A 112885-nucleotide genomic window follows, 5' to 3' on the forward strand; every position below is an offset into this window, starting at 1 on the left:
AAGGAGATCGCCGAGATGAAGTGGCTCGTGGAGGACATCGAGCAGAACGGCGCGGTGACCACCACCGAGGAGGCCGAGCAGCGCCCGGTACCGGAATTCGAGGCGAACCCGTGAGGTTCAGCTCCCGTGGGACAGGACAGGTGCCCTTCCTTCGCTGGTGCCGACGGCAGACCGGGAGGCCTACCACCGGGGGAGGCGCATGGTGATGGAGGTGCTGGCGACCGTCGCCGGGATCGTGGTGATCGTGATCGGTCTCCACGACATGTTCCACACCCTGCTGCACCCGACCGGGCAGGGGCGTCTGAGCCGCTTGGTGCTGGTCGGGGCGTGGCGGATCTCCAGGGCGACCGGGCACCGCCTGGGCTCGACCGTGGGGCCCTTGGCGATGGTCCTGGTCATCCTGCTGTGGGTGCTGCTGCAGCTGCTCGGGTGGGCACTGATCTATCTGCCGCACGTCCCCGAGGGGTTCATGTACTCCTCCGGGGTGGATCCCTCGGACTACCCGGACGTCCTGGAGGCCGTGTACCTGTCGGCGGTCACGCTGTCCACCCTGGGCTACGGGGACATGGTGGCGACCGACCTGTGGATCCGGACGGCTTCACCCCTGCAGGCCCTCACCGGGTTCGCCCTGCTCACCGCCGCCCTGACGTGGTTCACGCAGATCTACCCGCCCCTGTCCCGTCGTCGCTCCCTCGCCCTGGAGCTCAAGGGCCTGGCCGACAGCGACTGGGCGCAGAGCGTGGAGGACGAGGACGCCGCGGTGATGACCCGGGTGCTCGACACCCTCGCAGCCGAGGTGCTCAAGGTGCGCATCGACTTCGCCCAGCACAGTGAGGGCTTCTACTTCCAGGAGAGCGAGCCCGACCTCGCGCTGGCACGCCAACTGCCCTACGCGCTCCAGCTGTGCGACGTGGCCCTGGCCTCGTCGCAGACGATCGTGCGACGCAGCGGGCGTCAGCTGTCACTGGCGATCGAGCAGCTCAGCTCGGAGCTCGACGACAACTTCCTGCACACCGGCGGCGACCCCGAGGAGGTGTTCGCCGCCTACGCGGCCGACCACGGCCAGGAAACGCGCGCCTGAGTCCGCACCGCTCCCGCGGGAGCAACCCCACGGGAGCGGGCACCGGGCACCGGGCGCCCGTCGACCTGTTCAGCCCAGGCTGGCGAGCAGATCGGCGCACGCCTGCTCGCAGCGGCGGCAGGCCTCGGCGCACACCCGGCAGTGCTCGTGCATCTGGGCGTGCTGCTCGCACTCTTCGCCGCATGCCCGGCAGGCGGTGCGGCAGGCCTCCAGCGCGGCCCGGGTCGTCTCGAGGTTGTTCCCGGTCTGCCGTGACAGGACGTTGCCGGTGGCGGCGCAGACGTCGGCGCAGTCGAGGTTCTTGCGGATGCAGGTGACCAGGTCGGCCACCATGTCCTCGGCCAGGCACGCGTCGGCGCAGGCGGTGCAGGTCTGGGCGCACTCGAAGCACGCCTCGATGCACTCGGCGAGCTTCTGCTGGTCGATCGACCCCAGGTCCTTGGGGTAGGTCTTCAGCATCGTGGTCACGTGGTGGGTCATCGTGTTGCTCCCTTCCGTCGTGTCCGGCGTCGGTGCCGGTGTCTGGATCTGGTGCAGGGCCGGCCTGGGAGCCGGCCACGTCCGACGGTAGGCCCGGGGCGAACCGGTCGCGACCGGAACCGGCCCGTGCGGGGCGAGGGGGCCGTGGGATCCGCTCGTCGAGCCGTCGGCCTCGCACCGTCCGGCGTCCGAGCTGCCGGGCTCGAGGTGCGCAGGGGCGGTTCACGGGGAGAAGGAGGCCCAGAGGGCTCCGGACCCGATGCCGAGGAGGAGACTCAGGGCTGCGGTCGCGATCGCGGTGGTGCGTGACCAACGGCCGGGTGTGCCGGCGTCCTCCTGGTGCTGCTCCGGTGTCTCGGGGCGGGTGTAGAGGGGCGCGATCCAGCGCAGGTAGTAGAAGAGGCTGACGACGGTGTTGACGAGGACGAGGACGGCCAGCCAGGCGTACCCGGCGTCCCAGGCCGCGGCGGTGGTGGTCAGCTTGCCGACGAAGACCACGGTGGGTGGGGTGCCGACGAGTCCGAGGAGCGCCACGACCAGGGCTGCGGCGAGCCACGGATGGGCTCTGCCCATGCCCCGGTAGGAGCGCAGCTCGCGCCGTCGCGGGAGGGCGGTGGTGACGGCGAACGCGGAGAGGTTGGTGACGGTGTAACCGGTCAGGTAGAGCAGCAGCGAGGGCAGCGCGAGGTCGCTGCGTCCGGCGACCGCGACCGGCACGAACAGGTAGCCCACCTGGCTGACGGTGGACCAGCCCAGCAGTCGCCGGGGGTCGCTCTGCCAGTAGGCGGCGAGGTTTCCCAGCGTCATGCTGGTCACGGCCAGCAGCGCGACCAGCAACGGCCAGGCGAGGGTGTCGGGAAGCATCGCGACGAGCCGGTAGGCGGCGATCACCGCGCCGATCTTGGGCACGGTGGTGAGGAATGCCGCGACCGCTCCGTCGGCACCCTGCGCCGCGTCGGGGACCCAGAAGTGTCCTGGGGCGCCTCCGGCCTTGAACAGCAACCCACCCAGCACCGCCACGACGCCGGCGGCGACCACGCCTGCCGGCGCGTCAGCGAGCCGGTCGCTCAGCTCGGCGTAGGACGTGGTGGCTGACACACCGTAGAGCAGCGTGACCCCGGCCAGCAGGAGGATGCCGAACAGGGCACCCAGCAGGTAGGTCTTCATCGCCGCCTCGGCGCCCAGGGGCGTGCGCGCGATCCCGATCAGGCCGTAGAGGGGGACGCTGGCCAGCAGGAACCCGACGGTCACGACGAGCAGGTCGTCCGCCCCGGCCAGGATCAGGGTGCCGGTGGTCGAGAACAGCAGCAGCGCGTAGGTCTCGCTCTCCCGGGGTGTGCCGGCGATCTCGTCGGAGGCCAGCGCCAGCACGACGAGGGTGCCGAGCGCGGCGACGATCCGGGCGACCCCGGTGGTGGTGTCGACCGTGAAGGTGCCTTCCATCGCCACCTGCGCCGGGCCGGGCAGGTCGAGGGCGGCCAGGGTGGCCGCCACGAGCAGGACGGCCGCGGCGACGACACGGGTGAGCCACTGTCGGGTCCGCGGCAGGAAGGACCCGCCCATCAGCACCGCGAGCCCGCCGAGGAACAGCACGATCTCCGGTGCGAGCAGGGCCGGCCGCATGGCCATGGACTCCACCGCGGCCTACCTCCCGACGAGCTGGACGAGGACCTGCGCCGCGGGCTCGATCACCTCGAGCAGCGGGCGGGGGAGGACACCGATGAGCAGCGAGAGTGCCAGCAGCGGAGCGATGGCCCACAGCTCGGCGGGACGCAGGTCGCCGAAGCCGGCGGAGACGCCCCTCGTCGGACCGGTGAAGAGGCGCTGCAGCGCCCGCAGGAACAGCGCGGCGGTGATGAGGATGCCGACCAGCGCGACCGCGGTGACCGGTGCCGCGGCGATGCTGCCGGTGAAGATCTGGAACTCGGCGATGAAACCCGACAGGCCGGGCAGGCCGAGCGAGGCGAACGCACCGACGGCGAACAGGGTCGCGAGCCTGGGGGCAGGACCGGCCAGACCTCCGTAGGAGGCCATGTCGTAGGTGCCGGCCCGGTCCCACATCACCCCCGCGAGGAGGAACAGGGCAGCGGTGATCAGGCCGTGGCTGACCATCTGGGTGACGGCGCCGGTGACCGCCACGGACCGCGCCTGCGTGGTGTCGTCGGAGACGATCCCGGCGGCGCCGACGGCCAGGACGACGTAGCCCATGTGGTTGACCGAGGTGTAGGCGACCATCCGCTTGAAGTCCGTCTGGGCCAGCGCCACCAGGGCGCCGTACACGACCGACACGATCCCGACCACGACGACCGCCCAGGCCGAGGCCCGCCAGGCCTCGGGCAGCATCGGCATCGCGATCCGCACGAATCCGTAGGTGCCCATCTTCAGCAGGACGCCGGCCAGGACGGCCGAGCCGATGGCCGGTGCGTCGGTGTGCGCCGGGGGCAGCCAGGTGTGGAACGGCACCGTGGGTGTCTTGACGGCCAGCCCGACCAGGATCGCGGCCAGGACCAGCCCCCCGGCCAGCGACGACCCCTCCAGCGGGGTCTGCTCGGCCAGCTCCATCATGTCGAACGTGTGCGGGTCGGCGGCGATGTAGAGCCCGATGAAACCGGCGAGCAGGGCCAGGGAGCCCAGGAAGGTGTAGAGGAAGAACTTCATCGCCGACCGGCCGGCCTCGCCGTGGCCCCACCCGGCGATCACGAAGTACATGCCGACGATGGACAGGTCGAAGAAGAGGAAGAACAGGATCAGGTCGGCGGCGACGAAGAGCCCCAGGCTCACGCTCTGCAGGAACAGGAACAGCGCCGCCTGGGTCCGGGGCCGGTCGCTGCTGCGGAGCGCGAAGACCGCGCAGGCCAGGAAGATCACCGCCGTCATCGCCACCAGAGGCAGGGACAGCCCGTCCACCCCGACGTGGTAGCTGCTGTTCACCCCGGGGATCCACTCGGCCCGCTCCTCGAACGCGAGCCGACCTGCCCCCGGTGGCTCGTAGGTCAGCCACAGCGCAGCGACGAGCGCCAGGTCGCCGGCGGCGACGACCACCCAGACCCACCGTGCAGCACCGTCGCCCAGGCGTGACAGGGCCATCAGGGCCAGCGCGGCGGCCATGGGCAGGAAGACGATCAGACTGAGCACGTTCACCTCACCGTGAGCAGGAGCAGGACGCCGACCGCGAGGACCGCGAGGGCCTGGACGTAGTAGTGGTGCAGCTGCCCGCTCTGCGGGCGACGTGCCATCCGACCGAGCTGGCGCACCCCTGCCGCGAGCTCCTCCGCGGCGCCGTCGAACCAGCGGTCGTCCGCCCGGCCGGCCCGCTGCGCAGCCTTCACGGTCGCCCCGGAACTGAGCTCGACCGCACCGTCGAGCACCCGGTCGTCGAACCTCGCCGCCCGGCGCGCCAGGCCAAGGGCGCCCGAGGCAGCCCCGGTCACGACCCGGTCCAGGACCCGGTCGTCGAAGCGGGCCAGCACCTGGGCCAGCGCCAGGGTCGGCAGGACGACGACGGTCCGCGTCGCGGGTTCCAGACCGAGCCAGCCGCGCGCCCACCGTGGCTGCGGTGCAGGTCGCCACCAGAGGAGCGCGAGCACGGCCAGCGCGATCCCCGCCGAGGCCAGCATCTCCAGGGGGGTGGGGTGCAGCGGTTCGTCCCCGAGAGCGCGGGAGAGCGTGTCGCCCACCGGCGGCAGCGCGAGCAGGCCCAGCACCAGCGCACCCAGGGCGAGCAGGACCATCGGCGCGCGTTCGAGCGCTCCGACGTGCCCGGTGCCCGGTTCCTCCTCGTCCAGGTGCCCCTCGACCAGGGCGCGCTCCGCAGCAGGGACTCTTCGCCACACCGCGACCAGGATCTTGCCGGCGTAGGCCGCCGACAGGGCGGCGGCGGCCAGGCCGACCGCATACAACCATGGCGACTGCGCCAGAGCCGCGGCCAGGACCGCGTCCTTGGTCGCCCACAGGGCCAGGGGCGCGACCCCGGCCAACGACAGCACGCCGAGCGTGCTGGCCCAGCCCACCAGCGGCCAGCGCCGGGCGACCCCGCGCAGGCCGCTCAGGTCCTTGGTGCCCAGCGCGGTGAGCCATGCCCCGGCGGCCAGGAACAGCAGCGCCTTGGTCGCGGCGTGCGCCACCAGGTGTGCCGCGCCTGCGCCGACCGAGGCCAGCCCGGCACCCATCACCACAAACCCCAGCTGTGCCGAGGTGGAGGCGGCGAGCAGCTGCTTGAGATCCTGCTGGGCCAGGGCCACGGCGCCGAGCAGCAACGCGGTCAGCGCGCCGATCCAGGCCGCGGCCGGCGCGGCCCAGCCGGTGGAGGTGAGCAACGGTTCGGTCCGCAGCAGCAGGTAGCCGCCCATGGCGACCATCGCGGCCGAGTGCAGCAGCGCACTGACCGGGCTCGGGCCCTCCATCGCCCGGGACAGCCAGAACGAGAACGGCAGCTGGGCCGCCTTGCCCAGCGCCGCGACCAGGACACCGGCCGCCACCACGTGCCGCCACCCCTCGCTGCTGCCCGACAGGTCGGCCATCGCCAGCCCGCCTCCACCGGCGAGTGCGGCCCCGGCCGCGAGGTAGAGACCGACGTCGGCTCCGCGGGTGGTCACGAACGCGGTGATCCCGGCGGAGACCCGGTGCTGCTCGTGCCACCAGAACCCGATCAGCGCGAACGACGTCGCACCCATGACCTCCCAGGCGAACAGCAGAGCGGGCAGCGTCTGCGCGGTCGCGGTCATGAGCGCGCTGGAGGCGAAGAGCAGCATGAGCCCGTGGAACCGTGCCCGCGACCGCCGGATCTCACCGGCGGAGAACAGCAGCACCAGCAGGGTGACGACCGCCACGGTCGGCACGACCAGGGCCGACAGGGCGTCCACGCCCAGGGCCAGGTCGCTGCCGGCCATGAACGGCACCGACACCTGCGGTCGGGCCACGGCGACGATCGCCGACAAGACGGCGGTGAGGCCGGCCGTGGCCAGGGAGGTGGGCACCACCGCACGCTCGAGCCGCGAGAGTGCCAGCGCGCCACCGACGACCGCGGGGAGCAGCACGAGCAGCCACAGCGCGGCCTGGGCCGTGGTCTGGTTCATCGGGACAGGTCCGTGGCCATGTCGGTCATGTCGGCCTGCCGTTCACGGTGCAGCAGGGTGGCGACCGCGAAGCCCATCGCCATCTCCAGGGTCATCGCGGCGATGATCACCAGGAGCAGGACCTGCCCGGTGGGGGCCGGAGCCAGGAACCACCAGAACCCAGCGGCGGTCAGGATGACCGCGTTGATCATCAGCTCCAGGCCCATCATCACCATGACGACGACCTGCTGGGAGATCGCGCCGTACAGACCGACGGAGAAGATCGCCGCGGCGATGAGCAGGGTCGCCTCCAGGGTCATCGGCCCACACCTCCGGGCTGGGGGTCGTCGGGGGTGCGCTGCCTCAGGTCGTCGCCGAACCGGTCGTACCGGGTGCGGTGAGCCGCCAGCACGACCCCGGCCACGATGGTGGCCACCATGACCGGGCTGATCACGGCCATCACGAGCATCTTCGGGCCCATCAGCGCCTCGCCGAGCGCCACCGTGACGTCCGGCGGTGGGCTCCCCCGACGGGTGGGCCAGTCCACCAGCAGGATGCCCGCCGCCAGCACCAGGAACGTGAGGACCGCCGCCGCGGCGGCGGTCCTGTTGCTGTGCACCATGCTCATCGGCATCAGGGCGGGGTTCATCCCCATGAACATGACCATGTACACGGCCATGACCGCCATCTCCATGACCATCATCAGGATCGTCACCACGCCCACGTAGTTCTGCTGCAGGAACAGCACCTGCAGGCCCACCGCGACGAAGGACAGCGCCAGGGCGTACGTGGCCCGGGCCATCGAGTCGACGTAGAAGACCGCGGCGCCGCTGAGGACCGCGACCAGCCCGAGGCCCCAGAAGGCGATGTCTGCGAGCACGGTCAGGACCTCCATACGGCGACGACGGCCACCAGCAGGTCCTGCACCAGCACGGCCGGAAGCAGCACCAGCCACCCCACCTCCATGAACGTGTCCGGCCGGAAGGCCGGCAACCGCCGACGCAACCAGACCAGCAGCGAGAGCACGGTCACCGTCTTGACCAGCACCCAGGCCCAGTCCGGCAGCAGCGGACCGGCACCTCCGCCGAGGAACATCGGGACCGCGAACGCCGCACCGGCCGCCAGCAGGGCGTAGCGGCCGGTCTCGAACACCAGCCGGTCCACACCGGACAGCTCTGCCCGCACGCCGCCGGCGACGTCGCTGCCCAGCGCCGGGGCGAACGGCCCCCACACCGAGAAGGCCGCGACCCCGAGCAGGTAGACCAGGAAGGCCACCGGCATCCACACCACGAACCACAGCCCGTCCTGGGCCGCGGCGACCCTGCCCACGTTCAGGCTCTCCGCGGCGATCGCCGGGGCGACCAGGGCGAACATCAGGGGCAGCTCGTAACCGAGTCCGTGGGCCAGGAACCGGTAGCCCCCGACCAGCGAGTGCGCCGAGTTGGCGCCCCACCCGGTCAACCACACCAAGGCCCAGACCATGACGTCCATGGCGTTGAACCACATGACGCCCACGTCCAGGTCGAAGATCGTCCACCGGCCCAGCGGCACGACCGCCACCATCAGCGCGGCCGTGACGAGCAGCCCCGCACCACCGATGCGCCAGAGCAGGCTGTCGGCCTGCACCGTGGTGCGACGCCGTTGCCGCATCAGCCGGGCGGCCTCGCCGAAGGGCCGGGCAGCTCCGCCGGGTGCACCGCCCGGCCCGCCGCTGGAACGTGCGGAGAGGGCACCGTCGAGCATCGCGGCGACCACGACGAGGGCCCCGAGAACGGTGACCGCGGCGAACGCCCAGCCGGGCGCCACCGTGACGACCGGCGAGTCCGACCCTGCGACGTTCGGCATCGCGATCGGGTCAACCATGGGACACCTCGTGCTCGGCCTGGCCGGTCCGCAGCCCGTGCACGTCGAGGCTGGCCAGGACCAGACGCGCTGCTGCCAGATCCAGTCCGACGACCAGCTGCGCCAGGTGGTCGGTCCAGACGGCTGGGCGGACGTCGTGCCGCCGTTCCCCGCCGGCCGCGCGGTCCACCATGCGAAGCAAGCGGTCGTAGGTGTCACCCACGACGTCCACGGGCAGCCCGTGGCGGCGGACCTCCTCCTCGGTCAGCGGGCGCAGCCCCCGCAACGACCAGCGCAGCGCCCACGAACGACGCACCCGGCGGCGGAGCCGTCCGACGCCCGGGTCCGAAGGCCCGCCGCCAGTCTCCAGTGCCGCGTCCCGGATCCGTCTGGCCTGGGCCGCCGCATCGTCCCATCCGGCCAGCGCGAGCACGGAGACGAGGTTGTCGAGCCCGCGTGCCCGCGCGTCGGCCTCGTCCCCGCCCTGGTCTCCGGCGCCGAACACCTCAGCACGGGCCTGCGTCACGAGGTCCCCCTGCAGCGAGCAGTGCAGCACCAGGCCCGCAGGCCAGTGAGGGAGCACCGGGCCCAGCCGGACCTCCAGGACGTCCATCTCCAGACCGTCCCGGTCCCGACCACCCTCGGCCAGGGGAAGCCCGCCCGGAGCCATGTCCATGCCGGCGTGGCCGCCGTGCCCGGCGTGCTGCTCAGGGTGGGCGTGTCCGCCGTCCGCACCGCCTCCACCATGGTCATGGTGCCTGTTGTCGTCGTGGTGCCCGTCGTGAGCCTCGTGCCCGCGGCGGTCCTGGGGGGCATCGCCGGTGTCGTGGCCTTGGTGCCTGTGGTGGTGTTCCCGGGTGTCAGAGTCATGCTGCTCTGTGTCGACGCCGCCGGCATGGCGAGCTCCGTGCCCCTCGGAATGTTGCTGCTGCTCTCCCGTCTCGGGGCGGGTCGTCTCCGCCCCTCCTCCCGTCGGAAGAGATTCCGTCTCCTGTGCAGGACCCTCGTGACCGGCATGGCCTCGGTGTTCAGCTTGTCCACGAACCGTTTCATCGGCGTCACCCTGCGCAGGGTGGTCGTCGTGTCCACCGCGGTCGTGCCCGGCCGTCGCGTCGTGCCGTCTGCCTCTGAGCAGGTCGTCTGCTCCTGGGCGGTTCTCCGCATCCTGCCGGTGGCGAACGCGGTCAAGGAGGAGGGCGTGCGCGTCGTCGAGCACGGCGACGACGTCGTTGTGCTCCCGGGCCTGCACGCGCACCCGCGGCCCCGGCATCTGCTGCCACACGAGGTCGACGGCCTCGGAAAACCGTGGTCCGGGCGTGCCGCACACGATGAGGACGTCCGCATCTGCAGGGGACGGCGCGAGCTGCCATCCGCGCCCGACGACCGCACCCTCGACGAGCATCCGCGTGCGCGCCCACCCTGGAACCTCGACCACCAGGGCGTGCGCGTGCCGGGCAGCGAGAGCCAGGCTTGCGTGGCTCAGACCCATCGCAGCGCGCCTTCCCGCCATGCCCACAGGACGGCGACGAACAGCGCGGCCAGAAACAGAAACATCTCGACGACCGCCGTGGTCCCGATCTCGGCAACGACGACGGCCCAGGGGTACATGAAAAGCATTTCGACGTCGAAGGCCAGGAAGACTAGCGTCGTCAGGTACCACCGCACGTGGTACCTGGACAGCGCGTGCTGCTCCGGGATCCAGCCTGACTCGAACGGAAGCACCTCCAAGAGATCCGGCGTCACCGCCGTTCTCCGGTGGAGGGCATACAGCGCAAGGACGGGCACGACCGCGGCAACGGCCATCACCACGACACCCAGGTACATGGATCTCCCTTCGGCGCCCTAGATCCTGCCCCGGGGTCGAGCATCTGTCGACCCGGGCCATAGTCAGCCAGATGTCACCTATAGGTGCAGCAGTCCCGATCCGCCATGTGCCGGTGGGCACGCATCTATATTCAAGGTGTGGGCGACTTGAGCGAGACCAATCACGTCCCGTACGCCCGCCCACGTATGGACACAGGTCACCTACGAGAACTGCGGCTCCGTAAGGGCATGTCGCAGCATGCGCTCTCGTTCAAGGTCGGGGTGCAGGGCGCTGCTGCCATCTCGGCCTGGGAACGAGGCGTCGCAACGCCTCGTCCTAGCACGCTGCTTCGAGTCGCAGAGGTGCTGGGCGTTGATCCCATCGAGCTTCTTGCAGTCGATGGGAGAGAGGGCGGAACGCTGCGCGAGTTGCGTGTCGTCCGAAGCATGACTCTCAGAGAACTCGCCGATGTCGCCAGCACGTCGTCGTGGTTCATCCGCACCCGGTAGCGGCCGCGGAAGCGCACGATCACCTGCGGCAGCTGACCCGTGCTCTGGCTGTTGCCCACAGTGCCCCACCTTCCGACACGATCCCGCGGTGTGTCAGCTGTGTGTCAGTTTCGTTGCTGGTACGAGCCTACTCGTGCTCACACCTGCTCAACGCGAAAGACCCCGGATTCCGCGCCGTGACGCGGAATCCGGGGCCTCACCTGCGGTGACGTAGATCACGTCAACGCGCTACGGGTGAGTGACGGGACTTGAACCCGCGGCCACCTGGACCACAACCAGGTGCTCTACCAGCTGAGCTACACCCACCAAGGGGCTGCCCGCGACCCAGGGGGTCGGTGGACAACGCGGACCATCGTACCCCGTCGGTCGGGGTGCTCCGAATCGGTCCCGCGCTGCTCAGACCTCCCGCGTGTGCCGGGCGGCGATCTGCCGCAGCGTCGCGCTGTCCAGGCCCGGTGCGGGCGTGAACACCGCCTCGCGGTAGTAGCGCAGCTCGGCGATGCTGTCGAGGATGTCACCCAGCGCCCGGTGGCCCCCGGTCTTGGGCGGAGCGGCGAAGTAGGCGCGGGGGTACCACCGGCGAGCCAGCTCCTTGACCGAGGAGACGTCCACGATCCGGTAGTGCAGGTGGGCCTCCAGCTCGGGCATGTCCCGGGCCAGGAACACCCGGTCGGTGCTGACCGTGTTGCCGCCCAGGGGTGCCTTGCGACCCTCGGGCACGTGCTCGCGGACGTAGGTCAGCACCTGCGCCTGGGCGTCCTCGAGGGTGGTCCCGCCGTCCAGCAGGGGCAGCAGGCCGGAGCGGGTGTGCATGTCCCGGACGAAGTCGCCCATCTGCTCCAGCGCCTCCTGGGGCGGGCGGATCACCAGGTCCACCCCCTCGCCGAGGACGTTCAGCTCGCCGTCGGTCACGAGGCAGGCCACCTCGACCAGGGCGTCGGCCGTGGTGTCCAGGCCGGTCATCTCGCAGTCGATCCACACGATCCGGTCACCAGTCACGCACCTGAGCCTAACCATCCCGCGCCCGCCGGTAGATTCGCGCCCATGCTGCACCCACCCCATACCGCCTCCCAGGTCTCCGGCGACTGGCACGGGGTGATGACCGGGTTCGACCCGCACGGGCCGGTGCCGGCCAACGCCACCCGGCGCCCCCTGCTGCGCCGGATCCTGCTCGCCGGGGTCGTCGTCACCGTGTTCGGCCTCGCCGCGCTGGTCATGGGGCTGATCGTCGTGGACAGCCTGGGGCTGACCACCGCCGCGCTGGCGATGGTCACCTCCTCGCTGGCCATCGGCATCGTCGTGCCCACCTTCCTGTGGGTGGACCGGCTCGAGGGCGAGCCCGCCCGGCTGCTGTGGTTCGCCTTCCTCTGGGGCGCGCTCATCTCCACCCTGGGTGCGCTCCTGCTGAGCGCCACCGGTATGCAGTTCGTCGCCGGGCTGCACGAGGACCCGCTGGTCTTCGGGGCGGTCGTCGTGGCACCGGTCACCGAGGAGCTGCTCAAGGGCCTGGGGGTGGCGCTGATCTTCTGGCGGGCGCGCCGCGAGTTCGACGGGGTGGTCGACGGCATCGTCTACGCCGGGCTCGTGGCGGCCGGCTTCGCCTTCGTGGAGAACATCCTCTACCTGGGCACCGCCTACGCCGAGGCGGGGACGGCCGGGCTGGTGGGGCTGTTCGTCGTGCGCGGCCTGGTGAGCCCGTTCGCCCACCCGATGTTCACGGTGTGCATCGGGCTGGCCTTCGGGCTCATCGCGCACCGCCGCCGTTGGTCCTCGGCGTGGGTCGTGCTGGTGGGCCTGGCCGCGGCGGTCTTCCTGCACGCGCTGTTCAACTACAGCGCGGTGGTGGCGGCCGACGTCTACCTGCTGCTCTTCGGGCTGGTCCAGGTGCCGCTGTTCGTGGCCTTCCTCCTGCTGCTGCGGTGGGCGCGGCGACGGGAGTCCCGGCTGATGCGCGACCACCTCACCGGCTACGGGATCAACGGGTGGTTCACGCCGGCCGAGGTCGCGATGCTCGCCGACGGTGGCGAGCGGCGACGGGCCCGTCGGTGGGCGCGGCAGGTGGGCGGGCGCCCGGCCGAGCGGGCGATGACGGCCTTCCAGGACGAGAGCGGCGAGCTGGCGATGGTGCGCAAGCACCTCAACGCCGGCGGGCCGGACGCCGAGTGGCTGCGCCGCGAACGGGTCCTGCTGGCGACGGTCGCCGAGCACCGTCGGGCGTTCGTGGGGCCTTGACGCTCAGGCGGGGAAGACGCCGCTGGAGAGGTACCGGTCGCCGCGGTCGCAGACCACGAAGACGATCGTCGCCCCCTCGACATCCTCGGCCACCTGCAGGGCGGCCCAGCACGCGCCGGCCGCGGAGATGCCGCCGAAGAGGCCCTCCTCGCGGGCCAGCCGACGGGCCGTCTCCTCGGCGTCGGCCTGGGTCACCTCCACGGTCCGGTCCACGGCCGACGGGTCGAAGATCGTCGGCACGTACTCCGGTGGCCAGGCGCGGATCCCCGGGATCTTGGCTCCCTCGGCGGGCTGTGCGCCGACGATCTGGACATCGGGGTTGCGCGACCTCAGGAACCGCGATACCCCGGTGATCGTGCCGGTGGTGCCCATCGCGGACACGAAGTGCGTGATCCGTCCGTCCGTCTGGGCCCACAGCTCCGGGCCCGTGCCGTTCTCGTGGGCACGGGGGTTGTCCGGGTTGCCGAACTGGTCCAGGACCCGGCCTCTGCCCTCCCGCTCCATCCGCGTCACCACGTCGCGGGCCTCCTCCATGCCGCCCTGGGCCGGGGTGAGGACCAGGTCGGCTCCGTAGGCCTTCATCGTCCGGATCCGCTCGGTGGAGGCGTTCTCGGGCATCACCAGGACCAGGGGGTAGCCGCTGATCGCCGCCGCCATCGCCAGGGCGATCCCGGTGTTGCCGGACGTGGCCTCCAGCAGGGTGTCGCCGGGGGTGATCTCCCCTCGCTCCTCGGCGCCCCGGATCATGCTGATCGCGGGCCGGTCCTTCACCGAGCCGGCCGGGTTGTTGCCCTCGAGCTTGGCGAGCAGCACGTTGCCGCGACGTTCGTTCTCCGGCCCCGGAAGGCGCTGCAGACGCACCAGCGGGGTGTCGCCGATGACGTCCTCCATCGTGGGGTACTGCCCAGGGTTGCTCACCCGCGCGAGTCTACGGCCGCGGTCGCGTCCTGGGCGCCGAGCACGAGGGCGCTCGGCATGCAGGTCGGCCCGCCTGTCGGGTGGCGCCCCCGGCAGGACTCGAACCTGCAACCTACGGATTAGAAGGCCGGTGCTCTATCCATTGAGCTACGGGGGCAAGCCGCACCAGTGTAGGTGTCGCCTCCGTCCTCACCACTAGGATCCGGGCATGAGCCAGGACCCGGGGACCGCGCCGCTGGCCGAGCTGCGCGCCCAGATCGACGAGGTGGACACCCAGCTGGTCGACCTGCTGGCCCGGCGGCTCGAGCTCGTCTTCCAGGTCGGCGAGGTCAAGGGCCGGCACGGCCTGCCCATCTACGCCCCCGACCGGGAGCGGGAGATGCTGGACGCCAAGCGGGCCATGGCGCTGGATCGCGGGGTGCCCCCCGACCTGGTCGAGGACGTCCTGCGCCGCTGCATGCGGGCCGCCTACACGCACGAGAAGAACATGGGCTTCACCCGGCAGCACCCGGACCTCGGCCCGGCGGTGGTCGTCGGCGGCGCCGGGAAGATGGGGGCGCTCTTCGCGCGCATGCTCACCCTGTCGGGGTATGACGTGCGCGTGGTCGAACGGGACGACACCCCCGAGCAGGTGGCCGCCGTGGTCGCCGACGCAGGGCTCGTCGTCGTCTCCGTCCCCATCCACGACACCGTCGCCGTGGTGCGCTCGCTGCCGCCGCTGCCCCGGCACTGCCTGCTCGTCGACCTGACCTCGACCAAGACCGAAGTCATGGCCGCCATGCTCGCGGCCCATCCCGGGCCGGTGCTGGGGCTGCACCCCATGTTCGGCCCCGACGTGGACAGCCTGGCCAAGCAGGTGGTCGCCGCCGTGCCGGGCCGCGACCCGGAGGCCTCGGCCTGGCTGCTGGACCAGATCCGGCTGTGGGGGGCCCGCGTGCACGAGATCGGCGCCGAGGACCACGACGCCCTCATGGGCCTGATCCAGGCGCAGCGGCACTTCTCCACCTTCGCCTACGGGTGGCACCTGGCCCACGAGGACCACGACCTGACCGAGCTGCTGGCGCTGTCCTCCCCGATCTACCGCCTCGAGCTGGTCATGGTCGGCCGGCTCTTCGCCCAGGACGCCGACCTCTACTACGACATCATCACCGCCTCCCCGGCGTCGGTGGCCCTGCTGGAGCGCTACCACGACCGGTTCGACGAGTGCCTGGACCTGCTGCGCCGCGGGGAGCGCGAGGAGTTCGTCGCCCGGTTCGCCGAGATCGGCGCCTGGTTCGGCGGTCACGCCGAGCGGTTCCTCACAGAGTCCCGGACGCTGCTGGCCCACGCGGACGCCAGCCGCTGACGCGGCCCCCGGTCCGCCGCCGCCAGGGGCCGTTCGGGGCGGTTCCGGCGGTTCGCTTTGGTCGCACGACCGGGGCGGGGGAAACTAGCCGGGTGACCGACACGGATCCCGCTGCGCTGCTCGCTGCCGTCGAACGGCTGCGCGGCTCCGCGGACGCCCTGACCTTCCCGCTGGAGCTGGACGACGTCGGCGCCGCCCGCACGTCCCGCACCGAGCTGGTCGACCAGCTCGACGACTACGTCCTGCCGCGACTGCGCTCCCTCGACGCGCCCCTGCTGGCGGTGGTCGGCGGCTCCACCGGGGCCGGGAAGTCCACCCTGGTCAACTCGGTCGTCGGCGAGCAGGTCACCGCCACCGGGGTCATCCGGCCGACCACGCGGGCCTCGGTGCTGGTCCACCACGAGCAGGACACCCGCTGGTTCACCGACAAGCGCGTGCTCCCGGGGCTGGCCCGGGTCGCCGGCGACGGCGACGGCTCGGCCGGCACCGACGACCCCGGCTCGGTCCGCCTCGTTCCCTCCGACGCGCTGCCCGCCGGGCTCGCGCTCCTCGACGCCCCCGACATCGACTCGGTGGTCAAGGCCAACCGGGAGCTGTCCAAGCAGCTGCTCTCGGCCGCCGACCTGTGGCTCTTCGTCACCACCGCCGCCCGCTACGCCGACGCCGTCCCGTGGGACCTGCTGCGCGAGGCGGCCGACCGGGGGACCTCGGTGGCGATCGTCCTCAACCGGGTGCCCCCGGAGGCCCTGCAGACGGTGCGTGTCCACCTGGCCTCGATGCTGCGCGACCAGGGCCTGGGGCAGTCGCCCATCTTCACGGTCACCGAGGTCGACCTCGACGACGGGATGATCCCCCCGCAGGACGTCGAGCGGCTCCGCGGCTGGCTGCACTCCCTCGCCGGGGACGCCCGGGCCCGCTCGATGGTCATCCGCCGCACCCTCAGCGGCACCGTCGGCTCGCTCGCCGGCCGGGCCGGGGAGCTGGCCGAGGCCGGGCAGGCCCAGGTCGCGGCCCGGCAGGAGCTGGCGAAGGGGCCGCGCACGGCATACGCCGACGCGCTCGCCGGGGTCGAGCAGGGGGTTCAGGACGGCTCCCTGCTGCGCGGCGAGGTGCTTGCCCGCTGGCAGGAGCTGGTCGGCACCGGCGAGTTCCTGCGCTCGATCGAGGAGGGGATCGGACGCTTCCGGGACCGGATCTCCTCCTGGTTCTCCGGGAAGCCGGTCTCGGCCGAGCCGCTCGGGGACGCCCTGCAGTCGGGTGCGGCCGCCCTCATCACCTCCCACGGCCAGGTCGCGGCGAGCACCGCCGCCCGGTCCTGGAAGAACACGCCCGGCGGCGTCGAGCTGGTCGACCGTAACCCCGGGCTGACCAAGGCCTCGCCCGACTTCGCCGAACGCGTCGAACGACTCATCCGCGACTGGCAGGGCCAGATCCTGGAGATGGTGCGCGAGGAGGCCGGGTCGCGCCGCTCGACCGCCCGGTTCCTGGCCTTCGGGGTCAACGGCCTCGGCGTGCTGCTGATGATCGTCGTCTTCGCCTCCACCGCCGCCATCCCCACCGGTGCCGAGGTCGCTGTCGCGGGCGGGTCGGCCGTGCTGGCGCAGCGTCTCCTGGAGGCCGTCTTCGGCGACCAGGCGGTCCGGTCCATGTCCGTCAAGGCCCGCAAGGCGCTCATCGCCCGGGTCGAGGAGCTCTACGAGCAGGAGAGGGGCCGCTACGACGCGGTCCTGCAGGAGGTTCCGGTGACCGACGAGGTCGTGCAGGAGCTGCGGTCCGCCGCGGCCGACGTGGAGGCCGCCCGATGATCGGCCGTCGCCGCGGCAAGGAGCAGGCCGACGTCCCGCTCACCGACCGGGCCGACCGGCTCGCCTCCGCCGTCGACGTGGGCGGGAACCAGCTCGACCCCACGGCCGCCGACGAGGCCCGCGCCGTGGTGCAGCGGGTGCAGGAGCGGTGGGCGCTCAAGGGCGGACGCACCGTGGTGGCGCTCGCCGGTGCCACCGGCTCGGGCAAGTCCAGCCTGTTCAACGCGCTGGTGGGCGAGGACGTCTCGGTCATCAGCCCCCGCCGGCCCACCACCGCGGAGGCCGCCGCGGCCGTCTGGGGCGAGGAACCTGCCGGCGAGCTGCTCGACTGGCTCGGGATCCACAACCGGCACCAGGTCACCGCCACGGGCGACAACGTCGGGCTGGACGGGCTCGTGCTCGTCGACCTGCCGGACTTCGACTCCCGCGAGCTGCGGCACCGGGTCGAGGCCGACCGGATCCTGGAGCGCGCCGACGTCTTCGTGTGGGTCGCCGACCCCCAGAAGTATGCCGACGCGCGACTCCACGACGACTACCTGCGGCCCCTGCGGCACCACGAGACGGTGATGCTCGTCGTGCTCAACCAGGTGGACCGCCTGCGCTCGCCCGAGGACGTCGACCGGGTGCGCGACGACCTGCGCCGGCTCGTGCGGGACGACGGGGCCGGGGACCACGAGGTCTGGACCACCTCGGCCCGCACCGGCACCGGGGTGGACGAGCTGCGCGCCCGGCTCGGCGAGGTCGTCGAGGCCCGCAACGCGGCCGAGGCGCGGCTGGTGGCCGACGTGCGCGCCAGCGCCGAGCAAGTGGGCGGTGGGGTCGCCGAGCAGACCCCCGAGTTCACGGAGGAGACCGACGACCGGCTGCACCGGGCCCTGCGCGACGCCTCGGGGGTGCCCGTCGTGCTCGACGCGGTGGAGCGCGACTACCGACGGCAGGCCCGCGCCCGCACCGGGTGGCCGTTCACCCGGTGGGTGGCCTCGCTGCGGCCGGACCCCCTCAAACGGCTGCGCCTGGGAGACGACTCGGCCGGCCCGACCGGGATCGCGCCCTCCGACGTCCGTGCGGTCCTGGGGCGTTCCTCGTTGCCGTCGCCCACCCCGGCCGCGCGGGCCAACGTCCAGCTGGCCACGCGGCAGGTCGGCGAGGACGCCGGCACCGGGTTGCCCGTCCGGTGGGCGGACGCGGTCGTGGAGGCCGCCAGCCCGGAGCAGGACACCCTCGCCGACGCCCTGGACCAGGCCGTCGTGGGGACGCCGCTGCGGACCCGCAACCCGGCCTGGTGGAGCGTGGTCGGTGCGCTGCAGCTGGTGGCCGCGCTGGTCGCGGTCGTCGGTCTGGGCTGGCTCGTGCTCATGGCCGTGCTCGGCTTCCTGCAGATGCCGGTGGACCCTCTCGCCTTCTCCTGGGGGCCCGTGCCGATGCCGCTGGCGCTGCTGCTCGGCGGCGTGGTCGTCGGGTGGCTGCTGGCCCTGCTGTCACGGGTGGCCGCGGGGGTGGGGGCCCGCCGCCGTCGCGCCCAGGTGGAGGAACGGCTCGACGAGGCCATCGACGAGGTGGCCTTCCAGCACGTCAGGCGTCCGGTGATGGCGGTCCTGGACCGGCACGAGAAGACCCGGCAGCTGCTGGAGCAGGCGGCCGCCTGACGGGGGCCGCCGCCGCGGCGCGCGCCCGGGAGGTCAGGCGAGGCCCGACAGGTCGTCGGGCACGTCCACGGCATACCGCCGCAGCAGGTCGAGCGGGACCACCTGCAGCACCGCCTCGGAGGTGCTCGCCAGGACGACCGGGGCCGCCCGTCCCGCCTGGGCGGACTGCAGCCACCTCACCGCCACCACGCACCAGCGGTCCCCGGGCCGCAGGCCGGCGAACCGCCACTCGGGGCGGGGGGTGACCAGGTCGTTGCCCAGCTCCTGCTGGGAGGCGAGGAAGTCCGCGGTCATCACCGCGCACACCCCGTGCACGCCCACGTCCTCGGGCGTCACCTCGCACCGGCCGGACCGGGTGAAGCCGGTGACGGGGTCGGTGCCGCACTCCTCCAGCGGCCCGCCGAGGACGTTGCGCAGCTCCATGGGGCGATCCTGCCATCCTGCCCCTGCCCACACCCCGCCGAGGCGTCCGGCCGTGGTCCACAGGCCGTCGGCCGACGCTTCCGCAGGTGCCGGACCGCCGCCGACGATGAGGGCTCAGCCCGCCGGCCGGCGGGCCCGACACGGAGGGGAGTCGCACCATGGTGGTGGACAGCAGGATGACGCTCAGCGGGAACCTGACCCGCGACCCGCAGCGCCGGATCGGCAGCCGGACGGGCGAGCCGTTCGCGGTCCTGGCGATGGCGGTCAACAGCCGGCGCTTCGACCGGGAGACCAAGCAGTGGGTGGTGACCGGCACGACCTACTTCGACCTGCTCTGCTGGGGACGGACGGGCGCCAACGTGCTGGCGAGCCTGCACAAGGGCGACCCGGTCGTCGTGCACGGCCGCTTCCGGCTCAACGAGTGGTCGAGCGAGAACGGCAGCGGCGTCAACGCCACGATCGACGTCGACTCGATCGGACCGGACCTGACCTTCGGCACCGCCCCGTTCACGCGGGGCAGCGCGAGCTACGGGCTGGAGCGCGTCGAGGAGTACAACCCGGGGGAGCCGGAGGACGTGCAGCCCGACCAGGAGGCCCCGGCCGCGCAGGAACCGGAGGACGACGACCCGGCGCACCTCGCCGACCGGGACGGGGTGCTCGACGACGACGCCGCCGCCGAGGTGCTGGCCCGGTCGGCCTGAGCGTCACCGGTCCCGGCGGCCCCGGAGGATTCGGAGGCCGTCGGGGCCGACGGATACCCTGAGCGGCATGGCCGAATTCATCTACACCATGACGCGTGCCCGCAAGGCGGTCGGCGACAAGCTGATCCTCGACGACGTCACGATGTCCTTCTACCCCGGCGCGAAGATCGGCGTCGTGGGCCCCAACGGCGCCGGCAAGTCGACCATCCTCAAGATCATGGCGGGCATGGACCAGCCGTCCAACGGCGAGGCCCGGCTCAGCCCCGGCTACTCCGTCGGCATCCTGCTGCAGGAGCCGCCCCTGAACGAGGACAAGACCGTCCTGGGCAACGTCGAGGAGGGCGTGGGGGAGATCAAGGCCAAGTTGGACCGCTACAACGCGATCTCCGAGCAGATGGCCGACCCGGACGCCGACTTCGACGCGCTCATGGCCGAGATGGGCCAGCTGCAGGAGGAGATCGACCACGCCGACGCCTGGGACCTCGACGCCCAGCTGGAGCAGGCCATGGACGCCCTGCGGTGCCCGCCGCCGGACGCCGACGTCACCGTGCTCTCCGGTGGTGAGCGCCGCCGGGTCGCCCTGTGCAAGCTGCTGCTCAGCAAGCCCGACCTGCTGCTCCTCGACGAGCCCACCAACCACCTGGACGCCGAGTCGGTGCAGTGGCTCGAGCAGCACCTGGCCGTCTACCCCGGCGCCGTCCTGGCCGTGACGCACGACCGGTACTTCCTCGACAACGTCGCCCAGTGGATCGCCGAGGTCGACCGTGGCCGGCTCTACCCCTACGAGGGCAACTACTCCACCTACCTGGAGAAGAAGCGCGAGCGGCTGGCCATCGCCGGCAAGAAGGACGCCAAGCTGGCCAAGCGCCTGGAGAAGGAGCTGGAATGGGTCCGCTCCAACGCCAAGGCCAAGCAGACCAAGAACAAGGCCCGCCTGGCCCGCTACGAGGAGATGGCCGCTGAGGCCGAGAAGACCCGCAAGATGGACTTCGAGGAGATCCAGATCCCACCGGGTCCCCGGCTGGGCAGCCAGGTCATCGAGGTGACCGACCTGCGCAAGGGCTTCGGCGACCGGGTCCTCATCGACGGCCTGTCGTTCACCCTGCCCCGCAACGGCATCGTCGGCGTCATCGGGCCCAACGGCGTCGGCAAGACCACGCTCTTCAAGACGATCGTGGGTCTCGAGGAGCCGGACGACGGCACCGTGAAGATCGGCGACACCGTGAAGATCTCCTACGTCGACCAGTCCCGCGAGAACATCGCCCCCGAGAAGTCGCTGTGGGAGGTCGTCTCCGACGGGCTCGACTTCATCCAGGTCGGCAACGTCGAGATCCCCTCGCGGGCCTACGTCAGCCAGTTCGGCTTCAAGGGCCCGGACCAGCAGAAGAAGGCCGGGGTGCTCTCCGGCGGCGAGCGCAACCGCCTCAACCTGGCGCTGACCCTCAAGGAGGGCGGCAACCTCCTGCTCCTGGACGAGCCCACCAACGACCTCGACGTGGAGACCCTCGGCTCGCTGGAGAACGCTCTGGAGGCCTTCCCCGGCTGCGCGGTGGTCATCAGCCACGACCGGTGGTTCCTCGACCGGGTCGCCACCCACATCCTGGCCTACGAGGGCACCGAGGAGGACCCCGCGGCCTGGTACTGGTTCGAGGGCAACTTCGGCGCCTACGAGGAGAACAAGATCGAGCGTCTCGGGGCCGAGGCGGCCCGACCGCACCGGGTGACCTACCGCAAGCTCACCCGCGACTGACGCGCGACGGGCCCAGCCGGTCCATGGCACGCCGACGCAGGCCCCGGCCTCCGCTCCCTCCCAGGGAGGGGCTGGGGCCTGCGCGCGTGCGGATGCCGGCCCGGCCGGGCTGCTCCGCGGAGCACGACCGCGGGGCCTGCTCCGCGGAGCACGACCGCGGGGACTGCTCCGCGGAGCACCCCCGCACCGTCGTGGAGTTCCTCGTCGCGGTGACGGGCGACGAGGACGGGGTATGCCGTCGCGTCCGGGCGGGGGAGGTCCTGCTGGGCGACGGCACCCGGGTCGGCCCGGCCACGCCCTACGGGCCCGGCGCCAGCGTCTACCTCTACCGGGACCTGCCCGAGGAGGTCGTGGTGCCCGGTGAGCTGACGGTCCTGCTGCACGACGAAGAGACCGGGCTGCTGGCCGTGGACAAGCCGCCCTTCCTGGCGACGATGCCACGCGGCTCGCACGTGGCGCAGACGGCCGTGGTGCTGCTGCGCCGTCGCCTCGGCCTGCCGGAGCTGTCGCCGGTGCACCGCCTCGATCGGCTCACGAGCGGCGTCCTGCTGCTCACGACGCGGGCGGACGTCCGCGGTGCCTACCAGCGGATGGTGCAGGAGGGAGGGCTGACCAAGACCTACGAGGCGCTGGCGCCGACGGCGGAGCACCTCGACCTGCCGACGGTCGTGCGCGACCGGCTCGTCAAGCGCCGCGGACAGCTCCAGGCCGCCGTCGAGCCGGGGGAGCCCAACGCCGAGACGTTCGTGGAGCTCGTCGGCACCGTCGCTCCCGGCGTCGGTCGCTACCGGCTGACCCCTCGGACCGGGCGGACCCACCAGCTCCGGGTCCACCTCTCCGGCCTGGGCGTCCCGATCCTGGGCGACCCGCTCTACCCCGTGGTGCGCGAGGTGCCCGCCGACGACTTCTCCCAGCCGCTGCAGCTGCTGGCGCAGGAGGTCAGGTTCACCGACCCCGTGAGCGGGGCCGAGCGGCACGTCGTCTCCGGGCGGACCCTGCCGCTGCGCGGTGCGTGAGCGTCAGCCCCGCCCCCCGGAGGCCCGCCGCCCGCCCAGCATCCCCAGGACCGGCGATCCCGCACCCAGCAGGAAGCCCAGGTCGTACCAGTTGCCCGCCCGGTCGGGGTCGTAGACCGGGAACCGGTCCCAGGCGCCGAAGACGTGCGCGACGAGCACCACCCAGGCCGTGATGCCGTTCCAGACGCCCCACAGCAGCTCCTGCCACCACATCGCCCTCGCCTCCCTGGCCCCCGGCCGGACACCGGGTCCCACGCCTAGAGTGGCACACATGGCTGCCGCCGAGGCCTGGAGGCTGTGCGCGACCTGCGGGGTGGAGAACGACCTCGACGAGGACACCTGCGCGATCTGCGCCGAAGAACGTCAGTACGTCCCCGCCGGCGGTCAGCGCTGGACCACCCTAGCGCAGCGTGCCGCCGAGGGCTTCCACGTCGAGATCACCGAGGTGGAGCCGGACTGCTACACGCTGCACGCCGTGCCGCGGGCCGACGTTGGGCAGAGCGCGATGCTCGTGCGCACCCCGCACGGCAACCTGCTGTGGGAGGTGCCCGGCCACGTCGACGAGGCCGACCGGGAGTGGGTGCGGCGGTGGGGCGCGGACGGTGAGATCACCACGTGGTCCGAGCCGTTCGACGTGCTGCCGGGCATCCGCGTGCTCCAGCCCGGGGGCCACTTCCCCGGCAGCAGCGTGGCCGTGTGGGTCGCGGGTGCGGAGGGCCGGGGCGTCCTGCTCTCCGGCGACACCTGCAAGGCGGTCCCGGACGCCGGGTGGGTGAGCTTCATGCGGTCCTTCCCCAACCTCATACCCCTGTCCGCCGCGGTCGTGACCCGGGTGGCGGACACCCTCGCCGGCCTGACCTTCGACCGGCTCTACGACAACTTCGGGCTGCAGGTGCCCACGGACGCCAGGGACGTGGTGCGCCGGTCGGCGCAGCGGTATGCGTCGTGGGTCGGCGGCGACCACGACCACCTGACCTGAGCGCGGAGGACGAACCTACTCCTTGAGCCGGACCATGCCCTCCTGGGCGACGGTCGCCAGCAGCGTGCCGTCCGCGGCATACATGTGCCCCAGCCCCAGCCCGCGGCCGGACTGCGCCGAGGGGGAGGACTGGGTGTAGAGCATCCACCCGTCCACCCGCGCGGGGCGGTGGAACCACATCGCGTGGTCCAGGCTCGCCGGCCGCAGCCGCGGGTCGCCCCAGCCGACGCCGTGGCGGCGCAGCACGGGCTCCAGGAGGACGTAGTCCGAGGCGTAGGCCAGCACGGCCGCGTGCAGCAGCGGGTCGTCGGCCAGCTCCCGCTCCACCCTCATCCAGACCGACTGCTCACCGGGCCCGGGCTCGGCCGGGCCGAGCAGCAGCGGCTCCACGTGGCGCAGGTCCAGCGCGCGGGTGCGCGCGTTGTGCCGGGCGACCGGGTGGTCGATCCGCCCCAGGATGTCGCGGTCCGAGCGCAGCCCCTCGGGGCCGGGGACCTCCGGCATCGGCAGGTGGTGCTCCATGCCGTCGGCGGGCTCCTGGAAGGAGGCGGTCAGCGACAGCAGGATCCGCCCCTCCTGCAGGGCGTGCACGCGGCGGGCCGAGAAGCTGCGCCCGTCGCGCATCCGCTCCACGACGAACTGGATCGGCCGACGGTCGTCGCCCGGGCGCAGGAAGTAGGCGTGCAGGCTGTGGATGTGCCGTTCCTGCGGGGTGGTGTCGGTCCCGTCCTCGACCGTGGCGACGGTCCGTCCGGCCGCGACCACGGCCTGCGCGAGCACCTGCCCGCCGAAGACCCGCCCGTGCGCCTGGCGCTGGCTCTGCCCCAGGAAGATGTCGCCCTCGGACGCCCCGAGGTCGACGGCCAGCCCCTCGGGCGCCGCGGCCCGGATCGTCGTCGACCCCTCCCAGGTGAGGTCGAGGACGTCGAGGAGGGCGTCGATGGGGTCGTGCAGGGGTGCGTCGGTCACGGGCAGGAGCCTAACGGTCGCGCCCGCCTACCCGACGACGATCACGTCGAGGTTCCGCGGGCCGTGGACCCCCTCGACCCGGTCCAGCTCGATGTCGCTGGTCGCGCTCGGGCCGCTGATCCACGTCATCGGACGGGTGGCGTCCAGCCGCCCCAGGGACTGGGGCACGTCGTGGACGACCTGGTCGACGCCGACGACGCAGACGTGGTGGTCGGGCACGAGCGAGAGGGCCCGCCGCCCCTGGTCGTCGGCGTGGTCCAGCACGATGGTGCCGGTGGTGGCGATCCCCACCCGGCAGGCCGTGACGACGGCCGCGACCTCGTCGAGCTGGTCGGCCGTGAGGGCCGAGTCCGGCCGTAGCTCCACGCCGTCCTCGGCCAGCCCGGCCACCCACGAGGCGTCCAGGCCGGAGGGGACGACGACCGAGCGCGACCCGCGGCGGCGCAGGGCGTCGGCGACGGCGGCGGCGACCTCGTCCGGCCCGCACCGGGCCACCTCCGCCCGGTAGTCGGCCACGTTCTCGACGAACAGCTCGACGGTGGCCTGCTCGCTCTCGCCCTCCTCCTGGATCACCGGGACCTCGCCGCGGTGACCCACCGGGGTGCTCACGTCGGCCGTCGCGGCGCGCAGCCGGCCCAGGATCTCCTCGCGTGCGGTGCTCATGCCGTCCTCCCGTCCGTGCCGGTCCCGTCCGTGCCGGTCCCGTCCGCGCCGGCCCCGTCCCCGTGGGTGCGCCGCCACCACTGGCGGAAGGTCTCCTTCGGCGGCGTCGGCACGTCGCGGGCCTGAGCCCAGGCGCCCAGCCCGGGCACCGTCCGGATCGTCCGGTCACCGAGGAGCCGGCCGCCGACCGTCGCGGCCCGCTGGGCGGCCTCCAGCCGCCGGTGGTCGGCGAAGGTCCACGCGGCGGCCTTCATGCCGAGCGCCTCGACCGAGCGGCCGGAGGCCTCGTCGACCACCTGGGTGCGCAGGTGGACGAGCAGGGCGGGGATGTCGATGCGCACCGGGCAGGCCTCGAAGCAGGCCCCGCACAGGCTCGAGGCGTAGGGCAACGACTTGTCGACGTCCGAGCCGGTCCCGCGCAGCTGCGGGTTGAGCACCGCGCCGATGGGGCCGGGGTAGACCGAGCCGTAGGCGTGCCCGCCGGCCCGTTCGTACACCGGGCACACGTTGAGGCAGGCCGAGCAGCGGATGCAGCGCAGGGCGTCCCGCCCGACCGGGTCGGCGAGCACGTGGCTGCGGCCGTTGTCGACTAGCACGACGTGCACGTCCTGGGGGCCGTCGCCCGCGTGCACACCGGTCCACATCGAGGTGTAGGGGTTCATCCGCTCGCCCGTGCTGGACCGGGGCAGCAGCTGCAGCATGGTGCCGAGGTCGGCGAAGGTGGGCAGCACCTTCTCCACCCCGACGACCGAGATGAGCGTCTCGGGCAGGGTCAGGCACATGCGGCCGTTGCCCTCGGACTCCACGACGACGAGCGTGCCGGTGTCGGCGACGGCGAAGTTGGCCCCCGAGACGGCGACCTTGGCCCGGAGGAACTTCTCCCGCAGGTGCAGCCGCGCGGCCTCGGCCAGCCTGGCAGGCTCGTCGTTGAGGTCGGCGGGCGCCGGCCGGCCGACCTCGCCCATCTCGCGCAGGAAGATCTCGCGGATCTCGGCCCGGTTGCGGTGGATGGCCGGTACGAGGATGTGGCTGGGTCGGTCGTGGCCCAGCTGGACGATCAGCTCGGCCAGGTCGGTCTCCCAGGCGTGGATCCCGGCGGCCTCGAGGGCCTCGTTGAGCTCGATCTCCTGGGTGGCCATCGACTTGACCTTGACCACCTCGTCGGCGTCCCGCTCCTGCACCAGGCCCACGACGATCCGGTTGGCCTCCTCGGCATCCCGGGCCCAGTGCACGGTCGCACCGCGGGCGGTGAGGTTCTCCTCCAGCTGCTCCAGGTAGTGCGGCAGGTGGTGCAGCACCTCGTCCTTGGCGGCCGCGCCCGCGACGCGCAGCTCCTCCCACGCCTCGACCTCGGCCACGACGGCGGCCCGCTTGCCGCGGATCGTGGCGGTGGCGTGCGCGAGGTTGCGTCGCTGCTGGGTGTCGGCCAGCGCGGCCTTCGCCGCGGTCTGGAAGGAGGGCATCCCCAGGAAGGTGGCCGAGGTCCGCTGCAGCGGAGCGGGTTCGTCGGGGTATGCCGTGGGGCCGGCGCCGACGTCGCCGGTGGGGGGCGCGCCGTGGTCGGCGGGGGAGGTGCTCATGCCGGGTCCTCCTCGGTCGAGGCCAGGATCTGGGCCAGGTGCAGGGTGCGCACGCCCGAGCGTTGGCGCCCCAGGATGCCGCCGATGTGCGACAGGCAGGAGTTGTCGCCGGCCACCAGGACCTCCGCACCGGTTTCCCGCACGTGCCGGGCCTTGTCCGAGCCCATCGCGATGGAGGTGTCGGCGTTCTTGACGGCGAAGGTGCCGCCGAAGCCGCAGCACTCGGTGGCGTTCGGCAGGTCGACCAGGTCGATGCCGCGCACCTCGCGCAGCAGCCGCAGGGGGCGGTCGCCCACGTGCAGCATCCGCAGCGAGTGGCAGGTGGGGTGGTAGGTGACCCGGTGGGGGAAGTAGGCCCCGACGTCGGTGCGCCCCAGGACGTCGACGACGAACTCGGACAGCTCGAGCACCCGGGGGGTCAGCTCCTCGACCGCGGTGACCAGGCCGCCGTCCCCGGAGCGACGGGCGAGCATGGCGTGCTGGTCGCGGACCGAGCCCACGCACGAGCCGGAGGGGGCGACCACGTGCTCGTAGCGCTCGAAGACGTCGACGAACTTCCGCACGAGGGGGACCGCCTCGTCGGCATACCCGGTGTTGGTGAACATCTGGCCGCAGCAGGTCTGCTCGCGGGGGAAGACCACCGTGCACCCCAGCCGCTCCAGCAGCGTGACGGTGGCCCGGGGGGCCTCAGGCCACATGGTGTCGTTGAAGCAGGTGGCGAAGATCGCCACGGTGGGGCCCTGGCTCGTCATCGAGTCTCCCGGTAATGGTCTGACCATTGGAATGGACCCGAGGCTAGGGCTAGACTCCCCGCTCGTCAAGACGTCCGGGCAGGGAGGTTGGGGTGAAGGCACGCGCGGCGGCTCCCGGGGGTCCCGCCGCGCCCCGCGCCTACGAGACGGTGGTGGCCTGGGTCGAGGAGCGCATCCTCGACGGGCGGCTCCAGGTCGGCGACCAGCTGCCGGCCGAGCGCGACCTGGCCGCGCGCCTGGAGGTCAGCCGCGCGGTCGTCCGCGAGGCGGTGCGCAGCCTGCAGGCGCAGGGCGTGCTGGCCCCGTCGGTGGGGGCGGGCCGGGCCGGGGGCACCCGGGTCAGCGCCCTGCCCTCCGGGGCGATGACCCGCCTGCTGCGGCTGCACGTGGCCCTGGCCCACTTCCCCCTCGACGAGGTCGTCGAGGTCCGGACCGCGCTGGAACGGCTCTCCGCCCGGCTCGCGGCCACCCGGGCCACGGACGCCGACCTGGCGCTGATGCGCTCCCACCTGGAGCAGATGCGCACCGCGACCGACCGGAAGGGCTTCAACGACGGCGACACGGCCTTCCACGTGGCCCTGGCCCAGGCCGCGGGCAACGGGCTGGCCGCCGACACCACCGAGGCGATCCGTGAGGCCCTGCGCCGCCCGCTCATGGAGCGGTTCACCGCCCTCGACGAGGAGACCTACGCAGACCTCGTCCAGGACCTGGACCGCGAGCACGAGACGATCCTCGAGGCCGTGGCCACCCACGACCCCGCCGCCGCGGAGGTGCTGGCCGAGGCGCACGTGCGGACCGCGTGGCGCCGGCTGCGGGGGTCGGCCGCCACAATGGCCCCATGACCGCCCGACCCGAGCCCGCCGCCGCCGTCCCCCTGCCCGACGTCCCGGAGGCCGCGCGGATCTACCCGGTCCCCGTGCGCTGGTCGGACATGGACGCCTACGCCCACGTGAACAACGTGCAGTACCTGCGGTTCTTCGAGGAGGCCCGCGTGCTGGCGTTCAAGGACTGGTTCGGCGCCGAGCGCGACCTCATCGACGAGGGCATGCTCGTGGTCTCCCAGGCGATCGACTACCTGCTCCCCATGGGCTACGCCTACGCGCCGGCCCGGGTCGCGGTGTGGTGCAGCGACGTGGGGGCGGCCTCCTTCGAGCTGGGGTATGCCGTGGGCGGCCCCGTCGGGGACGACACGGTCTACGCGCGGGGCCGGGTCACGCTGGTCGCCTACGACCTGGCGGACCAGCGGCCCCGCCGGCTGGGCGCGCCGGAGCGCGACGCGCTCGCCGCGGTCGCCGGGCCTCCTCCCCTGCTGCGGGGCGACCGGCGCAGGGGGCGCGCGTGAACGGGGCGGCCCGGGGCACCGTCCTGCGGTTCGCCGACGGCGAGACCGTGGCCGACCTGGCCACCTACGCCGGGCGGGCGCTGACCCTCGACGAGGACGGGGCGGTGCGGCTGCAGGCGCCCGGCCGGGTGCTGGCCGCCTGGGTGTGCGTGCTGCCCGGCCAGGGGCTGACCCGGGCGGGCACCGTGCTGGGGCTGCGCACGATGTCGCTGGCCGACGAGCACGACCTGGACGCCACGGTGCCCCTGCGGGGGCTGACCGACCGGTTCGCCCGCCGGTCGGCCACCGGCGACGCGGGGACCGAGCTCGACGTGCCGCCCACCACCGTCTCCCCGTCCTGGACCGCGCTGACCCCGCCACGGGGCGGGTGGGAGCCGGCGGGACAGGTCCCCGTCGCCGACCTGGTCGACGCCGCGCGCCAGGGCATCGCCGAGGTCGCCCAGGGCACGCCGGACGGCGCGGGGGCCGCGGCCGTGGCCTCGCTACGGGCCCGCGTCTGGGGGCGCGAGCTGGCCGCCGGCGTGCCCGCAGGGGCCGGCCTGGCCGTGACCTCCCTCGGCTTCGCCCGGGACCTGGACGGCGCCGCGACCGTGCACCGCAGCGGCCCGTGGACCCGCGTCAGCCTGCCTGCAGGCCACGTCCTGTGCCGCTGACGGTCGGGGCGCCGCCGGGCCTCGGGGCGCGGCGGACCTCGGGGTGCAGCGCGACGAGCAGCGACCAGGGCTCGGCGGCCGGGTCGCGGGGGCGCTGGGAGAACTCCTCCAGGAGGGCGTGCAGCCTGCGGCGCAGCTCCTCGAGCTCCTCCGGCGGCAGCCGCAGGCCCAGCCGGGTCAGCTCGCGGTCGGCCTCGGGGACCGGGCCGATCTCGGCGAGGAAGGTCTCGACGAGGGACGACGAGCCGGTCGGCGTGCGCACCTGCCACGACCTCCCGGTCGCCCGGTAGGGGATCTCCCGCGCCCCGCGGCGCCCCCGGCGCGCGGGCAGCGCCTCGAGGAAACCTGTGTCGACGAGGGTGCGCACGTGGTGCAGGGCCGTGGCCGGGTTGAGGTCGAGGGCCGCGGCGATCTCCCGGTTGGTCAGCGGCTCGTCCAGCGTGATCCGCAGGATGCGAAGCCGGACCGTCGAGGCCAGGGCCCGGGCCTCCGCGTCGGTCGCGTCCCGGCGCTCGGGGACGGTGGCGGGCGGCATGGCGGCAGTGTCCCACGAGTGATTGACAAATCTCAATCGGTGGCGGACGATCGGCCGGTGACGATCCCGGCGTACGCCCCGCGCCGATCCCTGTGGCACCACCACGACTTCCGCCAGCTGTGGCTGGGGGACACCGTCTCGGTGTTCGGCGCCCAGTTCGTCGGCCTGGCGATGCCGCTGATGGCCGTGCAGGTGCTCGGCGCGGACGCCTTCCAGATGGGGCTGCTCGCCGCGTTGGAGTCCCTGGCCTTCCTGCTCATCAGCCTGCCGGCCGGTGCCTGGGTCGACCGGTGGCGCAAGAGGTTGGTCATCGTCCTCGGAGACCTGCTGCGGGCCGCACTGCTCCTCACCCTGCCCCTGGCCTGGCTGCTCGACGCGCTGACCATGGGCCAGCTCTACGGGGTCGCCTTCACCGTCGGCTGCATCAGCGTCTTCTTCGACGTGGCCAACCAGTCCTACCTGCCGCAGATCGTCGACGGCGACCAGATCGGCGAGGGCAACGGCAAGCTGCAGGCCAGCCAGCAGACCGCGGGGGTCGTCGGCCCGGCCGCGGCCGCGGGCCTGGTCCGGCTGGTCGGCTCACCGCTGACGATCGCCGTCACCGCGGTCTGCATGGCGCTCTCCGCGCTGTTCGTCAGCCGGATCCGGCACCGGGAGGAGCCCTCCGACCCCGCCACGCGGCGTCCCCTGGTCACCGAGGTCCGGGAGGGTATGGCGTTCGTGCTCGGCCACCCGCTGCTGCGGCGGGTCGTGTCCTGCACGGGGCTGTCCAACCTCGCCTCGTCGGCCGTCTTCGGGCTCTTCGTGCTCTACGCGGTCCGCACCCTCGGGCTGGCGGAGACGACCCTGGGCCTGGTGCTGTCGGTCGGCGCCGTGGGCGGGCTGCTGGGCGCGGTCAGCTCGGGACGGTTCGCCCGGCTCGTGGGGGAGGGACGGGCCATCCCCGTCGCGGCCGTCGTCAGCGGGCTGGCCATGCTCTCCACCCCCCTGGCCAGCGTCCTGCCGCCCGTGCCCACCCTGCTCGTGGGCGGCTTCGTCACCTCCTGGGGGGTGGTCGTCTACAACATCGCCCAGGTCAGCTTCCGCCAGCGGCTGTGCCCGCGTCCGCTGCTGGGGCGGATGAACGCCTCCGTCCGGTTCCTCGTGTGGGGGCCGATGCCGGTGGGCGCGTTCGCCGGCGGGCTGCTGGGCCGGGAGCTCGGGGTGGTGCCCACCCTGTGGATCTTCGCCTCGGTCGCGGTCCTGGCCGCCCTGCCCGTCCTGCTCTCCCCGCTCCTGGGCATGCGCACCCTCCCGCGCGAGCTCGACGCGCTCGCCGAGGGCGGCCCCGGCGCCGCCGCGGACGGTCCCCGCCCCTGACCCACGCCATACCCTCGGTCCATGGACACCGCCCTGCTCACCAACGTGCTGCTCGTGCTGCTCTTCGTCCTCGTGGGCGGGGTGTTCGCGGCCACCGAGATGGCGATCGTCTCGCTGCGGCCCTCCCAGGTGGACGACATCGAGCGCTCCGGGGGACGGGGCCGCCGGACCGCGGCGCTGGTCCGCGACCCCAACACCTTCCTCTCCGCGGTGCAGGTCGGGGTCACGGTCGCCGGCTTCTTCTCCTCGGCCTTCGGCGGTGCCACGATCTCGCCCACGGTCTCGGTGGGGCTGCAGCGCCTCGGGCTCGACGAGACGCTGGCCGACCCGCTGTCCCTGGTCCTGATGACCCTGCTGATCGCCTACCTGTCGCTGGTGCTCGGCGAGCTGGTGCCCAAGCGGCTGGCGATGCAGCGCTCGGCGGGGTTCACCCGCGTGCTGGCCCCTCCGCTGGGGGTCTTCGCCCGGCTGCTGCGCCCGGTGATCTGGCTGCTGTCGGTCTCCACCAACCTCGTCGTCCGGCTGCTCGGCGGGGACCCGGAGGCCACCAACGAGCAGATGACCATCGAGGAGCTGCGGCGGGTCGTCGAGGACAACCGCGACCTGCGCCCCTACAGCCGGCAGATCCTGCGCGACGTCTTCCGGGCCGGGGAGCGCACCCTGGGCGACGTGCTCCGCCCGCGGCCGGACGTGGAGTTCCTCGAGGCCGACCGCACCGTCGAGGAGGTGGAGGACCTCGTGCGGCGGTCCAGCCACAGCCGCTTCCCGGTGACCGGGGAGTCGACCGACGACGTCCTGGGCTTCGTGCACATCCGCGACCTGCTGACCATCGACGACGACCGGCGGGCCGGCGTGCGGGTCGGCGACGTCACGCGCCAGATCACCGCGCTGCCGGTGAGCAAGCCCGTGCTCGCCAGCCTGCACCTGCTCCAGGAGACCCAGCAGCACCTGGCGCTGGTCGTCGACGAGCACGGCGGCACCGAGGGGATCGTCACCGTCGAGGACCTCGTCGAGGAGCTGGTGGGGGAGATCTACGACGAGTACGACACCGAGCCCGACCCCGAGGACTCCCTCGTGCGCGCCGACGGCACCCTGCGGGTCTCCGGCGGGCTCATCGTCGAGGAGCTCGAGGACGCGCTCGACGTGCACCTGCCGCGGGGCGGCTACGAGACGGTGGCCGGCCTCGTGCTCGCCCGCCTGGGCAGGATGGCCGCCGAGGGTGACGAGGTCCGGGCCGGACCGGTGCTGCTGCGGGTCACCGCGATGGAGGGTATGCGGATCCGCGAGGTCCAGGTGCGCCGTCCCGCCGACCCCGACGGGCAGGAGGGGCAGGGAGGGCAGGACGGCGACCGGGACGAGGGGCGTTAGGCCAGCCAGACCGTCGTGTCCTGCGGCAGCCGCCCGTCCTCGAGGCGGCCGCTGGCGACCAGCACCTCGAGCCCCTCCGGCAGGTCGAGGAGGTCCTCGCCGAGGTTGGCCACGACGGTGACCGGCCGGCCGTCCTCCCGGGCGTTGCGGAAGGCCAGCACGTCCGGGCCCCAGCCGCCCTCCCAGTGCAGGCCGCCGACCCCCAGGTCGTGCTCCCGGCGCAGCCGCAGCAGCGTGCGGTAGAGCTCGAGGGTGGAGGAGGAGACGCCCTCCTGGCGGTCCGCCGCCAGCGGGCCGTAGAGCAACGGCTGGGGCAGCCAGCTGCGCGGTCCGGGGCCGAAGCCGTAGGACGGCTCGTCGGCCACCCACGGCAGCGGCACGCGGCACCCGTCCCGGCCCAGCTCGACGCCCGCGGTGCGGTGGAAGGCCGGGTCCTGGCGGAGCCGGTCGGGCAGCGCCGTGTGGTCCGGCAGGCCGAGCTCCTCGCCGTTGTAGACGTAGGCCGAGCCCGGCAGCGCCATCATCAGGGTGGTCGCGGCCCGGGCACGCCGCAGGCCGAGCACCGGGTTGGGCTGCTCGGAGCCGGCCCCGATCCCGTTCGGGCGGGGGGACCCCACCGGCAGCCCCAGCCGGGAGGCGTGCCGCACGACGTCGTGGTTGGACAGCACCCAGGTCGTGGGGGCGCCGACCTCGTCGGCGGCGCGCAGCGAGGTGTCGACGACCTCCCGCACGTCCTCGGCCCGCCAGGACATCTCCAGGAACTGGAAGTTGAACGCCTGGTGCATCTCGTCCGGCCGCACGTAGCGCATGGTGCGCTCCTGGCTCGGCAGCCACGCCTCCGCGCACAGGATGCGGTCCTGGTCCGGGTCGCCGGAGGGGTTGTACTCCTCGAGCACCCGGCGCCACCCGCGGTAGATCTCGTGGACCTCCTCCTGGTCCCACATCGGGCCCAGCTCCTTGGTCCGCGGGTCCGTCGTGGCCGGCTCACCGGCGTCCTCGGTCCCGTCCTCGCCCTGGTCGCCGAGCATCCCGGTGCGCACCGTCCAGTCGGGCAGCCCCTCGGCCTTGACGAGGGAGTGGGCCACGTCCACCCGGAAGCCGTCGACGCCCCGGTCCAGCCAGAACCGCAGCACGTCGTGGAACTCCTCGACGACCTCGGGGTTGCGCCAGTCCAGGTCGGGCTGCTTGTCGTCGAACAGGTGCAGGTACCACTGGCCGGGGCTGCCGTCGGCCTCCTGCACCCTGGTCCAGGCGAGCCCGCCGAAGACGGACTTCCAGTTGTTCGGCGGCTCGGAGCCGTCCGGGCCCGACCCGTCGCGGAAGACGTAGCGGGCCCGCTCGCGGGAACCGGGCCCGGCGGCCAGCGCCTCGCGGAACCACGCGTGCTCGTCGCTGGTGTGGTTGGGCACCAGGTCGACGAGGACGCGGATCCCCAGCTCGTGCGCCCGGGCGATGAGCTCGTCGGCGTCGGCGAGCGTCCCGAACAGGGGGTCGACGTCGCGGTAGTCGGCCACGTCGTAGCCGGCGTCGGCCATCGGGGAGACGTAGAAGGGGCTGAGCCAGACCGCGTCCACCCCCAGGTCGGCCAGGTAGGGCAGCCGGGAGGTGACCCCGGGCAGGTCGCCGATCCCGTCGCCGTCGGCGTCGGCGAAGCTGCGCGGGTAGACCTGGTAGATCACCGCGTGCCGCCACCAGGGCGCCGAGTGGGGGATGGGCTGGTGCGGGTCGGCGGGGTCCGGCGGTTCGGGCAGGTGGTGCGCGGGGACGGAGGGGACCGGGGAGCTCTGGTCGGCAGTCACGGGCCACCAGCGTAGGTGGTGGCGGGGTCGGTCCGGCCCCCCCTCAGCCGGCGGCGGTGCCGCCCGGGCGGTGGTCCTCCTCGAAGGAGTTGACCATGGCCTGGGCGGCGTGCGCCACGTAGGCCCGCAGCTGCTCCTCGTCGAGGGGGGAGAGCCGGTCGGTGATCGTGTCGATCGCGGCGTTCATGTGGTGCAGCCACCGGTCCCGCTGCGTGGGGGTCACCGCGAACGGCGCGTGCCGCATACGCAGCCGGGGGTGGCCCCGGCGCTCGGAGTAGGTCGTCGGACCGCCCCAGTACTGCTCGAGGAACATCCGTAGGCGGTCCTCGGCCGGGCCCAGGTCCTCCTCGGGGTACATCTCCTTCAGCGGCGGGTCGCCGGCCACGCCCCGGTAGAACTCGGCCACGAGCCGGCGGAAGGTGTCGTGCCCGCCGACGCGCTCGTAGAAGGTCTGCTGGGGGACGAGGCGCTCGCCCGTCCCGGTCGGCTGATGCTGCTGGCTCACACCCGCCAGTGTCTCAGGTGCCGGAGCCCGCCGGGACGACCCCGGGGGCCCTCAGGAGGGCTGCCCGCCGCCCCAGGGGCTGATCGTCGGGCCCCGCACGCCGGCCTCGTCGAAGGCCTGCTTGGCCCGCTCGCGGATCTCGCGGGGGATGGCGAACTGCTCGCCGGGACGGGTCTTGGCGAAGATCCGCATCGTCATCGTGCCGCCGGAGACCGACTCCACGCCCGCCACGGTGGGGGTCTCCAGGAGCCGGTCGGCCCAGGCGGGGTCGTCCGCGGTCTCGGCCACGACCCGGGAGAGCAGCTCGGTGACCCGGTGCGGGTCCTCGTCGTAGGCGACCGGCACGTCGATGGTCGCCACCGCCCAGCCCTGGCTCTTGTTGCCGATCCGGACGATCTCGCCGTTGCGGATGAACCAGACCACCCCGCTGGCGTCCCGCAGGCGGGTCACCCGCAGGGTCACCTCCTCGACGGTGCCCACGGCCTCCCCGGTGTCGACGAGGTCGCCGACGCCGTACTGGTCCTCGATGATCATGAAGATCCCCGACAGGAAGTCCTTGACCAGGGACTGGGCGCCGAAGCCCAGGGCGACGCCGCCGATGCCCGCGGAGGTCAGCAGCGGGGCCAGCGGCAGGCCCAGGTCGGCCATGACCGTCAGGATGGCGATCGTGGCGATGACGAACGTCGAGGCGCTGCGCAGCAACGAGCCCATCGTCAGCGCGCGCTGCCGCCGCCGCTCCCCGGCGTCGCCGGGCCGGCGGCCCCCCACCAGCCGCTCGATGCTGCTCCGCTCGTGGTCGTCGGCCCGGGCCACCGCCGTGTCCACCAGCGACCGGATCGCCCGGTGGACCAGCCAGCGCACCACGACCGCGGCGAGCAGCACGCCGACGATCCGCAGCGGCGCGCCCAGCAGCCAGGTCGCCACCGCCTCCCAGCCGGGCCAGGTCATCGGAGGGTCACCGTGCGCAGGGGTCCGGTCGTGTGCATGGCCCCCATTAAAGAGGTTCCGCCCGCCCGCACGGTTCGGCGCACGCCGCCGGGCCTGACAAACTAGGTCGGGCACCCGTGTGCCCGTCCGCCCCGGATCCCCCGCGCGGTGCCACCGCCACGCCGCGTTCGTCGAAAGGTCGTCCTCGTGACCGAGCTGTCCCCCCGCCTGTCCGCCCTCGCCGAGGCCTACGGCGTGGCGACCGAGTTCTGGGACTGGCAGGGGCGCCACGTCCAGGTCTCCGCGGAGACGGTCGGTGCCGCCCTGGCCGCCCTGGGCGTGCAGGTCGCCGACGAGGCGGACGTCGAGGCAGCCCTGGCGGAGGTCGACCGCCGGCCCTGGACGCGGGTGCTGCCGCCGGTCGTGGTCACCGTGCAGGGCCGGCGCCCGGAGGTGCCGGTCCACGTGGCCGAGGGGGTTCGGTTCGAGGCCAGGGTGGTCCTCGAGGACGGCCACGTCCACGAGGTCGGGACCCTCGAGGGGGACGGGCGGCCCCGTGCGACCCGTGAGCTCGACGGCGTGACCGTCGTGCGGGTCCCGCTCGACCTGGGCGAGGACCTGCCCCTGGGGTGGCACACGGTCGAGGTGGCCGCCGGCCGCAACGTTCGCCGGATGCCGCTGGTGGTCACCCCCGCCCGGCTGGAGCTGCCCGAGGTGCTCGCGGAGCAGGACTCCCAGAGCTGGGGGCTGATGACCCAGCTCTACGCCATGCGGTCCGACGAGTCGTGGGGCATCGGCGACCTGGCCGACCTCGGCGACGCCGGTGCGTGGGCGGCCGGCCTGGGTGCCGACTTCGTCCTCGTCAACCCGTTGCACGCGGCGGAGCCGGTCCCGCCGATCGAGCCCTCGCCCTACCTGCCGACCAGCCGCCGGTTCGTCAACCCCCTCTACATCAGGGTCGAGGACGTGCCGGAGGTGGCCTACCTGTCCGCGGCCGAGCGCCAGCTGGTGGAGTGGCACGCCGACGACGCCAAGCGCTACCTCGACCTGGACCTCATCGAGCGGGACGCCGTCTGGATGGCCAAGGAGGCGGCCCTGCGGATGATCTTCCGGCAGCGCCGGTCGCTGCGGCGGGCCCGCGCCTTCCACGCCTTCGTCGAGCGCGAGGGGCAGGGGCTGGTCGACTACGCGACCTGGTGCGCGCTGTCCCAGGTGCACGGCACCTGGTGGCGCAGCTGGCCCGAGGAGCTGCAGGACCCCCGGGGGGCCGCGGTCGAGGCCTTCCGGGAGAAGAACGCCGACGAGGTGGAGTTCCACTGCTGGCTGCAGTGGATCCTCGACGACCAGCTGGCGCGGGTGCAGCGCGACCTGGTCGACACCGGGATGTCCATCGGGCTGATCTCCGACCTGGCCGTGGGCGTGCACCCGGACGGGGCGGACGCCTGGGGCCTGGGCGACGCACTGGCCCGCGGCGTGACCGTCGGCGCCCCGGCGGACCAGTACAACCAGCTCGGCCAGGACTGGAGCCAGCCGCCGTGGCGGCCCGACAAGCTCGCCGAGCTGGGCTACGCCCCCTACCGCGACATGGTGCGGGCCGCGCTGCGCGACAGCGGCGGGCTGCGGGTGGACCACGTCATCGGGCTCTTCCGGCTGTGGTGGATCCCGCAGGGGCGCAAGCCGTTCGAGGGCACCTACGTGCGCTACGACCACGAGGCGACCATCGGCATCCTCCTGCTGGAGGCCCACCGGGCCGGTGCCGTCGTCGTCGGGGAGGACCTGGGCACCGTCGAGCCGTGGGTGCGCGACTACCTGCGCGACCGCGGGGTCATGGGCACCTCGATCCTGTGGTTCGAGCGGGACTGGGAGGGCGACGGCGGGCTGCTGGAGCCGCAGGAGTGGCGCGAGCTGTGCCTGGCGACCGTCACCACCCACGACCTGCCGCCGACGGCCGGCTACCTCGAGGGGGTGCACGTCGAGCTGCGCCACCGGCTGGGGCTGCTCGACCGGTCGCTGGAGGAGGAGCAGGCGGCCGACGCCGCCTCCCGTGACGAGGTCCTGGGCGACCTGCGGCGGCGCGGCCTGCTGCGCGAGGGTGCACCGGTGCCCGAGCAGGTCGAGGCGCTGCACGCCTTCCTCACCCGCACCCCCGCCAAGTTGCTGGGCGTCAGCGTCAGCGACCTCGCGGGCGACAAGCGGGTCATCAACCAGCCCGGCACCGACGAGGAGTACCCCAACTGGCGGGTGCCGCTGGCCGGTCCGGAGGGGCACGCGGTGCGGCTGGAGGAGCTGTTCACCTGGCGCTCGGCCCGCCGGCTGGCCCGGACGGTCGACCAGGGGCACTGAGCCCAGGAGCGTCGGACCCAGGAGCACCGGGCCAAGGAGCACCAGGCCGCCGGGGTCGTCCTTCCACGGCCGTGCATGTGCAGGAACCGTGCCCTGGCCCGCGACACGCCGCAGCGCTGACGGCACAGTGCGCGACACGCCGGGGCTGGTCGGCCGTCGGTGCGCGACACGCCGGGGCTGGTCGGCCGTCGGTGCGCGACACGCCGGAGCCGGTCGGCCGGTGGTGCGCGACACGCCGGGGCTGGTCGGCCGTCGGTGCGCGACACGCCGGAGCCGGTCGGCCGGTGGTGCGCGACACGCCGGGGCTGGTCGGCCGGGGCGCCGGGCAAGCAGGGGGGCCGACGACGGAGGGCCTGCGGGGACGCTCCCGCAGGCCCTCCGTGGTGCCGGTCTCAGCGCGCGGCGTCGACCGCCTGCGCCCGGAGGGCCCGGGCCACCGCGTCGCGGTTCTCGGCCACCGTGCGGCGCAGCGAGTGGGAGACGTCGGGGTGGCTGTCGAGCCACTCCTGGGTCGCGTCGCGCAGCGCGGGGGTCGCGACCGCCAGCGGGTAGAACCCGGTGGCCAGCGACTCGGCGATGTGGTGGGTGCGCTCGGACCAGACCTGCTCGACCACGGCGTGGTAGCGCTCGACGTAGGGCTCCAGCAGCGTCGCGTCGTGCACCCAGCCCCAGCCCAGCGCCATCGCGGCGAGCACGGAGTTGGACAGGCCCTGCTGCTCGACGGCGGCCACCCACGCGGCCTCCTTGGCCTCGGGGGTCGGCAGGGCCGCCCGGGCCCGGGCCGCCTTCTCCCGTCCGGTCGCGGTGTCGTCCCGCCGCTGCTCCTCGGCGATCCGGTCCTCGTCGGCGGCCCCGGCCGCGGCCAGGGACGTCAGCAGCGTCCAGCGCATGTCCTGGTCGAGCTCGAGCCCGGCCAGCTCCTGCCCGCCGGAGAGCAGCCCGTCGACCCGGGCCACGTCCTCCTCGGAGCGGGCCAGCGCCGCCCAGGCGGTGACCAGCTGCAGCTGGGCGTCCCCGCCCGGCTCGGCGCCCTCGGCGGCGGCACGCAGCCCCGCGGCCAGCTCGGCGACGACGTCCTGCCGGTGCGACTCGGCGGTGTAGGTCTTCGCCGCCGTCGTCACCTGCTGCACGAGCACCCGCAGCAGGGTCGAGTCGGTCTCCCCGGGCAGGGCCCGCAGCACCAGACGCACGTAGTCGGTGGCCGGCATCTCGCCGTCCCGGGTCATGTCCCAGGCCGCGCCCAGCACCAGCGAGCGGGGCAGCGACTGCTCGAAGTCGCGGACGTGCTCGAGCGCGGTCCGCAGCGAGACCTCGTCGAGGCGGATCTTGGCGTAGGCGAGGTCGTCGTCGTTGACCAGCAGCAGGGCCGGGCGGGGTCGTCCGGCCAGCTCGGCCACCTCGGTGCGGTCCCCGTCGACGTCCAGCTCGACGCGGTGCGTGCGCACCAGCCCGCCGTCGACGAGGTCGTAGCAGCCCACCGCGAGGCGGTGGGGGCGCAGCGTCGGGTGCTCCTCGGGGGCGGTCTGCTCGATCACCACCGAGGTCATCGTCCCGTCCTCGTCCACCTTGACGTGCGGGGTGAGGGTGTTCACCCCGGCCGTCTCCAGCCAGACCTTCGACCACTGCCTCAGGTCACGGCCGCTGGTCACCTCCAGCTCGGCCAGCAGGTCGGCCAGGGTGGTGTTGCCCCACGCGTGCCGGGCGAAGTAGGCGCGCAGGCCGTCCCGGAAGGCCTCCCGCCCGACGTAGGCGACCAGCTGCTTGAGCACCGAGGCGCCCTTGGCGTAGGTGATGCCGTCGAAGTTCACCTCCACGGCGGCCAGGTCGACCATGTCGGCGGCCACCGGGTGGGTGGAGGAGAGCTGGTCCTGCTTGTAGGCCCAGGCCTTCTCCGCGGTGCCGAAGGTGGTCCACGCGTCGGTCCACTCCGTCGCCTCGGCCTGGCAGGTGGTGGAGGCCCACTCGGCGAAGCTCTCGTTGAGCCACAGGTCGTCCCACCACCTCATCGTCACGAGGTCGCCGAACCACATGTGGGCCAGCTCGTGCAGGATCGTCAGCGCCCGCCGCTCGACGATGGCCTGGGTCACCTTGGACCGGAAGACGTACTGCTCGACGATGGTCACGCACCCCGCGTTCTCCATCGCGCCCATGTTGTACTCCGGCGTGAAGATCTGGTCGTACTTGCTGAACGGGTAGGGCTGGTCGAACTCCTCCTCGAAGAAGGCGAAGCCCTGCTTGGTCACCGCCAGGATGTTGTCCGCGTCCAGGTGCGGCGTCAGGCTGCGCCGGCAGAACACGCCGAGGGGGACCTCCCCGGCCCGGGTGCTCACCGAGTCGCGCACCACGTCGTAGGGACCGGCCACGAGCGCGGTGATGTAGGAGCTGATCCGCGGCGTCGCGGGGAACTCCCACCGGGCCACCTCGCCGCCGTCGACGTTCGCCGCGTCCGGGGCGGGACCGGGCTCGGGGGTGGGCTCGTTGGAGACGACCTGCCAGTGGGCCGGTGCGGTCACGGTGAAGCGGAAGGTGGCCTTGAGGTCGGGCTGCTCGAACACCGCGAACATCCGGCGGCTGTCCGGCACCTCGAACTGGGTGTAGAGGTAGACCTCCCCGTCGACCGGGTCGACGAAGCGGTGCAGGCCCTCCCCGGTGTTCATGTAGCGGCCGGTCGCGTCGACGGTCAGCTCGTTCTCGGCCTGCAGGTCGGGCAGGGTCAGCCGGCCGTCCGTCCAGTGGGTCTCCGGGTCCAGGGCACGGCCGTTGAGCACCGCCGACTCCACCGACGCGGCGACGAGGTCGATCCAGGTCTGGGCGCCCGGCTCGGTGCAGGCGAACCGCACCGTCGTGGTGGTCCGGAAGGTCTCCGGGCCCGCGGTCAGGTCCAGCGCCACGTCGTAGGACTCGGTGGACACGAGCAGGGAGCGGGCGCTCGCCTCGTCGCGGGTCAGGTTGGTGCCGGGCATGCAGGACCTCCTGGGGGTCGTCCGTCGGGTTCCGCGACGCTGCACGGGGCACGCGCAGGTATGCCGTGCCGTCGGGGGCGGGTGCCCGCGGCGCCGCGGAGAACTGAGACGATGGTGCCATGACGACCACCACCGCACCCAGCCGCACCAATGCCGAGATGTTCTTCGACCCCGCCTGCCCCTGGGCGTGGATGACCTCCCGCTGGCTCGAGCAGGTCGAGCAGGTCCGCGACGTGGACGTCACCTGGTCGGTGATGAGCCTCTCGGTGCTCAACGAGGGACGCGAGCTGGACCCGGACTACACCGCCATGCTCGAGCGGACCTGGCTGCCGGTGCGCACCATCGTCGCCGCCACCAAGGACCTGGAGGGCAAGGAGGCCAACGCCCTGCGCAAGCGGATGTACGACGCCTACGGCGAGCGCATCCACCTGCAGGGGCGGGGCACCGACGACCTGGAGCAGGTCACCGTCGAGGTGCTCGCCGAGCTGGGCCTGGACCCGGCCCTGGCGCAGGTCGGCGGCACCGACGTGGTCGACGAGGACCTGCGGGCCAGCCACCAGCGGGCGATGGACCTCGTCGGCGACGACGTCGGCACCCCGGTCGTGGCGGTGGAGGGCGTGGCCTTCTTCGGTCCGGTCGTCACCCCGGCCCCCAAGGGCGAGGACGCCGGCCGGCTGTGGGACGGCAGCCTGCTCGTCGCCGGCACCCCGGGGTTCTACGAGCTCAAGCGCACCCGGACCAAGGGCCCCGACTTCGGCTGAGCCCACGGCATACCCCCTCCCCACCCCACCCACCGACCCGAGGAGCTTGCGTGCGAGTCCACATCGGCGGCGACCACGCCGCCTACGAGATGCAGCGGGACCTCGTCTCCTGGCTGACCGAGCAGGGCCACGAGGTCGTCGACCACGGCCCGGCCGGCTACGACGAGCTCGACGACTACCCCGTCTACGTCCTGCGCGCGGCCGAGGCCGTGGCCGCCGACCCCGGCTCCCTCGGCGTGGTGCTCGGCGGCTCCGGCAACGGCGAGCAGATGGCGGCCAACAAGGTCACGGGGATCCGCGCGGCGCTGGCCTGGTCGCCGGAGCTGGCGACGCTCTCGCGGCAGCACAACGACGCCCGCGTCGTCTCCGTCGGCGCCCGGATGCACTCCCTGGAGGAGGGGCGGGCCATCGTCGAGGCCTTCCTGACGACCGGGTTCTCCGGCGAGGAGCGCCACCAGCGGCGGATCGACATGATGACCGCCTACGAGACCGACGGGACGCTGCCCCCGCTGCCCTGACCGGCGCACCCGGGAATGCCCGGCGCAGCGCGAGGCCCCCGCACCAGTTCGGTGCGGGGGCCTCGTCGTGCGTCGTCAGGCCTCGTCGACGTCAGGCCTTGTCGGCGTCGGAGCCGGCGTTCCCGCCGAAGTCGTCCTGCTTGCCGTCCAGGCCGTCCAGGTGGTCGCGCACGGCGTCGCCACCCTTGTCGATGTGCTCGCCGTACTTGCCGCCGGTGCGCTCGTCGGCGAACTCGGTGCCGCGGTCGATCCCCTGGTCGATCCTGTCCGAGTGCTGGTCGACCGCGTCGGCCACCTTGTCGTCGTGCTTGCCGAAGGCGTCCTTGGCCTTGTCCATGAAACCCATGGTGCTGGTCCTTCCTGCTCGGGAGTGGCCGCCGTGGGGCGACCGGTGCACCTCCCACCCCAGCACACCCCCGGGGGCGGTGTCGACCGGAGCGCCGCTCCCGGCGCCGGCGGCGGGCCTCAGCCGCGCAGCTCCCAGACGACCTCGACGACCGCGACGACCGCCAGGTCCTCGGCCTCGACCACCGGACCCGCGGCCAGCGCGGTGCGGGCCGCCCCGGCCGGCAGGGGGGAGGGCCCGGGTGCACCGGGCTCGGTGATCGCCCGGACGGCGCCGAGGTGGCGGCCGGCCAGGGCCGCGTACTGCTCGGCCCGCACGGCGGCGTCGGCGAAGGCCTGCTCGCGCGCCCGCCGGTGCAGGTCGGAGGGGTCGGCCACCTCGTGCCGCAGCCCGTCCACCCCCAGCGCGTCACCCACGGCGTCCACCAGCCGTTGCACCAGCTCCCCGGCCGACGCGGGGTCGCCGGTGCGCACGTGGAGCGACTGGGAGGCGGTGTGCCCGCGCTGGTGGCCCTGCTCGTGCCGGGGGTGGACGCCCAGGCCGGAGGTCCGCACCGGCAGCCCGGGGACGGCGTCGTGGCAGGCGTGCGAGGCGCGGGTCAGCGCGGTGAGCGCCTCCCCGACCGTCGACCCGTGCGCCTGCAGCCGCAGGTCCAGCACCAGGGTGTCCGGGCGGCCGGTCGCCCTCCCCGTGCCGGTGACCCGCACGGTGCCGTCGTCCTCGGAGGCGTCCATGCCCTCAATCTACGCGCGAGCGGGTGACGGGAATCGAACCCGCGTAGCCAGTTTGGAAGACTGGGGCTCTACCATTGAGCTACACCCGCGTGGCCCCCGGCCGCACGTGCACGGGCCGGGTGGGCCGAGCAGATAGTCTAGCCCTCTGTCCTCCGTGCTCGGTGCACCGGGACCACGGGGTATGGCGCAGCTTGGTAGCGCGTCCGCTTTGGGAGCGGAAGGCCGCCGGTTCGAATCCGGCTACCCCGACCACCTAGCATGAGGTGAACCGTTCCGTGGTGCCCTGGGCACCGCATACCCCCCAACCCTCTGGAGCACCAGCAGTGAAGAGCGCTGTCGAGAACCTGTCCCCGACCCGGGTGAAGCTGACCGTCGAGGTCTCCGCCGCGGACCTCAAGCCCCACCTGGACGCGGCCTACGCCGGCATCGGGGCCCAGGTCCAGGTCCCTGGCTTCCGCAAGGGCAAGGTGCCCCAGCGGATCATCGACCAGCGCTTCGGTCGGGGGACCGTCGTGCAGGAGGCGGTGAACGAGGCGCTGCCCGAGCTCTACGGCCAGGCGATGGCCGAGCACGACCTGACCCCGCTGGGCCAGCCGGAGGTCAACTTCACCGAGCTGCCGCTCCAGGACGGCCAGGACCTGAAGTTCGAGGCCGAGGTCGACGTGGTCCCCGCGTTCGAGCTGCCCGACTTCTCCGGCATCGAGGTGCAGGTCGACCCGGCCACGGTCGCCGACGACGACGTGCAGACCCGGCTGGACGCCCTGCGCGCCCGGTTCGGCACGCTCAAGCCGATCAAGCGCAAGGCCAAGACCGGCGACCACCTGACCATCGACCTGTCGGCGACGATCGAGGGCGAGGAGGTCGACTCGGTCACGGGCGTCTCCTACGAGATCGGCTCCGGCACCATGCTCGAGGGCCTGGACAAGGCGCTGCGCGGGACCAAGACGGGGGACACCGTCGAGTTCACCTCCCCGCTGGCCGGCGGCGACCGCGCCGGCGAGGTGGCCGACGTGACCGTCACCGTCACCGCCGCCAAGGAGCGCGAGCTGCCCGAGCTGGACGACGAGTTCGCCCAGCTGGCCAGCCCCCACGACACGATGGAGGAGCTGCAGGCCGACCTGCGCGCCCAGGCCGAGCAGGCCGCCCGCTTCGAGCAGGGCGTCGCCGCCCGGGACAAGGTCCTGGACCAGATGCTGGCCATGGTGGACATCCCCGTCCCCGAGTCGCTCGTCGAGGCCGAGGTGCACCGTCACCTCGAGGGCGAGAACCGGCTCGAGGACGACACCCACCGCGCCGAGGTCACCGAGTCCACGACCAAGGCGATGCGCACCCAGTTCCTGCTCGACAAGATGGTCGAGCGCGACGAGGTCGACGTCGACCAGGGCGAGCTCATCGAGTACATCATGATGACCGCCCAGCAGTACGGCATGAACCCCCAGCAGTTCGCCCAGCAGATCGACCAGCAGGGCCAGGTGCCGGCGATGGTGGCCGAGGTCGGCCGCCGCAAGGCGCTCGCCTCGGTCCTGGAGGCCGCCAAGGTCACCGACACCGACGGCAACGTCGTCGACCTGGACGCCATCGAGGGCTCCGACGAGGAGGGTGACGAGGACGACGACCTCGAGGACGGCGACCTCGACGAGCTCGACGACGTCGAGGAGCTCGAGGACGCCGAGGAGCAGGCCGAGGAGGTCGACGCCCCGGCGGAGGACGACGAGGCGGCCAAGGCCTGACCGGCCCCACCTGCGTGCGAAGGGCCCCCGACCGGACCGGTCGGGGGCCCTTCCCGCGTCCGCCGGGTCCCCGGCCCCTCGGCCGGGTCGGTCAGCGGCCGACCGGTGACGCCTCCGCCACGGCGACGGCGGGGCGCTCGCTGCGGCGCTCGTGCCAGGACAGGGCGACCACGGTGGTCAGCACCAGGGCCATGCCCAGCCACTGCGACGCCTCGGGCCGGGTGCCGAACACGAGCACGCCCACCAGTGCCGCCGTGAGGGGGAAGGCCAGCTCGGCCAGCGTGGCCCGGGAGGCAGGGGTGCGGCCCAGCGCCTTGTAGTACAGGACCATGGCCGCCAGGCCGGGCACGAGCGCGAGCAGCAGCAGGTCGGGCAGCGCGTCCCGCCCGAGGGCCAGGGGCGTCCCGGTGGCCCCGGCGACCGCGAGCAGGGTGGCCAGCCCGACGGCGAAGCGCAGCGCCGTGAGGTCGAGGAAGCGCAGCTCCCGGCTGGCGGCCCGCCCCAGGACGGTCCCGGCGGCCCACAGGCACGCGGCCCCGGTCGCCAGCAGCGCCGCCCGGGCCGAGTCGGCCCGCACGGCCAGGGGGTCGGGGAAGGAGAGCAGCCAGGCGCCCAGCAGGGCCGGGACGAGGAAGAGCAGGTAGCCGCCGCGGAGCCGCTCGCCGAGCAGCAGGGCCGCCAGGCCGACGGCCACGAGGGGCTGCAGCTTCTGCAGCACTTGCGGGGTGATGGGGTCGCCCACGGCGAAGGCGGCGGTGAACAGCACCGTGGCCAGCGCCGAGCTGCCCGCGCCCACCACGAGGACGGACACCCGGGTGCGCACGCTCGCCGCCAGCAGCCGGCGCACCGCGGGGACCAGCCAGGGCAGGAGCAGCAGGGTGAGGACGAGGTGCTCCCACAGGACCACCGTCAGCGCCGGGTACTCACGGGCCAGGGGGCCTCGCCAGAGGGCCGAGAGCCCCCACAGGGAGGCGGCGAGGGCGACCAGCCAGGTGCGGTCGCCAGGAGTCTGCGGGGCGGTCACGGGGGCCACCCTCCCACGGCTGCGGGGGCCTTGTGCGCTCAGGGCGAACACGGCGGACCCTCGGGAGTGCCCGGGGCGGGGCGGGCGTTAGGGTCACTGAGAAGACGACGGCCGCCCGACGGCATACCCCGACGAAGCGAGGGACCACATGACCCAGGAGACCAGCATGGCCGAGCGCCCGGCTCCCAGCCTGGACGACCAGATCTACAACCGGCTCCTCAAGGAGCGGATCATCTTCCTCGGCTCGGACGTGCGCGACGACAACGCGAACGCGATCTGCGCCCAGCTCCTGCTGCTGTCCGCGGAGGACCCCGAGAGCGACATCTGGCTCTACATCAACTCCCCGGGCGGATCGGTCACGGCCGGCATGGCGATCTACGACACGATGAAGTGGATCCCCAACGACGTGGCCACCGTCGCGATGGGCCTGGCCGCCTCCATGGGCCAGTTCCTGCTGTCGGCCGGCACGAAGGGCAAGCGCTACGCGACGCCGCACGCCCGCGTCATGATGCACCAGCCCTCGGGCGGCATCGGCGGCACGGCCTCCGACATCAAGATCCAGGCCGAGCAGATGCTGCACATCAAGAAGCAGATGGCCGAGCTGATCGCCGAGCACACCGGGCAGGACGTGGAGCAGATCGAGAAGGACTCCGACCGCGACCGCTGGTTCACGGCGGCCGAGGCCAAGGAGTACGGCTTCGTGGACCACGTCTACGAGCGCTCCGAGGACGCCCCGGGCGAGCAGCCCACGTCGTGACCGGCGCCAGAGACGAGAAGAGAGAGCTGACATGACCCAGCACCACCACCCCTACGCCGGTCGTGCCTGGATGGGCGACGCGCCCGCGCGGCCCGTCGGCGGCTCGGCGCCGCCCGCCCCCGGCAGCCGCTACATCCTGCCGCAGTTCGAGGAGCGCACCTCCTACGGCACCAAGCGGCAGGACCCGTACACCAAGCTGTTCGAGGACCGCATCATCTTCCTCGGCGTGCAGGTCGACGACGCGTCGGCCGACGACATCATCGCCCAGCTGATCGTGCTGGAGTCCCAGGACCCCGACCGGGACATCCTCATGTACATCAACAGCCCCGGTGGTTCGTTCACCGCGCTGACGGCGATCTACGACACCATGCAGTACATCAAGCCGGACGTGCAGACGTTCGTCGTCGGGCAGGCCGCCTCCGCCGCGGCCGTGCTGCTCGCGGCCGGTGCGCCGGGGAAGCGCTTTGCGCTGCCCAACGCCCGGGTGCTCATCCACCAGCCGGCCCTGGCCGGCGGGGACTACGGCCAGGCCTCGGACATCGAGATCCAGGCCAACGAGGTGCTGCGGATGCGCACCTGGCTGGAGGAGACCTGGGCCAAGCACTCCGGCAAGACGGTCGAGCAGGTGCAGAAGGACATCGAGCGGGACAAGATCCTCACCGCCGCCGAGGCCAAGGAGTACGGCCTCGTCGACGAGGTGCTGTCCTCGCGCAAGGCGTCGCTGGGGGACTGACCCTCCGGCCGGCCCCGGAGCCCGTCGCCCCCGCCGGGGCGGCGGGCTCCGTCGCGTGCGGGCCGTTGCGCTGACGGCGGACGGCGCGCAACACGCGTATGCCGTGAGCAGAATGAGGCTGTGCCCGGAGGGTCCGGCAAGGTAGCGTCGGGGCCATGGCACGCATGGGTGAGAGCAGCGACCTGCTGAAGTGCTCCTTCTGCGGGAAGAGCCAGAAGCAGGTCAAGAAGCTGATCGCGGGCCCGGGCGTGTACATCTGCGACGAGTGCATCGACCTGTGCAACGAGATCATCGAGGAGGAGCTGGCCGAGTCCAGCGAACTCGGCCTGGGCCAGCTGCCCAAGCCGCGCGAGATCTTCGACTTCCTCCAGGAGTACGTCGTCGGGCAGGACCCCGCCAAGCGGGCCCTGGCCGTGGCGGTCTACAACCACTACAAGCGGATCCAGGCCGGCGAGGGCGCCCGCGGCGACGACGCCGTGGAGATCGCCAAGTCCAACATCCTGCTCATCGGCCCTACCGGGTGCGGCAAGACCTACCTGGCCCAGACCCTGGCCAAGATGCTCAACGTCCCGTTCGCCATCGCCGACGCGACGGCGCTCACCGAGGCCGGCTACGTCGGCGAGGACGTCGAGAACATCCTTCTCAAGCTCATCCAGGCCGCGGACTTCGACGTCAAGAAGGCCGAGACGGGCATCATCTACATCGACGAGATCGACAAGATCGCCCGCAAGAGCGAGAACCCCTCGATCACCCGGGACGTCTCCGGGGAGGGCGTGCAGCAGGCGCTGCTGAAGATCCTCGAGGGCACCGTCGCCTCGGTGCCGCCGCAGGGCGGGCGCAAGCACCCGCACCAGGAGTTCATCCAGATCGACACCGCCAACGTGCTGTTCATCGTCGGCGGGGCGTTCGCCGGGATGGAGAAGCTCATCGAGGCCCGCACCGGCAAGCAGGGCCTGGGCTTCGGCGCCGAGCTGAGGTCGGCCAAGGACGTCGGCGAGCAGTTCGGCGACGTGCTGCCCGAGGACCTCATGAAGTTCGGGCTCATCCCCGAGTTCATCGGCCGGCTCCCGGTCATCACCACGGTCTCCCCACTCGACCGGGACGCACTGGTCAACATCCTCACCGAGCCGCGCAACGCCCTGGTCAAGCAGTACCAGAAGATGTTCGAGATCGACGGTGTCGAGCTGGAGTTCAGCGACGACGCCCTCGACGCGATCGCCGACCAGGCGCTGCTGCGCGGCACCGGGGCCCGCGGGCTGCGCGCCATCCTCGAGGAGGTGCTGCTGCCGGTGATGTTCGACGTCCCCTCCGACGAGGAGATCGCCAAGGTCGTCATCACCAGCGAGGTCGTGCGCGAGAACGTCAACCCCACGATCGTGCGCCGCGAGGTCACCCGCAAGCGGCAGCAGCGCAAGGAGAGCGCCTGACCGGTCAGTCCCTCGCGGTGCGCCGCAGGTAGACGACCAGGCCGCCCACCACGGTGGCCAGCCCCACGATCCCCGGCACCACCCCGAGCCCCTCGGGGGCGGGACCGTGGACGACCAGGCCGGCCGCGGCCCACACCACGGCGGTGACGAGGGCGACCACACCCGTGCGCACGGCATACACCCGCAGGACCGAGGACGGCAGCGGGGCCTGGCCGGGCACGGACGCGGCCAGCGCGGCCGACGCGTGGACGAGCAGCAGCCCCCACGCGGCGGGCAGCAGCGCCCAGTGCCAGGGGCCGGGGACCCCGGCCCACCAGGACGCGACCCCGAAGACGGTAAGGACGACCGGCATGAGCGTGGTCGGCTGGTAGACCACCAGGGCCCCCAGCACGAGGATGCCGGCCCAGGCGACCGGTCCGCCGCCGCCGGCGAGCGCGAGGGAGAGGGCGAACAGGCCGGCGCCGAGCAGCGCGACCAGGCGCACCCGCAGGTGGGTCGGGTGCGCGGACCGCAGGTCGGCCCAGGAGGCGAGCAGCTCGGCCACCTCAGACCCCCGCCCGGCGGCCGCGGTGGGCCAGCTCGCGGAGCACGACGTCCAGGCTGCCGGGTCCCAGCCACGGCACCACCGCCACGCCCTGGGCCCGGATCGCCCGGATCTCCCGGTCGCGCTCGAGCATGCGGATGCGCCAGGCGGTCCGGGCCAGCGGGTCCCGGTCCAGGGCGGCGACGACGCCGCCCTGCTGCGGGTCCACGAGCGCGTCGACGACCACGACCGACAGGCCGCGGGCGGCCAGGGTGGCCGCCTGCGTCAGCGCGTCGGGGGAGACGAGCGCGGAGACCATGACGACCAGCGTGCCCTCGCCGACCCCGAGGTGGACCCGGCGTGGGTCGGTCTCCTCGGCGACGGCGGGCACGACCCGGCTGAGGGTGTCGAGGATGCGCACGCCGTGGCGCCGGCCGGTGCCGGTCGGCACGGTGAGGGGGGTGCGGGCCGACAGCACCCGCAGGCTGACGCGGTCGCCCTGCTGGAGGAAGTGCTCGCAGACCGCGGCCGCGGCCCGGACCGAGCGGTCCAGCGAGCTGGCCGGACCGTCCGTGCCGCCGGAGGTCCCCAGGTCGTAGTGGGCGTCGACGAGGACCGCGACGTGCGTGTCCTGGTCGGCGTAGCTGGCCGTCACGTGCAGCTCGCCGGTCCGGGTGGAGCGCGGCCAGTGGATGCGACGCAGCCGGTCACCGACCTGGAAGGGCCGCAGGGAGGCGAACTCGCTGCCCTCCCCGGGCCGGGAGGAGCGGTGCGCCCCGACCAGGCCGCGCGGGTGCGGGGCGGGCGCCGCGCTGTCGAAGGCGGCCGGCTGGGGGAGCACCGGCAGGGTCAGCGGGTCCAGCGGCACCGGGCCCCACCGGTAGGAGCCCCAGGCGCCGACCGCCCCGACCTGGACCGGCCCGATGCGGCGTCGTCCCCACCGCGTGGGCCGCAGGCCCAGGACGAGCCGGCGACGGCCCTCGACCGTCGGTCCGGCCGCGTCGAGGACGGTCCCGACGCCCGCCCCCTCGGGGGCGTGCGGGTCGTCCCGCGGGCGCCCGTGCCGGGCGGCCCCCGGCCCCACGCCCCGGAGGAAGGGGGCCGGCGCCGACGCCGCGGCCAGCACCTCCGCGCCGGGCACCGGCTCCACCTCGGCCACGGCCAGCACCTGCTCGCCCTCGCGCACCTGGCCGTGCGAGAGGGCCAGGGCGCGGCCCGGCAGGCGCTCGGGGCGGGTCGCCAGGCTCCAGGCCAGCACGACGGCGAAGGGGGTGGCCAGCACGACGAGGTCCGGCCGGCGCCACAGCAGGGCCACCGGGGCGGTGAGGACCACGACGGCCAGGCAGCGCAGCAGGGCGTGCGTGGGCGCCCAGCGGTCGCGGCGGGAGGAGGACACGGTGGTCACTCCGCGGCGACGGTGGAGGCTCCGGTGCGCGAGCCCGGCACGGGGACCTGGCCCAGGGCGGCGTCGACGACGGCGGCGCCACCGGTGTCGGACATCCACAGCTCGGGCTTGATCGAGATGCGGTGGTCGAGGACCGCGTGGGCGACCGCCTTGACGTCCTCGGGGGTGACGTAGTCGCGGCCCGCCACGACGGCATACGCCCGGGCGGTGAGCATGAGGGCCAACGACCCCCGCGGGGAGGCCCCGACGAGCACCGCCCGGTGCCGTCGGGTCGCCGCGGCCAGCTCGACGCAGTAGCGCGACACGTCGTCCTCGACCGGGACCGTCTCGACGGCGGACTGCATGGCCGCCAGCCCGTCGGCGTCGGTGACCGGCTCCAGGTGCTGGTCCTCGGTCTGCCGGGCGATCCGCCGCCGCAGCACGTCCCACTCCTCCTGCGGGCTGGGGTAGCCGAAGGAGACCCGCATGAGGAAGCGGTCCAGCTGGGCCTCGGGGAGGGGGTAGGTGCCCTCGTACTCGACCGGGTTGGCCGTGGCCAGCACGTGGAAGGGCTGGGGCAGCGCGAAGGTCTGCCCCTCGACGGTGACCTGGTGCTCCTGCATCGCCTCGAGCAGCGCCGACTGCGTCTTCGGCGGCGTGCGGTTGATCTCGTCGGCCAGCAGCAGCCCGGTGAACAGCGGGCCGGGGCGGAAGGCGAACTCGGCGGCCCGCTGGTCGTAGACGAACGAGCCGGTCAGGTCCGACGGCAGCAGGTCGGGCGTGAACTGGGCCCGGGTGAAGTCCAGGCCGAGGGTCTGGGCGAACGAGCGCGCGGCCAGGGTCTTGCCCAGGCCGGGGTAGTCCTCCAGCAGGACGTGCCCGCGGGCGAGCACGGCCGTGAGGACGAGCGTCAGCGCCTCGCGCTTGCCGACGACGGCCTGCCCGACCCGGTCGAGCACCTGCTGGGCCCGGCGCGACACGGTGGCCACGTCCGGGGTGGTGCTGCCGGGCGGCGGCGTGCCCGGGGCGGCGGCGGACGGTGGGGGCTGGTCGGTCACAGCTTCTCGATCCCTTCGACGGCGGTCTGCAGCGTCCCCCGGCTTCGCCGGCGCGTCCCGGACGGGGGGGTGGTCAGGTAGGCCCACAGCTCGGGCCCGGTCAGGGCCCTGGCCTCCTCGGGATGGGTGGTCAGGTCCACGCCGTGGTGGGCGCGGAGCCGCTCGGCGGCGAGGTCGACCAGGACGGCGTGGACGGTGTCGGGGCGGTCGTCCCGCTCCAGGGCGTCCCGGAGGTCGCGGCGCAGCCGCACCAGCCGGTAGTCCAGCGCGGCCGGGGCGATCGCCTCCTCGCGGGGGGTGGAGGCCCACCAGGCCGGTTCGACACCGTGGCCGGTGCGTCGGAGCGCGGCCAGGAGCAGCCCCAGGGCCGCCCCGGCGAGCAGCACGACGGCCACGACCTCGGGCAGGGTATGGGGCAGCGCACCGACGAGGTACAGGAGCGTCCCGAGGGCGAGGACGGCGACGACGGAGGACAGGAGCGTCCGCCGGAGGCGGTGGCCGCCGCTCACCGGTCCGCACCCGCCGCGTCGGCGTCGGCGGCCGCGGAGGCGGCCTCCTGCTCGGCCAGCGCCCGCCGGCGAAGGTCGGCGTGGATGCGCTCCAGGGCGTCGACGGCGGCCCGGCGCTGCTCCTCGGTGACGGGGTGGCGCGAGAAGCGGGCCTCCCGGTAGGCCTCGGACAGGTCGATGATCGCCGGGGGGTCCACCTGCCAGCGGCCGAGCACCCGGGTGGTGAGCTCGGCGGCGGTCTCGGAGGGGTCGGTGGACAGGCCCGAGCGGTCGACCGCGTCCTCCAGGGCGACCCAGCAGGCGACGACCGCGTTGCGCGGGTCGCCCTCGGTCAGCGCCCGGTAGCGGACCTCTTCGCCGCTGGCGTCCAGCAGGGCCAGCAGCTCCTCGTCGGGCTCCTCGACGGGGTCACGCTCGCGCCGGTCCCGTCGCAGCAGGGCTCGCAGGACCAGGAGCACCCCGGCCACGACGACGGCGGCGTAGAACAGCAGCACCAGGTCGATCACCCGCTCGGCTCCCTCCGGTGCCCCTTCCGCATCGGTGATCTCGTCCCCGGGCTGCTCGACGGAGACCAGGTCCGGCAGCTCAGGCAGCCTGATCGGGGGCGGGCCCCAGGTGCCCTGGGGCTCGGCGACGAACGAGGACCCCTGTCCCGACCCCCACAGCAGGAGGACCAGGCCGGCCACGGTCAGCAGGACCGCGACGACGGTCGACCGGCTGCCCCTGCGCATCCGGTCAGCCTAGTCGGCGTCCTCCGTCACGAGCGCGACGTCGTGCACCGCCAGCTCCTCGGCCTCGGCCAGCTGCAGCTCGCCGGTGACCTTGCCGGCGGCCCGCAGGTCGCCGGTCGCGGCGCGCAGCCGCTCCAGGTCGGCCGCCGGGCCGGTCAGCGTGGCGGCCGAGATCTCCGTGCGCATCTTGACCTTGGCCTCAGACTTCGCGCGTCGCAGCCCGCTGAGCGCCTGGCCCACGACCGTGAGCAGCCCGAGGTCGCCGTCCGCGGCCCCGCGGAGCTCCTCGACCGTCGGCCAGGGCTGGACGTGGACCGAGGAGCCCTCCTCGTGCCACCACGACCAGACCTCCTCGGTCGCGAAGCACAGCACCGGCGCCAGCAGCCGCAGCTGGACCGACAGGGCCAGCCGCAGGGCGGCCCGTGCCGACAGGGTGGCGGGGGCGGGGCCACCCTCGTCCGCCGACCCGTAGGCCCGCTCCTTGACCAGCTCGAGGTAGTCGTCGCAGAAGGTCCAGAAGAAGCTCTCGGTGACGTCCAGGGCGGTGGAGTAGTCCCAGTTCTCGTAGGACGTGGTGGCCCGGCGGACGACGTCGGCCAGGGCGGCCAGCATCGAGCGGTCGAGCGGCTCGGTGACGAGCGAGGCGGCGTCGGCGGGGGCGCCGTCCGGCCCCTCGGGCAGCTCGCCGAAGGACAGGGCGAACTTGCTCGCGTTGAGCAGCTTGATCGCCAGCCGGCGGCCGACCTTGACCTGGCCTGGGTCGTCGATGGTGTCCACGCCGGGGCGGGCGGCCGCGGCCCAGTAGCGCACCGCGTCGGTGCCGTGCTGCTCGAGCATGCCCAGCGGGGTCGTCGCGTTGCCCTTGGACTTGGACATCTTCTTGCGGTCCGGGTCGAGGATCCAGCCGTTGATGGAGGCGTCGGTCCACGGCAGCGAGCCGTGCTCGTGGTGGGCCCGCACGACGGAGGCGAACAGCCAGGTGCGGATGATGTCGTGCCCCTGGGGCCGCATGTCGAAGGGGAAGACCTTGGCGAACAGCTCGCTGTCGTTGCCCAGCTCGCCGTCGGGCGCGCCCGCCACCGGCCAGCCCGAGGCGATCTGCGGGCTGAGCGAGGAGGTGGCCCAGGTGTCCATGACGTCGGGGTCGCCGGTGAAGCCGCCCGGCTGGTCGCGCTGGTCCTCGGTGTAGCCGTCCGGCACGTCGGTGGCCGGGTCGACCGGCAGCCGGGACTCGTCGGGGACCAGGACGGTGTCGTGGTCCACCTCCCCGTCCGCGTCGACGGCGTACCAGACCGGGATCTGGACTCCGAAGAAGCGCTGGCGGCTGATCAGCCAGTCCCCGTTGAGGCCGCCGACCCAGTTGCGGTAGCGGCTGCGCATGAAGTCGGGGTGGAAGCGCAGCTCCTCGCCGCGGGCCAGGAGCTCCTCGCGCAGGTCCTCGTCCTTGCCGCCGTTGCGGATGAACCACTGCCGGGAGGTGACGATCTCCAGCGGCTTGTCGCCCTTCTCGAAGAAGTTGGCCTTGCGCTGGGTCTTCTGCGGCTCCCCGTCCAGGTCGCCGCTCTCGCGCAGCGCGGCGACGACGGCCTCACGGGCGGAGTGCGTGGTCCTCCCGGCGAGGTGCTCTGCATACAGCGCCTCGCCCGGGCCGCCGGCGACCCAGTCGGGGGTCTCGGCCTGCAGGCGGCCGGACCGGGTGATGACCGACCGGGTCGGCAGGGACAGCTCGCGCCACCACTGCACGTCGGTCATGTCGCCGAAGGTGCAGCACATGGCGATGCCGGCGCCCTTGTCGCTCTCGGCGGCCTCGTGCGCGAGCACCGGGACCTCCACGCCGAACAGCGGCGAGCTCACCGTGGTGCCGAAGAGGTGCTGGTAGCGCTCGTCGTCGGGGTGGGCGACCAGCGCCACGACCGAGGGGATGAGCTCGGGGCGGGTGGTCTCGATGTGCACCGGACCGTCCGTGCCCTCCCCGACCGGGTGGAAGGCCACCCGGTGGTAGGCGCCCGGGTAGTCGCGGGCCTCCAGCTCGGCCTGGGCGACCGCCGTCTGGAAGGTGACGTCCCACAGCCCGGGCGCCTCGGAGGAGTAGGCCTCGCCGCGGGCCAGGTTGCGCAGGAACGCCTGCTGGGCCACCGCCCGGGACCGGTCGTCGATCGTGCGGTACTGCACGCTCCAGTCCAGGGACAGGCCGAGCCGGCGGAAGGTGTCCTCGAACGCCTGCTCGTCGATGACGGTCAGCTCCTCGCAGAGCTCGATGAAGTTGGCGCGGCTGATCGGCACCTGGTTGGCAGCCTTGCTGCTCCTGGCGTCCCCGCCCCGCTGCGGCGGGGTGAAGCCGGGGTCGTGGGGCAGGGTGGCGTCGCCGCGCACGCCGTAGTAGTTCTGCACGCGGCGCTCGGTGGGCAGGCCGTTGTCGTCCCAGCCGATCGGGTAGAAGACGTGCTTGCCGGTCATCCGGTGGTAGCGGGCCAGGCAGTCGGCCTGGGTGTAGCCGAAGACGTGCCCGACGTGCAGGCTTCCCGAGGCGGTCGGGGGAGGGGTGTCGATCGCGAAGATCTGGCTGCGGTCGGCGGCGAGGGCGGCCTCGCGGTCGAAGGTGTTCGCCCCTCGCTCACGCCATACCTGGACCCACTTCTCCTCCAGCCCGTCGACGGACGGACGCTCCGGCAGCTCGGCCGGGCGCGGGAGGGCGGTGCGCTCAGGTGTGCTCATGGCGGACATTGTCCCAGACCCGCAGCGGTGCTCCGAGGTGCGCGGGCACCAAGGGTGGACAACGACGGGGGCCGGTCCTGATGTTCCGTGACCGAGGTCACGTTTTGGTCAAGATCCCCCGATGTCGTTGACCGTGGGACGACGTGGCGTGGACTGTGATCTCCATGTTTGCCAACAGAGCCTTCCCGACATCGGTGGTCGAGGACCCGCAGTGGGTCACCGACATCGAGACCACGGTCGACAGTGCCTTCACCAGCGTGACGAAGTGGTCCGGCGAGATCATCTTCTTCACCCTCCCCGGCATCCCGCAGATGCCCTTCGTGGTGATGTGGCTGATAGCGGCCGCGATCATCATCACCCTCTACCTGGGCTTCATCCAGTTCCGAGGCCTGAAGACCGCGTACGAGACGATCCGCGGCCGCTACTCCAGCGAGGACGACCCCGGCGAGATCCCGCACTACCAGGCCCTGACCTCAGCCGTCTCCGGCACCGTCGGCCTGGGCAACATCGCCGGCGTCGGTGCGGCGGTCACCCTGGGTGGCCCGGGCGCCACCTTCTGGATGATCCTCGCCGGCCTGTTCGGGATGGCGACGAAGTTCGCCGAGTGCACCCTGGGCGTGAAGTACCGCGAGATCCGCGAGGACGGCACGGTCTCGGGTGGTCCGTTCAAGTACCTGCCCGTCGCCTTCGACAAGCTGCCCAAGGTCCTCTCGGTCGGGCTCACCGGCCTGTTCGCCTTCGCCATCCTCTTCTTCGGCGTCGGCGGCGGCAACATGTTCCAGGCCAACCAGACCTACTCCCAGGCCGTCACCGTGCTCGACCCCGACGGCACCGGCTGGCTGTCCTCCACGACCGGCGCCTTGGTGTTCGGGATCATCCTGGCCGCCATCATCGGTGCGGTCATCATCGGCGGGATGAAGTCCATCGGCCGGGTCACCTCGACCCTGGTGCCGCTCATGGGTGGCGTCTACATCCTGGCCTGCCTCGTCGTCATCCTCACCAACCTGGGCAACGTCATCCCCGCCTTCGGCGAGATCCTCTCCGGGGCGTTCACGCCCGAGGGCGTCACCGGCGGCTTCGTCGGCGCGCTGGTCGTCGGCCTGACCCGTTCGGCCTTCTCCAACGAGGCCGGCCTGGGCTCGGCCCCGATCGCGCACTCCACCGTCAAGACCCGTCGCCCGGTCTCCGAGGGCTTCGTCGCGATGTTCGAGCCGTTCATCGACACGGTCGTGATCTGCACCATGACCGCGCTGACGATCGTCATCGCCGACACGACCTTCTACAACGACGCGCGTGACTTCACCTTCGAGGACGGGGACCGCTACGACCCCGACTACGGCGTCTCCGGCGTGGCGGTCACCTCGAGCGCGTTCGGCGAGCAGATCAGCTGGTTCCCCGCCGTGCTGGCCGTGGCCGTGGCGCTGTTCGCCATTTCCACGCTCATCACCTGGTCCTACTACGGCCAGAAGGCGTGGAACTACCTGTTCGGCGACACGCACACCTCGACGACGATCTACCGCTTCGTCTTCCTCTTCTTCACCATCTCGGGCACGCTGCTGACCTTCGGCCAGGTGCTGGCGTTCGCGGACAACTTCCTGTTCGTCTGCGCCTTCGTCAACCTGCTGGGCGTCTACATGCTGCTGCCGGTCATCAAGCGCGAGATGAACGAGTACCTCGCCGACCGCAAGAGCGGCCTGCTGGCCGAGCTGGGCCTGCCGGACGCCGAGAAGACCCGGCCGATCTCCGAGCTGGCCGGTGAGAACCAGATCGTGGACGCCTCCGGCCGCAACCGGGTCGCCGCGGGTGTCTCCGCCGAGGACCTCCGGGCCAGCACGGGGGCCAAGATCCCCGAGGAGGGCGCCGCCCACCACATCGTCACCGGGGACCCCGACGACGACGGCTTCGGCCGCGGTGCCGCGACCGACCCCTACCCGCCGCCGCACCTGCGGCACAAGGGTCGCCACGAGCAGGTGGCCGACCCGGACGACAACGGCTTCGGCCGCGGCGGCGCCACCACGCCGACCGAGCCGCCCCACCGCCAGCCGCGCGGCCGGCACGAGGCGGACGGCGACCCGGACGTCCACCCGGACGCCGACGGCGACCCGCGCACCTGACCCACAGGGCCGCGGACGACCCGCACCACCGGCGAGGGGCCGGGAGCACATGCTCCCGGCCCTCGTCGTGCGTCCGGCCTCGGGATCGCGGCCGGCGGGCCTGCCCGGACCCGGTGCCCGCTCAGGCGATCCCGCGTCCGGGGTTCATGATCCCCAGGGGGTCGAAGAGCGCCTTGACGGCCCGCTGCCGTCCCACCTCGGCCGGGCCGAGCTCCTCCGCCAGCCACGGCACCTTGAGCGACCCCACGCCGTGCTCCCCGGTCAACGTCCCCCCCAGCTCCCACGTCGCCCGGACCACGTCGTCGAAGGCCCGCTCGGCCGCCGCACGGCTCGCCGGGTCGTCCCGGTCGTAGAACAGCGACGGGTGCAGGTTGCCGTCGCCCGCGTGGCCGGCGCACGTCGTCTCGATCCCGTGCCGCTGCCCGATGCGGTGCACCGCGGCCACCAGCTCCCCGAGGCGCCCCACCGGCACGCAGACGTCCTCGATGATCCGGTCCCCGCGCCGGTCCAGCGCGGGGTTGAGCACCCGGCGTCCCTCGAGCAGCAGGTCGGCCTCGGCACGGTCCTCGGCCACGGCCACCTCGGTGGCGCCCGCGGCGGTGAGCGCCACGGCATACCCCTGCACGTCCTCCGCCGCGTGTCCGGGCCGGTCGGACTGGACGAGCAGCACACCGGCCGCGTCGGCGGGGTAGCCGTAGTCGCCGTAGGCCTGGACCGCGGCGACGCTCGGCCCGTCCAGCAGCTCCACCAGGCTGGGGGTATGCCGCTGCTCCCGCAGGGCGGCGACGCCCGCCACGGTGCGCTCCAGGGTGGGGAAGACCGCGAGCACGGTCAGCGCCGGGTCGCCGAGCGGGACGAGTCGCAGCACCGCCTCGGTGACCACGCCGAGGGTCCCCTCCGAGCCGACGAACAGCCCGGTGAGGTCGTAGCCGGCGACCCCCTTGGCCGTGCGGCGGCCGGTGCGCAGCACCTCGCCCCCCGGCAGCACGACCTCCAGGCCGCGGACGTAGTCGGCCGTCACGCCGTACTTGACGCAGCACAGGCCCCCGGCGTTGGTCGCGACGTTGCCGCCGATGGTGCACATCGAGGCGCTCGCCGGGTCCGGCGGGTAGGCCAGGCCGTGCTCGGCGGCAGCCAGCTTCAGGTCCGCGTTGACCACGCCCGGGCCGACGACCGCGATCCGCTCGACGGGGTCGACCAGCAGGTCGGTCATCGCCGCGGTCGAGAGCACGATGCCGCCGGCCAGCGCCTCGGCCGCCCCCGTCGTGGCGGTGCGCGCCCCCTGGGGCACGACCGGCACCCGGTGCTGCGCGGCATACCGGAGCGTGGTGGCGACGTCGTCCCTGGAGCGGGCCCGCACCACGGTGAACCGGTCACCGGGCAGCGCCTCCGCCTGCGGCGACGCGTCGACGGCGAAGCCGGCCGCGACCTGCGGGTCGCTCACCACGCGGTCGCCCAGCAGCTCCCGGAGGGCGTCGGGGGAGGAGGTCATGCACTCGAGCCTACGAGGCGGGCCTCCCCGGCCCGAGCCGCTACCATGGGACGCACAGGCGTCCGAGCCGTCATCAGCGGCGAGCCTCCGGCAGAACAGCCCCGGCACCCCGGCCGGGAGCCCACTAGACCCGGACGGGTAGGCCCGTCACAGCCGTCACGAAGCGGCGCGTCACGACCCCGGCAGGACCGGGGCGGCGCGCAAGCGAGGTGGTACCGCGGTGCCGACCGGGCGCATCCCCGGACGGGCGTCGTCCTCGGACTTGGACCGACACGACGACCCGCACCACCAAGGAGCCACGACCCATGGCCTACCCGCTCACCAGCACCTCCGGGGCCGCGCTGACCAGCTCGCCGAGCTTCCCGGAGATCGAGCAGGCCGTCCTGGCCTACTGGCGCGAGCACGACACCTTCGTCCGCAGCGTCGAGCAGCGCGACGCGGGGGAGAACGGCGAGAACGAGTTCGTCTTCTACGACGGGCCCCCGTTCGCCAACGGGCTGCCGCACTACGGCCACCTGCTCACCGGCTACGTCAAGGACGTCGTCCCCCGCTACCAGACGATGCGCGGCCGCCGGGTCGAGCGCCGCTTCGGCTGGGACACCCACGGGCTGCCGGCCGAGCTGGAGGCGATGAGCCAGCTGGGCATCAAGACCAAGGACGAGATCCTCGAGCTGGGCATCGAGACCTTCAACGACAAGTGCCGCGAGTCGGTGCTGAAGTACACCAACGACTGGCAGGACTACGTCACCCGCCAGGCCCGCTGGGTCGACTTCGACAACGACTACAAGACGCTCAACGTCGACTACATGGAGTCGGTGCTGTGGGCGTTCAAGAGCCTGCACGACAAGGGCCTGGTCTACGAGGGCTTCCGGGTGCTGCCCTACTGCTGGAACGACCAGACCCCGCTGTCCAACCACGAGCTGCGGATGGACGAGGAGGTCTACCAGGTGCGCCGGGACCCGGCCGTCACCGTCGGCCTGCGGATCCTGCCGCAGGAGGGGTATGCCGCGTCCGCCGCCGCGGGCGGGGACGTCGCCGAGGACGTGCTCGCCGGGGCCCTGGCCCTGGTGTGGACGACGACCCCGTGGACCCTGCCGTCCAACCTGGCGATCATGGTCGGCGAGGACATCGACTACGTCGTCGTCGAGAGCGACTTCACCGGACGGCCCGAGCGCTACGTCCTCGCCGAGGCGAGGCTGGCGGCATACGCCCGCGAGCTGGGGGAGGAGCCGACCGTCGTCGCCCGGACGACCGGCGCCGAGCTGGCCGGCCGCTCCTACGTGCCCCCGTTCTCCTACTACCAGGGCTGGACGAACGCCCACCGGCTCGTCACCGCCGAGTTCGTCACCACCACCGACGGCTCCGGGCTGGTGCACACCGCCGGGGCGTTCGGCGAGGACGACAAGGTGGTCACCGACCGCGAGGACATCGAGGCGGTCATGCCGGTCGGCGCCGACGGGTGCTTCACCGCCCCGGTGGAGGAGTACGCCGGGATGCTGGTCTTCGACGCCAACGCCCCGATCATCGACCACCTCAAGGCGGCCACCCGCAACCAGGCGCCCGGGGCCGAGCAGCACGACCGGGGCGCGGTCACCGAGGGCACCGTCCTGCTGCGCCGCGAGGCCTACGACCACTCCTACCCGCACTGCTGGCGCTGCCGCGAGCCCCTGATCTACAAGGGCGTCTCCTCCTGGTTCGTGGAGGTGACGAAGTTCAAGGACGACATGCTGCGCACCAACGAGCAGATCACCTGGGTGCCCGAGCACGTCAAGCACGGCCAGTTCGGCAAGTGGCTGGAGAACGCCCGTGACTGGTCGATCTCGCGCAACCGGTTCTGGGGCAGCCCGATCCCGGTGTGGGTCTCCGACGACCCGGCCCACCCCCGGGTCGACGTCTACGGCTCGCTCGCCGAGCTGGAGGCCGACTTCGGTCGCCTGCCGCGCAACCGGGCCGGCGAGGTCGACCTGCACCGGCCGTTCATCGACGAGCTGACCCGGCCCAACCCGGACGACCCGACGGGGCACAGCACCATGCGCCGGGTCGAGGACGTGCTCGACGTCTGGTTCGACTCCGGCTCGATGTCCTACGCCCAGGTGCACCACCCGTTCGAGAACGCCGACTGGTTCGAGCACCACTTCCCGGCCGACTTCATCGTGGAGTACATCGGCCAGACCCGCGGCTGGTTCTACACCCTGCACATCCTGGCCACGGCGCTGTTCGACCGCCCTGCGTTCAGCGCCTGCATCAGCCACGGCATCGTGCTGGGCAACGACGGGCAGAAGATGTCCAAGTCGCTGAAGAACTACCCCGACGTGCGCGACGTGTTCAACCGCGACGGCGCCGACGCGATGCGCTGGTTCCTCATGTCCAGCCCGATCCTGCGCGGCGGGAACCTCGTCGTCACCGAGGAGGGTATCCGCGACGGGGTGCGCCAGGTGCTCATCCCGCTGTGGAACGCGTGGTACTTCTTCGGGCTCTACGCCAACGCCGCCGGCTACGAGGCCCGCTGGTCCACGGCCTCGACCGACCCGATGGACCGCTACATCCTGGCCAAGACCCGCGACCTGGTCGTCGAGGTGGAGACCGCCCAGGACCGGTTCGACATCGCCGGGGCCGCCGACGCGGTCCGTGCGTTCGTCGACGTGCTGACCAACTGGTACATCCGCCGCTCCCGCGACCGTTTCTGGTCCGACGACCAGGCCGCTTTCGACACGCTCTACACCGTGCTCGAGGTGCTCTGCCGCGTCGCCGCGCCCCTGCTGCCGCTCACCACCGAGGAGGTATGGCGTGGGCTCACCGGGGGCGAGTCGGTCCACCTCACCGACTGGCCCGCGGCGTCGGACCTGCCCGAGGACTCCGAGCTGGTGCAGTCGATGGACACCGTCCGCGAGGTGTGCTCGGCGACCCTGTCCCTGCGCAAGGCCGAGCAGCTGCGGGTGCGCCTGCCGCTGGCGTCGCTGACCGTGGCGACCGCGCACGCCGAGGGGCTGCGCGACCTGGCCGGGATCGTGCGGGACGAGGTCAACGTGCGCGAGGTGCAGGTCCTGGACGTCGCGGACCCGGCGACGGATCTGTCGACCTTCGGCGTCGAGCAGCGGCTGACCGTCAACGCCCGGGCGGCCGGGCCCCGGCTGGGGCGCGACGTGCAGACTGCCATCAAGGGGTCCAAGTCCGGCGACTGGTCGGTCGCCGAGGACGGCACCGTCACCGCCGGCGGGCTGCCGCTGGTCGAGGGGGAGTACACCCTGGAGACCGTCGTCGGCGAGGCCGTCGACGGGGGCGCGCGGGCGACGGCCATGCTCCGCGGCCACGGCGGCGGGTTCGTCGTGCTCGACACGGCGGTCACCGACGACCTGGCCCGCGAGGGCCTGGCCCGCGACCTGGTCCGGGCCGTCCAGGGCGCCCGCAAGGACGCCGGCCTGCAGATCACCGACCGGATCAGCCTGACCGTCGTCGGCGACGACGACGTCTGGGCCGCCGCGACCGAGCACCAGCGCCTCGTCATGGACGAGACCCTGGCGGTCCAGTTCGGTGCGGCCGGTGCGGGGACGCCGTTGCCCCGTCCGCCGAAGCACGGCCTCGGCGGTGGCAGCGACCCCGACGGGGGCACCCAGCCGCGGATCGTGTCGCACACGGCCGAGGCCACGCTCGACGGCGGCCGCACCGTCGAGCTGCTCATCACCAAGGTGGAGGCGCGATGACCCGCGACGACCAGTTCTTCGAGGGCAACGAGCTGCCGCTCGACCCCGGTGCCGCGGCGCCCCGCACCGCCGCCCGCCGGCCCGGTGCCGCCGAGCCGGTCGACCCCGAGCTGACCGCGCGCTACGCGCAGGTGGTCGAGGAGATCCTCGCCCGCACTCCCGAGCACATGCCCGAGCCGACCCTGCACCGGGTCGCGCGGGTGATGGAGCTGATGGGCGACCCGCAGCGGGCCTACCCGATGATCCACCTCACCGGCACCAACGGGAAGACCTCCACCACCCGGATCATCGAGCGGATCCTGCGGGAGATGGGTCTGCGCACCGGCCGGTTCACCAGCCCGCACCTGCACGACATGCGCGAGCGGATCTCCCTGGACGGGGAGCCGATCGGGATCGAGGCCTTCCTCGCCGCCTACGACGACGTCATGCCGTTCGTGGAGATGGTGGACCGGGAGAGCATGGGGTCGACGGCTCCCGAACGGCAGGTGCGGATGACCTACTTCGAGGTCGTCGTGTGCCTGGCGTTCGCCGCCTTCGCCGACGCGCCGGTCGACGTGGCCGTCGTCGAGGTGGGCCTGGGCGGGGTGTGGGACGCCACCTCGGTGGCCGACGGGACCGTCGCGGTCGTCACCCCCATCTCGCTGGACCACACCCGGCTGCTCGGCTCCACCGTCGAGGAGATCGCCACCGAGAAGGCCGGCATCATCAAGCCCGGCGCGATCGCCGTCGTCGGCGTCCAGGAGCCCGAGGCGATGACCGTCCTCACCGACCGGGCCGAGGAGGTCGGGGCCGACCTGCGCACCGAGGGGGTCAGCTTCGGGGTGCTGGCCCGCGAGGTCGGTGTCGGCGGCCAGCAGGTCTCGCTGCGGGGCCTGGCCGGGGACTACCCGGACCTGTTCCTGCCGCTGTTCGGCGCCCACCAGGTGCACAACGCCGCGATGGCCGTCGCGGCCGTCGAGGCCTTCGTGGGCGGGGGCGAGCAGCGCCTGACCGATGAGGTCCTGCGGGGCGGGCTGGCCGGGGTGACCTCGCCCGGCCGGCTCGAGATCGTCCGGCGCTCCCCGACGGTCCTCGTCGACGCCGCCCACAACCCGGCGGGGGCGGCTGCCCTGGCCGAGGCCCTGCGGGAGTCGTTCACCTTCACCCGGCTCGTCGGCCTGCTGGCCGTGCTGGAGGACAAGGACGCCGAGGCGATGATCCAGCAGCTGGAGCCGGTGCTCGACCACGTCGTCGTCACCCGCACCTCCTCGCCCCGCGCGATCCGTCCCACCCGGCTCGGTGAGATGGTCGCCGCCTACTTCGGCGAGAGCCGGGTGACCGTCGTCCAGGACCTGCCCGAGGCCCTGGACGTGGCCGCCGGCCTCTCCGACGAGGGCGGGGTCGGCGGCGCGGTGCTGGCCACCGGGTCGGTGACGACCGCCGCGGAGGTGCGCGAGCTCCTGGGCGTCACCAGCAGCTGAGCCGGGAGCAGCTGAGCCGGGCCGACCCGGCGCGGCCGCGGGGTCAGTGGTCCCCGCCGTGGTCGGGGTCCTCGGTGGCCCCGTCTCCGCCGCCGTCCTGCTCCGCCGCACCGCCCTCGGCGCCCGCCAACCAGGCGGAGACGTCCTCGCGCGGCTCGGCGTCCCGCTCGGCCAGCATCCGGGCCATCAGCGCGACCTCGCCCGCCTGGGCGTCGACCATCCGCTGCGCGGCGGCCCGCACGTCCTCGTCCGAGGCCAGGTCGAGGGCGGCCTGCGCCATCTCCACGCCGGCGATGTGGTGGGTGGTCATCAGCTGCAGGTAGAGCACCTCGGCCTCCCGCCCCCGCGCCCGGGTGAGCTCCTCGATCTCGCTGGGGGAGGCCATCCCCGGCATCGGGACCCCGGCCGGCAGGTCGGTCACGTCGTGACCGTCGCCGTGCCCGGCCATCCAGTCCATCCGCTCGCCCGGCCGCGCCCGGGGCAGGTCCCACTGCGCCAGCCAGCCGGCCATCATGCCGCGCTCGAAGTTCTGGTTGTTGTCGATGTCGACCGCCAGGCGGCGCACGTCCTCGTCCTCGGTGCGCTGCATCACCAGCTGCGACATCTGCACCGCCTGGGCGTGGTGCTCGCTCATGTCCCGGGCGAACCCGGCCTCGGCGCTGTCCTCGCCGGGCCGGCCGGCGCCGAAGGCCAGCCATCCCAGGAGCACCCCCAGGCACAGGGCCGCCACGGTGACCGCGGCCAGGGCCGGCGCCCCGAAGGTGCGCCACCGCTCACGGGCCGCCGCCCGGCCCTCGCCCACGGTCCCCCGGCCGCCGTCCGACGCCGTCACGACCCGGCCACCAGGTCCTCGGTCGTGCCGCCGGTGCAGGCGGCGCCCGGCTCGGGGGTCTGCGGGCCCTGCTTGTAGTCGCCGATGAACCGCGTCAGGTCGCCCCGGTCGGCCTCCTCCAGCGTCATCTGGTGGCCCCAGGCCGTGGCGACCACGGCGGCGTCCTGGTCGGGGTTGGGCGAGACCAGCATGTAGTCCTGCCGGCCCAGGTCCGTGAGCACCTCGACCTGGTCCGCGGGCAGGTCGGGGGAGTAGGTCAGCCAGACCGCCCCGTGCTCCAGGGAGTGCACGGCGTGCTCGGCCGGCACCGGGTCGTCGTAGACGCCGCAGTTCCACCAGGCCGGGTGGTGCGGACCGCCGACCGGTGGCTGCTCCTCGTAGGTCACCGGCTCGGTCGTGTGGTCGGCCGCCTGGTACTCGTAGGCCTGCACGGGCAGCCGGTCGCCGACGATCGCCCAGGTCACCGCGCCCACGATGAGCGCCACCACGAGGGCCGCCGACCCCCAGATCACGGCGCCGCGCCGACGCTCGGCCGAGGCGGTGGCCTGCTGGATCCTGGCCACCTTGGCGGCGCGGTCGGGAGAGCTGCTGCGGTCTGGTCTGGGCACGGTGGTCGCTCCTGGTCGGCGCGGGTCGGGCTGTCGGTGCACAGGGTAGGGGGTGTGCCTGACAACGGCCTGCGCGTCGCGGGCCCCAGCGCCTGGACGCCGTCCGGACCGTGCGCCGTGGAGAGGCACCCGTCCGGCTCTGGGAGAATCTCCCGGTGACCTCCCCCCGACCCGGCCTGCTGCGACCCCCTGTGCCCGGACCGATGACCCGCCGGCTGTGCGGCGCGACCCTGCTGGCCCAGGCGGTCTCGGTCTTCTTCGGAGCCCTCGTGGTCTGGCAGCTCGCCAGGGTCACCGGCGGCCCGCGTCCCGCGGACCCGGCCGTCCTCCTGGGCGGCGGGATCGGGCTGGCGCTGCTGTGCCTCGTGGCCGCCGGGGCGCTGCGCTCCAGGGCGGGCGTGTGGCTGGGCTGGGCCTGCCAGCTGCTCACCCTGGCCAGCGCCCTCGTCCTGCCCGCGATGGCCGTCGTCGCCGTGCTCTTCGGGGGGCTGTGGTGGCTCTGCCTGACCCAGGGTCAGCGGATCGACGCCGACCGGGCCCGCTGGGCCGCCGAGGCCGGGCAGGCCCCGGGGCTCGAGGGGACCGCCGCGGGATGACCGCCGCACCGTCCGCGCGACCGGCGCGCGCGCCGCATACCCCCTCGTCCGGCCCCGACCGACCCCGCCAGGAGCACCTGTGGACCTGCTGACCGCGATCGTCCTGGGCCTCGTCCAGGGCCTGACCGAGTTCCTCCCGATCTCCTCCAGCGCCCACGTCTCCATCGCCGGGCGGTTCCTGGGCGTGGACGACCCGGGCGCGGCGTTCACCGCGATCAGCCAGCTGGGCACCGAGGCGGCGGTGCTCATCTACTTCCGCCGCGACATCGTCCGGATCGTGCAGCGGTGGACCGCGTCGCTGCTGGGCCGGGTCCCGCGCAACGACCCCGACGCGCTGCTCGGCTGGTGGGTCATCCTCGGCACCGTGCCGATCAGCGTCCTCGGGCTGGCCTTCCAGGACCGGATCGAGACCGGCCTGCGCAGCCTGTGGATCACCGCCACCATGCTGCTCGTCTTCGCCCTGGTCATCCTGGCCGCCGAGCGGGTCGGGAGGCAGCGACGCGAGCTGCACGAGCTGACCTGGCGGCACGGGCTGGCGTTCGGCCTCTGGCAGGCGCTGGCCCTCGTGCCCGGCGTCTCCCGCAGCGGCGGCACCATCGCCGGCGGCCTGTTCATGGGCTACACCCGCGAGGCCGCCGCCCGCTACTCCTTCCTGCTGGCGATCCCGGCCGTGCTCGCCTCCGGCGGTCTGCAGCTGGTCAAGGTCCTCACCGGCGACGCCGTCGGGTCGGGCACCGCCTGGGGGCCGATCGTCGTGGCCACCCTCATCGCCTTCGGGGTGGGGTATGCCGTGATCGCCTGGTTCATGCGATACATCACCACGCACACCTTCACCCCGTTCATGGTCTACCGGATCGTGCTGGCGCTCGTGCTCTTCGCGCTCCTGGGGACGGGCGTCCTCCAGCCCTGACGGGGGGCCGGGGCGGCCGGTGCGCGCCGTTAGGCTGGGCGCGTGACCGAGACTCCGCAGACCGAACGCTCCCTCGTCCTCGTCAAGCCCGACGGCTACCGCCGCGGCCTCACCGGCGAGGTGCTGCGCCGGATCGAGGCCAAGGGCTACGCGCTGACGGCGCTCGCCGTCCTCACCCCGACCCGGGAGCAGCTGGCCGCCCACTACGCCGAGCACGAGGGCAAGCCGTTCTACGAGCCGCTGCTGGAGTTCATGTCCTCCGGCCCGGTGGCCGCCGCCGTCGTCGAGGGGCACGGCTGCATCGCCGGTTTCCGGTCCCTCGCCGGGGCCACCGACCCGACCGCCGCCGCCCCCGGCACGATCCGCGGAGACCTGGGCCGGGACTGGGGCACCAGCGTGCAGCAGAACATCGTGCACGGCTCGGACTCCCCGGAGTCGGCCGCCCGCGAGATCGACATCTGGTTCCCCGGGCTGGGCTGAGCCGGCCGTGCCCGCGTCCCCGCCCGACCCCGCGCGCGACTCCGCGTCCGAGGCCCTGAGCGACCTCGACCTGTCCGGGGCGCGCTGCAGCGACGCCGCCCGGGAGCGGCACGACCCGATGCTGGGCACCGCGCCCCCGCAGCGGCGGTTCCTGCTCGTCGAGCAGGAGGGCGGCTGGGCCTTCGACGGGTTCCCGTCCATGTCCCTGCCCGAGGACCTCAAGGCCGAGATCGCCGCCCGCGCCGAGGCCGCCGGGGCCCGGATCATGCTCATCCGGCGCCCCGGGCGGCACAGCTCGGCCGTCTGCCTCTCCCGCGCCTGGTGCGTGGTCGACCCCGCCGCGCCGTCGGACCGGCGGGTGACGTGGGGGACGTGGGCCTACCCGGCCGAGCTGCTCGGGGCGGTCGACCGGGTCGAGGAGCTGCACGCGGCGCAGGCGGCCGACGACGCCGGTCGTGTCGTCGTCCCGGACGAGGACCGGCTGATCCTCGTGTGTACCCACGGCCGCAAGGACGTGTGCTGCGCCCTCCGCGGCCGCCCGGTCGCCCTCGACCTGGCCCGGCGCTGGCCCGAGCAGGTGTGGGAGTGCACGCACACCGGCGGCGACCGGTTCGCGGCCAACGTCGTGCTGCTGCCCGACGGCGCGACCTACGGCGGGCTGGACACCCCGACGGCGGCCGACGTCGTGCAGGCCCACCTGGACGGTCGACCGGACACCGCCCACCTGCGCGGCGCCACCGGCCACCCCCGGGCCGTGCAGGCCGCCCTGGTCGCCGTCCACGAGCAGCTCGGGCCGTTCCCGTGGGGCTCGGTCGCGGTCGAGGACGCCACGGCGGTGGAGCCGACCGGGCAGGAGGTCGCCGCCCACCGGGTGACGCTGCGCCTGCCCGACGGGCGCCGCGCCCAGGTCGAGGTCGGCGAGCACCGCCGCCCCGCCGCCCGGCTCACCTGCCGCGCCACTGCGCCCAAGGAGTCCCAGGTCCCCGTGGCCGGTCCGGTCCGGGTCCTCGACGGACCCGACGCCTCCTGACCCGGCCCTGCCTGCCGACCCGGCCACGCCTGCCGACCCGTCCGGCGGTCCCGCTGTCTACGATCCAACGGTGACCCCCGCCGCCGACCCCGCCGTCCGGACCCGGGGCCGCTGGGCGCCAGGGCGCGACCTGGCGGTCGACCTGGGCACGGCCACGACGCAGGTCCACGTGCGGGGCCGGGGCGTCGTGCTCGACGAGCCCACCGTCGCGGCCGTCGACGGCACGACCGGCCGGCTTGTCGCCGCGGGCGAGGACGCGCTGCGGATGCACGGGCGCACCCCCCAGGGCGTGCTGACGGTCCGCCCCCTCTCCGACGGCGTCGTCGCCGACGCCGAGGTCGCCGAGCAGCTGCTGCGCCACTTCGTCGACCGGGTCCGGCCCGGACGGCTGGTCCGGCCACGGGTCGTGGTCTGCGTGCCGTCGGCGGTGACCGGGGTGGAGCGCCGCGCCCTGGAGGACGCGGCCCTGCGGTGCGGCGCCCGCTCGGTGCACGTCGTCGAGGAGGTGGTCGCCGCCGCCATCGGCGCCGGGCTGCCGGTCGAGGACGCGCACGCCTCCATGGTGGTGGACATCGGCGGCGGCACCACCGACGTGGCCGTGCTCAGCCTCGGCGGCGTCGTCAACGCGCGCAGCGCCCGGATCGGCGGCGACGAGGTGGAGGAGGCCGTGGTCCGCGGCGTCCGCGAGACCTACGACCTGCTCCTGGGCGAACGCTCGGCGGCCGACGTCGTCCACCGCGTGGGCTCGGTGTGGCCCCTGGCCACCGAGCTCACCACCCGCGTGCGCGGCCGCGACCTGGGGACGGGGCTGCCCCGCACCGTCGAGCTGGGCAGCACGCAGGTGCGCCGGATGGTCGAACCGGTCACGGTGCAGACCGTCGAGGTGGTCCGTCAGGTGCTCGACGTCTGCCCGCCGGAGCTGGCCGGGGACCTCGTCGACGCCGGGGTCGTGCTCACCGGCGGCGGTGCACTGCTGCGCGGCTGGGCCGAGCGGCTGCGCCACGAGCTGGGCGTCCCCGTCCGGGTCGCCGACGAGCCCCGGCACGCCGTCGTGCGTGGTGCCGGGGCGTGCGTCGACGACCTCGCCGTCCTGCGCCGGGTGCTCGCCCGCGCCCCGGGCACGTGAGCCGCCGCAGGCGCGCGCCCGGGCAGGGGACACGTCCGCGGTCGGGTCGTCTCCTTCCGGCCACCGCGCTCGCCGCGACGCTGCTGACCGCGGGGGCCCTCGTCGTCGACCTCGCCCGGCCCCAGGCCCTGGAGTCGGTGCGCGACGTCGTCGCCGGGGCGACCGCGCCCGTGCGGCAGCTGGTGGCGGGCGAGGAGGGACGGGTCCGCACCCTGACGGCCGAGCGGGACGCGCTCGCGGCCGAGGTGGCCCGGCTGCGGGAGCAGGTGCGGCGCCACGAGCAGCTCGGCGAGCTGGACGACCGCGTCGTCGACGACGGCCACCGGCTGCTGCCCGCCCGGGTCGTCGGCTTCTCCCCGGCCACGTCCCCGGTCGGCGGGCGCACCGTGACGGTCGACGTCGGGCGCGACGACGGGGTGGGGACCGACCTGACGGTGGTGTCCGCCGACGGACTGGTCGGCCGGGTCCTGCGGGTCGCCGACGCCTCGGCCGACGTGCTCCTCGTGGGCGACCCTGGCGTCGTCGTCGGCGTGCGCTACGGCGTCGACGGCGCACTGGGCAGCGTCACCGTCGACGCCCCTCCGGGGCTGCCCGCGCGCGAGCCCGGTCGGCTCACCCTCACCGCCCTCGGCGACCTCCCGCCGGTCGTCGGGGACGAGGTCAGCACGCTCGGTAGCCCGGACGACCGGCCCTACGTCGCCGGGGTGCCGCTCGGGGTCGTCGTGGCGGTGGACCCCGACCGGGGGCAGCTGGGCCGCACCGCGGTGGTGCGGCCGCACGTGGACACGGCCACCCTGGACCTCGTCGCGGTCGTGCTCCCCGACGGCGGAGGTCCGCGGTGAGCGCCACGGCGGACCAGGCCCGGGGCGCCCGGGCGGCCCGACCGCGCGGGCTGGCGGTCCCGGTGCGGGCGGTGCTGCTCGTGGTCGCCGCCCTCGTGGCCTCGAGCTGGCCCGCCGGCACGGCCCGGCCGGACCTGGTCGTGCTCGTCGTCGCGGCGGCCGCCCTGACGCGGGGGCCCGCCGCGGGGGTGCTCGTCGGCGTCGCCGGCGGCTGGCTGCTCGACCTGGTGCCGCCCGGGGCCGCCCCCGCCGGGGCCAGCGCCCTGGTGCTCGCCGCGGCCGGGGCGCTGGTCGGTCTGCTGCGGCCGTGGACGCGGCTGTCGCCGGTCGTGCCGTGGCTGCTCGCCGTGCTCGCCGCCGCGGTGCCGCCGCTGGTCCGCGGGGTGGCGGCCGCCGCCGGTGCGGGCGTCGCCCGGCCCCTGGACCTGCTCTCCTCGTGGCTCTGGACCGCCGCGGCCGCGGTCCTCCTCGTCCCCGCCCTCCTGGCGCTCGAGCGGCGCCTGGCCCCGGTCGAGGACGGGAGGGCCCGGTGAGCACCCCCGGCCGGCTGCCGGGGCCCGTCCGCCGGCGACGGCCCACGGTCCCGGTGCCCCGCCCCCAGGTCGCCCCGCCCCGGGTGCGTCGCCCGCCGACGACGGCCGGCGTCTGGGCGGTCGGGGCCGTCGTCGTGCTCATGGGCCTGGTGCTGCTCCTGCGGCTGGCCCAGCTGCAGCTCGCGGCGCCGGAGGAGGCCGCCGAGGCAGCCGCGGTCAGCACCCGTGAGGTGCACGTCCCCGCGGTCCGTGGCCGGATCCTCGCGGCCGACGGCACCCCGCTGGTCCGCAACGCCCCCTCGACGGTGGTCACGGTGGACCCGGCGATGCTGCTGGGGTCCGAGGACGAGGGCCGGGGGCTGGTCGTCGAGGTGGCCCGGGCGCTGGACCTGCCGGCCGACCAGCTGTGGGGCCGGACCCGCCTGTGCGGGACCGCCGACGCACCGCCCGTCCCGGCCTGCTTCTCGGGGTCCCCCTACCAGCCCGTCCCGCTCGCGCACGACGTCGACCCGGTGGCGGCGCTGGCGCTCCTGGAACGGCCCGAGGACTTCCCCGGCGTCGAGGTGCAGACGCTGCCGCTGCGCGACCATCCCGCGCCGGAGGGCGTCGGGGCGGCCCACGTGCTGGGCTACCTGGGCCGTCCGACCCAGGAGGAGGTGGACGCCTCGGACGGCCGGGTCGCCCCGGAGGACCGCGTCGGCCGCGCCGGGCTGGAGGCCGCCTACGACGAGGCCCTGCGGGGGGTCCCCGGCACCGTCACGGTCGCGGTCGACGCGCGCGGGGTGGTGACCGAGCAGCTGTCCCGCACCGACCCCGAGCCCGGGGCGGACGTGCGCACCCACCTGGACGTCGACGTCCAGGCGGCCGCCGAGCAGGCCCTGGCGGACGCGGTCGAGCAGGCCCGCGCGGACGGTGCCCCCGCCCGCTCGGCGGCCGCGGTGGTCATGGACCCCCGGGACGGGGCCGTGCGCGCGGCGGCGAGCTGGCCGACCTACGACCCGTCCGTGTGGACCCGCGACCTGTCCACCGCGGACTACCAGGCGCTCGTCGACCCCGAGCAGGGCGCACCCCTCGTCGACCGGACGCTGGCGCGGACCTTCCCGCCGGCGTCGACCTTCAAGGCCTTCACCCTCCTCGCCGCCCTGCAGACGGGGGTCGACGCCGACGCCCGGCACGCCTGCCCGGGGGCGGTGACCATCGCGGGCCAGCGGTTCACCAACTACCAGGCCGAGGAGTTCGGCCGGCTGACGCTGCCCGAGGTGGTCGAGGTCTCCTGCGACACCAGCTTCTACCGCTGGGCCTACGAGCACTGGCAGCAGCTCGGCGGGCTGGGGGCGGCCCCGGGGGAGGACCTCGACGCGGACGCCGCCGACCGGTTCCTCGCCGTCGCGCGCGGGTTCGGGATCGGGCGGCCGACCGGCGTGGACCTGCCGGGGGAGGCGACGGGCAACCTGCCCTCGCGGGCCTGGAAGCAGCAGTACTGGGAGGCGACCCGTGAGGAGTCGTGCCGCCGGGCCGAGGACGGCTACCCCGAGGTGTCCGACCGCGAGCGCCGCGACTTCCTGGAGCAGCTGGCCCGGGAGAGCTGCACCGACGGCTGGCAGTGGCGCCCCGGCGACGCGGCCAACCTCTCGATCGGGCAGGGCGACGTGGCGGTCACCCCGCTCCAGCTGGCCGTCGGCTACGCGGCCGTCGCCAACGGGGGCCGGCTGGTCGCCCCCCGGGTGGGCGCCTCGCTCACCACTCCGGACGGGGAGGTGCTCGAGACCGTCGAGCCGGAGCGGACCGGCGCGGTCTCGGTCCCGGCGGCCGACCTGGCGGTCCTGCGGGAGGGGCTCGCCCGGGTGCCGGTCCGCGGGACCGCAGCGCAGGCCTTCCGCGGGTGGCCGCACGAGGACTATCCGGTCGCCGGCAAGACCGGGTCGGCGGAGGTCGTCGGGCAGACCTCGACCAGCTGGTTCGCCTCCTACGGACCGGTGGAGGACCCCCGCCACGTCGTCGTGGTCCTCGTCGAGGAGGGTGGCCTGGGCGGCGACGCCGCGGCCCCGGCCGCCCGCCGGATCTGGGAGGCCCTGCGCCTGCGCGACGACGGGTGACGCGTCCCACGGTTTGCGACGGCATACCCCTGGGGGTATATTTGACGCATCGCACACCCACCCCCTTCCAAGGAGTGAACGCATGCTGCTCGAGCGCATCTACGACGAGGACCTCTCCCAGGCCAGCTACGTCATCGGCTGCCAGGCCCGCGGCGAGGCCATCGTCGTCGACGCCCGTCGCGACATCCAGACCTACCTCGACCTGGCCGCCAAGAACGGCATGACCATCGTGGCGGTCGCCGAGACCCACATCCACGCCGACTACCTGTCCGGCACCCGTGAGCTGGCTGCCGCCACCGGCGCCCAGGTCTACGTCTCCGGCGAGGGCGGGGAGGACTGGCAGTACGGCTTCGAGGGCACCCGTCTGCACGACGGCGACACCATCACCCTCGGCAACATCACCGTCAAGGCCCTGCACACCCCCGGCCACACCCCGGAGCACCTGGTCTTCCTCGTCACCGACGGGGCCTTCACCGACCAGCCCGGCTACCTGCTCTCCGGCGACTTCGTCTTCTCCGGCGACCTGGGTCGCCCGGACCTGCTCGACGAGGCCGCCGGCGGCGTCGACACCCGCTTCGAGGGGGCCAGGCAGCTGTTCCGGTCCCTGCGGGAGAAGTTCCTCACCCTGCCCGACCACGTCCAGGTCTACCCGGCGCACGGCGCGGGCTCGGCCTGCGGCAAGGCCCTGGGCGCGCTGCCCTCGACCACGGTCGGCTACGAGCGTCTGTACGCCTGGTGGGCCCCCTACCTGGCCACCGACGACGAGCAGGGCTTCATCGACGAGCTGCTCGACGGGCAGCCCGACGCGCACGCCTACTTCGGCCGGATGAAGCGGCAGAACAAGCTCGGCCCGGCCGTCATGGGCGAGCGGGCCCCGCTGGCCGAGCTGACCGCGGAGGCCGTCCGTGCCGGGCTCGAGGGCGACACGATCACCCTCGTGGACACCCGGCCGGTCGAGGAGATCCTCGGCGGCACGGTGCCCGGCGCGCTGGCGATCCCGGCCCCGGACAAGGCCGCGACCTACGGCGGCTGGGCCTACGACCCCGAGTCCGACACCCGACCGCTCGTCCTCCTCGCCCCCGACCAGGAGACGGCCCAGGGCATCTGGGACCACCTCGTGCGGGTCGGCGTCGACGACGTGACCGGCTACGTGACCTCCTTCGAGGGGCTGCCGCTGGAGAAGCCGGCGACGGTCTCGCCGGCCGAGCTCGACGACCTGGAGCGCGCGCTGCTGCTCGACGTGCGCAACAGGACCGAGCACAGCGAGGGCACGATCCCCGGCGCCGAGCAGCTCTCCGCCGGCCGCGTGCTCTGGCACCAGGACCGGCTGCCCCAGGACGGCACCATCGTGACGTTCTGCCAGTCGGGCGTGCGCAACTGCGTCGCCGCCTCCGCCCTGCGCCGCGCCGGGTTCGACGTCGTCGAGCTCGAGGGCAGCTACCAGGGCTGGCTGGACGAGCAGGCCCGCCGCGCCACGGTCGCCGGCTGACCCCGGAGGACCTCCCCCCTGCGCGCCGACCCGGCCGGGACCAGCTCCCGGCCGGGTCCGGCACGTGACCACCCAGAACACCCCGACCCGGGGCACCGTCCCCGGACCCACGGAAGGATCTTCGTGACCACCACCACCGACCAGACCACGACCGTCATCGACGCCGACACCCTCAAGGCGTGGTTCGACCGGCACGACGACGTCGTCGTCATCGACGTCCGCTCGGCCGCCGAGTTCGAGTCCCTGCACATCCGCGGCTCCTACAACGTGCCGCTCCAGCTGCTGTCCGAGCACACCCAGGACGTCGCCCAGCGCGTCGGCCGCCGCGTCGTGCTCGTCTGCCACTCCGGCGTGCGCGCCGAGCAGGCCCGGCAGCGCCTGCACGAGGTCGGCATGGACTCGGCGCTCGTGCTCGACGGCGGTGCGCCCGCCTTCGCCGCCGCCGGCGGCGACGTCGTCCGCGGCGAGCAGCGCTGGGCGATGGACCGCCAGGTGCGCATGGTCGCCGGCACCCTGGTGACCACCGGCCTGCTGGCCGGCGAGCTGGTCTCGCCCAAGCTGCGCATGGTCGCCGGGGCCGTCGGCGCCGGCCTGGCCTTCTCGGCCGCCACCAACACCTGCGCCATGGGCGCGGCCCTGGCCAGGATGCCGTGGAACCGCGGCGCCCAGGACCCGGCGGCCCACGAGGCCATCGGCCAGCTGCCGACCCTCGGCTGACGACCCCGCCCGACCACCACCGGCCCCGCCCCCGCCGGTAGCCTGCCCCAGGAGGAACCGTGTCCGCCATCCTCGCGATCACGCTGCTGCTGTCCGTCGTCATCGGAGTGTCCCTCGGGCTGCTCGGCGGCGGAGGCTCCATCCTGACCGTCCCGATCCTGGCCTACGTGGCCGGGATGGACGCCAAGGAGGCGATCGCGGCGTCGCTCTTCGTCGTGGGCGTCACCTCCGCGGTGAGCGTGGTCTCCCACGCCCGGCACGGGCGGGTCCGGTGGCGCACCGGCCTGGTCTTCGGCGCGGCTGGCATGGCCGGTGCCTTCGCCGGCGGGATCCTGGGGGGCTACGTCCCCGGGCAGGTCCTCATGATCGCGTTCGCGCTCATGATGCTGGCGACGGCCGTGGCGATGATCCGCGGCCGTCGCCAGGTGGACCGCGAGCCGACCACCGGCGAGCTGCCCGTCGGCAAGGTGATCGTCGAGGGCCTCGTGGTCGGCCTGGTCACCGGCATCGTCGGCGCCGGCGGCGGGTTCCTCGTCGTCCCGGCCCTGGCGCTGCTCGGCGGTCTGTCCATGCCGGTGGCCGTGGCCACCTCGCTGCTGGTCATCGCGATGAAGTCCTTCGCCGGGCTGGCCGGCTACCTGACCACCGTCCAGCTCGACTGGCCGCTCGTGCTGGGCGTCACCGCCGCCGCCGTGGCCGGCTCCTTCGTCGGGGCCCGCCTGGCCGGCATCATCCCCGAGCAGGTCCTGCGCAAGGGCTTCGGCGTGTTCGTCCTGGCGATGGCCTTCTTCATCCTGGCCCAGGAGCTGCCGCAGCCCTACGGCCTGTGGGTCGGCGGGGCCGCGGCCGTCGCCGCCCCGGCCGCCGTCGTCTGCTGGTTCGCCACCCCGTCCTGCCCCGTCCGGCGGTGGCTGGGAGCCCGCGCCCCCCGGACGGACGCCGCCGCCGACGGGGCCCTTGCCGCCTGAGTCCGGCCCCCGGTCCGGGCCTGCGGGCGGCCGCCGTCGGTCCCGGCCAGTAGGCTCGGGCAGCGTGACCGAGCAGCCCGACCTCCACGACCCCATCAGCCCCGAGCTGCGCGCCGACGTCCGGCGCGTGTCCACCCTCCTGGGCCAGGCACTCGTGCGCCACCACGGGCAGGAGCTGCTGGACGCCGTCGAGCAGGTCCGGCTCACCACCAAGGCCAGCAAGGCCGGCGACGAGGGGGCGGCCGAGCAGGTCCGGGCCGTCCTGGCCGACCTGCCCCTGGAGCGCGCCAGCGCGCTGGTGCGCGCGTTCTCGGCATACTTCCACCTGGCCAACGCCGCCGAGCAGGTGCACCGCGTGCGCACCCTCACCTCCCGGGCCGAGGCCGACGGCTGGCTCACCTCGGCGGTGCGCGACGTCGTCGAGGCCGGAGGACCGCAGCTGCTGGCCGACACCGTCGCCGAGCTCGACGTGCGCCCCGTCTTCACCGCCCACCCGACCGAGGCGTCCCGGCGCAGCGTGCTCACCAAGATCCGCCACCTGGCCGACGTCCTCGCCGTGCCCACCGAGCCGGACACCGTCGCCCGTCGCCGGCAGGACCGTGACCTCGCCGAGCTGGTCGACCTCATCTGGCAGACCGACGAGCTCCGGCAGACGCGGCCCACGCCGATGGACGAGGCCCGCAACGCGATGTACTACCTGGACGAGGTGCTCACCGCGACCATGCCCGACCTGCTGGGGGACCTGGGGGACCTGCTGGCCGAGCACGGGGTCGAGGTCGACGTCACCCGTCCGCCGCTGCGCTTCGGCTCCTGGATCGGCGGCGACCGCGACGGCAACCCGTTCGTCACCCCCGAGGTGACCCGCGAGATCCTGCACCTGCAGGGGCGGCACGCCGTCAACGTCGCGCTGGCGCTCGTCGACGTGCTCATCTCCCAGCTGTCCTCCTCGACCGAGATCGTCGAGGTCGCCCCGGAGCTCACCGCGTCCCTCGAGGAGGACCTGGAGCACCTGCCCGGCCTGGACCCGCGCGTGCTCGAGCTCAACGCCCAGGAGCCCTACCGGCTCAAGCTCACCTGCGTGCGGGCCAAGCTGCTCAACACCGCCACCCGCCTGGACCGCGCGACCGAGCACGAGCCGGGCCGCGACTACGCCGACGGCCACGAGCTCGTCGCCGACCTGCAGGTCGTGGCCGACTCGCTGCGGGCGCACGGCGGTGGCCTGGTCGCCGACGGGCGGGTCGCCCGGGCCGCGCAGACCCTCGCCGGGACGGGGCTGCACCTGGCCACGCTTGACGTGCGCGAGCACGCCGAGAAGCACCACGCCGAGCTCGGTCCCCTGCTCGACGCGGTGGGTGCCGCGGGGCAGGAGGGGTATGCCGCGCTCGACGGACCCGGGCGCACCCGGGTCCTGGCCGAGGAGCTCGCCTCCCGTCGGCCGCTGCTGACCCGGGCGGCCCCGCGCGGTCCGGTGCTGGCGATCTTCGACGAGATCCGGCACGCGGTCGCGACCTACGGCGAGGAGGTCGTGGAGACCTACATCGTCTCGATGACCCAGGGTCCCGACGACGTGCTGGCCCCGGCGGTGCTGGCCCGGGAGGCCGGCCTGGTCGACCTGGGCGGCAGCGGCGGCGAGGGGGCCTTCGCCCGGGTCGGCTTCGCGCCCCTGCTGGAGACGATCGACGAGCTCCGGGGCGCGGCCGAGCTCGTCGACACCCTGCTGTCCACGCCCGCCTACCGCGAGCTGGTCCGCCTGCGCGGCGACGTGCAGGAGGTCATGCTGGGCTACTCCGACTCCAACAAGCAGGCCGGGGTGCTGACCAGCCAGTGGGCGATCCACCAGGCGCAGCGCGCGCTGCGCGACGTGGCCGCCCGGCACGGCGTGCGGCTGCGGCTCTTCCACGGCCGCGGCGGGTCGGTCGGCCGGGGCGGCGGGCCCACCTACGACGCGATCCTGGCCCAGCCCAACGGGGTCCTCGAGGGGGAGATCAAGTTCACCGAGCAGGGCGAGGTCATCTCCGACAAGTACTCCCTGCCCGCCCTGGCCAAGGAGAACCTCGAGCTGTCCCTGGCCGCGGTGCTGCGCGCCTCGGCCCTGCACCGCGACCCGCGGACGACCGCCGACGAGCGCGAGCGCTACGGCGCCGTCATGGACGTGGCCAGCGACGCGGCGTTCGCGGCCTACCGGCGGCTCATCGACGACCCGGACCTGCCCGCCTACTTCGTCGCCGCCACCCCCGTGGACCAGCTGGGGGCGCTCAACATCGGCTCTAGGCCGGCCAAGCGGCCCGACACCGGCGCCGGCCTGGAGGGGCTGCGGGCCATCCCCTGGGTGTTCGGCTGGACCCAGACGCGGCAGATCGTCCCGGGCTGGTTCGGCGTGGGGTCGGGCCTCAAGGCCGCCCGCGAGGCGGGGCACGGCGACACGCTCGGCGAGATGCTGCGACGCTGGCACTTCTTCGCCGCGGTGCTGTCCAACGTGGAGATGACGGTGGCCAAGACCGACCTCGACGTCGCCGCCCACTACGTCGAGACGCTCGTGCCCGCCGAGCTGCGCCACGTCTTCGACACGGTCCGGGCCGAGTTCGAGCTCACCGTGGCCGAGCTCAAGGCGTTGACCGGCGAGGAGGACCTCCTCGACGACCAGCCGGTGCTCAAGCGCACCCTCGCCGTGCGCGACAACTACCTGGACCCGATCTCCTACCTGCAGGTCGAGCTGCTGCGCCGCCTCCGGGAGGACGCCGCCGGCGAGGTCGCGGAGGAGCAGACCCAGCAGCTCCAGCGGGTGCTGCTGGCCACCGTCAACGGCGTGGCCGCCGGCCTGCGCAACACCGGCTGACCCGGGTCCTCGCGGCGGCCGGATGAGAGGACGTCTCATCCCGGAGGAGCATGATGGGGCCATGAGGAAGACACGGACGACCACCCTGGCCACGGTCCTCGCCCTCGGGCTCACGCTGGCCGCCTGCGGCGGCGCCGACGACACGGCCGACAGCCCGACCGCGGACACCAGCCCGTCCGCGGTCCCGGCGCCCGCGCCGACGGAGGAGGACGCCGACGACGACCGGGCGACGGACGAGGACACCGACGCCGGCGGCTCCTTCGACCCCACGGCTTCGGGGCTCGCCGCCGTCGACGTCGCCGAGACGGAGGCGGGCGGCACCGCATACCAGCTCGACGACGAGGACGGCGACGGCGGCTGGGAGGTCGACGTCGCCCTCGAGGACCGCTCCGTCGAGGTGACCGTCGGACCTGACAGTCAGGTCCTCGGGACCGAGGACGACGACCTCGACGACGAGGACCGGGCCGCCCTGGACGCGGCCACCGTCCCGCTCGCCGAGGCGGTCCAGACGGCCGTCGCGGAGGTCGGCGGGCAGCTCGACGGCGTCGAGCTCGACGACGAGGACGGCACCTGGGTCTGGGAGGTCTCCCTGGACGACACCGACGGCGGTGACGACGTCGAGGTCCGGGTCAGCACCACCACCGGCGAGGTCGTCTCGGCCGACGCCTGACCCGCGGGTCGCCACCCGGGGTCGGACGCCGGAGGCTGCGCCCCGCCGGTGAGAGGATGGCGCGCATGCCCGAGGGACACACGCTGCACCGGCTGGCCGGTGCCCTGGACGCCGCCTTCGCCGGCGCCGCCCCGCACGTCACCAGCCCGCAGGGACGGTTCGCCGAGGGCGCCGCGCTGCTCGACGGCACCCTGCTGGAGCGGTCCTGGGCGCACGGCAAGCTGCTCTTCGTCGACTTCGAGGAGGGACGGACCCTCTACGTGCACCTCGGCCTCATCGGCAAGTGGTTCGTCCTGCCGGTCGCCGAGGCCCACCGGGAGACCGGCCCGCCGGTCGTCGGCGAGGTCCGGCTCCGGATCGAGGACGGGTCCCATGTCGCGGACCTGCGTGGCCCGATGGCCTGCCAGGTCGTCGACGAGCAGGAGGTCGACCGCCTCGTCGCACGTCAGGGGCCGGACCCGCTGCAGCCCGACGACGGCACGGCCGCGGACGCGGCATACCGGAGGATCTCCCGCTCGGGCAAGTCCCTCGCCGAGCTGCTCATGGACCAGACCGTGGTGGCCGGGGTGGGCAACATCTACCGGTGCGAGGTGCTCTGGCGGCACCGTCTGCACCCGCTCCGCCCGGGCCGGTCGCTCAAGCGCGCGTCCTGGCAGCTGGTCTGGGACGACCTGGTCCGGCTGATGCCCTGGGGCGTGCGGACCGGCACGATCATCACCCTCGACGACGTCCTCGAGGACACCGTCGCCGCGCTGGGCCGCGGGGAGACCCCGGTCGTGCCGCGCGAGTTCGCGGTATACCAGCGGACCGGGATGCCGTGCCTGCGCTGCGGGGCGACCGTGCGCCACAAGGTGGTCGCCGGCCGGAACCTGTTCTGGTGCGGCAACTGCCAGCGGCGCACCTGAGCCGGCCCGGAGGCCCGGTCAGCGCTCCACGAGGTCGACGGTCCAGCGGTAGCGGGCGGGCCGGTCGGCACCGTCCCCCGCGACGTCAGCGGTCCCCGTGGCTGCGTCGTCGCCGTGGTCGACGCCCAGGATCATGGTCAGCAGCTCCCGCGGCGCGGGGAAGTCGTCGGGGAGCGCGGCGTTGTACTCCCGGTGCGCCTCGAGCGAGCGGACGGCCGCCTCGAAGTGGTCGGTGACGTCGAGCGCGTGGGTGGCGTCCGCGCCGACCCAGCCGAGCCAGCGCACCCCCGACCACGGGTCCAGGCCCTCGTGGAGCAGGTCGCGGAAGATCCACCGGTTGCCGGCGGCGGCGACCGCGTCGAGCACCTCCCGGCCCACGACCCGGTGGTCGGCCTGGTTGAGCGCACCGCCGGCGAACCGGTCGGCGTAGGTCTGCGTGATGACGACGTCGGGGCGGACCCGCCGGATCTCCCGGGCCAGGGCGCGCCGCAGCTCCAGCCCGCCCACGAGCACGCCGTCGGCGAACCCCTCGAGGAAGCGCACGTCGTCGACGCCCACCTCCCGGGCACCGGCACGCTCCTCCTGCTCCCGGACCTCGGCGGCCTCCTCCGGCGGCATGGTGTCGATGCCGGCCTCGCCACGGGTGACGAGCAGGTAGGTCACCTCCTTGCCCGCCGCGGTCCAGGCGGCGACGGCCGCCGCGGTGCCGTACTCGATGTCGTCGGGGTGGGCGACCACGACGAGCGCGGACCGCCAGTCCGTCGGGAAGGGGAGCAGCTCCATACCGGCCCACCCTAGGACGATTAGGGCGGCGTCGTGGCCCGCTGATAACCTGAACGATGCCGTCAGGACGGCCGCGGATCCAGAGTGCCCCGGTGAACAGGCCCGGGTTGCGCCGCGCAACGACACGAAGGAGTCGCCCATGGCGAACGAGACTGCCGCGAAGCAGGAGATCATCAAGGAGTACGCCACGACCGAGGGCGACACCGGCTCGCCCGAGGTGCAGGTCGCGCTGCTGACGCACCGCATCAAGGAGCTCACCGAGCACTCGCGCGAGCACAAGCACGACCACCACTCCCGCCGGGGTCTGCTGCTGCTCGTCGGCAAGCGCAAGCGTCTGCTGCGCTACCTCGAGCAGACCGACATCGAGCGCTACCGGTCGCTGATCAAGCGCCTCGGCCTGCGCCGCTGAACGTCGCAGGGGAGCGGTTCCCGATCGATCGGGGACCGCTCCTCCTGCGTAGGGCCGGGCTCTCGCTAGCCTGACCCGGGGGACGCGGGACGCGTCCCCACCCAGAAGGACACAGCCGGGCACAACGACGATGTCCCGTGCTGAGGAAGAGATGCAAAGGAGGGCCCATGGAGGGTCCAGAGATCACGTTCGCCGAAGCCACGATCGACAACGGCAGCTTCGGCACCCGCACCGTCCGGTTCGAGACCGGGCGTCTGGCCAGGCAGGCCGGCGGCTCCGTCACCGCCTACCTCGACGACGACACCATGCTCCTGTCGACCACGACGGCGGGCAGGTACCCCAAGGACCACTTCGACTTCTTCCCGCTCACGGTGGACGTCGAGGAGCGCATGTATGCCGCGGGCAAGATCCCGGGCAGCTTCTTCCGGCGTGAGGGCCGGCCGTCGACCGACGCCATCCTCACCTGCCGGCTCATCGACCGCCCGCTGCGCCCGACCTTCGCCAAGGGCCTGCGCAACGAGGTCCAGGTCGTCATCACCGTCCTGTCGCTCAACCCCGACCACCAGTACGACGTGCTGGCGATCAACGCGGCGAGCGCCTCGACGCAGATCTCGGGCCTGCCCTTCAGCGGCCCGATCGGCGCCACCCGCGTCTCGCTCATCGACGGCCAGTGGGTCGCCTTCCCCAACTTCTCCGACAGCGAGCGGTCGACCTTCGACATGGTCGTCGCCGGTCGCGTGGTCGGCGACGACGTCGCGATCATGATGGTCGAGGCCGAGTCGACCGACGCCACCTGGGACCTGGTGAAGAACGAGGGCAAGCAGGCCCCGACCGAGGAGGTCGTCGCCGAGGGCCTGGAGGCCTCCAAGACGTTCATCAAGGCCCTGTGCGAGGCCCAGGCCCAGCTGGCCGCCGGCTCCGCCAAGGAGGTCCAGGAGTTCCCGCGCTTCCTCGACTACGAGGACGACGCGTACGCCGCCGTCGAGGAGGCCACCGCGGCCGACCTCGCCGAGGCGCTGCAGATCTCCGGCAAGCAGGAGCGCGAGGCCCGCATCGACGAGATCAAGATCGCGATGAAGAGCAAGCTCCTGGGCCTGCACTGGGACGCCGCCGGCGACAGCGACGTGACCGAGGAGGCGCCCTTCGCCGGCCGCGACAAGGAGCTGAACGCCGCCTACCGCGCCGTGCAGAAGAAGCTCATCCGCGAGCGCATCCTGCGCGACGAGGTCCGCATCGACGGGCGTGGCCTGCGGGACATCCGCGCGCTCAGCGCCGAGGTCGAGGTCATCCCGCGGGCGCACGGCTCGGCCATCTTCGAGCGGGGCGAGACCCAGATCATGGGCGTCACCACGCTGAACATGCTCCGGATGGAGCAGCAGTTGGACACCCTCTCGCCGGTGAGCCGCAAGCGCTACATGCACAACTACAACTTCCCGCCCTACAGCACCGGTGAGACCGGGCGCGTGGGCTCCCCGAAGCGTCGGGAGATCGGGCACGGTGCGCTCGCCGAGCGTGCCCTCATGCCGGTCCTGCCGACCCGCGAGGAGTTCCCCTACGCCATCCGCCAGGTGTCCGAGGCGCTCGGCTCCAACGGGTCGACCTCGATGGGCTCGGTCTGCGCGTCCACGATGTCGCTGCTCAACGCCGGTGTGCCGCTGCGCGCCCCGGTCGCGGGCATCGCGATGGGCCTGGTGTCGGCGGAGGTGGACGGCCAGATGCGCTACGCCGCGCTGACCGACATCCTCGGCGCCGAGGACGCCTTCGGCGACATGGACTTCAAGGTCGCCGGCACCAAGGAGTTCGTCACCGCGATCCAGCTGGACACCAAGCTCGACGGCATCCCCGCCGACGTGCTCGGCGGTGCGCTGACCCAGGCGCGCGACGCCCGGTTGCACATCCTCGACGTGATGAACGAGGCCATCGACGCCCCGGACGAGATGAGCCCCTACGCCCCGCGCGTCATCTCGGTCAAGGTCCCGGTCGACAAGATCGGCGAGGTCATCGGCCCGAAGGGCAAGATGATCAACCAGATCCAGGAGGACACCGGCGCCGACATCTCGATCGAGGACGACGGCACCGTCTACATCGGCGCGACCGACGGCCCGTCGGCCGAGGCGGCCCGGGCCGCGGTCAACGCGATCGCCAACCCGCAGATGCCCGAGGTGGGCGAGCGCTTCCTGGGGACCGTGGTCAAGACCACGACCTTCGGGGCGTTCATCTCCCTGCTCCCCGGCAAGGACGGGCTGCTGCACATCTCCGAGATCCGCAAGCTCGTCGGCGGCCGGCGCATCGACGCCGTGGAGGACGTGCTGTCCGTGGGCCAGAAGGTCCAGGTGGAGCTCAAGGAGATCGACCCGCGCGGCAAGCTCTCCCTCGCGGCCGTCGTCGCCGAGGACGCCGAGGGCACCGGAGCGGACGCGGGCGCGTCGGGGGCCGAGCAGACCACCACGGCCGCCGCCGAGGCCGAGGCCCCGCAGCTGCCGGGCGCCGAGACCGAGGCCCCCGTGGCCGACGCCCCGGCCGCGCAGGACGCGGACGGAGCGGAGTCGGACGACCAGGCCGGAGCCGGTGACGCGGGCGGGTCCTCCGCCGACGGCGAGGGCGGCGACCGCCCCCGGCGTCAGCGTCGCCGTCGTGGCGGCCGCGGACGCGGTGGCAACGGCACCGGTGAGGGTGGCGGCGAGTCCGAGGGCGGCTCCTCCGAGAGCTGACCCTCCCGCCTGAACGACAGAGGGCGGGCCCGGACGAATCGTCCGGGCCCGCCCTTCGTCGTGCCGTGGTCCGTGGGCCGCCTCAGGCGGCCGAGCGCGTGGTGCGCGGGGCGCGGTCGACCCGCGCCGCCTCACCGACGTGCCAGCGCATCTCCATCCGGGTGCGGCCGTGCGCGTCGGTCACGGGGACCCACGACATCAAGGCCGTGCCGGGTGTCCTGCGCAGCTGTCGTACCTGGGTCATGGTTCCCACCTCCTGCCGGTCGTCGTCGACCAGGCTCGTTCATCTTCTGTTCACCTACCGTACATGAAAAGATGAACGGAAGATAGACGGCAAGGGGTTCGACGGCGCGTCCTGGCCGGTGGGCGGCCCGTCGGAGGCTGCCGGTCAGGTGAACGAAAGGTGAACGGGGGCGGCCCCGGCTCACCACCGGGCGCGCAGCACGCCTACGGCCTCCTCGAGGCCGAGACCGCCGCTCCGGGCCTCGCGGACGAACCGGGCGGCGGCCGCGTCGAGCTCCGCGCCCGCCCCGCTCCCGGGAGGGGCGAGCACGACGGTGCCGTTCCGACCCCGGGTCTCCACGTGTCCCTCCGCCTCGAGCTGGCGGTAGGCCTTGGCGACGGTGTTGGCCGCGACGCCGAGGTCGGCGGCGAGCCGGCGCACGGTCGGCAGCCGGGTCCCGGGCAGGAGCAGCCCTTCCCGGACCGATCCGACCACCTGGTCGCAGAGCTGCTGGAAGACCGGGGTCCGGATCCCCGGGTCGACGGTGAACCTCACCGGCCCAGCATGACAGCCGGCCGGGTCAGCGGAGGGGAACCTGCCGGGTGAGGGCGGCGACCCCGGCCTCCAGCGGGCCGCGGACCCCGGCCCGCGCGAGGGCCGCACCCACCACGAGGGCGGCCAGGGCGTGCAGGGCCAGTGCCCCGGGTCCGCCCACGCCCAGCGGGCTGGCCATGACGAGCACGTGGGTGGTGTAGAGCGTCAGCGTCGTCGAACCCGCACCCGCGAGGACCACCCACGGCGCGCGGGGCAGGAGTCGGACGAGCACGAGCACCAGCCCCAGGACGAGCAGCGCCGTGCCGGCCGTGTGGGCCAGGTCCGCGACGCTGCCGCTGTGCGGCGACCACACGCCCAGCCACCAGGGCGAGCCGGTCGGGTGCACGCCGTACATCCCGCGCCGGAGCTCCACCACCAGCTCGGGCCAGGGGGTGCCCGGCCGCCACCAGCTGGCCACCAGGTCGGCACGCGGACCCTCGGCGCGGGTGAGGCCGGCCGAGACGGCGAGGGCGAGCGCGGCCGTCCACGCCCCGACGAGCGCCAGCCTCGGCCCCCAGGCCGCCCGGCGCAGGTCCAGACGGCCCACCGCCAGGCCCACGAACAGGTAGGTCGCCCAGGTCAGCACGGGGTAGTAGCCGGTGAGCAGCAGCTCGCGCGCCAGCACGACCGGCTCGGTCAGGGACACCAGCGAGGGCACGACCGGCTGGGGCGGGCCCAGCTCGCGGCGCAGCAGGAGGCTGACCACGGGGGAGAGCAGGCCCCAGCCGACGGCCAGCGCGGCCAGCCGGCCCGGGCCCCAGTGCAGCACCGGCAGCGCGCAGCAGAACAGGACCCCGTAGAAGGTGAGGATGACCGCCAGGCCGGAGCCGAACAGGCCCAGCCACAGCCCCAGCACCGCGACGAGCAGCGCCCGGACGAGCAGCCGCCGCCGGTGGCCGGAGACGCCGCACAGCACGTCCCGGGTGGCCAGGCCGATGCCCACCCCCGCGAGCACGGCGAACAACGCCGACGAGCGGCCCGCGACCAGCTCGAACAGCGGGTCGACCCCGCGGGCGGACCTCGGGTCCCGGGCCGGGACGAGGTGGGCGGCGAACATGCCGAGCAGGGCCAGCGCCCGGGCGACGTCGACGGCGACGACCCGGCCGCGCCCCGGCGCAGGGGTCCCTCGCGGCGCGACGACGCGGGTCAGGTCCACAGCCGCACCAGGGCGGCCGTGACCGCGGCGAGGGCCACGACCACGAGGAACGGGGCCCGCAGCACCAGCAGGACCACCGCCACCCCCACCCCGGCGGCGCGCGCGTCGAGGGTGGGCACCCCGTCGGCGAGGAACCCCTGGGTGATGATCAGCGAGCTGAGCAGCGCGACCGTCAGCAGCGGGACGACCCGGTCGATCCACGGCACCTCCAGCACCCGCTCGGGCACCAGGTAGCCCCCCAGCTTGAGCCCGTAGGCCAGGGCGCCGGCCGCCAGCACGGTGATCCACAGCGTCACGGCAGCTCCTCCGCCACGTGGCCGTCGTGCGGCCCGCCGTGCCGTCCCGGCGTCGCGTCGCGGGTCACCGGCAGCGGCGGCCCCGGGTCGTCCTCGCGGCCACCTCGACGGGGCAGCCCGACGACGAGGGCCGCGGTGGCCCCCACGAGCACCTCGACACCGGTCGGCACGAACGGTGCGCTGACCAGCGTCAGGACCATGGCCAGCACGGCGGCGGCCAGCGGCCCGGTCCGTCCGCCGGGCCCGCGGCCCACCAGCCGCGGCCAGACGAGCGCGACGAAGGCGGCGGCGGCCGCGGCGTCGAGACCGTAGGCCCGGGGGTCGCCCATCGCCTCCCCGGCCAGCGCCCCCAGCAGCGTCGTGCCCTGCCAGACGACGAACAGCGTCACCCCGGTCGTGAAGAACCCCACCCGCGCCTGCTCGCGGGTGTCCTGCGCCAGGGCCACGGCCGTCGACTCGTCGATCGTCAGGTGGGCGGTGAGCGGGCGCACGAGCGGGCCCGGCCGCAGGACCCGGGACAGCTCCAGGCCGTAGAAGCCGTTGCGCAGGCCCAGCAGGGTGGAGGTGGCCACGGCCGCCGCCGCCCCTCCGCCGGAGCCGAGCACCCCGTAGAGGGCGAACTGCGAGCCCCCGCTGAAGATGAGCAGGGAGGTCAGGACGGTCTGCCACACGCTCAGCCCGGCGGCCACCCCCAGTGCCCCGGCGCTGACCCCGTAGAGCCCGACCAGCCCCACGGCCAGCCCCTGCCGGGCGGCAGGCGTGCGCCACCAGGGGAGGGGGTATGCCGTGGGGCCCGCCGTCACAGCCCCGCCACCAGGCGCACCTCGCGGGCCGTGCGTCCGTCGTCGTCGACGACCCGGTCGCGCCAGGCGCCGTCCGGGGCGAACCCGGCGCCCTGCAGGAAGGCGCGGGTGCCGCCCGCGTCGGCCAGGACCCAGGCGACCACGGCCTCCAGGTCGTCCGACCCCGCCCGCAGGGTGTCCACGGCCGCGTTGAGCAGGCGGGACCCGTGCCCGGCCCGTCGGGCCTCGGGGTGGACGCCGCCCTCCAGCACCGTGCCGGTCCGGTCCGGCTCGTGGCCGGGCTCGTCCTCCGCCGGGCCGACCGCGACGTAGCCGACGACCTGGGGGCCGGCCGTGGCCACGAGCAGCCGGTGGCGCGGCGACGGGGGCGACTCGAGCGAGCGACGCCATACCCCCGCGAAGCGCGGGCCGGTGAGCGCGTCCAGCACCTCCGCCGAGAGCAGGTCGCGCAGCTCGTGCTGCCAGACGAAGGCCTGGACCAGCCCGACCGCGGGGGCGTCGCTGGGGCGGGCGGTGCGCACGGCGGCGTCGGCCAGCGGCCCGGGGGCGCCGTGGCCGTGGCCGTGGGCGTGCGGCAGGTCGGGGGGAGGGTCCTGGGAAGTCATCGGGCACAGTCTCCCACCTGCCGGGGACAGGCCCCCGGCCCCGGGCCCGGTATGACACCGATCCCGGCGGGCGACGGAACATCTGTCACAGGGCCGGGGGTGATCTCTGGCACACTGGAGGCATGTACGGCAACGACTTCGGCGAGGGCGCCGACCAGCAGGCGCCGCTGAACGCCACCGAGACCGAGGACTACCAGCAGGCGCTGGCCGAGCACATGGCCTACTTCGACCGGCTCGTGGCCGACGACCAGCGGATCGAGCCGCGCGACGCCATGCCGGAGGCCTACCGCAAGACGCTGATCCGGCAGATCGCCCAGCACGCGCACTCGGAGATCATCGGGATGCAGCCGGAGGGCAACTGGATCAGCCGGGCCCCCAGCCTGCGCCGCAAGGCGATCCTCATGGCCAAGGTGCAGGACGAGGCCGGGCACGGGCTCTACCTCTACTCGGCGGCCGAGACCCTCGGCGTGGACCGGTCCGAGCTGCTCGACAAGCTGCACTCCGGGCAGCAGAAGTACTCCTCCATCTTCAACTACCCCACCCTGACCTGGGCCGACGTGGGCGCGATCGGCTGGCTCGTCGACGGCGCGGCGATCATGAACCAGGTGCCGCTGTGCCGCTGCTCCTACGGCCCCTACGCCCGCGCGATGGTCCGGGTGTGCAAGGAGGAGTCCTTCCACCAGCGGCAGGGCTTCGAGATCCTCTGGACGTTGTCCAAGGGGACCGACGCCCAGCGCGCGATGCTGCAGGACGCCGCGGACCGCTGGTGGTGGCCGGCCCTGATGATGTTCGGGCCGCCGGACTCGGGCGAGAAGGCCACCGAGGGCCACACCGCCCAGTCGATGGCGTGGGGCATCAAGCGGTTCACCAACGACGACCTGCGCCAGAAGTTCGTCGACATGACCGTCCCCCAGGCGCACAAGCTCGGCATCACCCTGCCCGACCCGGACCTGCGCTGGAACGAGGAGCGGGGACACTGGGACTTCGGTCAGATCGACTGGGACGAGTTCTGGCGGGTGCTCAAGGGCGACGGACCCTGCAACGCCCAGCGGATCGCCACCCGGGTCGCCGCCCACGAGGACGGTGCCTGGGTCCGGGAGGCCGCCGCCGCCCACGCCGAGAAGGTCGTCGCCCGGGCGGCCCAGGGGGCGGTGGCATGAGCTCGACCTGGCCCCTGTGGGAGGTCTTCGTGCGGGCCCGGCGCGGCCTGTCCCACGGGCACGTGGGGTCCCTGCACGCCCCCGACGCCGAGATGGCCCTGCGCAACGCCCGGGACCTCTACACCCGCCGGCAGGAGGGCGTCTCGATCTGGGTCGTGGCCTCCGAGGACATCACCGCCTCCAGCCCCGACGAGCGCGACAGCTTCTTCGACCCCGCCGCCGACAAGGTCTACCGGCACCCGACGTTCTACGACGTGCCCGAGGACGTGGAGTACCTGTGACCGGCCTGCACACCGCCTACCTGCTGGGGCTGGGCGACGACGCGCTGATCTACGCCCAGCGGCTGGGGGAGTGGCTCACCCACGCCCCCCAGATCGAGGAGGACATGGCCCTGGGCAACGTGGGCCTGGACCTGCTCGGCCAGGCGCGGGCGCTGCTGACCCGGGCCGGCGAGGTCGAGGGCGCGGACCCGCCCCGGGACGAGGACGCGCTGGCGATGCTGCGGGACGAGCGGGAGTTCCGCAACGTGCAGCTCGTCGAGCAGCCGCGCGGCGACTTCGCGCACGAGATGGCCCGGTTGCTGTGGTTCTCGACCTACCAGGCCGAGCTCTACGCCCGCCTGGTCGACTCCGCCGACGAGACCCTCGCCGGCGTGGCCCGCAAGGCGGTCAAGGAGGTCGACTACCACCGCGACCACGCCACCCAGTGGGTGCTGCGGCTCGGCGACGGCACCGAGGAGAGCCACGCCCGCATGCAGGCGGCGCTCGAGGCGGTCCAGCCCTACGTCGCCGAGCTGGGCGAGGACCACGACGCCGCCCGGTGGGCCGCGGACCAGGGGATCGGCGTCCTGCCCTCCACCCTGGTCGAGCCGGTGACCACCGCCGTGCACGACGTGCTGGCCCGCGCCACGCTGACCGTGCCCGACGCCCCCCGCTGGCACGCCCGCGGAGGACGGGAAGGCCTGCACTCCGAGGCCATGGGCTACCTCCTGGCCGAGATGCAGCACATCGCGCGCAGCCACCCCGGCGCCACCTGGTGAGGGGAGGCGCCGCGGGTATGACGTCTCGCACCGGCACCGGCACCGGCACCGGCACCGGCACCGGCACCGGCCGCCCGGACCTCGACGAGGTCGAACGGGCCGTCCGCGCCGTGCCCGACCCCGAGATCCCGGTCATCACCATCGACGACCTGGGCGTCGTCCGGGAGGTCGAGCGCGTGGACACCCCCGAGGGCCCGGGGCTGCGGGTGACGATCACCCCCACCTACTCCGGGTGCCCCGCGATGCGGGTCATGGAGGAGGACGTGGTCGCCGCCGGCCGGCGCGCCGGCGTCCCCGTCGAGGTGGTCACCCGGCTCTCGCCGGCCTGGACGACCGACTGGATGAGCGAGCGGGGCCGCGAGCAGCTCCTGCGCTTCGGCATCGCCCCGCCCACCGGCCAGCGGGCGCACGGACCGGTGCCCGTCGGGCTGTCCGTGCGCCAGGTCGCCTGCCCCCGGTGCGGGTCGACCGACACCGAGGAGGTGGCCCGCTTCGGGTCGACCGCCTGCAAGGCCCTGCGGCGTTGCCTGGCCTGTCGCGAGCCGTTCGACGAGTTCAAGACCCTCTAGGAGCCTGCGTGTCCCTCCTGCAGCAGCCGACCCGTCGGCGTGCCACCTTCCACGACCTGACCGTCACCCGGGTCGACCGGCTCACCGACGACGCCGTCGCGATCAGCTTCGCCGTGCCCGAGGAGCTGCGCGAGGAGTTCGACTTCGAGCCCGGGCAGCACCTGACCGTGCGGGCGACCGTCGACGGGCAGGACGTGCGGCGGTCCTACTCGTGCTGCATCTCCCGCGGCGAGTCCCGCCGACGCGGCGAGGTCCGGGTGGCCTCCGCCCGCGTCCCCGGCGGGGTGATGTCCACCTGGCTCAACGAGCACGTGCAGCCCGGGGACACCCTGCAGGTGATGAGCCCGCTCGGCTCGTTCGTGTGCCCGACCGACCCGACGGCCGCCCGGCACCACGTGGCGGTCGCCGCCGGCTCGGGCATCACCCCGGTGCTGTCGCTGCTGACCACGGCGCTGGAGGAGGAACCGCACTCCCGCGCCACGTTGATCTTCGGCAACCGGCGCACCGACTCGATCATGTTCCTCGAGGAGCTCATGGAGCTGAAGAACCGCTTCCCCGGCCGGTTCAGCCTCTTCACCGTGCTCTCCCGGGAGCGGCAGGACCTCGAGCTGTTCACCGGCCGGATCGACCGGGACAAGCTGGAGACGATGTTGGCCACGTTCGTCCCCGAGGACGAGGTGGACGAGTGGTACCTCTGCGGGCCCTTCGGCATGGTCGAGGCCGCCCGCACCGTCCTGGCCGAGCGGGAGGTGCCGCCCGAGCACGTGCACCACGAGATCTTCCACGTCGACGACAGCGGCGGCATCGCGCCGCCGCCGGTCGCCGAGCCGGTCGACCCGGGGGCCCCGCCGGAGGCCGTCGTGACCGTCACCCTCGACGGGCGGACGACGACGGTGCCCATGTCGACGCGGGCGGAGTCGATCCTGGACGCCACCCTGCGGGAGCGGCCGGACGCGCCGTTCTCCTGCACCGGCGGCGTCTGCGGCACCTGCCGGGCCAAGGTCGTCGACGGCGAGGTCCGGATGGACCGCAACTACGCGCTGGAGCCCGACGAGGTCGAGCGCGGCTACCGGCTCACGTGCCAGTCGCACCCGGTGTCGGACACGGTGACCATCGACTACGACGCCTGAGCCGGCGGCACCGGTCGGCCGCCCCCGGGGGCCGGGCGCCGGCGGAGGCGTGACGGCGTCCAGTCGACCCGCCGCAGCGGGTCCAGCGGGGCCAGCTCGGGCGGGGTCGACCCGCCGACGATCGTCTCGGCGAGCAGCTGCCCCGTGACCGGCCCCAGGGTGATCCCCCACATGCCGTGGCCCCCGGCGACGAAGACCCGCTCGGAGGTCGTGCGGCCCACGAGCGGCAGCCCGTCGGCGGTGACCGGGCGGGACCCGACCCACTCGTCCTGACGCTCGTCGAGCGGGATGCCCTGCAGCATCGGCCGGACGGAGTCGACGATGGCCCGGATGCGGCGGGTGTCGAGGGGCTCGTCGGGCCGGCGGAACTCCATCATCCCCGCCACCCGCAGGCGGTCGCCGAGGGGCGTGAGGGCGACGCGAGCCTCGGGCAGGTAGAGCGGGCCCGCCGGCATCCGCTCCGGGGTGACGCTGAAGGAGTAGCCCCGGCCGGCCTGGACGACGTGGCGCACCCCGAACGGTGCCACGAGGTCGCCCAGCCACGCCCCCGTCGCGACGACCACCGCGTCGTAGGGGGCTGCGTCGCCCTGCCCGGCGTCCCCGCCCTGCCCGGTGTGCCCACCGGTGTGCCCGCCCCGCCCCGAGGCGTCGGTCCTGCGGGCGCGCACCTCGACCGCGCCGCCGCGGTCGACCAGGTCGGTGACCTTGGCGCCCGTCACCACGGTGCCGCCCCGCTGCCGGACGGCGTCGGCCAGGGCGGCGACGAAGCGGACCGGGTCCAGGTAGCGCTGGCCACGGATGAGCACCGCCGCCTCCACCGCCTCGGAGACCGCCGGCTCACGGCGGCGGGCCTCGTCGCCGGAGACGAGCTCGTGGTCCACCTCACCGCCGGCGGAGGCGATGTGCCGGAACTCGTCCAGCAGCACCTTGACGTTGCGGACGTCGGTGTAGCAGGCGACGAGCGGGTCGGCCTGGTGGACGGTGCCGTCGACACCGTGCCGGACCAGGTGGGAGAAGGAGTCCAGCGACCGGTCGTTGAGGGGCAGCAGGGCCCGCATGGCCTTCTCCCAGCGGCCCATCGTGCTGTGCCGGACGAAACCCCCGACGAAGCGGATCAGCCGAGGGTCCGCCCGGGGCGGGAGGTAGACCGGTGACCCGGGGTTGACGAGCGCCCTGACCCCGTAGCGCAGCACGGCCGGCTCGGGCAGCGGCGTGGCGATCGCCGGGGTCAGCCACCCCGCGTTGCCCCAGGAGGCGCCCGCAGCGACCCCCTCGCGGTCGAGCACGGTGACGTCCACCCCGTGCTCCTGCAGGTGCCAGGCCGTCGCCAGCCCGACCATCCCGGCGCCGACGACGGCGACCCTGCGCATGCCCGACATCCGACCTCCCTGTCGACGTGTTGGGCCCATGGTGGCACCCGCCTGCCGCCGGCGCCGAGCCGGGTCTCACCGGGAGGCCGGGCCCTCACCGGTCGGCCGGCGGGCGGTCCTCAGCCGCGGAGCGTGTGCCAGGCCACCCCGATCTCGTCGAGCAGCTCGCGCAGCAGCGGCAGGCTGACCCCGACCACCGCGTGGTAGTCGCCCTCGATGCCACGCACGTAGGGCCCTCCGAGGCCGTCCACGGTGAACGCCCCCGCGACGGTCAGCGGTTCACCCGTCGCCACGTAGGCCTCGATCTCCTCGTCGGTCAGGTCGGCGAAGTGGACCACCGTCGAGGCCGTCGCGCCGAGGGTCGCCCCCGTCCCGCCCTCCCGGTTGTCGATCACCCAGTGGCCCGTGTGCAGCGTCCCGGAGCGACCACGCATGAGCCGCCACCGTTCCGTGGCCGTGGCCGCGTCCCCGGGCTTGCCGTACATCCGCCCGTCCAGCTCGAGCACCGAGTCGCAACCCAGGACGAGGGAGTCGGGCTCCTCCTGCCCCACCACCGCCTCGCACTTGGCGCGCGCCAGGGTGAGCGCGACGTCGGCGGGCGGGAGCACGCCGTGCCTCTCCTGGGCCCGGGCCAGCGCTGCCTCCTCGTCCACCCCCGAGACGACGACCTCCGGCTCCACCCCCGCGCTGGTGAGCGAGGCGAGGCGGGCGGGGGAGGCGGAGGCCAGGACCAGCGGCACCGGCCCGCTCACAGCTCGCCCAGGACGGCCGCGCGCAGGGTGTCCAGCCCGACGCCGCCGATGTCGAGGGCCCGACGGTGGAAGGCCTTGAGGTCGAACGACTCGCCCTCCCGGCGGCGCACCTCGTCGCGCAGCTCCAGCCACAGGCGCTCGCCGACCTTGTAGGAGGGCGCCTGGCCCGGCCAGCCGAGGTAGCGGTCGAGCTCGAACCGGACGAACCCCTCGTCCATGTGGACGTGGTTGTTGAGGAACTCCCAGGCCTTGTCGTAGGTCCACTCGCCGCCGTCGACCTCCTCGGGGGCCTCGAACCCGCAGTGCACGCCGATGTCGAGCACGACGCGGGCGGCCCGCAGCGACTGGCCGTCGAGCAGGCCGAGGCGGTCGCCGGGGTCGTCCATGTAGCCCAGGTCGGCCATCAACCACTCGCTGTAGAGCGCCCATCCCTCGGCGTGCCCGGACGTCATGGAGGCGAGCCGGCGCCAGCGGTTGAGCAGGTCGGAGCGGTAGGCGGTCTGACCGATCTGCAGGTGGTGGCCGGGGACCCCCTCGTGGTAGACGGTGGTCAGCTCGCGCCAGGTGGAGAACCGGGTCACGCCCTTGGGCACCGACCACCACATCCGCCCGGGACGGGAGAAGTCCTCGGAGGGCGGGGTGTAGTAGATCCCGCCCGTCTGGCTGGGGGCGATCATGCACTCGATGCGGCGGACCGGCTCGGGGACGTCGAAGTGGCTGCCGGCCAGCGCGGCGACCGCCTCGTCGGCCTTGACCTGCATCCACCCGCGCAGGGCCTCGGTGCCCTCCAGCTGGTAGGCCGGGTCGTCGTCGAGGATCTGGACGGCCTCCTCGACCGAGGCGCCGGGCCGGATCTGCTCGGCCGTCTCCGCCATCATCCGGGTGATGCGGGCCAGCTCCTCCTGGCCCCAGCGGTAGGTCTCCTCCAGGTCGATGGCCGCCCCGAGGAAGCTGCGGGAGCGCAGGGCGTAGAGCTCGCGGCCGCAGGCGTCGGACTCCGGCGCCTGCGGCGCCAGCTCGTCGAGGAAGGTCGCCAGCGCGCCGAAGGCCGCCTTGGCCGAGGTGGCGGCCGCGGCCAGCAGGCCGCGGACCTCCTCGGACTGCCCGGCCGCCTCCTCGAGGAGGGCGTCGTAGGTGCTCGTCCCGTCGGCCGCCTGGTCGCGGCACTGCTCGGCCACCTTGACGACCTGCCGGCGGGGGGCCACCTGACCGCGCTCGGTCGACCAGGTCAGGGCCGAGGCGTACTGCTCCAGGGCCCGCGGGACGTTGTCCAGACGGGCGGCGACGGTGCGCCAGTGCTCCTCGGTGTCCTTGGCCATCAGGTCGAAGACGTCGCGCAGGTCCAGGGCGGGGGCCGAGATGACGCTGAGCTCGACGGGGGCCCGTCCGTCCAGCACAAGGTCCAGCGACTGCACCTCCAGGCCCAGCCGCTCGCGCAGCGCGGCCGCCGTGACCTTGTCGGTGTCGTCCTGCGGCTCGAGCCGGTCGAGCTGCTCCAGGGTGTCCGCGCACAGGTCGCGCCGGGCGCGGAGCCCCTCGACCGACAGGTCGTCGACCCGGTCGTCGGCGCCGGGCACGCCCAGGTAGGTCGCCAGGAGCGGGCTGAGGGCCACCGAGGCGTCCAGGTGGGCCTCGGCGAGGCGGTCGATGTCGGTCCAGGAACGGGTCTGCTGCGGGGTCGTCGTCACGGGCCGACGCTACCTCGCAGGACCGACGAGGTGCAGGGCAGGCACTACCCTGCCCCGATGGGCCAGGACTGGGACCCGGAGCACTACTCGCGGTTCGCCGATGAACGGGACCGGCCGTTCGTCGAGATGCTGGCGCGGGTGCCGGACACCGCCCCCGCCCGGGTGGTCGACCTCGGCTGCGGTCCCGGGCGGGGACTGCTCGCGATGGCCCGCCGGTGGCCGCACGCCGAGATCTCCGGGGTCGACGCCAGTCCGGCGATGGTCCAGGCCGCGCGCGCCGCCGGTGCGTCGGCCGAGGTGGGGGACCTGCGGGCGTGGGCGTCCGTTGACCGGCCGGTGGTGGACCTGCTGGTGACGACCGCGACGCTGCAGTGGGTGCCCGGCCACCTCGAGATGCTGCCGGCCCTGCTGCGCAGGGTCCGGCCAGGAGGCGCCCTGGCCATGTCCGTCCCCGGCAACTTCGGGGAGCCCAGCCACACCCTGCGCCGGGAGATCGCCGCCCGCCCGGACTACGCCCGGCACCTGGCAGGGGTCGCCGAACCGGCCGCCCACGACCCCGTGCACTACCTGGCGGTGCTGGCCGGGGCCGGTGCCGAGGTGGACGCGTGGGAGACGACGTACCTCCACGTCCTGGACCCCGAGGGCCGCGACCCCGACCCCGTCCTCACCTGGGTGTCCGCCACCGGTGCCAGGCCCACCCTGGAGGCCCTGCCCGAGGACCTGCGCGCGCGGTTCGTCGAGGAGTTCGCCGCCGCCCTGCGCCTCGCCTACCCCCGGACCTCCCTGGGGGTGGTGCTGCCCTTCCGGCGGGTGTTCGCGGTGGCCCGCCGCCGCTGACCCCGTCCGTGGCGCGGGGGCCGCAGGAGGTGCCGGCACCGCATACCGTGTCGTCCATGCCCGCACGCGTCCGCTCGACCAACCTGGCCAGTCCCAAGCCCGAGCCGGGCGGCAAGCCCTACGCGACGGGCATCGACAAACGACCGGTGCCCTCGATCGAGGTCTTCGCCCCCGGCCCGTCCTACGGCGACGGGCCCGGCGTGGTCGCCGACCACGTGGGCGACGAGCAGCACCACGGCGGCGCGCACAAGGCCGTCTACGCCTACGCCCGCGAGGAGCTGGACCACTGGGAGCGCGAGCTCTCCCGGGGGCTGTCGGACGGCACCTTCGGCGAGAACCTCACCACCGAGGGGATCGACCTGGAGGCCCTGCTCGTCAATCAGCGGATCAGGGTCGGCGACGACGTCGTGCTCGAGGTGTCGGTGGCGCGCACGCCCTGCTCGACCTTCGCCGGTCACCTGGGGGAGCGGGGCTGGCTGAGGAGGTTCACCGAGCGGGGGCGGTGCGGCGTCTACCTGCGCGTCGTCGCGCCCGGGACGGTGCGTGCGGGCGACGCGGTCGAGGTGCTGGAGCCGCCGGACCACGACGTCGACATGCGGGTGGCCTTCGCCGCAGCGATGGGTGACGACGAGGCCGCCGCCAGGGTGGTGGCCGCCGGCTGCCTGCCGAGGATGTACCACGACCGGCTGGCCGCGCGCCTGCGCGCGCGGGGCTGAACGACCCGCCGCTCAGCGGGGCAGCGCCGAGGCCCTCCACCCGTCGGGGCCGACCGCCGGCCGCGGGCGGGCGAACCGGGAACGGGCCGTCCACAGGGTCCGGCGCCGGGCGTCGCCGCCCGACCCGCCGCCGTCGGAGCCGAGGGCGCTGAGCACCACGGCCAGTGCGGCGATCTGCTCGGGGCTGGGGTTGCCCCGCTCCACCCGGATCACCGGCACGTCGGCGGTCGAACCCTCGGCCGCGGCGCCCTCCGCAGGGGTCGTGGCGCTCACAGCGGGATGTTCCCGTGCTTGCGGGGCGCGCGGTTGGAACGCTTGGAGCGCAGGTGGCGCAGCGCTCGGGCGACCTGGACCCGGGTCTCGGAGGGCTCGATGACCGCGTCGACGTAGCCCCGCTCGGCCGCGACGTAGGGGTTGGCGAGGGTGTCCTCGTACTCCTGGATGCGCCGCTGCCGCTCGGCCTCGACGTCCCCGCCCTCGGCGGCGACCCTGGCCAGCTCGCGGCGGTAGAGGATGTTGGCCGCGCCCTGGGCGCCCATGACGGCGATCTGCGCGGTCGGCCAGGCCAGGTTGACGTCGGCACCGAGGTGCTTGGAGCCCATGACGTCGTAGGCGCCGCCGTAGGCCTTGCGGGTGATGACCGTGACGAGCGGGACGGTGGCCTCGGCGTAGGCGTAGAGCAGCTTGGCCCCGCGCCGGATGATGCCGCCGAACTCCTGGTCGGTCCCGGGCAGGAAGCCCGGGACGTCGACGAAGGTGAGGATGGGCACGTTGAACGCGTCGCAGGTGCGCACGAACCGGGCGGCCTTCTCCGAGGCGTCGATGTCCAGGGTCCCGGCCAGCTGCATCGGCTGGTTGGCCACGACGCCGACGGACCGGCCCTCGACCCGGCCGAACCCGACCACGATGTTGGGGGCGAAGAGCTCCTGGACCTCCAGGAAGTCGCCGTCGTCGACCACCGTCTGGATCGCGGTCCTGATGTCGTAGGGCACGTTGGGGGAGTCGGGGACCAGGGTGTTGAGGGCCTCGTCCTGCTCGTCGACCTCCTCGTCCACGTCGGCGTCGAAGGCCGGCGGGTCCTCGAGGTTGTTCTGCGGCAGGAACCCCAGCAGCTCCTTGACGTAGTCGAGCGCATCGTCCTCGTCGCTGGCCATGTAGTGCGCCACGCCGGAGGTCGAGTTGTGCGTGCGCGCCCCGCCGAGCTCCTCGAAGGTCACGTCCTCCCCGGTGACGGTCTTGATGACGTCGGGGCCGGTGATGAACATGTGCGAGGTCTGGTCGACCATGACCACGAAGTCGGTGATCGCCGGGGAGTAGACCGCCCCGCCCGCGCACGGGCCCATGACCAGGGAGATCTGCGGAATGACCCCGGAGGCGTCGACGTTGCGGCGGAAGATCTCGGCGTAGAGCCCCAGGGCGACCACGCCCTCCTGGATGCGGGCGCCGCCGGAGTCGTTGATCCCGATCACCGGGCAGCCGATCTTCATCGCCAGGTCCATGACCTTGACGATCTTCTCGCCGAAGACCTCGCCCAGCGACCCGCCGAAGACGGTGAAGTCCTGGGAGAAGACCGCGACCGGACGGCCGTCGACCGTGCCGTAGCCGGTGACCACCCCGTCCCCGTAGGGCCGGTTGCGCTCCTGCCCGAACGCGGTCGAGCGGTGCCGCGCCAGGGCGTCCAGCTCGGTGAAGCTGCCCTCGTCGAGGAGGGCCTCGACCCGTTCGCGGGCGGTCTTCTTCCCACGGGCGTGCTGCTTCTCCACGGCCTTGGCCGACCCGGCGTGCACGGCCTCGTCCACCCGGGCCCGCAGGTCGGCCAGCCGGCCGGCGGTCGTGCGCATGTCCGGGCCCTCGCCGCTGCTGTCGGCGGGCGGTCCGGCGCTGACGGTCTCACTCATGGGTCCGAACTTACCCTTGACCGCATGACCGTCGTGCGATGGGCCGCGCCCGAGCGGCACGAGTCGATCGGCTCGACCAACACCGAGGCGCTGAGCGACCCCCGGCCCGGCCGGGTGGTCGTCGCCGACCACCAGACCGGGGGCCTGGGCCGGCGCGGGCGCCGGTGGGAGTCGCCGCCGGGCCGGGGGCTGGCGGTCAGCGCCGTGGTGCCGGCCGTGGCCCCCGAGGTCATGGGCTGGCTCCCGCTCGCCGCCGGCCTCGCGCTCGTCCGCGCCCTCGCCGGGAGCCGCTGGCCGGTGCCGGCCGCCCTCAAGTGGCCCAACGACGTGCTCGCGGTGCTGCGGGCCCCGTCCCCGCACCAGGATCCGGTCCTGACGACCGGGGACGGCCGGGACTGGGGAAAGGTCGCCGGGATCCTGGCCCAGGTGGCCGACGCCCGGGCCGGCACGGTGGTCCTCGGTGCCGGTCTCAACGTGGACCACGGGCCGGACGAGCTGCCCGTGCCCACGGCGACCTCCTGGCGGCTGGCGCGCGGTGGTGCGCCGCTGCCCCCCGGGGCGCGGGAGGACCTGCTGCCGCTGTACCTGCACCACCTGGGCTCCCTCCACGCCCGGCTCGCCGGGGGTGCGGCCGGGGCCGTGCGCACGGCATACCTCCAGCGGTGCGTCACGGTCGGGCTGCCGGTGGTGGTGCACCGGCCCGACGGCGGCCGCACCGGGGGCACGGCCGTGGACGTGGACGCGGACGGGGCGCTCGTGGTGGAGGGGCCCGCGGGCCGGACCGTGCACCACGCGGGGGACGTCGCGCACGTCCGGCCCGCGCCGGGGGACGGGTGAGCACCGGCCCGGTGCGGCCGGACGCTACCCTGCCAGCCATGGACGCACCCACGATGCTGCAGGTCACCCGGCACGGAGACGACGGTCACGTGGTCGAGGTGGCGCTGGACCGCCCGGCGTCGATGAACGCCGTCAGCACCGACTTCTCCCGCGAGATCACGGCCACGATGACCGCGCTGTCGGCGGACGAGGACGTCCGGGCGGTCGTGGTCACCAGCACCTCCCCGCGGGCCTTCTGCGTCGGCGCCGACCTCAAGGAGCGCAACGGCTTCAGCGACGCCCAGATGATGGACCACCGGCTCGTCACCCGGAAGGCCTACCGCGCCGTCCTCGACCTGCCGATGCCGGCCGTGGCGGCGGTCGAGGGCTTCGCCCTCGGCGGAGGTATGGAGATCGCGCTCAGCTGCGACCTCGTCGTCGCCGGGACGGAGGCGACCGTCGGCCTGCCGGAGGTGGGCGTCGGGGTCGTCCCGGGCGGCGGCGGGACCCAGCTGGTGACCCGCAGGGTCGGCTGGTCGCGGGCCGCGTCGATGATCTTCACCGGCCGCCGGATGACGGCGAAGGAGGCGCACCGGCTGGGCGTCCTCGACGAGCTCGTGGAGGCCGGCACGGCCCGGGACCGCGCCCTGGAGATCGCTGCGCAGATCGCGGGCAACTCCCCGGTGGCCGTCCGCAACGCCAAGCGCGCGATGCGCCTGGGCATGGGGGTCGACCTGGCCGCCGGCCTGGAGATCGAGGACGGAGCCTGGCGGGCGACCGCCTTCAGCGGGGACCGCAAGGAGGGTGTCGCCGCCTTCGCCGAGAAGCGCGCGCCGCGGTGGCCCGGACGTTGAAGAGGCACGGGGGCGCATACTGTGTGGTCGGTATCGCCGGTACCGACCGGGCCCCGGACCACGTGAGGAGGACGAGGTGAGCACCAAGGTGCTGCTGGCCGAGGACGACCCGGCCATCTCCGAACCCCTGGCCCGGGCCTTCCGGCGGGAGGGCTACGAGGTGACCGTCGCTGAGGACGGGCGCGCCGCCCTCGCCGAGGGGTCCCGCAACGGGGTCTACGACCTGCTCGTGCTCGACCTGGGCCTGCCCCGGCTCGACGGCCTCGCCGTCTGCCGGGGGCTGCGGGACGCCGGCGTGGGCATCCCCGTCCTCATGCTCACCGCCCGCACCGACGAGATCGACACCGTCGTCGGGCTGGACGCGGGCGCCGACGACTACGTCACCAAGCCGTTCCGCCTCGGGGAGCTGCTCGCCCGGGTCCGGGCGCTGCTGCGCCGGGGCCCCGAGCCGCCGCTGCGTCCCTCTCCCGGGTCGCTGCGCATCGACGTCGACGCCCGTCGGGTCTTCCTCCACGACGAGGAGGTGCGGCTGACGACCAAGGAGTTCGACCTGCTGCGCGTGCTCATGCGCGAGGAGGGACGGGTCGTCCCGCGCGAGGTGCTCATGCGCGAGGTCTGGGACAGCTGGTACGGCTCGACCAAGACGCTCGACATGCACGTCTCGGTGCTGCGCCGCAAGATCGGCGACGACGCCCACGACCCGCGGTACATCGTCACCGTCCGCGGGGTCGGCTTCCGGTTCCAGAACGACCCGCAGGACTGACCCGCCGTGCGGGCGGTCTTCCGCGAGCTGGCCCGGCGGGTCACCCTGTCGGTGCTCGGGGTGGTCGTGGGGGTGCTGCTGGCGATCGGCTGGATCCTGGCGCAGGTGCAGGCCGCCCTGGGCCCCGAGGCGGAGGGGCTGCCGTGGTGGGGCCTGCTGATCGCGTCGGTGGCGGGGGCCCTGGGCGTGGTCGCCATCGTCTTCCCCCTGGCCCGGCACCAGGCCGACCAGGTGGGGGAGACGGTGATCGAGCCGCTGCGCCGGCTGGCGCACCGCGCCGACGAGATGGCCTCCGGCGGGTTCGCCCTCGACCCCGAGGCGCGCCCGGGCCGGTTCGTCGAGCCGGGCCCCTGGCCGCAGAGCGTCCCGGAGATCGACGCGATCGTGCGCGAGGTCGACCGGCACCACACCACCTTCGCCCGGGCGCTGGTCTCGGAGCGCTCGTTCGCCGCGGACGCCTCCCACCAGCTGCGCACCCCGCTGGCCGCGCTGCTCCTGCGGCTGGAGGAGATCGCCCAGGCCGACGACGCGGGCCTGGCCCGGCAGGAGGCCGAGATCGCCATCGGCCAGGTCGAACGGCTCACCGGGGTGGTGGACGAGCTGCTGCGCCGCACCCGGGTCGGCCACGCCTCCGGCGGGGGCCTGTGCTCGGTGGACCAGGTGCTCGCCGGGCTGGACGCGGAGTGGTCGCCGGCCCTGGCCGAGGAGGGCCGGGAGATCGACCTGTGGAGCGAGCGGGGGATGATCGTGGAGTCCAGCGCGTCATCCCTGTCCCAGGTGCTCAACACGCTGGTCGAGAACGCGCTCGTGCACGGGGCGGGCACGGTCCGTGTGCACGCGGGCAGGTCCGGTCCCTCCGCGGTGTTCACCGTCTCCGACGAGGGCCCCGGGATCCCGGTCCGGCTGTCCCGGTCGGTCTTCGACCGGGCGGTGACCACCGGCGGCGGGACCGGCCTGGGGCTGGCCGTGGCCCGGGAGACGGCGGAGTCCCTGGGCGGGCGGATCGAGCTGACCCGCCTGAGCCCCCCGGTCTTCTCGCTCTACCTGACCCTCGCCGAGAGGCCCTGAGCGGCCGCCCGCCGCGCCTCGCGCTCCTCCTCGGCCAGCTCCTCGCGGAAGACGAAGGTCCGGTAGGCCCAGAAGCGGAACAGCGTGCCCAGCGCGAGCCCGATCCCGTTCGCGGCGACGTTGTCGGCCAGCTGGCTGTCCAGCCCCAGCACGTAGCGGGAGAAGGCCAGGCAGGCCAGCGCGATGCCCAGGCCGACGGCGTTGAAGAAGAGGAACAGGACCAGCTCGCGGCCCATCGCCTCGCTGCGGCGCCGGCGGAAGGTCCACCACCGGTTGCCCGTCCAGGAGAAGAGCGTGGCGACGCTGGTGGAGACGACCTTGCCGAGCAGCGGGGACCCGGCCATCGGGCCTTCGACCAGGCCGGGCAGGCCGAAGACGAGCAGGTTGTACAGGGTCGTGTCCAGCACGAACGCGACCGCCCCGACGGTTCCGAACTTGGCCACCTCGGCCACCAACGTCCGCCACGCCCCGCGCAGGCGGGCGACCAGGGTCGGGCGGGGTGGGGGCACGGCGGGAGTGTACGCGCCAGGACTGGATAGGCTCGGCGTCCGTGAGCACTCCACCCACCTCATCCCCCTCCCCGCCGCTGCGCGCCGAGGGCGGGTTCCCGGTCGTCGGCATCGTCGGCGGCGGGCAGCTCGCCCGGATGTGCCAGCCCCCCGCGGTCGGGCTCTCGCTGACCCTCTCGGTGCTCGCCGAGGCCGAGGACGCCAGCGCCGCCCTCGTGGTCCCGCACAGCCCCGTCGGCGCGCACACAGACGCCGGGACCGTGCTCGACTGGGCCCGGCACTGCGACGTGGTGACCTTCGACCACGAGCACGTGCCCGCCGAGGTGCTCGAGGAGCTGGTCCGCGCCGGGGTGCCCGTGCACCCCTCGCCGCAGGCCCTCGTGCACGCCCAGGACAAGCTGGTGATGCGCCGTCGGCTCAGCGAGCTGGGCATCCCCTGCCCGGCCTGGGCGACCGCCCGCACGGCCGGCGACGTGGAGGAGTTCGCCGCCCGGGCGGGCTGGCCGGTGGTGGCCAAGACGCCGCGCGGGGGCTACGACGGCAAGGGGGTGCGGGTATGCCGCAGCGTCGCCGAGCTCGACGACTGGCTCGCCCAGGTGGGGCAGCCGGGGGCGCTCGCCGACGGGGTGCTGCTCGAGGAGGCGGTCGACTTCACCCGCGAGCTGGCGGTGCTCGTGGCCCGCAGCCCCTCCGGGCAGGCCGCGGCCTGGCCCGTTGTGGAGACCGTCCAGACCGGCGGGATCTGCACCGAGGTGCTGGCCCCGGCCCCCGGCCTGGACGACGACCTGGCGCGGGCGGCCACCGAGGGCGCGCTGCGGGTCGCCGGGGAGCTGGGGGTCACCGGGGTGCTGGCCGTGGAGATGTTCGAGGTGCGGGGGCAGGACGGGCGTCCCGGCTACGTCGTCAACGAACTGGCGATGCGGCCCCACAACAGCGGGCACTGGACGATCGAGGGCGCGGTCACCAGCCAGTTCGAGCAGCACCTGCGGGCCGTGCTCGACCTGCCGCTCGGCGACCCGTCGGCCCGGTCCGGGTGGACCGTGATGGCCAACGTGCTCGGCGGCGAGCACCCCGACCTCTACCCGACCTACCGCCACCTCATGGCTCGGGACCCGGGGCTGAAGATCCACCTCTACGGCAAGGGGGTGCGGCCCGGGCGCAAGCTGGGCCACGTGACCGTCTTCGGCGACGACCTCGACCCCGACGCCCTGCCCGCGCTCCGGGAGCGGGCGCGGCACGCCGCCGACTACCTGCAGGGAGTGGTGACCGAGTGAGCCCCGACCAGAGCCCCGCCCCGCCCCTCGTCGGCCTGGTCATGGGCAGCGACAGCGACTGGCCCGTCATGGAGGCGGCCGCCCAGGTGCTGGAGGAGTTCGGCGTGCCCTACGAGGCCGACGTCGTCTCGGCCCACCGGATGCCGACCGAGATGATCGACTACGGCCGGTCGGCCGCCGACCGCGGGCTCCGCGTCATCGTCGCCGGGGCCGGCGGGGCCGCCCACCTGCCCGGGATGCTCGCCTCGGTGACGGTGCTGCCGGTGGTCGGCGTGCCCGTGCCGCTGAAGCACCTCGACGGCATGGACTCCCTGCTGGCCATCGTGCAGATGCCGGCCGGCATCCCCGTGGCGACCGTCTCGGTGGCCGGGGCGCGCAACGCCGGTCTGCTGGCGGTGCGCATGCTCGCCGCGGGCGAGGGGGAGCAGGCGGCGACCTGGCGACGGCAGCTGGCCCGGTTCGCGGACGACCTGCGCGACCAGGCGCACGCGAAAGGGGCCCGCCTGCGGCAGCGGCGCGGCTGACGGGCCCCGCGGCGGCGGGCGTGCCGTGGCGGGGCTACGTTGGGGCCATGCGCTTCGGAATCTTCGTCCCCCAGGGCTGGCGGATGGACCTCGTCGGCATCGCCCCCGAGCACCAGTGGGGGGTGATGCGCGACCTCGCCCAGCGGGCCGACGCCGAGGAGGCCTGGGAGTCGCTGTGGGTCTACGACCACTTCCACACGGTCCCCGAGCCCAGCCACGAGGCCTGCCACGAGGCCTGGTCGCTGATGGCGGCCTTCGCGGCCGTCACCGGCCGGGTCCGGCTCGGCCAGATGTGCACGTGCATGAGCTACCGGGACCCGGCCTACCTGGCCAAGGTCGCCGCCACCGTCGACGTCGTCTCCGGCGGACGGCTGGAGATGGGCATCGGTGCCGGGTGGTACGAGCACGAGTGGCGCGCCTACGGCTACGGCTTCCCCACGGCGGGGGAGCGGCTGGCGCGCCTGCGCGAGGGGGTGGAGATCTTCCGGCAGATGTGGACGACCGGGTCGGCCACCCTCGACGGCGAGCACTACCAGGTCGACGGGGCGATGTGCTGGCCGCGCCCCCTCCAGGGGACCGTCTTCCCCGGGTCGGAGCGCAACGGCATACCCGTCTGGGTCGCCGGTGGCGGGGAGCGCAAGACGCTGCGGATCGCCGCGGAGCATGCCGACTACACCAACTTCGACGGGACGCCCGAGGTCTTCGCCCACAAGTCGGAGGTGCTGCGCGGCCACTGCCAGGACGTCGGGCGCGACGTCGACGAGATCGTCCGCAGCGCCAACTACAACGTCGTGATCGGGCGGGACGAGGCCGAGGTCGAGGAGCGGCTGGCCTTCGTCAAGGACCTGTTCCTGCGGGCGGGGGTGGCCGAGGAGAAGGCCCGGCAGCAGGTGGACGGGCTGCGGACGCAGCCCGCGGTCGGCACGCCCGAGCAGATCGTGGAGACCCTCGCTGGCCTGCAGGACATCGGGATGACCTACGCCATCACCTACTTCGCTGAGGCCGCCCACGACACCTCCGGGATCGAGCTGTTCGAGGACGAGGTGATCCCCGCGCTGGCGGGCTGAGCCCACGACGGACCGCGGCGTCGGCGGCTGCTGACCCGCGAGTAGGCTGCGGGCCATGAGCGACTTCGACCTGTTCCGGATCAGCGAGGACCACGAGGCGTTGCGCGAGGCGGTGCGCGAGGTCACCGCGGCCCAGATCGCGCCGCACGCCGCGGCCGTCGACGAGGAGGGCCGCTTCCCGGCCGAGGCGCTCACGGCGCTCGTCGCGACCGACTTCCACGCCCCGCACATCCCGGAGGAGTACGACGGGGTGGGCGCCGACGCCCTGGCCACCTGCATCGTCATCGAGGAGGTGGCCCGCGGCTGCGCCAGCTCCTCGCTCATCCCGGCCGTCAACAAGCTCGGCACCATGCCGCTGCTCATCGCCGCCAACGACGACCTCAAGCAGAAGTACCTGCCGCCGGTGGCCCGCGGCGAGGCGATGTTCTCCTACGGCCTCTCCGAGGCCGGTGCCGGGTCCGACACCGCGGGGATGAAGTGCAAGGCGGTCAAGGACGGCGACCACTACGTCCTCAACGGGCAGAAGTCCTGGATCACCAACGCCGGGGAGTCGCAGTTCTACACGGTCATGGCCGTCACCGACCCCGACGGGCCGCGGGGACGCAACGTCAGCGCGTTCGTCGTGGAGAAGTCCGACGAGGGCTTCACCTTCGGCGCCCCCGAGAAGAAGATGGGCATCAAGGGCAGCCCCACCCGGGAGCTGCACTTCGACGACTGCCGCATCCCGGCCGACCGGATGGTCGGCGGGCCCGGCGAGGGCCTGAAGATCGCCCTGCGCACCCTCGACCACACCCGCGTCACCATCGGCGCCCAGGCCATCGGCATCGCCCAGGGCGCGCTCGACGCAGCGCTGGCCTACGTCAAGGAGCGCCAGCAGTTCGGCAGGGCCATCGCGGAGTTCCAGGGCGTGCAGTTCATGCTCGCGGACATGGGGATGAAACTCGAGGCGGCGCGGCAGATGGTCTACGTGGCGGCGGCCAAGTCCGAGCGCGGCGACGACGACCTGACCTTCTTCGGGGCGGCCGCCAAGTGCTACGCCTCCGACGTGGCCATGGAGGTCACCACCGACGCGGTCCAGCTCTTCGGCGGCTACGGCTACACCAAGGACTTCCCGGTGGAGCGGATGATGCGCGACGCCAAGATCACCCAGATCTACGAGGGCACCAACGAGATCCAGCGCATCGTCATGGCGCGCCAGCTGCTCAAGGGGTAGGCCCCTCGCCGGGCCGCGGGCACCGTCCGCGGACAAAAACCCCTCGCCGTCCGTCACGGGGACCGGCCAGACTGGCCCCATGAGCGCGCACCCCTGGCAGAGCGTCCTGGACGAGGCCCACCGCCTCGAGGCGGAGGACGGCTTCTCCGGGATCCTGCGGGTCTCCCGCGGCGAGGAGGTGCTGCTCGAGTCCTGCCACGGCCTCGCCGACCGCGCGAACGGCATTCCCGTGCACCCGGGGACCCGGTTCGCCACCGCGTCCCTGAGCAAGATGTTCACCGCCGTCGGGGTCCTCGACGCCGCCGGGCGGGGGGAGGTGGGCGTGCACGACCGGGTGGTGGACGTCCTGCCTCCCGAGCTGCGGCCCCGGACCCTGAGCCCGGACGTCACGGTCCACCACCTGCTCTCCCACACGTCGGGCGTCGCCGACTACTTCGAGGAGGACGAGGACCTGCCCGGCTACCGGGAGGACTACGGCGACATCTGGGACCGGATCCCCAACTACCGGGTCCGGGACTACGCGGCGCTGCTGCCGCTGTTCGCAGACCTGCCGCCGGTGTGCCCGCCGGGCACCACCTACCACTACAGCAACGCGGGCTACGTGCTGCTGGGGATCCTGCTGTCGCACGTCTCGGGGATGCCCTTCGCCGAGGCCGTGACGACGAGGGTGCTCGGGCCGGCCGGGATGGCGGACAGCGGCTACCCCGCCTTCGACGAGGTCCACCCGGACGTGGCGGCTGGCTACCTGCCCCCGCTCGCCCCCGGGCTGCCGTGGCGTACGAACATCTACTCCGTCCACCCCGTCGGCGGCGGCGACGGGGGCGCGGTCGCCACCGCCTCGGACGTCGACCGGTTCCTGCGCGCGGTGCAGCAGGGAGGGGTATGGCGCGGGGTCTCCCCGGCGGACCTGCTCACCCCGCGCGTGCGGGCCGGAGGACGGTGGTCGGTCGGCTACGGGGTCGAGGTCCGCGACGACGGGGTGTTCGGCAAGGACGGCGGGGACCCCGGCGTGTTCTCCGTCTCGCTCCGCCGCCCGGAGGACGGCACGACGCTGGTGGTCCTGGCCAACGTGGACGAGGAGGCGGTCCCCGGGCTGCCCGACCTCACGAGGGCGTTCGTGGGTGCGGTGCTGGGACGCTGAGCCCGGGGGAGCGGCGCGGGCCCCGGGCCGTGCGGGGGCGGCTCAGCCGTCCCCGTCGCCTCCGGGGTCCGGGTCGGGGTCCGGGTCCGGGCCCCGACCCTCCTCGTCGGTGTCCCTCGTGTCCTCGTCCGTGCCGTCCTGGTCGTCCCCTGAGGTGTCCGGGTCGGTCACCGGACTCTCCTCCTCGGCCGGGGCGTCCTCGGCCGGGGCCTCCTCGGCCGGCTGGTCCTGCGCCGGTTGGTCCTGCGTCTGGTCCTCGGCCGGGCCCTGCTCGGGCAGCCCGGAGATCGTCGTCGTGCTCCGCAGCACGATGAGCGGATCCAGCTCGGGGCGGGCCACCTGGAGGTTCTCCTGCTGCACGACGGGGGCAGGCCCGCCGTAGTCGTAGGCCACCGTCGTCACCAGGTCCACCCCGCCGTCCGGGCGCCCGGTGCCCACCACCTCCTGCACCTCCACCCGGTCCAGGCCCTCGGCGATCCGGTCGTCGACGGACACCCCGGGCAGGGTGAGCTCCCGCGCCTCGGCGAGCCCCTCGTCGGCGAGCCGGCGGTAGAACTCGCGGGCGGTCTCCTCGGCCTCCTCGACCGACACCGGCTGGCCGGCGGTGGCGGTGGGGCGCTCGGGCGTCCCGCCGAGCCCGCCCGTGGTCGCGATCGTCCACGCGAGCCAGCCCAGCAGCAGGATCAACGGGACGGCCACCAGCCAGGCCAGCAGGCGGCCCCGGCCCCGGCCTCGGCGGGCCGATAATGCCGGGGCCCGGTCCGCCGGTGGGGTCGCGCCGTCGCCGCCACCCCCGGCGGTGGTCGACCGGGGCGGGCCGTGCGCCACCACCCGGGTGGGGTCGGCGCCGGCGTGCACCTGCTGCGTGGCGGCCGCCTCCTCACGGGTGCGCGCGGCGGCCGCGGCGGCGGCAGCACCCGCCCCGGCCACGGCGGTGCCCGCCCCGTCCAAACCCGCCGCGGCCGCGCCCGCCCCGGCCGCGGAGGCTGCGCCGCCCGTCTCCTGCCCTCCGCGGGCGACGGCCCGAAGCGCCTCCGCCGCCCGGTGGGCGGTCCACCTCGTGCGGGGATCGGGGTCCAGCATTCCCGCCAGTACCGGGGTCAGCGCACCGGCCCGCTGCGGGGGACGGGGTCGGTCGCGCACGATCGTGTGCAGCTGGGCCACGGGGTTGGCGGCGTCGGGGTAGGGGCGACGTCCCTCCACCGCGGCGTAGAGGGTCGCGCCCAGGGCCCACACGTCGGCCGCCGCCGACGGGTCCTCCCCGGCGGCGACCTCGGGCGAGAAGTAGGCGGCGGTGCCCGAGACCATCCCGGTGCGGGTGAGCTGGTGGTCCTCCTCGGCGCGCGCGATGCCGAAGTCGGTGAGCTTGGCGTCCTGCCCGGTCGCGTCCACGAGCAGCACGTTGCCCGGCTTGACGTCCCGGTGCACGACGCCGGCGCCGTGCGCCGCCGCGAGCGCGGTCGCCATCTGGGCGCCGATGGCGGCGACCTGGCGGACCGGCAGGGTGGCACCGCCCTCCAGGAGCGAGGCCAGCGAGGGGCCGGGCACGTACTCCATGACGATCCAGGGCGCCCCTTCGTGCTCGAAGGCGTCGTAGACGCGCACGACGTGCTCGTGGGCCAGCGCCGCGCTGGTCCGGGCCTCCCGCATGCCGCGGGTCAGCAGCACGTCGGCGTCGGCCTCGCCGGCCACCCGCTTGAGCGCCACCTCGCGCCCCAGGTGCTCGTCGCGGGCGTGCCAGACGGTCCCGCCGCCGCCGCGGCCCAGCGTGCCCAGGATCCGGTAGCGCCCAGCCACCACGTCCGGCCGGGCGCCCGCCGGGGTCTGCCGGGTGGTCTCCAGGTCCGGGTCGCGGTCCTGCTCGGGCACGTCGCTCACGGTTCGATGCTGACAGACTCGCCCCGCCGCAGGGCGCCGAAGAGCTCGGCGGCCCGCTGCTCGTCCCACAGCACGGCGCTGCCCACGGTCGTCTGGTAGTTCGCGTCGGCCACCGGGACGGTGACCGAGACGCCGCCCCCGGAGGCGATGCCCCGCATCGCCAGGGCCATCCGGGCGGCCTCGAGCACGCTGGTGTCCTCGCCCACGGCGACCGCCTCCCCGGTGGCGCTGCCGACGTCGTGGAGCCGCACGGGGTTGAGCACGGTGGCGGGGGAGGCCATCCGGGCGACCAGGGCGGCGAGGAACTCCCGCTGGCGCTCCACCCGGCCGATGTCGCCCCGAGCGTCGCTGTAGCGCATCCGGACGTAGCCGAGCGCCTCCGGCCCGGTGAGCTCCTGGCAGCCGGCGGCCAGGTCGATGTGCGCCTTCTCGTCCTGGATCGGCGCGTCGAGGCACATCCGGACGCCGCCGACCTCCTCGACGACGCCGACGAATCCGCCGAAGCCGATCTCCAGGTAGCCGTCGAGACGCAGCCCCGTGGCTCCCTCGACGGTCGCCGCGAGCAGTTCGGGACCTCCGATCGAGTGCGCCGCGTTGAGCTTGTCCAGACCGTGGCCGGGCACGTCCACGAAGGAGTCCCGGGGCAGGCTGACGAGCGTGGGCTCGCCGACGGTGGGCACGTGCAGCAGCATGACCGTGTCGGCCCGCGACCCCTCGGCGTAGCCGGTGCCGAACTCGCCGCGCTGCTCCTCGGTCAGCTGGTCGCGGCTGTCGGTGCCGACGAGCAGGTACGCCGAGCCCGCGGACCCCGCGGGTCGGGTGCCCTCGGGGGTGGCGTCCACCCGCACCAGGCCGTTCCACAGCAGGGCGAGGACGACGACCATCGACACCACGTAGGCCGTCAGCGCCAGCCCCAGGACGACGGCGAGGCGGCGCAGGCCGTAGCGGGGTCCCCGGCGACGGCGGGGCGGCCGGGAGGAGGCGGCGCGGCGACCGGTCGGCGGCCTCCCCGGGGGCCCGCCGCCGGACGCGGCCGGACGAGGACCCTGCCGGGGGCGCTCCCGCGGTCGCGGTCGCGGGACCCAGTCGCCGTTCTCGTCGTAGTGCCCCCGCGGCGGCTCCTGCCGCGGGACCGGACGGGTCGCCTCGTCCCCACCCCGGCGACCGTCGTACCCGTCGTACCCCGGGTCCCCTCCGAACCCGTCGTCCCCCTCGAACCCGTCGCCGCCCTCGTAGCCGTCGTACGCCGCGTCCCGGCCGACCGGGTCACCGGGCCGCCGTCCGGTCCGCGGGCGGCGCGGCAGGGGACGGGTCCAGTCATCCTCGGGGCGGTGGGGCACG

At 73.8% G+C, this 112885-nt stretch carries 106 protein-coding genes and 4 tRNA genes; 58 read left to right on the forward strand and 52 right to left on the reverse strand.

Features of this window, described 5'->3' with window-relative positions:
• The first annotated feature begins 157 nt into the window (after nucleotides 1-157).
• Nucleotides 158-1081, forward strand: a complete 924-nt coding sequence (locus tag FJR00_RS07055; RefSeq protein WP_237770026.1) for a potassium channel family protein — start codon at nucleotides 158-160, stop codon at nucleotides 1079-1081.
• A 69-nt stretch (nucleotides 1082-1150) separates the two neighbouring features.
• Here the strand turns inward: FJR00_RS07055 and FJR00_RS07060 are convergent, their stop codons facing one another.
• The 9 genes from FJR00_RS07060 to FJR00_RS07100 all read right to left on the reverse strand — a co-directional run bounded on the left by FJR00_RS07060 (nucleotide 1151) and on the right by FJR00_RS07100 (nucleotide 10281).
• Nucleotides 1151-1561 (reverse strand): four-helix bundle copper-binding protein, encoded by a 411-nt coding sequence (locus FJR00_RS07060; RefSeq protein ID WP_075957361.1) that lies wholly within the window; start codon nucleotides 1559-1561, stop codon nucleotides 1151-1153.
• A 222-nt stretch (nucleotides 1562-1783) separates the two neighbouring features.
• On the reverse strand, nucleotides 1784-3190 hold the full coding sequence (locus FJR00_RS07065; protein WP_202876614.1) for an NADH-quinone oxidoreductase subunit N: 1407 nt from the start codon (nucleotides 3188-3190) through the stop codon (nucleotides 1784-1786).
• Between the two features lie 15 nt (nucleotides 3191-3205).
• Nucleotides 3206-4696 (reverse strand): complex I subunit 4 family protein, encoded by a 1491-nt coding sequence (locus FJR00_RS07070; protein ID WP_141338098.1) that lies wholly within the window; start codon nucleotides 4694-4696, stop codon nucleotides 3206-3208.
• A 2-nt stretch (nucleotides 4697-4698) separates the two neighbouring features.
• Nucleotides 4699-6636 carry a proton-conducting transporter transmembrane domain-containing protein gene (locus FJR00_RS07075; protein WP_141338099.1) on the reverse strand — a complete coding sequence of 646 codons (1938 nt, stop codon included), beginning with the start codon at nucleotides 6634-6636 and terminating at the stop codon, nucleotides 4699-4701.
• On the reverse strand, nucleotides 6633-6935 hold the full coding sequence (locus FJR00_RS07080; protein ID WP_141338100.1) for an NADH-quinone oxidoreductase subunit NuoK: 303 nt from the start codon (nucleotides 6933-6935) through the stop codon (nucleotides 6633-6635). The genes FJR00_RS07075 and FJR00_RS07080 overlap by 4 nt, the downstream gene beginning before the upstream one ends.
• The gene (locus tag FJR00_RS07085) at nucleotides 6932-7495 is read right to left on the reverse strand and encodes an NADH-quinone oxidoreductase subunit J (RefSeq protein ID WP_141338101.1); all 564 of its coding nucleotides are present in this window, start codon (nucleotides 7493-7495) and stop codon (nucleotides 6932-6934) included. The genes FJR00_RS07080 and FJR00_RS07085 overlap by 4 nt, the downstream gene beginning before the upstream one ends.
• Nucleotides 7496-7497: 2 nt before the next feature.
• Nucleotides 7498-8478, reverse strand: a complete 981-nt coding sequence (locus FJR00_RS07090; protein WP_238330367.1) for a complex I subunit 1 family protein — start codon at nucleotides 8476-8478, stop codon at nucleotides 7498-7500.
• The gene (locus FJR00_RS16285; protein WP_238330368.1) at nucleotides 8471-9946 is read right to left on the reverse strand and encodes a hypothetical protein; all 1476 of its coding nucleotides are present in this window, start codon (nucleotides 9944-9946) and stop codon (nucleotides 8471-8473) included. Before FJR00_RS16285 ends, FJR00_RS07090 begins: the two co-directional genes overlap by 8 nt.
• Complete coding sequence (locus FJR00_RS07100) at nucleotides 9937-10281, reverse strand: NADH-quinone oxidoreductase subunit A (protein WP_075957356.1); 345 nt, start codon at nucleotides 10279-10281, stop codon at nucleotides 9937-9939. The genes FJR00_RS16285 and FJR00_RS07100 overlap by 10 nt, the downstream gene beginning before the upstream one ends.
• A gap of 138 nt (nucleotides 10282-10419) precedes the next feature.
• Here FJR00_RS07100 and FJR00_RS07105 point away from each other — a divergent pair, with 138 nt between their 5' ends.
• Complete coding sequence (locus FJR00_RS07105; protein ID WP_181409535.1) at nucleotides 10420-10770, forward strand: helix-turn-helix domain-containing protein; 351 nt, start codon at nucleotides 10420-10422, stop codon at nucleotides 10768-10770.
• Between the two features lie 233 nt (nucleotides 10771-11003).
• Here the strand turns inward: FJR00_RS07105 and FJR00_RS07110 are convergent.
• Together FJR00_RS07110 and orn are read right to left on the reverse strand one after the other, a co-directional pair.
• Nucleotides 11004-11076: transfer RNA gene (locus FJR00_RS07110), tRNA-His, on the reverse strand.
• A 90-nt stretch (nucleotides 11077-11166) separates the two neighbouring features.
• Entirely contained in the window at nucleotides 11167-11769 is a 603-nt protein-coding gene (orn, locus tag FJR00_RS07115; RefSeq protein ID WP_377466325.1) for an oligoribonuclease, read from the reverse strand.
• 45 nt (nucleotides 11770-11814) lie between these two features.
• Between orn and FJR00_RS07120 the strand changes: the two genes are divergently transcribed.
• Nucleotides 11815-13002, forward strand: coding sequence for a PrsW family intramembrane metalloprotease (locus FJR00_RS07120; RefSeq protein ID WP_141338104.1), 1188 nt, complete (start codon nucleotides 11815-11817; stop codon nucleotides 13000-13002).
• A gap of 3 nt (nucleotides 13003-13005) precedes the next feature.
• Here FJR00_RS07120 and cysM read toward each other — a convergent pair whose 3' ends face one another.
• On the reverse strand, nucleotides 13006-13920 hold the full coding sequence (gene cysM, locus FJR00_RS07125; RefSeq protein ID WP_202876615.1) for a cysteine synthase CysM: 915 nt from the start codon (nucleotides 13918-13920) through the stop codon (nucleotides 13006-13008).
• An 81-nt stretch (nucleotides 13921-14001) separates the two neighbouring features.
• Nucleotides 14002-14077 (reverse strand) — tRNA-Arg (locus FJR00_RS07130).
• A gap of 51 nt (nucleotides 14078-14128) precedes the next feature.
• Between FJR00_RS07130 and tyrA the strand changes: the two genes are divergently transcribed.
• The 3 genes from tyrA to FJR00_RS07145 all read left to right on the forward strand — a co-directional run bounded on the left by tyrA (nucleotide 14129) and on the right by FJR00_RS07145 (nucleotide 18716).
• Nucleotides 14129-15265: a bifunctional chorismate mutase/prephenate dehydrogenase gene (gene tyrA, locus FJR00_RS07135; RefSeq protein ID WP_141338105.1), complete on the forward strand. Its 1137-nt coding sequence runs from the start codon at nucleotides 14129-14131 to the stop codon at nucleotides 15263-15265.
• 92 nt (nucleotides 15266-15357) lie between these two features.
• Entirely contained in the window at nucleotides 15358-17070 is a 1713-nt protein-coding gene (locus FJR00_RS07140) for a dynamin family protein (RefSeq protein WP_141338106.1), read from the forward strand.
• A complete protein-coding gene (locus tag FJR00_RS07145; RefSeq protein WP_141338107.1) occupies nucleotides 17067-18716 on the forward strand; it encodes a YfjP family GTPase in 1650 nt (549 codons plus the stop codon). Before FJR00_RS07140 ends, FJR00_RS07145 begins: the two co-directional genes overlap by 4 nt.
• A 33-nt stretch (nucleotides 18717-18749) precedes the next feature.
• On the opposite strand, the gene FJR00_RS07150 is transcribed toward FJR00_RS07145, so the two are convergent.
• Nucleotides 18750-19139 (reverse strand): DUF2237 family protein, encoded by a 390-nt coding sequence (locus tag FJR00_RS07150; protein WP_141338108.1) that lies wholly within the window; start codon nucleotides 19137-19139, stop codon nucleotides 18750-18752.
• A 176-nt stretch (nucleotides 19140-19315) separates the two neighbouring features.
• Here FJR00_RS07150 and FJR00_RS07155 point away from each other — a divergent pair, with 176 nt between their 5' ends.
• From FJR00_RS07155 to FJR00_RS07165, 3 genes are all read left to right on the forward strand, one after another.
• On the forward strand, nucleotides 19316-19840 hold the full coding sequence (locus FJR00_RS07155; RefSeq protein ID WP_181409536.1) for a single-stranded DNA-binding protein: 525 nt from the start codon (nucleotides 19316-19318) through the stop codon (nucleotides 19838-19840).
• Nucleotides 19841-19907: 67 nt separating this feature from the next.
• The gene (gene ettA / locus FJR00_RS07160) at nucleotides 19908-21590 is read left to right on the forward strand and encodes an energy-dependent translational throttle protein EttA (RefSeq protein ID WP_141338110.1); all 1683 of its coding nucleotides are present in this window, start codon (nucleotides 19908-19910) and stop codon (nucleotides 21588-21590) included.
• A 92-nt stretch (nucleotides 21591-21682) separates the two neighbouring features.
• Nucleotides 21683-22606 carry a pseudouridine synthase gene (locus tag FJR00_RS07165; RefSeq protein ID WP_141338226.1) on the forward strand — a complete coding sequence of 308 codons (924 nt, stop codon included), beginning with the start codon at nucleotides 21683-21685 and terminating at the stop codon, nucleotides 22604-22606.
• A gap of 3 nt (nucleotides 22607-22609) precedes the next feature.
• Here the strand turns inward: FJR00_RS07165 and FJR00_RS07170 are convergent, their stop codons facing one another.
• Nucleotides 22610-22819, reverse strand: a complete 210-nt coding sequence (locus FJR00_RS07170; RefSeq protein ID WP_075958708.1) for a hypothetical protein — start codon at nucleotides 22817-22819, stop codon at nucleotides 22610-22612.
• Nucleotides 22820-22877: 58 nt separating this feature from the next.
• Here FJR00_RS07170 and FJR00_RS07175 point away from each other — a divergent pair, with 58 nt between their 5' ends.
• Complete coding sequence (locus FJR00_RS07175) at nucleotides 22878-23585, forward strand: MBL fold metallo-hydrolase (RefSeq protein ID WP_141338111.1); 708 nt, start codon at nucleotides 22878-22880, stop codon at nucleotides 23583-23585.
• Nucleotides 23586-23600: 15 nt separating this feature from the next.
• Here FJR00_RS07175 and FJR00_RS07180 read toward each other — a convergent pair whose 3' ends face one another.
• The 4 genes from FJR00_RS07180 to FJR00_RS07195 form a co-directional block, all read right to left on the reverse strand.
• Nucleotides 23601-24554 (reverse strand): acyl-CoA thioesterase, encoded by a 954-nt coding sequence (locus tag FJR00_RS07180; protein ID WP_141338112.1) that lies wholly within the window; start codon nucleotides 24552-24554, stop codon nucleotides 23601-23603.
• A gap of 27 nt (nucleotides 24555-24581) precedes the next feature.
• Nucleotides 24582-25217 (reverse strand): LutC/YkgG family protein, encoded by a 636-nt coding sequence (locus tag FJR00_RS07185; protein WP_141338113.1) that lies wholly within the window; start codon nucleotides 25215-25217, stop codon nucleotides 24582-24584.
• A complete protein-coding gene (locus FJR00_RS07190; protein ID WP_238330388.1) occupies nucleotides 25214-26680 on the reverse strand; it encodes a LutB/LldF family L-lactate oxidation iron-sulfur protein in 1467 nt (488 codons plus the stop codon). The genes FJR00_RS07185 and FJR00_RS07190 overlap by 4 nt, the downstream gene beginning before the upstream one ends.
• A 113-nt stretch (nucleotides 26681-26793) precedes the next feature.
• Nucleotides 26794-27549: a (Fe-S)-binding protein gene (locus FJR00_RS07195; RefSeq protein ID WP_075958710.1), complete on the reverse strand. Its 756-nt coding sequence runs from the start codon at nucleotides 27547-27549 to the stop codon at nucleotides 26794-26796.
• A gap of 92 nt (nucleotides 27550-27641) precedes the next feature.
• Between FJR00_RS07195 and FJR00_RS07200 the strand changes: the two genes are divergently transcribed.
• The 3 genes from FJR00_RS07200 to FJR00_RS07210 are packed head-to-tail and all read left to right on the forward strand — an operon-like array spanning nucleotide 27642 to nucleotide 29544.
• On the forward strand, nucleotides 27642-28391 hold the full coding sequence (locus tag FJR00_RS07200; RefSeq protein WP_141338115.1) for a FadR/GntR family transcriptional regulator: 750 nt from the start codon (nucleotides 27642-27644) through the stop codon (nucleotides 28389-28391).
• Nucleotides 28388-28891, forward strand: a complete 504-nt coding sequence (locus FJR00_RS07205) for an acyl-CoA thioesterase (RefSeq protein WP_083664223.1) — start codon at nucleotides 28388-28390, stop codon at nucleotides 28889-28891. The genes FJR00_RS07200 and FJR00_RS07205 overlap by 4 nt, the downstream gene beginning before the upstream one ends.
• A complete protein-coding gene (locus FJR00_RS07210) occupies nucleotides 28888-29544 on the forward strand; it encodes a DUF8185 domain-containing protein (protein WP_141338116.1) in 657 nt (218 codons plus the stop codon). Before FJR00_RS07205 ends, FJR00_RS07210 begins: the two co-directional genes overlap by 4 nt.
• On the opposite strand, the gene FJR00_RS07215 is transcribed toward FJR00_RS07210, so the two are convergent.
• The gene (locus tag FJR00_RS07215; protein WP_141338117.1) at nucleotides 29510-30079 is read right to left on the reverse strand and encodes an ArsR/SmtB family transcription factor; all 570 of its coding nucleotides are present in this window, start codon (nucleotides 30077-30079) and stop codon (nucleotides 29510-29512) included. The genes FJR00_RS07210 and FJR00_RS07215 overlap by 35 nt on opposite strands.
• A gap of 57 nt (nucleotides 30080-30136) precedes the next feature.
• On the opposite strand from FJR00_RS07215, the gene FJR00_RS07220 reads away from it, so the two are divergent.
• Together FJR00_RS07220 and FJR00_RS07225 are read left to right on the forward strand one after the other, a co-directional pair.
• Nucleotides 30137-31438: an MFS transporter gene (locus tag FJR00_RS07220; RefSeq protein ID WP_337678387.1), complete on the forward strand. Its 1302-nt coding sequence runs from the start codon at nucleotides 30137-30139 to the stop codon at nucleotides 31436-31438.
• A gap of 21 nt (nucleotides 31439-31459) precedes the next feature.
• Nucleotides 31460-32806 (forward strand): hemolysin family protein, encoded by a 1347-nt coding sequence (locus FJR00_RS07225; protein ID WP_141338118.1) that lies wholly within the window; start codon nucleotides 31460-31462, stop codon nucleotides 32804-32806.
• On the opposite strand, the gene FJR00_RS07230 is transcribed toward FJR00_RS07225, so the two are convergent.
• The 3 genes from FJR00_RS07230 to FJR00_RS07240 form a co-directional block, all read right to left on the reverse strand.
• Nucleotides 32803-34557 carry a glycoside hydrolase family 13 protein gene (locus FJR00_RS07230; protein WP_141338228.1) on the reverse strand — a complete coding sequence of 585 codons (1755 nt, stop codon included), beginning with the start codon at nucleotides 34555-34557 and terminating at the stop codon, nucleotides 32803-32805. The two genes, FJR00_RS07225 and FJR00_RS07230, sit on opposite strands and share 4 nt — an antisense overlap.
• A 91-nt stretch (nucleotides 34558-34648) precedes the next feature.
• Nucleotides 34649-35110, reverse strand: a complete 462-nt coding sequence (locus FJR00_RS07235) for a globin (protein ID WP_075958714.1) — start codon at nucleotides 35108-35110, stop codon at nucleotides 34649-34651.
• A 51-nt stretch (nucleotides 35111-35161) separates the two neighbouring features.
• The gene (locus FJR00_RS07240) at nucleotides 35162-36058 is read right to left on the reverse strand and encodes a mechanosensitive ion channel family protein (RefSeq protein WP_141338119.1); all 897 of its coding nucleotides are present in this window, start codon (nucleotides 36056-36058) and stop codon (nucleotides 35162-35164) included.
• A 186-nt stretch (nucleotides 36059-36244) separates the two neighbouring features.
• Between FJR00_RS07240 and malQ the strand changes: the two genes are divergently transcribed.
• Nucleotides 36245-38380 (forward strand): 4-alpha-glucanotransferase, encoded by a 2136-nt coding sequence (malQ, locus tag FJR00_RS07245; protein WP_141338120.1) that lies wholly within the window; start codon nucleotides 36245-36247, stop codon nucleotides 38378-38380.
• Between the two features lie 392 nt (nucleotides 38381-38772).
• On the opposite strand, the gene pepN is transcribed toward malQ, so the two are convergent.
• Nucleotides 38773-41343, reverse strand: a complete 2571-nt coding sequence (pepN, locus tag FJR00_RS07250) for an aminopeptidase N (protein WP_141338121.1) — start codon at nucleotides 41341-41343, stop codon at nucleotides 38773-38775.
• 119 nt (nucleotides 41344-41462) lie between these two features.
• On the opposite strand from pepN, the gene FJR00_RS07255 reads away from it, so the two are divergent.
• A complete protein-coding gene (locus FJR00_RS07255) occupies nucleotides 41463-42104 on the forward strand; it encodes a mycothiol-dependent nitroreductase Rv2466c family protein (RefSeq protein WP_141338122.1) in 642 nt (213 codons plus the stop codon).
• Between the two features lie 50 nt (nucleotides 42105-42154).
• Entirely contained in the window at nucleotides 42155-42622 is a 468-nt protein-coding gene (locus tag FJR00_RS07260; protein ID WP_141338123.1) for a ribose-5-phosphate isomerase, read from the forward strand.
• A gap of 91 nt (nucleotides 42623-42713) precedes the next feature.
• Here the strand turns inward: FJR00_RS07260 and FJR00_RS07265 are convergent, their stop codons facing one another.
• The 3 genes from FJR00_RS07265 to FJR00_RS07275 form a co-directional block, all read right to left on the reverse strand.
• The gene (locus FJR00_RS07265; RefSeq protein WP_238330369.1) at nucleotides 42714-42959 is read right to left on the reverse strand and encodes an antitoxin; all 246 of its coding nucleotides are present in this window, start codon (nucleotides 42957-42959) and stop codon (nucleotides 42714-42716) included.
• A 128-nt stretch (nucleotides 42960-43087) separates the two neighbouring features.
• Nucleotides 43088-43702 carry an SIMPL domain-containing protein gene (locus tag FJR00_RS07270; RefSeq protein ID WP_141338125.1) on the reverse strand — a complete coding sequence of 205 codons (615 nt, stop codon included), beginning with the start codon at nucleotides 43700-43702 and terminating at the stop codon, nucleotides 43088-43090.
• Between the two features lie 18 nt (nucleotides 43703-43720).
• A tRNA-Gly gene (locus tag FJR00_RS07275) sits at nucleotides 43721-43791 on the reverse strand.
• 86 nt (nucleotides 43792-43877) lie between these two features.
• Here FJR00_RS07275 and FJR00_RS07280 point away from each other — a divergent pair.
• Together FJR00_RS07280 and tig are read left to right on the forward strand one after the other, a co-directional pair.
• Nucleotides 43878-43954, forward strand: a tRNA-Pro gene (locus tag FJR00_RS07280).
• 71 nt (nucleotides 43955-44025) lie between these two features.
• Entirely contained in the window at nucleotides 44026-45432 is a 1407-nt protein-coding gene (gene tig, locus FJR00_RS07285; protein ID WP_141338126.1) for a trigger factor, read from the forward strand.
• A gap of 91 nt (nucleotides 45433-45523) precedes the next feature.
• On the opposite strand, the gene FJR00_RS07290 is transcribed toward tig, so the two are convergent.
• A complete protein-coding gene (locus tag FJR00_RS07290) occupies nucleotides 45524-46456 on the reverse strand; it encodes a DMT family transporter (RefSeq protein ID WP_141338127.1) in 933 nt (310 codons plus the stop codon).
• Nucleotides 46457-46604: 148 nt separating this feature from the next.
• Between FJR00_RS07290 and FJR00_RS07295 the strand changes: the two genes are divergently transcribed.
• The 3 genes from FJR00_RS07295 to clpX all read left to right on the forward strand — a co-directional run bounded on the left by FJR00_RS07295 (nucleotide 46605) and on the right by clpX (nucleotide 49373).
• Entirely contained in the window at nucleotides 46605-47213 is a 609-nt protein-coding gene (locus FJR00_RS07295; protein ID WP_141338128.1) for an ATP-dependent Clp protease proteolytic subunit, read from the forward strand.
• A gap of 70 nt (nucleotides 47214-47283) precedes the next feature.
• A complete protein-coding gene (locus tag FJR00_RS07300) occupies nucleotides 47284-47946 on the forward strand; it encodes an ATP-dependent Clp protease proteolytic subunit (RefSeq protein WP_075958832.1) in 663 nt (220 codons plus the stop codon).
• 155 nt (nucleotides 47947-48101) lie between these two features.
• Entirely contained in the window at nucleotides 48102-49373 is a 1272-nt protein-coding gene (gene clpX, locus FJR00_RS07305; protein WP_141338129.1) for an ATP-dependent Clp protease ATP-binding subunit ClpX, read from the forward strand.
• 4 nt (nucleotides 49374-49377) lie between these two features.
• On the opposite strand, the gene FJR00_RS07310 is transcribed toward clpX, so the two are convergent.
• From FJR00_RS07310 to valS, 6 genes are read right to left on the reverse strand one after another with little or no spacing between them, the layout of a single operon-like run.
• Nucleotides 49378-49917 (reverse strand): hypothetical protein, encoded by a 540-nt coding sequence (locus tag FJR00_RS07310; RefSeq protein WP_141338130.1) that lies wholly within the window; start codon nucleotides 49915-49917, stop codon nucleotides 49378-49380.
• Between the two features lies 1 nt (nucleotide 49918).
• On the reverse strand, nucleotides 49919-51301 hold the full coding sequence (locus FJR00_RS07315; RefSeq protein ID WP_141338131.1) for a DUF58 domain-containing protein: 1383 nt from the start codon (nucleotides 51299-51301) through the stop codon (nucleotides 49919-49921).
• On the reverse strand, nucleotides 51298-52338 hold the full coding sequence (locus FJR00_RS07320) for an AAA family ATPase (protein WP_377466314.1): 1041 nt from the start codon (nucleotides 52336-52338) through the stop codon (nucleotides 51298-51300). Before FJR00_RS07320 ends, FJR00_RS07315 begins: the two co-directional genes overlap by 4 nt.
• Nucleotides 52335-52847 (reverse strand): hypothetical protein, encoded by a 513-nt coding sequence (locus FJR00_RS07325; protein ID WP_141338132.1) that lies wholly within the window; start codon nucleotides 52845-52847, stop codon nucleotides 52335-52337. The genes FJR00_RS07320 and FJR00_RS07325 overlap by 4 nt, the downstream gene beginning before the upstream one ends.
• Nucleotides 52844-53578 (reverse strand): DUF4129 domain-containing protein, encoded by a 735-nt coding sequence (locus FJR00_RS07330; protein WP_141338133.1) that lies wholly within the window; start codon nucleotides 53576-53578, stop codon nucleotides 52844-52846. Before FJR00_RS07330 ends, FJR00_RS07325 begins: the two co-directional genes overlap by 4 nt.
• A gap of 9 nt (nucleotides 53579-53587) precedes the next feature.
• The gene (valS, locus tag FJR00_RS07335; protein ID WP_377466311.1) at nucleotides 53588-56302 is read right to left on the reverse strand and encodes a valine--tRNA ligase; all 2715 of its coding nucleotides are present in this window, start codon (nucleotides 56300-56302) and stop codon (nucleotides 53588-53590) included.
• 155 nt (nucleotides 56303-56457) lie between these two features.
• Between valS and FJR00_RS07340 the strand changes: the two genes are divergently transcribed.
• Entirely contained in the window at nucleotides 56458-58407 is a 1950-nt protein-coding gene (locus FJR00_RS07340; RefSeq protein ID WP_238330370.1) for an alanine/glycine:cation symporter family protein, read from the forward strand.
• A gap of 121 nt (nucleotides 58408-58528) precedes the next feature.
• Here FJR00_RS07340 and FJR00_RS07345 read toward each other — a convergent pair whose 3' ends face one another.
• Nucleotides 58529-59899: an FAD-binding oxidoreductase gene (locus FJR00_RS07345; protein WP_141338135.1), complete on the reverse strand. Its 1371-nt coding sequence runs from the start codon at nucleotides 59897-59899 to the stop codon at nucleotides 58529-58531.
• Between the two features lie 305 nt (nucleotides 59900-60204).
• On the opposite strand from FJR00_RS07345, the gene ileS reads away from it, so the two are divergent.
• Entirely contained in the window at nucleotides 60205-63600 is a 3396-nt protein-coding gene (ileS, locus tag FJR00_RS07350) for an isoleucine--tRNA ligase (RefSeq protein ID WP_141338136.1), read from the forward strand.
• On the forward strand, nucleotides 63597-65060 hold the full coding sequence (locus FJR00_RS07355; protein WP_141338137.1) for a bifunctional folylpolyglutamate synthase/dihydrofolate synthase: 1464 nt from the start codon (nucleotides 63597-63599) through the stop codon (nucleotides 65058-65060). Before ileS ends, FJR00_RS07355 begins: the two co-directional genes overlap by 4 nt.
• Before the next feature lie 43 nt (nucleotides 65061-65103).
• Here the strand turns inward: FJR00_RS07355 and FJR00_RS07360 are convergent, their stop codons facing one another.
• Both FJR00_RS07360 and FJR00_RS07365 read right to left on the reverse strand, forming a co-directional pair.
• Nucleotides 65104-65892, reverse strand: coding sequence for a DUF305 domain-containing protein (locus FJR00_RS07360; protein WP_202876617.1), 789 nt, complete (start codon nucleotides 65890-65892; stop codon nucleotides 65104-65106).
• Nucleotides 65889-66500 (reverse strand): DUF3105 domain-containing protein, encoded by a 612-nt coding sequence (locus FJR00_RS07365; protein ID WP_141338138.1) that lies wholly within the window; start codon nucleotides 66498-66500, stop codon nucleotides 65889-65891. Before FJR00_RS07365 ends, FJR00_RS07360 begins: the two co-directional genes overlap by 4 nt.
• 155 nt (nucleotides 66501-66655) lie before the next feature.
• Between FJR00_RS07365 and FJR00_RS07370 the strand changes: the two genes are divergently transcribed.
• From FJR00_RS07370 to FJR00_RS07435, 14 genes are all read left to right on the forward strand, one after another.
• On the forward strand, nucleotides 66656-67096 hold the full coding sequence (locus FJR00_RS07370) for a DUF4233 domain-containing protein (protein WP_238330371.1): 441 nt from the start codon (nucleotides 66656-66658) through the stop codon (nucleotides 67094-67096).
• A gap of 79 nt (nucleotides 67097-67175) precedes the next feature.
• Nucleotides 67176-68006, forward strand: coding sequence for an undecaprenyl-diphosphate phosphatase (locus FJR00_RS07375; protein WP_141338139.1), 831 nt, complete (start codon nucleotides 67176-67178; stop codon nucleotides 68004-68006).
• Nucleotides 68007-68048: 42 nt separating this feature from the next.
• A complete protein-coding gene (gene ndk / locus FJR00_RS07380) occupies nucleotides 68049-68486 on the forward strand; it encodes a nucleoside-diphosphate kinase (RefSeq protein ID WP_141338140.1) in 438 nt (145 codons plus the stop codon).
• A gap of 7 nt (nucleotides 68487-68493) precedes the next feature.
• Entirely contained in the window at nucleotides 68494-69516 is a 1023-nt protein-coding gene (locus FJR00_RS07385) for a sucrase ferredoxin (RefSeq protein ID WP_141338141.1), read from the forward strand.
• Nucleotides 69517-69586: 70 nt separating this feature from the next.
• On the forward strand, nucleotides 69587-70642 hold the full coding sequence (gene mreB, locus FJR00_RS07390; RefSeq protein ID WP_075958738.1) for a rod shape-determining protein: 1056 nt from the start codon (nucleotides 69587-69589) through the stop codon (nucleotides 70640-70642).
• A complete protein-coding gene (gene mreC, locus FJR00_RS07395; protein ID WP_181409537.1) occupies nucleotides 70639-71484 on the forward strand; it encodes a rod shape-determining protein MreC in 846 nt (281 codons plus the stop codon). The genes mreB and mreC overlap by 4 nt, the downstream gene beginning before the upstream one ends.
• Entirely contained in the window at nucleotides 71481-72017 is a 537-nt protein-coding gene (mreD, locus tag FJR00_RS07400; protein ID WP_141338143.1) for a rod shape-determining protein MreD, read from the forward strand. The genes mreC and mreD overlap by 4 nt, the downstream gene beginning before the upstream one ends.
• Entirely contained in the window at nucleotides 72014-74113 is a 2100-nt protein-coding gene (gene mrdA, locus FJR00_RS07405; RefSeq protein ID WP_238330372.1) for a penicillin-binding protein 2, read from the forward strand. The genes mreD and mrdA overlap by 4 nt, the downstream gene beginning before the upstream one ends.
• A gap of 82 nt (nucleotides 74114-74195) precedes the next feature.
• On the forward strand, nucleotides 74196-75602 hold the full coding sequence (locus tag FJR00_RS07410) for an MBL fold metallo-hydrolase (protein ID WP_141338144.1): 1407 nt from the start codon (nucleotides 74196-74198) through the stop codon (nucleotides 75600-75602).
• Between the two features lie 123 nt (nucleotides 75603-75725).
• The gene (locus FJR00_RS07415; protein ID WP_141338145.1) at nucleotides 75726-76319 is read left to right on the forward strand and encodes a rhodanese-like domain-containing protein; all 594 of its coding nucleotides are present in this window, start codon (nucleotides 75726-75728) and stop codon (nucleotides 76317-76319) included.
• A 59-nt stretch (nucleotides 76320-76378) separates the two neighbouring features.
• Nucleotides 76379-77287, forward strand: a complete 909-nt coding sequence (locus tag FJR00_RS07420) for a sulfite exporter TauE/SafE family protein (protein ID WP_141338146.1) — start codon at nucleotides 76379-76381, stop codon at nucleotides 77285-77287.
• Nucleotides 77288-77351: 64 nt separating this feature from the next.
• Entirely contained in the window at nucleotides 77352-80123 is a 2772-nt protein-coding gene (gene ppc / locus FJR00_RS07425) for a phosphoenolpyruvate carboxylase (protein WP_141338147.1), read from the forward strand.
• Nucleotides 80124-80184: 61 nt separating this feature from the next.
• On the forward strand, nucleotides 80185-80793 hold the full coding sequence (locus FJR00_RS07430) for a PepSY domain-containing protein (RefSeq protein WP_181409538.1): 609 nt from the start codon (nucleotides 80185-80187) through the stop codon (nucleotides 80791-80793).
• A gap of 65 nt (nucleotides 80794-80858) precedes the next feature.
• Nucleotides 80859-81698 carry an Fpg/Nei family DNA glycosylase gene (locus tag FJR00_RS07435; protein WP_141338149.1) on the forward strand — a complete coding sequence of 280 codons (840 nt, stop codon included), beginning with the start codon at nucleotides 80859-80861 and terminating at the stop codon, nucleotides 81696-81698.
• Between the two features lie 18 nt (nucleotides 81699-81716).
• On the opposite strand, the gene FJR00_RS07440 is transcribed toward FJR00_RS07435, so the two are convergent.
• On the reverse strand, nucleotides 81717-82481 hold the full coding sequence (locus FJR00_RS07440) for a PIG-L deacetylase family protein (protein ID WP_075958745.1): 765 nt from the start codon (nucleotides 82479-82481) through the stop codon (nucleotides 81717-81719).
• A 139-nt stretch (nucleotides 82482-82620) separates the two neighbouring features.
• Here FJR00_RS07440 and rpsO point away from each other — a divergent pair, with 139 nt between their 5' ends.
• On the forward strand, nucleotides 82621-82890 hold the full coding sequence (rpsO, locus tag FJR00_RS07445; RefSeq protein ID WP_075958746.1) for a 30S ribosomal protein S15: 270 nt from the start codon (nucleotides 82621-82623) through the stop codon (nucleotides 82888-82890).
• A 167-nt stretch (nucleotides 82891-83057) separates the two neighbouring features.
• Complete coding sequence (locus FJR00_RS07450) at nucleotides 83058-85601, forward strand: polyribonucleotide nucleotidyltransferase (protein WP_141338150.1); 2544 nt, start codon at nucleotides 83058-83060, stop codon at nucleotides 85599-85601.
• An 82-nt stretch (nucleotides 85602-85683) separates the two neighbouring features.
• Here the strand turns inward: FJR00_RS07450 and FJR00_RS15720 are convergent, their stop codons facing one another.
• From FJR00_RS15720 to FJR00_RS07475, 6 genes are all read right to left on the reverse strand, one after another.
• Nucleotides 85684-85845, reverse strand: a complete 162-nt coding sequence (locus FJR00_RS15720) for a hypothetical protein (RefSeq protein ID WP_158068695.1) — start codon at nucleotides 85843-85845, stop codon at nucleotides 85684-85686.
• A 180-nt stretch (nucleotides 85846-86025) separates the two neighbouring features.
• Nucleotides 86026-86379, reverse strand: coding sequence for a GntR family transcriptional regulator (locus tag FJR00_RS07455; RefSeq protein ID WP_141338151.1), 354 nt, complete (start codon nucleotides 86377-86379; stop codon nucleotides 86026-86028).
• 25 nt (nucleotides 86380-86404) lie between these two features.
• Nucleotides 86405-87574 carry a heparan-alpha-glucosaminide N-acetyltransferase domain-containing protein gene (locus FJR00_RS07460; protein WP_141338152.1) on the reverse strand — a complete coding sequence of 390 codons (1170 nt, stop codon included), beginning with the start codon at nucleotides 87572-87574 and terminating at the stop codon, nucleotides 86405-86407.
• Nucleotides 87565-87870: an AzlD domain-containing protein gene (locus tag FJR00_RS07465; RefSeq protein WP_075958749.1), complete on the reverse strand. Its 306-nt coding sequence runs from the start codon at nucleotides 87868-87870 to the stop codon at nucleotides 87565-87567. The genes FJR00_RS07460 and FJR00_RS07465 overlap by 10 nt, the downstream gene beginning before the upstream one ends.
• Nucleotides 87867-88673, reverse strand: coding sequence for an AzlC family ABC transporter permease (locus FJR00_RS07470; RefSeq protein ID WP_075958750.1), 807 nt, complete (start codon nucleotides 88671-88673; stop codon nucleotides 87867-87869). Before FJR00_RS07470 ends, FJR00_RS07465 begins: the two co-directional genes overlap by 4 nt.
• Nucleotides 88670-89278 carry a GNAT family N-acetyltransferase gene (locus tag FJR00_RS07475; RefSeq protein ID WP_141338153.1) on the reverse strand — a complete coding sequence of 203 codons (609 nt, stop codon included), beginning with the start codon at nucleotides 89276-89278 and terminating at the stop codon, nucleotides 88670-88672. Before FJR00_RS07475 ends, FJR00_RS07470 begins: the two co-directional genes overlap by 4 nt.
• Before the next feature lie 122 nt (nucleotides 89279-89400).
• Between FJR00_RS07475 and paaA the strand changes: the two genes are divergently transcribed.
• The 5 genes from paaA to paaE are packed head-to-tail and all read left to right on the forward strand — an operon-like array spanning nucleotide 89401 to nucleotide 93176.
• Nucleotides 89401-90438, forward strand: a complete 1038-nt coding sequence (gene paaA, locus FJR00_RS07480) for a 1,2-phenylacetyl-CoA epoxidase subunit PaaA (protein WP_141338154.1) — start codon at nucleotides 89401-89403, stop codon at nucleotides 90436-90438.
• Nucleotides 90435-90719 (forward strand): 1,2-phenylacetyl-CoA epoxidase subunit PaaB, encoded by a 285-nt coding sequence (gene paaB, locus FJR00_RS07485; protein ID WP_141338155.1) that lies wholly within the window; start codon nucleotides 90435-90437, stop codon nucleotides 90717-90719. The genes paaA and paaB overlap by 4 nt, the downstream gene beginning before the upstream one ends.
• Nucleotides 90716-91477 carry a 1,2-phenylacetyl-CoA epoxidase subunit PaaC gene (gene paaC, locus FJR00_RS07490; RefSeq protein ID WP_141338156.1) on the forward strand — a complete coding sequence of 254 codons (762 nt, stop codon included), beginning with the start codon at nucleotides 90716-90718 and terminating at the stop codon, nucleotides 91475-91477. Before paaB ends, paaC begins: the two co-directional genes overlap by 4 nt.
• A gap of 17 nt (nucleotides 91478-91494) precedes the next feature.
• The gene (paaD, locus tag FJR00_RS07495) at nucleotides 91495-92046 is read left to right on the forward strand and encodes a 1,2-phenylacetyl-CoA epoxidase subunit PaaD (protein ID WP_141338157.1); all 552 of its coding nucleotides are present in this window, start codon (nucleotides 91495-91497) and stop codon (nucleotides 92044-92046) included.
• Between the two features lie 8 nt (nucleotides 92047-92054).
• Nucleotides 92055-93176, forward strand: coding sequence for a 1,2-phenylacetyl-CoA epoxidase subunit PaaE (paaE, locus tag FJR00_RS07500; protein ID WP_141338158.1), 1122 nt, complete (start codon nucleotides 92055-92057; stop codon nucleotides 93174-93176).
• Here paaE and FJR00_RS07505 read toward each other — a convergent pair.
• The 3 genes from FJR00_RS07505 to FJR00_RS07515 form a co-directional block, all read right to left on the reverse strand.
• Nucleotides 93164-94546 carry an NAD(P)/FAD-dependent oxidoreductase gene (locus FJR00_RS07505; protein ID WP_238330373.1) on the reverse strand — a complete coding sequence of 461 codons (1383 nt, stop codon included), beginning with the start codon at nucleotides 94544-94546 and terminating at the stop codon, nucleotides 93164-93166. The two genes, paaE and FJR00_RS07505, sit on opposite strands and share 13 nt — an antisense overlap.
• 119 nt (nucleotides 94547-94665) lie before the next feature.
• Nucleotides 94666-95298, reverse strand: coding sequence for a Maf family protein (locus FJR00_RS07510; RefSeq protein WP_238330375.1), 633 nt, complete (start codon nucleotides 95296-95298; stop codon nucleotides 94666-94668).
• Nucleotides 95295-96986, reverse strand: a complete 1692-nt coding sequence (locus FJR00_RS07515) for a DUF885 domain-containing protein (RefSeq protein WP_141338161.1) — start codon at nucleotides 96984-96986, stop codon at nucleotides 95295-95297. Before FJR00_RS07515 ends, FJR00_RS07510 begins: the two co-directional genes overlap by 4 nt.
• Nucleotides 96987-97043: 57 nt before the next feature.
• Here FJR00_RS07515 and FJR00_RS07520 point away from each other — a divergent pair, with 57 nt between their 5' ends.
• Together FJR00_RS07520 and FJR00_RS07525 are read left to right on the forward strand one after the other, a co-directional pair.
• On the forward strand, nucleotides 97044-97823 hold the full coding sequence (locus FJR00_RS07520) for a methyltransferase domain-containing protein (RefSeq protein WP_141338162.1): 780 nt from the start codon (nucleotides 97044-97046) through the stop codon (nucleotides 97821-97823).
• Between the two features lie 56 nt (nucleotides 97824-97879).
• On the forward strand, nucleotides 97880-98539 hold the full coding sequence (locus FJR00_RS07525) for an MOSC domain-containing protein (protein ID WP_075958758.1): 660 nt from the start codon (nucleotides 97880-97882) through the stop codon (nucleotides 98537-98539).
• A gap of 12 nt (nucleotides 98540-98551) precedes the next feature.
• On the opposite strand, the gene FJR00_RS07530 is transcribed toward FJR00_RS07525, so the two are convergent.
• A complete protein-coding gene (locus FJR00_RS07530; RefSeq protein ID WP_202876618.1) occupies nucleotides 98552-98812 on the reverse strand; it encodes an acyl-CoA carboxylase subunit epsilon in 261 nt (86 codons plus the stop codon).
• A complete protein-coding gene (locus tag FJR00_RS07535) occupies nucleotides 98809-100437 on the reverse strand; it encodes an acyl-CoA carboxylase subunit beta (protein WP_141338163.1) in 1629 nt (542 codons plus the stop codon). The genes FJR00_RS07530 and FJR00_RS07535 overlap by 4 nt, the downstream gene beginning before the upstream one ends.
• A gap of 24 nt (nucleotides 100438-100461) precedes the next feature.
• Here FJR00_RS07535 and FJR00_RS07540 point away from each other — a divergent pair, with 24 nt between their 5' ends.
• The 4 genes from FJR00_RS07540 to FJR00_RS07555 all read left to right on the forward strand — a co-directional run bounded on the left by FJR00_RS07540 (nucleotide 100462) and on the right by FJR00_RS07555 (nucleotide 103938).
• Complete coding sequence (locus FJR00_RS07540; RefSeq protein ID WP_141338164.1) at nucleotides 100462-101274, forward strand: biotin--[acetyl-CoA-carboxylase] ligase; 813 nt, start codon at nucleotides 100462-100464, stop codon at nucleotides 101272-101274.
• A gap of 38 nt (nucleotides 101275-101312) precedes the next feature.
• Nucleotides 101313-102107, forward strand: coding sequence for an enoyl-CoA hydratase/isomerase family protein (locus tag FJR00_RS07545; protein WP_141338165.1), 795 nt, complete (start codon nucleotides 101313-101315; stop codon nucleotides 102105-102107).
• Between the two features lie 76 nt (nucleotides 102108-102183).
• The gene (locus tag FJR00_RS07550; RefSeq protein ID WP_075958838.1) at nucleotides 102184-102870 is read left to right on the forward strand and encodes a response regulator transcription factor; all 687 of its coding nucleotides are present in this window, start codon (nucleotides 102184-102186) and stop codon (nucleotides 102868-102870) included.
• A gap of 6 nt (nucleotides 102871-102876) precedes the next feature.
• Nucleotides 102877-103938 (forward strand): sensor histidine kinase, encoded by a 1062-nt coding sequence (locus FJR00_RS07555; RefSeq protein WP_141338166.1) that lies wholly within the window; start codon nucleotides 102877-102879, stop codon nucleotides 103936-103938.
• Here FJR00_RS07555 and FJR00_RS07560 read toward each other — a convergent pair.
• Nucleotides 103911-104447, reverse strand: a complete 537-nt coding sequence (locus tag FJR00_RS07560; RefSeq protein ID WP_075958764.1) for a GtrA family protein — start codon at nucleotides 104445-104447, stop codon at nucleotides 103911-103913. The genes FJR00_RS07555 and FJR00_RS07560 overlap by 28 nt on opposite strands.
• 41 nt (nucleotides 104448-104488) lie before the next feature.
• On the opposite strand from FJR00_RS07560, the gene FJR00_RS07565 reads away from it, so the two are divergent.
• The 5 genes from FJR00_RS07565 to FJR00_RS07585 all read left to right on the forward strand — a co-directional run bounded on the left by FJR00_RS07565 (nucleotide 104489) and on the right by FJR00_RS07585 (nucleotide 109666).
• Nucleotides 104489-105721 (forward strand): 5-(carboxyamino)imidazole ribonucleotide synthase, encoded by a 1233-nt coding sequence (locus FJR00_RS07565; protein WP_238330376.1) that lies wholly within the window; start codon nucleotides 104489-104491, stop codon nucleotides 105719-105721.
• Nucleotides 105722-105762: 41 nt separating this feature from the next.
• Nucleotides 105763-106245, forward strand: a complete 483-nt coding sequence (purE, locus tag FJR00_RS07570; RefSeq protein ID WP_141338235.1) for a 5-(carboxyamino)imidazole ribonucleotide mutase — start codon at nucleotides 105763-105765, stop codon at nucleotides 106243-106245.
• A 47-nt stretch (nucleotides 106246-106292) separates the two neighbouring features.
• A complete protein-coding gene (locus FJR00_RS07575) occupies nucleotides 106293-107312 on the forward strand; it encodes an LLM class F420-dependent oxidoreductase (protein ID WP_141338167.1) in 1020 nt (339 codons plus the stop codon).
• A 55-nt stretch (nucleotides 107313-107367) separates the two neighbouring features.
• A complete protein-coding gene (locus FJR00_RS07580; protein ID WP_141338168.1) occupies nucleotides 107368-108525 on the forward strand; it encodes an acyl-CoA dehydrogenase family protein in 1158 nt (385 codons plus the stop codon).
• Nucleotides 108526-108604: 79 nt separating this feature from the next.
• Entirely contained in the window at nucleotides 108605-109666 is a 1062-nt protein-coding gene (locus FJR00_RS07585) for a serine hydrolase domain-containing protein (RefSeq protein ID WP_141338169.1), read from the forward strand.
• Nucleotides 109667-109708: 42 nt separating this feature from the next.
• On the opposite strand, the gene FJR00_RS07590 is transcribed toward FJR00_RS07585, so the two are convergent.
• Together FJR00_RS07590 and FJR00_RS07595 are read right to left on the reverse strand one after the other, a co-directional pair.
• On the reverse strand, nucleotides 109709-111544 hold the full coding sequence (locus FJR00_RS07590) for a serine/threonine-protein kinase (RefSeq protein ID WP_181409539.1): 1836 nt from the start codon (nucleotides 111542-111544) through the stop codon (nucleotides 109709-109711).
• Entirely contained in the window at nucleotides 111541-112884 is a 1344-nt protein-coding gene (locus FJR00_RS07595; protein ID WP_141338171.1) for an LCP family protein, read from the reverse strand. Before FJR00_RS07595 ends, FJR00_RS07590 begins: the two co-directional genes overlap by 4 nt.
• Between the last annotated feature and the right edge of the window lies 1 nt (nucleotide 112885).

This window comes from Ornithinimicrobium kibberense, assembly GCF_006519705.1.
GTDB lineage: Bacteria > Actinomycetota > Actinomycetes > Actinomycetales > Dermatophilaceae > Ornithinicoccus > Ornithinicoccus kibberensis.

What these genes read in the sequence shown, in the direction of transcription:
- FJR00_RS07155 (WP_181409536.1), top strand. Translation starts at nt 19,316, where the DNA reads ATGACGCTCAGCGGGAACCTGACCCGCGACCCGCAGCGCCGGATCGGC.
- FJR00_RS07265 (WP_238330369.1), bottom strand. Translation starts at nt 42,959, where the DNA reads ATGGACAAGGCCAAGGACGCCTTCGGCAAGCACGACGACAAGGTGGCC.
- FJR00_RS07185 (WP_141338113.1), bottom strand. Translation starts at nt 25,217, where the DNA reads ATGAGCACCGCACGCGAGGAGATCCTGGGCCGGCTGCGCGCCGCGACG.
- FJR00_RS07345 (WP_141338135.1), bottom strand. Translation starts at nt 59,899, where the DNA reads ATGACCTCCTCCCCCGACGCCCTCCGGGAGCTGCTGGGCGACCGCGTG.
- ileS (WP_141338136.1), top strand. Translation starts at nt 60,205, where the DNA reads ATGGCCTACCCGCTCACCAGCACCTCCGGGGCCGCGCTGACCAGCTCG.
- FJR00_RS07215 (WP_141338117.1), bottom strand. Translation starts at nt 30,079, where the DNA reads ATGCCGCCCGCCACCGTCCCCGAGCGCCGGGACGCGACCGACGCGGAG.
- clpX (WP_141338129.1), top strand. Translation starts at nt 48,102, where the DNA reads ATGGCACGCATGGGTGAGAGCAGCGACCTGCTGAAGTGCTCCTTCTGC.
- paaD (WP_141338157.1), top strand. Translation starts at nt 91,495, where the DNA reads ATGACGTCTCGCACCGGCACCGGCACCGGCACCGGCACCGGCACCGGC.
- FJR00_RS07300 (WP_075958832.1), top strand. Translation starts at nt 47,284, where the DNA reads ATGGGCGACGCGCCCGCGCGGCCCGTCGGCGGCTCGGCGCCGCCCGCC.
- FJR00_RS07520 (WP_141338162.1), top strand. Translation starts at nt 97,044, where the DNA reads ATGGGCCAGGACTGGGACCCGGAGCACTACTCGCGGTTCGCCGATGAA.
- FJR00_RS07060 (WP_075957361.1), bottom strand. Translation starts at nt 1,561, where the DNA reads ATGACCCACCACGTGACCACGATGCTGAAGACCTACCCCAAGGACCTG.
- FJR00_RS07545 (WP_141338165.1), top strand. Translation starts at nt 101,313, where the DNA reads ATGGACGCACCCACGATGCTGCAGGTCACCCGGCACGGAGACGACGGT.
- FJR00_RS07065 (WP_202876614.1), bottom strand. Translation starts at nt 3,190, where the DNA reads ATGGCCATGCGGCCGGCCCTGCTCGCACCGGAGATCGTGCTGTTCCTC.
- FJR00_RS07100 (WP_075957356.1), bottom strand. Translation starts at nt 10,281, where the DNA reads ATGTACCTGGGTGTCGTGGTGATGGCCGTTGCCGCGGTCGTGCCCGTC.
- FJR00_RS07255 (WP_141338122.1), top strand. Translation starts at nt 41,463, where the DNA reads ATGACGACCACCACCGCACCCAGCCGCACCAATGCCGAGATGTTCTTC.
- FJR00_RS07505 (WP_238330373.1), bottom strand. Translation starts at nt 94,546, where the DNA reads ATGCGCAGGGTCGCCGTCGTCGGCGCCGGGATGGTCGGGCTGGCGACG.
- FJR00_RS07195 (WP_075958710.1), bottom strand. Translation starts at nt 27,549, where the DNA reads ATGACGAGCCAGGGCCCCACCGTGGCGATCTTCGCCACCTGCTTCAAC.
- FJR00_RS07225 (WP_141338118.1), top strand. Translation starts at nt 31,460, where the DNA reads ATGGACACCGCCCTGCTCACCAACGTGCTGCTCGTGCTGCTCTTCGTC.
- rpsO (WP_075958746.1), top strand. Translation starts at nt 82,621, where the DNA reads ATGGCGAACGAGACTGCCGCGAAGCAGGAGATCATCAAGGAGTACGCC.
- FJR00_RS15720 (WP_158068695.1), bottom strand. Translation starts at nt 85,845, where the DNA reads ATGACCCAGGTACGACAGCTGCGCAGGACACCCGGCACGGCCTTGATG.
- FJR00_RS07340 (WP_238330370.1), top strand. Translation starts at nt 56,458, where the DNA reads ATGTTTGCCAACAGAGCCTTCCCGACATCGGTGGTCGAGGACCCGCAG.
- FJR00_RS07430 (WP_181409538.1), top strand. Translation starts at nt 80,185, where the DNA reads ATGAGGAAGACACGGACGACCACCCTGGCCACGGTCCTCGCCCTCGGG.
- FJR00_RS07145 (WP_141338107.1), top strand. Translation starts at nt 17,067, where the DNA reads ATGATCGGCCGTCGCCGCGGCAAGGAGCAGGCCGACGTCCCGCTCACC.
- FJR00_RS16285 (WP_238330368.1), bottom strand. Translation starts at nt 9,946, where the DNA reads ATGGGTCTGAGCCACGCAAGCCTGGCTCTCGCTGCCCGGCACGCGCAC.
- FJR00_RS07150 (WP_141338108.1), bottom strand. Translation starts at nt 19,139, where the DNA reads ATGGAGCTGCGCAACGTCCTCGGCGGGCCGCTGGAGGAGTGCGGCACC.
- FJR00_RS07205 (WP_083664223.1), top strand. Translation starts at nt 28,388, where the DNA reads ATGACCGCCCGACCCGAGCCCGCCGCCGCCGTCCCCCTGCCCGACGTC.
- FJR00_RS07120 (WP_141338104.1), top strand. Translation starts at nt 11,815, where the DNA reads ATGCTGCACCCACCCCATACCGCCTCCCAGGTCTCCGGCGACTGGCAC.
- purE (WP_141338235.1), top strand. Translation starts at nt 105,763, where the DNA reads ATGGGCAGCGACAGCGACTGGCCCGTCATGGAGGCGGCCGCCCAGGTG.
- FJR00_RS07540 (WP_141338164.1), top strand. Translation starts at nt 100,462, where the DNA reads ATGACCGTCGTGCGATGGGCCGCGCCCGAGCGGCACGAGTCGATCGGC.
- FJR00_RS07585 (WP_141338169.1), top strand. Translation starts at nt 108,605, where the DNA reads ATGAGCGCGCACCCCTGGCAGAGCGTCCTGGACGAGGCCCACCGCCTC.
- FJR00_RS07435 (WP_141338149.1), top strand. Translation starts at nt 80,859, where the DNA reads ATGCCCGAGGGACACACGCTGCACCGGCTGGCCGGTGCCCTGGACGCC.
- FJR00_RS07190 (WP_238330388.1), bottom strand. Translation starts at nt 26,680, where the DNA reads ATGCCCTCCTTCCAGACCGCGGCGAAGGCCGCGCTGGCCGACACCCAG.
- FJR00_RS07165 (WP_141338226.1), top strand. Translation starts at nt 21,683, where the DNA reads ATGCCGGCCCGGCCGGGCTGCTCCGCGGAGCACGACCGCGGGGCCTGC.
- FJR00_RS07580 (WP_141338168.1), top strand. Translation starts at nt 107,368, where the DNA reads ATGAGCGACTTCGACCTGTTCCGGATCAGCGAGGACCACGAGGCGTTG.
- FJR00_RS07450 (WP_141338150.1), top strand. Translation starts at nt 83,058, where the DNA reads ATGGAGGGTCCAGAGATCACGTTCGCCGAAGCCACGATCGACAACGGC.
- pepN (WP_141338121.1), bottom strand. Translation starts at nt 41,343, where the DNA reads ATGCCCGGCACCAACCTGACCCGCGACGAGGCGAGCGCCCGCTCCCTG.
- valS (WP_377466311.1), bottom strand. Translation starts at nt 56,302, where the DNA reads ATGTCCGCCATGAGCACACCTGAGCGCACCGCCCTCCCGCGCCCGGCC.
- FJR00_RS07355 (WP_141338137.1), top strand. Translation starts at nt 63,597, where the DNA reads ATGACCCGCGACGACCAGTTCTTCGAGGGCAACGAGCTGCCGCTCGAC.
- tyrA (WP_141338105.1), top strand. Translation starts at nt 14,129, where the DNA reads ATGAGCCAGGACCCGGGGACCGCGCCGCTGGCCGAGCTGCGCGCCCAG.
- FJR00_RS07170 (WP_075958708.1), bottom strand. Translation starts at nt 22,819, where the DNA reads ATGTGGTGGCAGGAGCTGCTGTGGGGCGTCTGGAACGGCATCACGGCC.
- ettA (WP_141338110.1), top strand. Translation starts at nt 19,908, where the DNA reads ATGGCCGAATTCATCTACACCATGACGCGTGCCCGCAAGGCGGTCGGC.
- FJR00_RS07330 (WP_141338133.1), bottom strand. Translation starts at nt 53,578, where the DNA reads ATGCGCAGGGGCAGCCGGTCGACCGTCGTCGCGGTCCTGCTGACCGTG.
- FJR00_RS07240 (WP_141338119.1), bottom strand. Translation starts at nt 36,058, where the DNA reads ATGACCTGGCCCGGCTGGGAGGCGGTGGCGACCTGGCTGCTGGGCGCG.
- FJR00_RS07295 (WP_141338128.1), top strand. Translation starts at nt 46,605, where the DNA reads ATGACCCAGGAGACCAGCATGGCCGAGCGCCCGGCTCCCAGCCTGGAC.
- FJR00_RS07535 (WP_141338163.1), bottom strand. Translation starts at nt 100,437, where the DNA reads ATGAGTGAGACCGTCAGCGCCGGACCGCCCGCCGACAGCAGCGGCGAG.
- FJR00_RS07075 (WP_141338099.1), bottom strand. Translation starts at nt 6,636, where the DNA reads ATGAACCAGACCACGGCCCAGGCCGCGCTGTGGCTGCTCGTGCTGCTC.
- FJR00_RS07090 (WP_238330367.1), bottom strand. Translation starts at nt 8,478, where the DNA reads ATGGTTGACCCGATCGCGATGCCGAACGTCGCAGGGTCGGACTCGCCG.
- FJR00_RS07270 (WP_141338125.1), bottom strand. Translation starts at nt 43,702, where the DNA reads ATGGACGCCTCCGAGGACGACGGCACCGTGCGGGTCACCGGCACGGGG.
- FJR00_RS07410 (WP_141338144.1), top strand. Translation starts at nt 74,196, where the DNA reads ATGCTGCTCGAGCGCATCTACGACGAGGACCTCTCCCAGGCCAGCTAC.
- paaA (WP_141338154.1), top strand. Translation starts at nt 89,401, where the DNA reads ATGTACGGCAACGACTTCGGCGAGGGCGCCGACCAGCAGGCGCCGCTG.
- FJR00_RS07575 (WP_141338167.1), top strand. Translation starts at nt 106,293, where the DNA reads ATGCGCTTCGGAATCTTCGTCCCCCAGGGCTGGCGGATGGACCTCGTC.
- FJR00_RS07475 (WP_141338153.1), bottom strand. Translation starts at nt 89,278, where the DNA reads ATGACTTCCCAGGACCCTCCCCCCGACCTGCCGCACGCCCACGGCCAC.
- FJR00_RS07175 (WP_141338111.1), top strand. Translation starts at nt 22,878, where the DNA reads ATGGCTGCCGCCGAGGCCTGGAGGCTGTGCGCGACCTGCGGGGTGGAG.
- FJR00_RS07080 (WP_141338100.1), bottom strand. Translation starts at nt 6,935, where the DNA reads ATGACCCTGGAGGCGACCCTGCTCATCGCCGCGGCGATCTTCTCCGTC.
- paaB (WP_141338155.1), top strand. Translation starts at nt 90,435, where the DNA reads ATGAGCTCGACCTGGCCCCTGTGGGAGGTCTTCGTGCGGGCCCGGCGC.
- FJR00_RS07440 (WP_075958745.1), bottom strand. Translation starts at nt 82,481, where the DNA reads ATGGAGCTGCTCCCCTTCCCGACGGACTGGCGGTCCGCGCTCGTCGTG.
- FJR00_RS07525 (WP_075958758.1), top strand. Translation starts at nt 97,880, where the DNA reads ATGCCCGCACGCGTCCGCTCGACCAACCTGGCCAGTCCCAAGCCCGAG.